This is a genomic window from Novosphingobium sp. (assembly GCF_036803765.1).
Taxonomy (GTDB): Bacteria; Pseudomonadota; Alphaproteobacteria; order Sphingomonadales; family Sphingomonadaceae; genus Novosphingobium.
In genome coordinates this window covers 112092-225270 of record NZ_DAIRTS010000003.1, presented here as the reverse complement: position 1 = coordinate 225270, position 113179 = coordinate 112092, and the positions used below count along the sequence as shown (strand labels likewise).

Below are 113179 nucleotides of genomic sequence, written 5' to 3'. Positions count from 1 at the left end.
TGAGGTGTCGACCAGCGTCACCACCGGCAGGCCGAAGCGATCGGCCATTTCCATGAGGCGCACCGCTTTGCGGTAGCCTTCAGGCTTGCCCATGCCGAAGTTGTGGCGGATGCGGCTGTGCGTGTCGTGGCCCTTCTCATGGCCGATCAGCATGACGCGGCGATCGCCGAGCCTTGCGAACCCGCCGATGATCGCCTGGTCTTCGCCATAGAGGCGATCGCCGCCAAGCGGCATGAACCCGGTGAACATCCGCTCGACATAGTCGCGGAAGTGCGGCCGGGCCGGATGCCGTGCGACCTGGGTCTTCTGCCAGGGTGTCAGCGTGCGATAGGTATTGGCCAGCAGATCCGCCGACTTGGTCTCGAGGCGGCGGATCTCGGCGGCGATATCCAGTTCGCCGCTGGAGGCAGCCGTATCGCGCAGTTCGGCGATCCGGGCTTCGAGGGCGGCGACGGGCTTTTCGAATTCGAGGTACGAAATCATGGCGCCTGCGCTAGGGCGGCGGGCCGATTTGGTCAATGCCCTGCGCCGTCCCCCGATGTCCGGCGATGATCCGCGTTCGCGTCCCGCAGCGGATGTCGAGCGTTGACGAGTGCCACCAGATGCGCGGCATCGACGTGCGTATAGATTTCGGTCGTCGCGATATCGGCATGGCCGAGCAGAGTCTGCAGCACGCGCAGGTCAGCACCACCCTCGAGCAGGTGCGTGGCGAACGCATGACGCAGGACATGCGGACTGACCTTTGCGGGGTCGAGATCGGCCCTGACCGCCAGGTCGCGCAGCAACTGGAACAGCCGCACCCGCGTCAAATGACCGCCGCGCGGGCTGGGGAACAGGTGCCGCGATCCCCCGGGGCGCACCGCCAGCCAGCGTTGCAGGGCCGCCAGTGCGCGGCTCGAGACCGGCACCAGCCTTTGCTGTCCGCCCTTCCCCGTGATGGCGATCATCGGCACATCGCGAGGCAGCGAGGCGACGGGTAGCGAGACCAGTTCGGTGGCGCGCAGTCCCGAGCCATAGAGCATCTCGACAAGCGCCAGGAGCCGGATCCCCTCAGGTGTCCCCGCCCGCGCCTCGTCCTCGGCCGTGCCCAGCAGGCGCTCCACCTCCTGGTGGTCAAGCAAGCGCGGCAGGGGGCGGCGCGTTCGCGGGCGCGCCAAGGCGGCCGACGGGTCGTCGGCGCGCAGTCCTTCATCGAGGCAGAAGGCGATGAACTGGCGCAAGGCCGACATGCGCCGAGCCAGCGACGATGCCGCCAGGTCGGCCCAATGTTGCGCCAGGACCGCAAGCGCATCGGCATCGGCGGTGACGAGATCGCCGGCCAGCGCCTCCGCAGCCAGGAGGTCCCGGCGATAGGCATCGAGCGTATTGGCCGCGGCGCCGCGCTCTGCCGCCATCATCGCCAGGAAGGCGGCGATGGCGGGCGAGGCCTTGGCCGGCGGCGTCACACCCGCGCCACGGCCTCGGCGGCGATCATCCGGGCTTCGCCTTCAAGCCCCACGCGCCGCAGCGCCGAGACGACGTGATAGAGATGCAGCGCCGTCATTTTGTCCCAGCTGGACGCCTGCATCCCGAAGCCGGCGAGCAGTGCGACAAGCGCAGGATTGTCCGATTCGGCGGCGGCATCGATGGCCTGGGTCCAGCGGGTCTGCCGGGCAAGGTCGACGCCGAGCTTGCCCGCGAAACCGCGCGCCGTGGCATCGTCGACGCGGCCAAGTCCCATCAATCCGGCCAGCAGGAATTTGGAGCGCAAGTCGTCGCTGCTGTCGTCGCCTTCCTGGAACGTGCCGAGGACATCGCCATTGATGGCGGCCTGCTTGGCCGGCGCGGACAGGGCGATGAGACCCCAGGCTTCGCTGCCGGCCGGCACCACGCGCAGCCAGCGTTCCGCATTGGCATCGAGCCCGGCGGTCAGCATCGAGGCGATCAGGCCGCCGGCATCGCCCGCCATTTCGCTGTTGGGCAATACGCGCGCCGCGGCATAGGCGGTGAGGACAAGGCGCGAGTAGGCGCGATCCGGGTCGTCACCGTTGCCCCACAGGCTCTTGATCGCGGCGAGCCGATCATCGGGCGCCGGCGCGACGTAGGCGGTGCGCAGTTGCTGCGCCAGCGGCCCCCAGGTCTTGTCCTGCTGCGCGCCGTCCTCCGCGTCGATGGCGGCGACCTGGCTGTAGAGGTCGATCATCGCCGCGCTCGACAGGACACCGCGTCCGGCGGCGACGTCGGCTGCAGCGCAGCGCGAGGCCAGCGGCAGCATCGGCGCGCGTACCGCGAGCAAGGCATAATCGGCAGGAGTCTCGTCGCGCAGCAGTTGCGGCGGCTCAAGACCGACGGCGAAAGCGAGACCGGTGCGCCACGGCGACAGGCTGTCGACATTCTTCCACTCGATCGTCACCGCGCGGCGATTGGCGGCGGCGGCACCGGCAAAACGCTGCGCCAGCAACACGTCGATCCGCTGGTCCGCGGGAATACGCCGGGCGACGCGATCGAGCTGCGCCATCGCCGGCGGCCCGTCACCGGTAAAGGCCGAACAGATCGCGCGGGTCATGTCCCAGTCGAAGCCCGCGCGCGACGCTGCGGTCAGGGCGGTGACCGGGCACAGACCGACAGGATCCGCCGTGGCGAGGAAGCTCGCCATCGCCGCGTCTTCCAGCGAGGGGGTGAAGAAGCCACTGTCGACGGACTGCACCATCGCGCGCGCGGCATCCGCCTCGCCCATGCGCAGCAGCAACCCGGCCCGCATGGCGGCCCAGTCGGCGCCATTCATGCCCACGGGCGTATCGAGCCTGCTGGCCAGCGCGCGGCGCAGCAGGATGTGACCCCAGCGCGACACCATCGGTCCGCGCATCCGGGCGAACAGCTGCTCGACGAACTGGCCGTTCAGGTAATGCGTGCTGGTGGCGGGCAGTCCGCCATCGGCCTCGTCGATATTGCCGACGCGCGCCAGGCTGCGCTGCGCCGCCGGGGGGATATCGTACGTCGGCCGGGCCTTGGCGATCAGCGCGTCGAGATCGACCGAGTCGAGCGGATCGATCGCGGTGGGCGCACCGCCGGCCCCGGCGATCACGTCGGCGTTGTCGTCGAGCGGTTGAGCCTGAAGCACGGGTGCCGGCGCTGCGGGCGCAGGGGCTGCCGCGGGCGCGGCACTAGGACGGGCCGGAGCCTTGGGGGCCGCAGCAGGCGCAGGCGACGGACGTTGCGGCCGGGCCGGAGCGGCCGGCTTGTCGAACCCCGGCGGGAGCAGCGATTCCTGCGCAAGCAACGCACCGGTCATGCTCGCGAGACAGGCGCACCCCAGAAGGGCATTGCGGATGAAGCGCGGGCTCATGCGCCGTTACCCTCCCCTACTGCAGCACCAGACGGCACCGCGACGCCCTGCTCGATCCATTCGGCCTGGCGCGGACCACCAAGATGCCAGGCGATGGCAAGCACAACGAGCAGCACCCCGACGACGATGCCAGCGATACCCAGGGCGATGCCTGCCCGTCCCTCGGGGATGGCGGACCACAACCGGTCGCCCAGCGGCGTGGACGGCTGCGGCTTGCTCGCCATGGGTTTGGACGAGGACCGGGCCGGGGCCTGGGCCGTTGCCTCGGGAAGGCCGGATTGATGTGCCGAACTCTGGTTGTTCACGTTGCCTCGCTGCACGGCGCTTGCGCTTGGCCCTAGCCCAAGTATAGGCGGCGCGGCAATGGACCAAGACAGCGCCTTTCCAGCTTCGGGGGAAATCGGCCGCATCGCGCGGCGGATCGACCGGCCGGTCGTGCTGGTCGGCATGATGGGCGTGGGCAAGACCACCGTCGGTCGCAAACTTGCCGCCATCCTCGATGTGCCGTTCCTCGATGCGGACGAGGAGATCGAACGCGCCGCGCAGATGCCGATCCCGGAAATCTTTGCGACCTATGGCGAACCCTACTTTCGCAGTGGCGAGCGCCGCGTCATCGCCCGGCTGCTCGACCCGCGCACGCTACCGCAGCGCAAGATCCTGGCGACAGGTGGCGGCGCCTTCGCCGATCCCGAAACGCGCGCGCTGATCCTGGACAAGGCCATTTCGGTCTGGCTCGACAGCGACGTGGAAACGCTGCTCGAGCGGGTCGGTCGCCGCGACAATCGTCCGCTGCTGCGCACCGGCGACCCGCGTGAAATCCTGACTCGCCTGCGCAACGAACGTCGCGGTGCCTACGAACAGGCCGCGATCCACGTGCTCAGCGGCAACCAGCCCCACACCGCGACCGCTCACCGCATTCTGAAGGCTATCGACGCATGGCTGTAATTCCTGTCGCCATCGCCGGCGCGCCCTACGAAGTCGTCATCGAGCAGGGCGCCCTGTCTCGTGCCGGCGCGCTGTGCCGCCCGTTCCTGCGCAAGAACACCGTCTGTGTCGTCACCGATAGGCATGTCGAAGACGCCTGGCGCGAGACGGTCGAGGCGAGCCTTGCCGCAGCAGGGATCGCCAGCGAATGGCTGGTGCTTCCCGCCGGCGAAGCCACCAAGTCGTGGCAGCACCTCGCGCAAGTCGCCGACTGGCTGCTGCGTCACGAAGTCGAGCGCAAGGACAACGTCATCGCGCTTGGCGGCGGGGTGATCGGCGACTTGACGGGATTTGCCGCCTCGATGGTCAAGCGCGGCTGCGGCTTCATCCAGATCCCCACGACGCTGCTGGCACAGGTCGATTCGAGCGTCGGCGGCAAGACCGCGATCAACACGCCCGTCGGCAAGAACCTGGTCGGGGCATTCCACCAACCCGCGCTGGTCATCGCCGACCCGGCCGCGCTTGATACGCTGCCGCAGCGCGACGTTCGCGCCGGCTATGCCGAGGTCGTGAAGTACGGCCTGATCGACGATGCCGATTTCTTCTTCTGGTGCGAGGCGAACGCCACGGCGCTCCTCGCCGGTGATCCCGCCGCGCGCGAGTATGCGATCGCCCACAGCGTCGCGGCCAAGGCGCGCATTGTCGCCGCAGACGAGAAGGAAACCGCCGGGGTGCGGGCGCTACTCAACCTCGGGCACACTTTCGGCCATGCGCTTGAAGCGGAAACCGGCTTTTCCGATCGTCTGTTGCACGGCGAAGGCGTCGCACTCGGCATGGTCCTGGCGGCACGTTATTCGGCGCGCATCGGCCTGATGAGCGGCCAGGATGCCGAACGCATCGCGGCGCACATCGCGACAGTCGGCCTGCCCGCCTCGCTCTCCGCCCTCGGGCTGGACTGCGACGGCATGCGCCTCAAGGACCACATGCTGCACGACAAAAAGATGGACGCCGGCACCCTGCCCTTCCTGCTCATGCGCGGAATCGGGCAGACGTTCCTGGCCAAGGACGTCGACCTGGCCGATGTCGCGACGTTCCTCGATGGAGAGCTGGCGCGCCGCTGACGGCCTTGCGTCGCCGACGCCTCGATTAAGCCTCGAGCGGCAGCAGATCCACCGCCGCAAAATCCCCCAGTACTGCCTCACGCAGCAAGGTACGGTGGCATTCGCAGGCCTCCCGCTCGTAGCACAGCAGAGCCACGCGTTTGTCGAGCGCCAGTTCGCGCAGCTTTGCGCCCGCGACGATCGCCTCGGGCAGTTCCAGCTGGCCCTCATAGATCCGCTCGAGCGCGGCGTGGTCGTGGCGCCTCGCCGCGGCCCGCCCCTCGGCCGGCGTGCCCAGCGGCTTGAAGTGAACATAGGCGATGCCCGCCTCGGCAAGATTGGCGGCCAGCGCCGTCTTGGAAAAGCCGGGCCGGCGCGACAGTGGCAGGGCGCGCACGTCTGCGAGCACCTCCACCCCAGCCTTCGTCAGCGCCCCGACTACACCGGCAACTGTCGCCTGCTCGTAGCCGATGGTCCAGACGGTGGGACCGCTCACAGCAGGCGCGTTCCGTCGGGTACCGCGCGCTCGGCACCGGCGAGAACCACGCGGCCTTCGCTGTCGGCGAAGCCGAGGGTCAGGACTTCGGACATGGCCTTGCCGACCTGCCGGGGCGGGAAGTTGACGACCGCAGCGACTTGCCGGCCGACGAGGTCTGCCGGATCGTAAAGTGCCGCGACCTGGGCACAGCTTTTCTTCTGGCCGATGCCGGGGCCGAAATCGACGACCAGCTTGATCGACGGCTTGCGCGCGCCGGCCAGTTCCTCGGCAGACAGCACGGTGCCGATGCGAATGTCGACCTTCAGGAAATCGCTGAACGCGATCGTTTCTTCGGGTGCGGCGGCAGGGTCATGAATGACATGCATGCCGGCATTGTGACGCGGCGGCCAGGCGCTGGCAAGGCCGCCGCGTGATCGTTCAATCGCGATTGGCCTGCGCGAAAGCGGCGGCGGCGCCGAAGAGACCAGGCTGCGGGTGCGTAATGAGCCGCACCGGCATCTGCGCCATCATCTGCTCGAACCGCCCCTTGGCGCGGAAACGCTCGGCAAATCCCGATCGCACCAGCGTGTCCTTGATACGCAGGCCCAGGCCACCAGCCATGACGACCGCGGATGCGCCGTGTGCAAGCGCAAGATCGCCGGCCACGCTGCCGAGCGACAGGCAGAATCGGTCGATCGCCGCGGCGGCCAGGCTGTCCTCGCCGCTGGTCCCCAGCGTCCAGATCGCCTTGTCGTCGCGCGGGATGAAGGGCATGCCCTCGATCGCGGCGAGCGTCTCGTAGATGTCGACGATGCCGGGGCCGGCCACGACGCGCTCGGCCGAGACACGGCGGTGACGCTTGCGCAGCCGGGCGAGGATCGCGTCCTCGATACCGTCGAGCGGTGCGTAGTCGATATGCCCGCCCTCGGTCGGCTGAACGTGATATCCGCCATCGCCCGAACGCCACAGCTGCGCAACGCCGAGCCCGGTGCCCGGGCCGACCACGCTGATGGTGCCGGCGCGGGGCAGAGGCTGGTCCGGGCCGGACAAGTGCAGGAAATGCGCGTCGTCGGCCTGCGCCACCGAATGCGCCACGGCGGCGAAGTCGTTGACGACGATGTACTTCTCCGCACCCAGCTTCTCGGGAATCATGGCCGGACGGATGATCCACGGGTTGTTGGTGAACTTGATCACCTCCCCACCGACCGGGCCTGCCACCGCGATGGCGCAGGCCGAAGGCACCGCGCCACCATTGATCCGCTCGAACTCCTGCCAGGCCAGCTGGAAGCTCGCATGTTCGGCGGTCTTGAGTGTCACCGCCTCGCCGAGATGCGTCACGCGACCACCTTCGACAGTGGCAAGCGCGAAGCGCGCGTGTGTTCCGCCGATGTCTACGGCTACGAGTTCCATGGTCATCCCCTCCGATTTCTTTATCGCGTCACAGGCCGGCGGCGGCCAGCATCGCCGAACCGCCACGTTCGGCGGGCTCGGCATGGTGGCGCATGAGGGCGAAGAGTTCGCGGCCCACGCCCATCGCCTCGACCGGCGCCTGTGCATCCTCGCGCGCATCCCACTCGGCGGCATCGACCAGCGCGGTCAGCTCACCGCTCTCGGCATCGAGGCGCACCAGGTCGCCGTCGCGCAGCTTGGCGAGCGGGCCGCCGAGCTTGGCTTCGGGCGAAACGTGGATCGCGGCCGGCACCTTGCCCGACGCGCCCGACATGCGGCCGTCGGTGACGAGTGCAACGCGAAACCCACGGTCCTGCAACACGCCGAGCGGCGGCGTCAGCTTGTGCAGTTCGGGCATGCCGTTGGCGCCCGGTCCCTGGAAGCGGACGACGACGATCACGTCCTTTTCGAGTTCGCCCGCCTTGAACGCGCGCAGGACGTCGTTCTGGTCGGAGAAGACGCGCGCCGGCGCCTCGATCACCCAGCGCGACTTGTCGACCGCGCTGATCTTGATCGTGCCGCGGCCGAGGTTGCCGTGCAGAAGGCGCAGGCCGCCCTCGGGCTGGAACGGGGCCGTCACCGGCTTGAGCATGGTGTCGTCACCGCTCTTCACCGGAGCCGGGGTCCAGGTCAGCGTGTCGCCGTCCATGACCGGCTCCTGCGCGCCGTCGGCCAGCGAGGCGCCATAGACGGTGCGGATGTCGCCATGCGCCAGGCCATTGTCGAGCAACTCGCGGATCACGTAAGGCATGCCGCCCGCCGCGTGGAAGTAGTTCACGTCGCCCGCGCCGTTGGGATAGACGCTGGCGATCAGCGGGACCACGCGTGACAGCTCGTCCATGTCGTCCCAGTCGATCTGCACGCCCGCCGCACGCGCCATGGCCGGCAAGTGGATGACGTGATTGGTCGAGCCGCCCGTAGCGAGCAGGCCGACGATCGCGTTGACGATCGCCTTTTCGTCGACGCAATGGCCGAGCGGGCGATAATCGTCGCCGTTCCAAGCGATCTTGGCGACCTGGTGCACCGCTGCGCGGGTCAGTTCCTGGCGCAGCTTGGTGCCGGGAAGGACGAAGCTGGAGCCGGGCATGTGCAGCCCCATCATCTCCATCATCATCTGGTTGGAGTTGGCGGTGCCGTAGAACGTGCACGTGCCTGCCGAATGATAGCTGGCGCTTTCGGATTCGAGCAGCTCGTCGCGCCCGACCTTGCCCTCGGCATAGAGCTGGCGGATGCGCACCTTTTCCTTGTTCGCAAGGCCCGACGGCATCGGCCCCGAAGGCACGAGGATCGTCGGCAGGTGACCGAAGCGCAGGCCACCGATGATGAGGCCGGGCACGATCTTGTCGCAGATGCCGAGGAACAGCGCCGCCTCGAACATCCCGTGGCTGAGGCCGATCGCCGTGCTCATGGCAATGGTGTCGCGGCTGAACAGCGACAGTTCCATCGAGTCCTGGCCTTGCGTGACGCCATCGCACATGGCCGGCACGCCGCCCGCGACCTGCGCCGTCGCGCCCACTTCGCGCGCGAACAGCTTGATCTGCTCGGGATAGCGGCCATAGGGCTGATGCGCCGACAGCATGTCATTGTAGGCAGTGACGATGCCGATATTCAGCGCCTTGCCGCCCTTGATCGCGGGCTTGTCCTCGCCCGAGGCGGCGAAGCCGTGGGCCAGGTTGCCGCACGACAGGACCGGCCGGTTGACGCCCGCCTCACGCGCACGGTCGATCAGCTCGAGATAGGCGGCGCGGCTGTCGCGGCTGCGCGCGACGATGCGGTCGGTGACCTTGGCCACGGTGGGATGAAGGGCCATCATTCGCTCCAGTAGATCGTCACGGGCGGACCGTCGGTGCCGCGCAGGAACTGGGAAACAGGATAATCGTCGTTGCCGGCCAGCACGTCTTCGATCAGCGCCTTCTTCGACGCGCCGGTGACGACGAGAATAACCTCGCGCGTCGCCTTCAGTGCCGGCACGGTCAGGGTCAACCGGTCGAACGGTGCCTCGGGCGGGAGCGGGATCGGCGTGGTGCCGATCACCGTCGCACCGGGGCGGACCAGTGCCTCCATCGTCGGGAACAGCGAGGCGACGTGGCCGTCCTCGCCCATGCCCAGCCAGACGAGATCGAAGGGCGCGACGGCAGCCCCTTCCTCGAGCCGCTCGAACACGGCGCCGCTGTCGCCCAGCGCGGCGTGTAGCTTACCGAAGTTGCTGGCAGGGTGATCGTCGGGCACGCGGCGGTCGTCGGTCAGCGCCAGCGTGGTGCCGCTCCAGTCGAGTCCGCGATCCTTGAGCAGCGCGAAGACCTTGAGCGGCGTGGAGCCGCCAGTCATCGCGATGCGCTTGGCGCCCGGCCGCGCAAGCTCGGCAGCGATCCGGTCCGCCACGGCGGCGGCATCGCCGGGCTGCGCCCAGCGCACGCGCGGTTGCGTCGTGTCAGTCATTCCAGCTTCTCCCGTCGCGCTCGGTCAGCGCGATCGCGGCGTTGGGGCCCCAGCTGCCCGAGGCATAGGGCTTGCACTCCATGCTGTCGGCGGCCCAGACGGCGCGGATCGCATCGACCCAGGTCCACTGGGCCTCGACCTCGTCGCGGCGCACGAACAGCGTCTGCTGCCCCTCGATCAGATCGAGCAGAAGGCGCTCGTAGGCGATGCGGCGGCGTGCCTTGGCAAAGGCGGTGGTCAGCGACAGGTCGAGGTTGACCTCGCGCAGCACGATACCGCCACGGTCGAGGCCGGGCTCCTTGGCCATGACCTGCAGGCGGACGTATTCCTCGGGCTGCAGGCGGATCACCAGCCGGTTCGCGCGCGGCTTGCCGCCGCGTTCGGAGAAGATGTTGTGCGGCACCTGCTTGAACTGCACGACGATCTCCGACCGCCGCTCCGCCAGACGCTTGCCGGTGCGCAGGTAGAAGGGCACGCCCTGCCAGCGCCAGTTGTCGACATGCGCCTTGATCGCCACGAACGTCTCGGTGTCGGACGCCTCGCCGAGATCCTCGGGATAGCCCGCCACGCTCTCGCCCTTGACGGCACCCGAACGGTATTGCCCGCGCACCATCTCCTCGGCCTTGACCGGGCGCAGCGCGCGCAGGACCTTGACCTTCTCGTCGCGGATCGAGGTGGCATCGTAATCGCGCGGCGGCTCCATCGCGGTGAGCGCCAGAAGCTGCAGCATGTGGTTCTGCACCATGTCGCGCAGCGCACCGGTGTCGTCGTAGAAGCCCTTGCGCCCTTCGAGCCCGACGGTCTCGCTGACGGTGATCTGCACGTGGTCGATGTTGCTGGCATTCCACAGCGGCTCGAACATCATGTTGGCGAAGCGCAGCGCGATCAGGTTCTGGACGGTTTCCTTGCCCAGGTAGTGATCGATGCGGAAGATCTGGTCCTCGGCAAAGCCGGCCGCGACGGCGTCATTGATCCGGCGGCTCGAGGCCAGATCGTTGCCGAGCGGCTTCTCGAGCCCGATGCGCACGTTTTCGTGGGCCAGCCCGGCGCGGCGCAGGCCCTCGATCGTCGGCTCGAACAGCGCGGGTGCTGTCGACAGGAAGATCGACAACCCGCACGAGGTATCGCCCAGCTTGGTCGCGAGGTCGGCAAAGCCGTCGATGTTGGACGCATCGAGCGTCTGGTACTCGAGCCGCTCGAGGAAGCTCGCGAGCTTGGTTTCGTCCTTGCGATCCTCGGGCAGGAACTCGTCCAACGCTTGGTTCGCGAACTCGCGGAAACCGGCGTCGTCATGTTCGGACCGTGCCGTGCCGACGATGCGCAGACCCGGGTCGATCAGCCCGTCCTCGTGCAGCGCATAAAGCGAGGGAAGCAGCATGCGGCGCGACAGATCGCCGGTGGCCCCAAACAGCAAGAGCGCTGAACAACTGCGGTCGGCCATCCTGGAATCTCCATCGTTATCAGGTCGCGTGAACCACGCGCCGGCCGTCGCAACGGGCCTGTGCGGCGCTGACCTAGTCCCACATCGTGCGAGATGCACGTTGCATAAGTATGCGAGCGAGTCATCACCTGCGCATACGCGCTCGCACATGCTCGATGCCACGACCAGCCAGACGCCACGCCGTTCCGCAACGAGAGATGACCCGAGGCATAAATCGGGATACATTCGATTGCATAATGGTTGACCAATGCCCTCCCCGGCGGTCAAGACCGGTGCAACGACGCAATCCGAGTGGCGACCGCTTGCGTAGCGCCGAAGAACGGGAGACGAAGATGGAAGCAACGCAGCCCCTGATCGGCGCCATCGAGGCCGGCGGCACCAAGTTCATCGCCGCCCTTGCCCGGGCCGACGGCACGATCGTCGCCCGAACCCGCATTCCCACCGATACGCCCGCGACCTGCTTTCCCGCCCTGGCCGCCTTCTTCCGCGAGGCTAGCGCGGCGCATAGCGCCATCGCCGCCTTCGGTGTCGCCAGCTTCGGCCCGATCGACATCGATCCGCAATCGCCCGCCTACGGCACCTTCACCACCACGCCCAAGCCGGGCTGGCAGGGCGCGCGCTTTCACGACGTGCTAGGTCAATTCGATGCGCCGATCGTGGTGGACACGGACGTCAATGGCGCGTGCCTCGGCGAATGGCTCAAGGGTGCGGGCCAGGGATGCCGCACCGTGGCCTACACCACCATCGGCACGGGCATCGGCACGGGCGTTGTCAGCAATGGTCGCTCGCTGATGGGCTTCACCCATTTCGAAAGCGGCCATATCAAGCCGCCGCACGACCCCGCACGCGATCCCTTCCCCGGCATGTGCCCGTATCACGGCGGATGCCTCGAAGGCCTGGCGAGCGGCCCGGCGATCCTCAAGCGCTGGGGCAAGAGCCTCGACCAATTGGCAGGCGACGCCGCCGCGATCGACCTCGTCGCCGGCTACATCGCCCATCTCGCAGCCTCGCTGGTGCTGCTGCACATGCCCGACCGCCTGATCTTCGGCGGCGGCGTGATGAAGGCCCCTGGCCTCGTCGAGGCGGTGCGGCGCCAGACCGAAAGCCTGCTGGCAGGGTATGTGCGCCACCCGCGCCTCGATGCCGGGCTGGAGCGATACATCGTGACGCCGGGCCTCGGCGACGATGCCGGCATCACCGGCGCTATCGCCCTCGGGGTGGGAGCGCTGCGTTAAGCCGGCACGACGTCGAAGGCGATAGTCAGGCGCTCCTGGCCGCTGAACGGCACGGTGCCGTGCCACGTTGTCGATGGAAACAACACAAGGCGGCCAGGCCGGGGGCGAACCGTACCGTGTCTGTCCAGCGGCAGGCGCAATTCGGGCGGCGGCGTGCCGAAGGCGAGATGCCCGGCATCTCCCCTTCCCTCCGGGCCGTCTTCGGGAAGCGCGATATAGGCCGCCGAACTGAGCCAGCCGGCAGGATGCGTATGCGGCGCGTGGAACCCACCGGCCGAGAGACGCACCGACCAGCTTCCTGCCAGGCGGAACTTGTCACGCGGCGCAGCCAGCAACGGATGTGCGGGGTCGGGTGGCGAAAGGTTGGCGACATGAGCGCGCACCGCCACCTCGATCGCACGGCGCACCCGCAGGATCACCGGATCGACGCGCAGCAACAGTGGCCGGTCGGTCTGGGTCCCACCGCGCACCGACTGGTCATGCCAAGGCGCGCGGGCACGGTGCAGGCTTCGCAACAGTTCCGCCAGCTCGGCAAGATCGGCCGGCGGCAAGGCCAGATCATGAACGCCGACATCGTCCATGCCCCGCTCCAGCCACGCCGCGCGTTCATCTTCGAGCAGGCGCCACGCCAGCGACAGATAGGGCCAGAACGCGCGCATCGTCGGCCTGCCAAGATGCGCCATGGCCACGTCGCGGGCACGCTCCACCTGCCCGCCGCGCAGGTAATGACGAACGCGCGCGAGATCGAGGCCGGGGTCTTCCACCCCCGCGACCGCATCGAACAGGTTCGGATCGTGGGCACCTGCGCCGCTTTCGCTGGCAAGGTACAGCCGGGCAAGAGTGATCGTGCGAATGGCACCGAGCACCGCCGCGGCACTGTCCAGCACCTCACCCGCCTCGCGCCACGCCCGTGCCTGCGCCAGGGCCTGAAACCATGCAAGCCACAACGCCGGCTCCATCGGCAGCGTCTTCAACGCGCGGGCGTAGCCGGCTGTGAAATCGGAATGGCCGAGCGTGGTGCGCAAGCCGGCAAGGGTCCGCAGGCCTTCGATCCAGCGTGGATGGGCGGCGACCAGGGCATCGAGCCGGGCCAGCCCGGCTGCCTCCTCGCCCTCGGCCACCAGTGCCAGCGCATGGTTGCGCGCAACCTCGGGCCGATCGGGCAGGAGACGAGCCGCGACGGCAAACTGGTCCGCAGCCGCAAGGCCTGCTTCATAGCGGATCTGCGCGAGCGCCAGCGCCACGGCGGGATTCTCGGGCGTCAGGCCTGCGGCGGCGGTGATCGCTTCCAGCGCAGCCGGCATGTCCTGCGCTGCGTGGGCCTCCATCGCGGCCGCAAGAAGTACCTCCGCGTCAAGCACCCCCGGTCGCCGGCATAAGCCCGACTTGGCCGGCGATGTAGGCAGCGTGGTCCGGCTGCACGCTGGCGGTCTGCGTCATGGCCGCGCGCAGCCGGGCGAGCCAGCCACGTCCGTCGACATCGCGATAGGCGGCCACCGGGTCCGTTGCCTCGGGCCAATTGCCTTGTCCGATTTGCACCGCCAGCCAGCTCGGCGGGCCGAACAGGTCGGCCTCGCGTGCGACGAGCCGGCCATATCGCCGGAAGTGCTCGATCTTGGTTGCCAGGGTGTCGGGAATGTCCATCGCCGCGCAGTATCGCCAAAGCTCGGCATCGTCGCGCCTGGTCAGCTTGTAGTGCAGCACGAGGAAGTCGCGGATACGCTCGTACTCGGCGATGGCCAGGCGGTTGTATTCCTCGATCACCAGTGGATCGAAGCCGCGATCCGGGAACAGGGCGATCAGTTTGGCGATGCCCGCCTGGATGAGATGGATCGAGGTCGACTCCAGCGGCTCCATGAACCCGCTCGACAAACCGATCGCCACGACGTTCCTGTTCCAGAACCGGTTGCGCCGGCCCGTGGTGAAGCGCAGTGGCCGCGGTTCTCCCAAGGCCTTGCCGTCGAGCCGGGCAAGCAGCCGTGAGGCCGCTTCGTCGTCGCTGAGGAACTGGCTGCAATAGACATAGCCGTTGCCCGTGCGATGCTGCAGCGGGATGCGCCATTGCCACCCCGCCTCGCGCGCGGTCGAACGCGTATAGGGCGTCAGCGGACCGACATTCTCGCTGGGCACCGCCATGGCGCGGTCGCACGGCAGCCAGTGCGACCAATCCTGGTACCCGGTCTCGAGTGCGCCCTCGATCAGCAGCCCGCGAAAACCCGAGCAGTCGATGAACAGGTCGGCATCCAGCCGCTGTCCGTCAGCCAGGGTCACGCCCGCGACGAAACCGTCCTCGCCGTGGCGATGCACCGCTGCGACCTGCCCCTCCACCCGGTGGACGCCGCGCGCCTCGGCATAGCGCCGCAAGTACGCCGCATAGAGCCCAGCGTCGAAATGGTAAGCATAGTCGAAGGTCGACAGGACGTTGCGCGGATCGGGCGATGGCGGGCAGAAGCGGTTGGCCTTGGCCAATTGCCACGCCATCGAATGATCGCACAGCGGCGCCGCCTCGCCCTCGGCCCGTGCCCGCAGCCAGTATTGATGCAGATCGACCGTATCGAAGGCGCGGCCATAGGGCCCGAACGGGTGGAAATAGCGGTGGCCCGCCTCGCCCCAGTTCACGAATTCGATGCCCAGCTTGTAGCTGCCGCGGGTCTCGCGCAGGAAGTCGCGCTCGTCGATGCCGAGCATCTGGTTGAACAGGCGGATCGGCGGAATCGTCGCCTCGCCGACCCCGACCGTGCCGATCGCATCGGATTCGACCAGCGTGATCGAACAGCGTGACGACAGCGCGCGAACCAGCGCGGCAGCGCTCATCCACCCCGCCGTGCCGCCGCCCACGATCAGGATCGAGCGGACCAGATCGTTATCGGCCATGTCCCGCATTTCCTCTCCAGCATAAACAAGACGGGCAGGAAACTCTGCGCTCCCTGCCCGCCGTTGCCAAGTATCAGTGCAGCCCTGCGGCCATCAGAACTTGTACCGGACCGCGGCGGTCATCGTCCGGCCCAGCATGGCGCTGTTGTCGAAGATCGCCTGGTTCGCGCCAAGGCCCGGCCCGCCGGGGCCGACCGCGATCGAGCCGTTGTTGGCGCGATAGCCCAGCGTGTTGAACAGGTTGTTGACGTTGAAGCTGACTTCCAGCTTCTCGACAGGGCGAACCTTGACGTAGCCATTGACGAACGTCCGGCCGGGCGCCGTGTAGCCGCCAGACACCAGGAAGTTCGACTGTCCGCTGGCCGACACGCCGATGGCCGCAACGCCGGCATCGTAGCTTGGCGAGACGAGCCAGGTCCACTTGGGCATGGCGACCGGCGTGGCCTTGGTCGCCGCGTTCTCGGCATGGGTGTAGACCACGTAACCGTCGAACGAGAAGTTACCCGCACTGACCCCGGCCGAGGCTTCGACGCCGTAGGAGTGATAGACCGCGTCGATGAACGGGCTCTCCCCGCGCGAAGGGGCGGTGAAGTCGTAGTTGCTCTCCTTCACCTGCGCCCGGTAGAGCGTGACTTCGGCGTGGTAGCGGCCACCGCTGCCGACATCGCCGCGCTGCTTCAGGCCCAGTTCCTGCTGCGTCACATAGTTGAGCGAGAGGTGGTCGCCGCCTGCGGTCAGCTTACCGTCTGCGGTGAAATTGGCGTTGTTGTACAGCAGGCGGTCGGCGTTGAAGCGGCCGCCGCGGCTGACGCGGACGAACACGCTGGTCGCATTGCTGACTTCGTACAGTGCGCCGAACGACCAGCTGGCATAGCTCTTGGTATAGTTGAGCACGTTGACCGGCGTGCTGCCCGTCACCAGCGTCGGCAGCGAGGCCGAGCCGAGGCCGTCGGTCACGGTGATGTTGGGGCCTGCCACCGGCGCATAAGCGACGCCGCTCGCCTTCACCGAATCGTAGCGCACGCTGGCGTCGAGGTTCAAGTGGCCGAACTGGCCCTCCACCTGCCCATAAAGCGCGTCGTCGGTGTAATTGACATCGTACGAACGCCCGCCGCAGCAGCCGCCCCACTGGTTGTTGAAGCCCGTCATGCCGTTGGCCGAAAGCTGATTGCCGGCGGCATCGAACAGGTCGAGCGGGACCGGGTTGCCCGAGCCGTTGAGCGTCTGGCTGGCGTTGTTGATGTGCCAGTCCATGTTGATGTTCTGGCGCATGTGGAACCAACCGGCATGGGCATTGATCTTGTTGCCGTTGCCCATTTCGAACTTGCCGTTGACGGTCAGGTCGTTCACCAGGCTGCCCACGTCGTTCATGTTGACATAGGCCTGGGCCGAATTGCTGGCGAAGCGGCCAGTATAGACCTGGCCCTTGTTGGGACCGGCGGCATAGCGCAGCGTCCCGGTGCCAGCGAGCGCAGCTGTCGTCGTCTCGCCGGTCCACTGGTTGGCGAAGACGCCGCTCATGTCGGTCCAGCGCGCCTTGTCGGTTACGGTAAAGGCTGGGGTGAATTCGTAGTGGAATTCGCCGCCGATCGAGGTGGCAACGGGGTGGATGCCTTCCATTGGCACGGTGCGGACACGGCCGCTCGAATCCAGGATCTGGAACGTCTGGTTGTAGATGCCGGTCGACGCATACTTGCGCGCATCCACGCCATCGAACGTGCTGTATCCGGTGATCTTGTTGCCCGACAGCGTCACCAGCGACGGCATCGAGGTGAACGTCGGCTCCTTGTCGTCGAGGCGCTTGAAATTCAGGCGGATATAGCCGCGGCCATCGGCCAGATCCTTGGTGATGTTGCCCTTGATCTGGTAGCCGCTCTGCGCCTTGTACGGCAGGTGCGTGGCGCCATTGCCGTCGACGGCATAGCCGCCGATGTGGAAGCGCACGGTGTCCGAAAGGTGGCCGCCGTAGTCGAAGTCGACGCGCGTTTCGCGATAGTTCAGCGCCTGCGAGACGCCGATCTCGCCGCCGTCCTTTTCGCCGGTCTTCGAGACATAGTTGATCACGGCACCTGGGGCCTGGCTCGAAAACGTCGAGGCGGAACCGCCGCGCACGGCCTCGACGCGATCGACGTTGTTGTCGAAGCGCACCCAGTAGTCGTTGTTGCCGAACTGGATGTCGCCGAACAGCGTGACAGGCAGGCCGTCTTCCTGCAGGCCGACATACTCCGAACCCCCGGTCGACACGGGAATGCCGCGCACACCGATGTTGGCGTTGCCCCCGGGGCCCGCGGTGTCCTGGACGTTGAGGCCGGGGATCGTGCGCAGCACTTCGGCCTGCGAACGCGGGGTGAAGTTAACGACCGATTCCTGCGTGATCTGCGAAACCGAGATCGAGGACAGGCGGGCCGATTTGCCGCCGGCGGCTGCGGTCACCACGATCGGGCTGCCGTCCAACGCCGTTTCCGCGCTTGCATCGGGGGGCGTAGCGTTTTGCGCCTGTGCCGGGGCGGTCACGAGGCCGCAAGCCAGGGCGGCGGCGGACGCACACGACAATAGGGTGATGACCTTCATGCAACTCTCTCCCTTGAACACGTTCCCACTGCGTCGCGAGAATCGATGCATTGTCACTAACCCTGACTGCAATCGTTTGCAAATGGCACTTTGGGTCAAATGCAATGGATTGCAGTCGTCAGGCGCGATTTTGCTGCGTTGTTGCTGTTCTGCATCATCCCCGCCGTAAAGCCTTCACGCCCGCGCCGAGCGGCACCCGCGCTCTTCCGGTTCTGCCACCCCGGCGCCGCCTTGCTTTCATGGTGGTCCAGTCTACAAAGCGGTCCATGCCCGAGAACAGTGACGACGCCGCCGTAAAGGACTCAGTCAAGCCCCGTATCCGTAACATTGCCGAGTTGGCGCGGATGGCGGGCGTTTCGGCGGGAACGGTGTCGCGCGCGCTGGCCGGCAAAAGCCTGGTCAACGCCGAGACGCGCGAGCGCATCCAGACCATCGCGCGGGAGCATGGGTTTCGTCCCAACCAGATGGCCCGGCGTCTTCGCACCCAGCGCACCGGGATGATCGGCGTGGTGATCCCGCTGGGACACGAGCGGCGGCAGCACATCTCCGATCCGTTCTTCATGTCGCTGTTCGGCTATCTGGCCGACGCGCTGACCGAAAGCGGCCATGACCTCATGCTGTCGCGCGTCATCCCCGGCGACGACGAGTGGCTCGATCGCATAGTCGACTCCGGCATGCTCGACGGGGCGCTCGTGATCGGCCAGTCCAACCAGTTCGACGCAATCGAAAGGGTCGCGGAGCGGTTCCTGCCGCTGGTCGTGTGGGGCAGCAATCGTCCGGGACAGGTGCACTGCACCGTCGGATCGGACAACTTCCTGGGAGGCCGGCTCGCGGCGGAGCGATTGCTCGCCAGCGGCAAGCACAACCTTGCTTTCTTCGGTGATACCACGGCCCCCGAAATCGCGGATCGCCTCGCGGGCGCGCGCGCAGCGGTCGAGGCCGCCTCGTCGCCTGCCACGATCACCTGCTTCAGCACGCACCTGTCCAACGACGACATCCCCGACGAAGTCGCCGGGCACATCACCCAGATCCTCGGCAGCGGCGGACCGCGGATCGACGGCGTGGTCTGTGCGTCCGACGTGATCGCGATGGTGACCCTACGCCTCCTCCACGAAAGCAACGTGCGCGTGCCGCACGACATCGCGGTGACAGGGTTCGACGATCTGCCGTTGACGACGCAGACGGTGCCCCGGCTGACGACCGTGCGCCAGGATATCGCTGGCGGCGCGCGGGCGATGGTCGACCTGCTGATGCAGCGCATCGCGGGCGAAACTACGCCTTCCACGATCATGGCGCCCGAACTGGTCATCCGCGAGAGCGCCTGAAACCAAGCACCCTCGCGTATCACGTCATGCGACGGTGACGCGATCGCCGTCGAACGCCAGGATAAAGACCGGCGCCGGGGTTCCGCCGAAGTGCGATCGCACCAGGTCGGGATGGTCAGCCAGCGCGCGGCCTTCCATTCCCCAATAGTCGATAAAGCTCCACACGTCGCCTTCGCCGGTCACCCACCAGCTGTAGGTCTGTCCCGGCTCGCCCTTGGGATTGGGTGCGACGAGACCGCTGCCGTTGATCGGGCGCCATGGTCCGGTAACCGCGTCGGCGACCATGCCGTAAAGGCCGTTGGGGCCGGCGACTGCGCCGGGGGCAAAAGTGTGGCGCTGGGTCGACCAGAACAGGTAGTAGTGCCCATCCCGCCAGACGAGGCAGGGTCGCTCCATCTCGTTGTTGGTCCCGATCGCCTCGACAAGCGGGTCATCGAGCCGCCAGCCCTGCGGCGTGCGCGTCGCCATGCCGACCAGCCCATTGTGCGGGTCGCTGGTCCAGGCAGCGCTGGCGGTGAAAACGATATGGGCCTCGCCCGTCGCCGGGTCACGGAACCAGGCCGGGTCGCGGAAGGCCTTGATCGTGCCGGGGGCAGGATTGACGATTTCCTGACGGCTGCTGACATAGCGCACCCCATCGGCGGCGACGATTTCGCGCGGTTCCTGCCACGCGCCGGGGCCGCCCTCGCCCCACTGCCCCTGCACCTCGAACAGGCGCTGCTCGTAGGAAAAGGGCGCATCCCGTCGCCCTGCCACGGTATAGAACAACGAGACCGATAGGCCATCGTCCATCAGCACGGCACAGCCTGCCCATTCCCGCGTGCCCGGATTGAGCCCGTCGGGCAGCGCATTTCCGTGATCGCGCCATCCATCCTCGCCCCGCGACAGCAGGCGGATCCGTGCGACATCGTGGCGCTGGACGGGATCAGTGAAGCACGGTGCGCTGAGGAAGAACCACCAGGTCCGACCATCGAGGCACGCGGTTCGGCCATCCGCGTGCGCCAGGGGCCAGCAGTCCCACAAGTCCAGCCCGGGCATGATCGGGGCAACGTCTACCTCGCCGACCAGCGGGATCTCGGGCAGTTGATCGTACTGCACAGGCTGCCAGCGGCTGGGCGTGCGGCCGACCGGGGCGGCAATCGTTTGCAGTGACGGTTGAACGGACATGCGACCTCTGATGGACAGGCCTGCGTCGGGCAGGCGGTGAAGTGGATGAAGTGATTTCGCGGGTTACGTCGGTTGCGCGGCCATGACGGCGGAGGCACGACCCTCGCGCACCCACAGGACGGACAGCGCAGCCAGAATCATCAGCACGCCGCAGCACGACAGCATCCGCCCCGGATCGTTGCCCAGCAGGTGCGGGTAGACGCCAAGGCCGAACCGCACGAAACCGAGGTCCAACTCGCTCATCACGACCGCGAACAGCAGCATCGGGATCACGATCATCATGTTGAAGATGCCGAGATAGACGCCGGTGCGCTCTGCCGGGATGGCGTTGGAGAGGATGGCATAGGGGTTGCCCATGATGCTGCCCCAGGCGAGGCCGATGCCCACGGCCGGAACGAAGAGCCAGGCCTTTTCGGTCACGTGCGGCAGGGCAAGCATGCCGAGCCCGCCGGCAACCAGGCAAAGCGCGTGCAGCGGTCCGGGACCGAGGCGTCGCACCAGAGGCACCATGGCGAATGCCGTGACGAAGGCGATGCCGTTGTAGAAAGCGGCCATCTCGCCGTTGGTCAGCACGGCGGTATGGAAGGCGGAGCTGTGCGCGTCGCGCGTCGCGTAGACCGTGCGGCCGATCGAGTAGGTCACATAAAGCCAGTATCCCGACATGGCGGACCATTGGAACAGGCTCATCAATCCCAGCTTGCGCATGGCCGTCGGCATGGTGCGGATCGCGCCGGCGACTTCGAACACGGCGGCGCCGAGCCCGCGCGGCGCTGCGGCGATATGCGCGCGCTCTGCTTCCGTCAGCGGAAGTTCCGGCACGCGCCGGATCGACCAGACGATCGTCACGAGCGACAGCACGGCGCCAGCCATGAAGACCGCCCGGACCGTGTAGGGAATACCGTGGGAATCGACCCAGTCCTGATTCATGCCCAGGCCGACCAGCAGCGACGGCGTCAGGAAGGCGAGCATCTGCGCAAGCCCCGTGAACGCGCTCTGCGAGAGGAACCCGATCTGGCGCTGGTCTGGATTGAGGCGGTCGGACACATAAGCCCGATAGGGTTCCATCGTGATGTTGTTGCCCGCATCCAGCAGCCACAGCACCGAGGCTGCCATCAGCACGGACGATGACAGCGGCATCAGCAGCAGCCCGAGCGAACACAGAATCGCGCCGAGCAGGAAATAGGGCGTGCGGCGGCCAAGCCGGCTGGTGGTACGATCGGACAGCGCGCCGATCAGCGGCTGGATCAAAAGCCCGGTGATCGGCCCTGCGAGATTAAGCAGCGGCAGCTGAGCCTCGTTGGCGCCGAGATAACTGTAGATCGGGCCCATATTGCCCTGTTGCAGTCCGAAGCTGAATTGCAGGCCGAGGAAGCCGAGATTCATCTCAAGAATGCGCGCCGTCGACAGGCGCGGACGCCATGCGATCTGGCTGGTTGCTGGGCCACTGGTGATCGTCACTGCTCTCTCCCGGGGGCTTCTTCAGGCCCAAGGCCCCGTCATGCCATGATCTTGAATGAATGCCAACAATCGATTGCAGATTTTGTGAAGCCGGGCGCCCGCATTGGCATTCCGAAAAATTCCGCAATCTCTCGCGAAGGGAAGTCGCCGCCCGGGCGTTAACCCGATGTCCCTCATCCCCCCCCTCTAGTGACGGACTTCATGTAATGTCCCTTGCCGTTTCCCAGAATACCCGCCCCCACGCGACTGTCCCCCTCCAGTTCGCCCGTGCCGACAACACCCGCGCCGACAGCCTCGGTGCCGCCGCCGTGACCGGCCACGACACCAGTCATCGCCGCCAGCAGGATGCCCGCATCGCGCTGCTCGATGAAGATCAGCCGAGCCGCGACCGCCTGCGCGAATATCTCGAAGGCCAGGGCATGCACGTCATCCCGGTCGCCAACGGCATGGAACTGCGCCAGCTGATCGCGCGCGAGCCCGTCGACGCCGTGATCCTCGACGTCATGGCGCGCGCCGAGGATTCGCTCGCTCTCCTGCGCGAGATGGCCGAGCAGCCAGGTACACCGCCGTTCATGCTGGTGTCTGCAGTCGCTAGCGACATCGATCGCATCGTCGGCCTCGAGCTCGGCGCCGACGATTACCTTGCCAAGCCATTCAACCCTCGCGAACTGCTGGCGCGCCTGCGCGTCGTGCTGCGGCGCAGCCATGGCCACGCCGCGCGCGGCACGAACCCGACGCCGCTGCTCGGCTTCGCCGGATGGGTTCTCGATCCCACGTTCTACGTGGTGCGTGACGCCAATGGCCGCGACGTCGAACTGACCAGCGGTGAGTTCAAGCTGCTCCACGCGCTGGCCGCCAATGCCGGCCAGGTCGTCAGCCGCGAAGCCCTGCTGCGCATCGTCCACGGCGATGAAGCCGAGGCTTTCGATCGCGCTATCGACGTGGCCGTATCGCGTCTGCGCGCCAAGCTGGTGCGCCATGGCGGCGGTGCGCTGATCCGTACCGTCCGCGGTGAAGGCTACCTGTTCGCCGCACGGATCTGATCGCGGTTTTGCCCGGACCGCCGCTGGATCATTTCCGGGCGGCGGTCCGCGCATGAAAGTCTGCGGGCTTTCCTGCAATCCAGGCCAGGAACCGTGCGATGGCCGGGTCCTGCGCCAAGGCTTCCCGATCCGCTCCGATCCTGGCCAGGGCCGTGTTGTCGAAGGTGCTGTGCAGCGCACGATGGCAGATCGGGTGAAGCGGCACGACCGACCTGCCCCCGCGGCTGCGCGGCACTGGATGGTGCCATTCGATCTTGACGCCCAGGGGCCTCAGGCACAGCCAGCAGGTCTCCGCGTGATCGTGACGATGCAGGGCGCGTCGTTCCGCAGCGTGCCCTTCGGAAATCTTCGCCCTGCGGCTTACGGCCTTTCTAACCATCGTGCGATCACCGTGCCTCATCTTCATGCTTTAGGAAATCCTGAAGGTTTCCGGCCTATGCACGACGTCAACCAACCAGATTTCTGCCGGTGCCCGCAGTTGCACCCGCAACGAGTTGACAGGAAAGACGCATGAGCGCTTTTGGCCGCAAGACAGGTTTGGGTGGCGCCGTGGCAGCGCGGCCGTCGTTCGGCGTGGCGAGGCCGATGAAGGCGGGTGACGGTGGAGCCCCCTCGCCCTTGGCCGATGCCGTCGCCCTCCCCGGCGCCAACGACGATGGCGGCGTGATCAAGGGCGATGCCATGAGCCGCCTTGCCGATCGCATCAACGGGGTGGTCGAGAATACTTACCAGGCCGAAGGCTTCGAGGCCTCGGTCCACAAGATCAAGGAGCAGGTGCTGCCGCGCCTGCTCGAGCGCGTCGACCCCGAGGCCGCCGCCACACTCACCAAGGACGAGCTGTCGGAGGAATTCCGGCCGATCATCATGGAAGTGCTGGCCGAACTGAAGGTCACGCTCAACCGTCGTGAACAGTTCGCACTCGAAAAGGTGCTGATCGACGAGCTGCTCGGCTTCGGGCCGCTCGAGGAACTGCTGAACGACCCCGATGTCTCGGACATCATGGTCAATGGCCCCGAGCAGACCTACATCGAAAAGAAGGGCAAGCTCCAGCTCGCGCCGATCCGCTTCCGCGACGAAAGCCACCTGTTCCAGATCGCGCAGCGCATCGTCAACCAGGTGGGCCGCCGCGTTGACCAGACCACGCCGCTCGCCGACGCCCGTCTCAAGGACGGCAGCCGCGTCAACGTGATCGTGCCGCCGCTGTCGCTGCGCGGCACCGCGATCTCGATCCGCAAGTTCTCCGAAAAGCCGATCACGCTCGACATGCTGCGCGACTTCGGTTCGATGAGCGAGAAGATGTGCACCGCGCTCAAGGTCGCGGGTGCGAGCCGCATGAACATCGTCATCTCGGGCGGTACCGGCTCGGGCAAGACGACGATGCTCAATGCCCTGTCGAAAATGATCGACCCTGGCGAGCGCGTGCTGACGATCGAAGACGCGGCCGAACTGCGCCTGCAGCAGCCGCACTGGCTGCCGCTCGAAACGCGCCCGCCGAACCTCGAAGGGCAAGGCGCGATCACCATCGGCGATCTCGTCAAGAACGCGCTGCGCATGCGTCCGGACCGCATCATCCTGGGCGAAATTCGCGGCGCCGAATGCTTCGACCTGCTGGCGGCGATGAACACCGGCCACGACGGCTCGATGTGTACGCTGCACGCCAACAGCCCGCGCGAATGCCTCGGCCGCATGGAAAACATGATCCTGATGGGCGACATCAAGATTCCCAAGGAAGCGATCAGCCGCCAGATCGCGGAATCGGTCGACCTCATCGTCCAGGTCAAGCGCTTGCGCGACGGCTCGCGTCGCACCACCAACATCACCGAAGTCATCGGGATGGAGGGCGACGTCATCGTCACGCAGGAGCTGTTCAAGTTCGAGTATCTCGACGAGACCGAGGACGGCAAGATCATCGGCGAGTTCCGCCCCACCGGCCTGCGTCCCTACACGCTGGAAAAGGCGCGCCAGTACGGCTTCGACCAGGCGTTCCTCGAAGCCTGCCTCTGATCTCTCGCCGGTGCCGCCGCCTCAGGGACGGCGGCACCGCAGCGATCAATCGCGAACGAACAGGCTCGCCAGCTCGACGTGAGTCGACCAGCGGAACTGGCCGACGGCCTTCAACCCCGCGAGCCGATAGCCTGCCTCCACCAGCGTTGCCGCATCGCGTGCCCAGCTGGCGGGATTGCAGCTGATATAGACGACCCGCGCCACGGTGCTCGCCGCGATCTGCTCCACCTGTTCACGCGCACCCGCGCGCGGCGGATCGAGCAGCACCGCGCCGAAGCGGTTGAGTTCCTCGGGGCGCAGCGGATTGCGGAACAGGTCGCGGTGCAACGCATGGACCGGACGGCCGTGCATACGCGCGGCGGCCTGGCAGGCCAGATGCGTGTCGCGCGCGGCTTCGACCGCGAGGACCTTGGTCTGCGGCCCCGCCAGCGCGAACGCGAACGTGCCGAGGCCAGCGAACAGGTCTGCCACCGTTGGGGCCTCCGCCAGCCACTCGCGCGCGGCTGCGACGAGCGCCGCTTCGCCATCGGCCGTGGCCTGGAGGAACGCGCCGGGCGGAAGGGCGACTGCGGTCCCACCGAGCGTGATCGTCGCCGGGTCGGGCTCCCACGTCGTCTCGGGACCATAGCCGGTGTCGAGCGTCAGCCGGGCGAGCCGATGTTCGCGCGCGAAGTCGAGCAGTGCCTCGGTGCGGGCCAGATTGTCGGCGGTCAGGCCGAACAGGCCGACCGTCACGCCTTGGTCGGCCAGGCTCAGCTCGATGTCGACCGCCAGCTTGCGGTCGCCCCAGCTCTCGAGCAACCCGCGCAGCGGCGCGACAAGCGCGAGGAGTTCGGGTGCGATGACGTGGCATTCGCGCAAGTCGACGATCTTGTGCGATCCCTGCTCGCGAAAGCCCAGCACGACGCGCCGGCCGATTGCCTGTGCATGCAGCGTGGCGCGGCGGCGCGTGCGCGGCGGCGACAGGTGCGTCGGCTCCGGCGTGCCGGGATCGAGGTTCTGGCCAAGCGCGGCACCGATCACCCGGTCGCCGACATAGGCCAGCAGCGCGGCTTCCGACAGGTGCTGTAACTGGCAACCGCCGCATGCGGGGAAGTGGCGGCACGGCGGCTCGACGTGGTCGGGCCCCCAGGTCAGCGTGCCATCGGCCTCGAGCACGTCGCCGGGCGCGGACAGCGCGACATAGCGGCCGTCGGCAGTGGCGCCCTCGCCCTTGGCCGCAACGCGTACGATCGGGGCGCCGCTCATGCCAGCGCCTCCACCATGGCGCCGCGGATCGCTTCGGCCAGCATCCCGCTGGTGAAGGCAGGTCCGGCGAGGCGCGCGGCGGCGCCGTGGAGCCAAAGCCCTTCGTGCGCGGCGCGCGCGGGATCACGCGTCACGGCAAGCCGGCTTGCGACGGTGCCGGCCAGCACATCGCCGCTGCCGGCAACCGACAGCCACGACGACGCGCGCGGCGCCATCGTCACGGCGCCCTGAGGCGTGGCGATCATGCTGTCCGGTCCCTTGAGGATGACCACGGCGCCGGTGGCAGCGGCAAGAGCGCTCGCGCGATCGCCGCGAGATGCGTGCCCCGACAAGGCAAACTGACGTTCCAAAACTTGCATTTCTCCTTCGTGCGGCGTCAGCACGGCCGCGCTTTCGCGCATCATGCCAGGCCGCAGCAGCACCAGCGCATCGGCATCGAGCACCAGCGGTACACCGGCGTCGAGCGCCGTCCGCAGCTTCGCTCCTGAGCGTTCGTCGCGCCCCAGCCCGGGCCCTATCAGCAAGGCGGCGTGCCGGCCATCCTCGAGTTGCGCGCCGAGAGGTCCGTGGCGGACCACGAGTTCGGGCGGTACGGCGGGCGGTGCATCGTCAGGGCACAGCAACTGGACATAGCCCGCCCCGGCCCGCAGCGCCGCCGTCGCGGCCAGCACGGCCGCCCCGGGCATCGCCCCGCCGACGATGCCGAGCAAGCCGCGGCGGTACTTGTGCGCATCGGCGGCGGGCGCGGCGAGCCGGGGCTTCGCGAGCAGGCGCGCGGCACCCGAGGCGGCAGCGACGCCGATATCGACAAGCCGCAACGCGCCCATCGTCACTGAGGCTGGCATCGTGAAATGGGCCGGCTTCCATGCGCCGAGCGCCAAGGTCAGGTCGAAAGTCGGCAGTTCATCGTTAAGCGACGCGCCGCTGTCGCTATCCACGCCGCTGGGTACGTCGATGGCGATGCGATAGGGATGGCTGGAAGCAAGCCTTCGCAACATCGCAGTATCGTCGGCGGCCAGGGGCCGGCTCAAGCCGCTGCCGAACAGACAGTCGGCGAGGATCGCGCCCGTGGTTTGGGCATCGGGGCCGACGACACGGCCAGCAAAGAGGCTGCGGGCATGGCGGGCGGCATCGGTGCCCGGCGCCATGGCTTCGACCACCGTCACGGCAACGCCGCGCTCGGCCAGGAACCGCGCGATGACCCAGCCATCCCCGCCGTTGTTGCCGGGGCCACACAGCACTGTCACCGGGCGCCCCGCCGCAATGCGCCGGACCCACTCGCCAGCACCCTGCCCGGCGCGCTCCATCAGCGCGACGACATCGGTGCCGTCGTCGATCAGCGCCTGTTCGGCCGCGCGCATCTGCGCAACGGTGAGGATCTGCGAAGGGTCAGGGTTGGGGTGTGGCTGCGGCATCGGGTTTCACCGTAGCAGGAAAGCGATAGCGATCGCCACCCAGTGAAACCTCCAGCCGGCCATCGGCAAGCCATTGCACCCGCGCTTCCTCGACGCCATCCGCTGCCACGACACCGCGCCCGTCGTCGACCTTGAGCAGCCGCCGAAAGCCACCACCGGGATGGTGCACAACCAGCAGGTGCTGCGCGCCTTCACGGGCTGGCTCTACCCGGCAATCGCGGGTGAACGTCGTCGCGCCGCCAGTGGCGCAGTCGATCTTGACCATCTGCGGCTCCGGATCGCCGGCGGGGGCGCGCGCGCAGGCCGCGAGGGCCAGCAACACTGCACCTGCCGCCACCCGCCGCATCGTCAGCCGCGCTTGAGCTGCGACAGGTCGCGCACGGCGCCGCGCGCCGCACTCGTCGTCATCGCGGCATAGGCCTGCAGCGCTACCGAAACCTTGCGGTCGCGCGGTCGCGCGGGCTTCCAGGCATCGGCGCCCTTGGCCTCCATCGCCGCGCGGCGTCGGGCCATTTCGTCGGCTGCGACCAGCACGTCGATCTTGCGCGCGGGAATGTCGATGGCAATGAGGTCGCCCGTCTCGACCAGTCCGATGTCCCCGCCCTCGGCCGCCTCGGGCGAGACGTGGCCGATCGACAGGCCCGAACTGCCGCCCGAGAAGCGGCCATCGGTGACGAGGGCGCAGGCCTTGCCCAGCCCCTTCGACTTCAGGTAGCTGGTCGGGTAGAGCATTTCCTGCATGCCCGGACCGCCACGCGGGCCTTCGTAGCGGATCAGCACGACATCCCCCTCGACGACCTGGCCGGTGAGGATCGCGGTGACCGCAGCGTCCTGGCTTTCATAGACCTTCGCAGGGCCCGTGAACGTCAGGATCGATTCGTCGACGCCGGCGGTCTTCACGATGCACCCGTCTACCGCGATATTGCCGCTCAGCACGGCAAGGCCGCCATCCTGGCTGAAGGCATGGTCGGCCGAGCGGATCACGCCATTCTCGCGGTCGAGGTCGAGTTCGGCCCAGCGGCGATCCTGGCTGAACGCGGTCTGTGTCGGCACGCCGCCCGGCGCGGCGCGGAAGAATTCCTGCACCGAGGGTGCATTGCTCTGCTTGATGTCCCACTGCGCCAGCGCATCGGCCATGGTGCGGCTGTGCACGGTCGGCAGGTCGGTGGTGAGCAGCCCGGCACGGTCCAGCTCGCCCAGGATCGCCATGATCCCGCCGGCGCGGTGAACGTCTTCCATGTGCACGTCGGCCTTGGCCGGCGCGACCTTCGACAGGACGGGCACGCGGCGCGAAAGGCGGTCAATGTCGGCCATGGTGAAGTCGACGCCCGCCTCATGCGCGGCCGCCAGCAGGTGGAGCACCGTATTGGTCGAGCCGCCCATCGCGATGTCGAGCGTCATGGCATTCTCGAACGCGGGGAAGCTGGCGATCGCCCGCGGCAGCACACTGGCATCACCTTCCTCGTAGTGGCGCTTGCACAGGTCGACCGCGAGGCGACCGGCTTCGAGGAACAGGCGCTTGCGGTCGGCGTGGGTCGCCAGAGTCGAGCCATTGCCCGGCAGCGACAGGCCCAGCGCCTCGGTCAGGCAGTTCATCGAGTTGGCGGTGAACATGCCCGAGCACGATCCGCAGGTCGGGCAGGCCGAGCGCTCGATGCTCTCGACTTCCTCGTCGGTGTAGCTGTCGTCGGCCGCCACGATCATCGCATCGACGAGGTCGAGCGCGTGCTCCTTGCCGCGCACCACGACCTTGCCCGCTTCCATCGGCCCGCCCGACACGAAGACGACCGGGATGTTGATGCGCAGCGCCGCCATCAGCATGCCCGGCGTGATCTTGTCGCAGTTGGAAATGCAGACCATCGCGTCGGCGCAATGGGCATTGACCATGTATTCGACGCTGTCGGCGATAAGGTCGCGGCTGGGCAGCGAATAGAGCATGCCGTCGTGGCCCATGGCGATGCCATCATCGACCGCGATGGTATTGAATTCCTTGGCGACGCCGCCAGCCGCCTCGATCTCGCGCGCGACCATCTGGCCCAGGTCCTTGAGGTGGACGTGGCCCGGCACGAACTGCGTGAACGAGTTTACCACCGCCACGATCGGCTTGCCGAAATCGCCATCCTTCATCCCCGTCGCGCGCCACAGGCTGCGGGCGCCCGCCATGTTGCGGCCGTGGGTGGAAGTGCGTGAACGATAGGGGGGCATGCGTCGGCTCCTGGCAATCTCTCGCACGCGCCGGGTCCGGCCGGCACGCGGCAATCCGTGCCCCTACCCGCTTCGCCGCCATGCGTCCAAGGTTACGTTTGAGACTTTCCTGGCAGCGCCTGCAGCAGATGCGCGATCAGTCGTCCGATCCGGTTGGCCCATTCGGCCTGCCCTTGCTCGTCTCCGATCAGGTCCTGCCGAACCTCCAGGCCGATATAGCGCCGCCCGTGTGCCTCGGCATGCCGGTTCATCGTCGCGTTGAGCAAGCGTCCCGAATAGGGCTGCTGGTCGCCCACGCACAGACCCGCTTCCCCCTCGAGCCAGGGGATCGCCATGCGCGCCAGGCGGTCGTCCTCGTTGTAGAGGACGCCGACGTGCCAAGGTCTTGCCTGCTCGGGATCGCTCGAAAGAGCTGGCGTAAAGCTGTGCAATGAAACGATGAATGCCGGCTCGTCGGCTGTCAGGCAATCGGCCAGCGCGGCATGATAGGGCATGAAGAAGCGCGCGATACGGGCGGCGCGTCCCTCGTCATCCAGCGCATTGCCGGGGATCGCATGACCGTCGCTCGCCAGCGGGATCAGCCCCGGCGCATCCTCGTCGCGGTTGCAGTCGCAGACAAGACGACTGACGCCTCCCTGGAACGCGGCGATCCCGGGCGTCTGCGCCAGCATCACGCCGATCGCCGCAACGCCGATGTCTACGGCGATGTGCTGATCGAGAAGCTCAGACGAAATCTGAAGTTCGATGTCAGCCGGAACATGGGCAGAGGCATGGTCGGAGACAATCAGCACGCCGCCGGGGGTCGGCTGCCCGTGCAGTGTCCATGCCTCGTGGCTCACCGCAGCGCCCCTGCCATGGTCCACCATGCTGCCGGCATCGCAGCCTGCGCAGCATCGCGGGCGGCAGTCGTGTCATACAGCGCAAAGCAGGTGGCGCCCGAGCCCGACATGCGGACCAGCCAAGCGCCTGTCTCGCGTAAGGCTTCCAGCACTTCGGCAATCTGCGGCACCAACCCGATCGCCGGCGCTTCGAGATCGTTGCGCCCTTCCAGTGCGATCTGCCGCGTGGTGCCTTCGGGTAAAGGTCCGCGATCGATCTTGTCCCAGGCCTTGAACACCGGCCCGGTTGCCAACGGAATGCGCGGGTTCACCAGCAGCACCGGCGTCCCGGCCAGATCGTCGGTTGCTGGCTCCAATTCGGTCCCGGTACCACGGCCGATGCAGGCCCGGCTCGCGACGCAGGCCGGGACATCCGCGCCTAGTTTCGCGGCGCGGGCGTGCCAATCCTCGGGGAGACCCTGCAGCCGCTCGACGAGGCGGAACACCGCCCCGGCATCGGCGGAGCCGCCGCCCAGCCCTGCCGCGACAGGCAATTGCTTTTCCAGCGTAACCGCCCAGCCCACCGCGCGCGGCAGCGCCGTCAGCGCTTGTGCGACGATATTGCCGAACGGATCGTCGAGCGCGCCGCCAAACTCCCCGATAACGCGCAACGCGTCGGCCGCGGCCGAGGTGACCGACAGCGTATCGCCCTTGTCGACGAAAGCAAAGGCGGTCTCGAGTTCGTGATAACCATCCTCGCGCCGCCGGCGAACGTGCAGCGCGAGGTTGATCTTGGCATAGGCGGCTTCATGCATCGGCTAAGCAAACCGATCTTACATGTTGGGATAGTTGGGACCGCCACCGCCTTCGGGCGTGACCCAGTCGATGTTCTGGGTCTTGTCCTTGATGTCGCAAGTCTTGCAGTGGACGCAGTTCTGCGCGTTGATCTGCAGCCTCGGATTGCCCTCTTCCACGCCGACGAACTCGTAGACGCCTGCAGGGCAATAGCGTGCCTCGGGCCCGGCATAGAGCGGCAGGTTGACGCGCGTCGGGATCTCGGGATCCTTGAGCACGAGGTGGCAGGGCTGGTCTTCCTCGTGATTGGTGTACGAGAACGACACGCTGGTCAGGCGGTCGAAGCTGATGACGCCATCGGGCTTGGGATAGGCGATCGGCTTGTAGAGGTCCGCACGCTGCGTCGCCTCGGCATCGGTGTGGTGCTTGAGGCCCTTGACCGGGTTCACCTTGAGCACGCGCGCCCACATGTCCGCACCGGCGAAGATCGTGCCCCACGAGCCGCCGAACTTCGACACCAGCGGCTGTGCGTTCTGCACCAGCTTGAGCTCGGTGGCGATCCAGCTGTCGCGGACGGCGGCGTCATACTCGACCATGTCGTCCTGCGCACGGCCGGCGGCGGTTGCCGCGGCGATCGCTTCGGCGGCGAGCATGCCGCTCTTCATGGCGGTGTGGCTGCCCTTGATGCGCGGCACGTTGACGAAGCCGGCCGAGCAGCCGATCAGTGCGCCACCAGGGAACGAGAGCCGCGGCACCGACTGCCAACCACCCTCGTTGATCGCGCGCGCGCCATAGGCCACACGGCGCCCGCCCTCGAGGATCGCGCGGATCTCGGGGTGCTGCTTCCAGCGCTGGAATTCCTCGAAGGGATAGACGTAAGGGTTGGCGTAATCGAGCGCGGTGACGAAGCCGAGCGCGACCTGATTGTTCGCCTGGTGATAGAGGAACCCGCCACCCCACGAATTGCTTTCCGACAGCGGCCAGCCCTGCGTATGAAGGACGCGGCCCGGCACGTGCTTGGCCGGGTCGATGTCCCACAGCTCCTTGATGCCGAGGCCATAGACCTGCGGCTGGCAATCGCGCTCCAGGTCATAGTGCTGCTTGAGGCGCTTGGTCAGATGACCGCGCGCGCCTTCGGCAAACAGCGTGTACTTGGCGTGCAGTTCCATCCCGGGCTGGTAATCGCCCTTGTGGCTGCCGTCCTTGGCCACGCCCATGTCACCTGTGGCGACGCCGATGACAGCGCCCGCCTCGTTGAACAGGATTTCGGCGGCAGGGAAGCCGGGGAAGATTTCCACGCCCAGCTCGGTCGCCTGCTCGGCCAGCCAGCGGCACAGATTGCCGAGGCTGCCGGTGTAATTGCCCTTGTTCGACATGAACGGAGGCATCGGCCAGTGGGGGATGGCGTACTTCTTGGTCTTGGTGAGCACCCAGTGCCAGTTGTCGGTCACCGGCACGTCGGCCAGCGAGCAGCCCTGCTCGCGCCATTCGGGCAGGAGTTCGTCGAGCGCGCGCGGATCGACCACCGCGCCCGACAGGATGTGCGCGCCGATCTCGGAGCCCTTCTCGAGGATGCACACCGTAATCTCGGGATTGAGCTGCTTCAGCCGGATCGACGCGGCCAGCCCTGCCGGACCACCGCCGACGATGACCACGTCATATTCCATCGATTCCCGTTCGCTCATCGTCCCCGCTCCGTCGCGCGGCCGGTCCGCCGCTGCTCTTGGTCCCAATCCTTGCAGACGCCGGGCCCGACGTCTTAATCGACCGATTATGACGCGCACCCTTGAAAGGTGCAGCCGCCAAGGTCAATAGGGTGCGCATGAACCAGGGCGGCAGGACACGAAAAGGCATCGCGGCATGAGCCAAGGCCTTGCGGCAATGGTCGAGGCTGCGATGGACTGGTGGCAGGACGCGGGCCTTGCCACGTCGTTGGACGACACCGCCAAGCCGTGGCTGGGCAGCCTTCGCGAAACCGAAGCCAAGGCCACGCGCGCCAAGGTTCTGGCGCAGCCCGTCGCCCCGCCGCCGCCACCTGTAATGGGCGGTGTCTCGTCCGAATGGCCGCAGACCCTGCCAGAGTTTGCCGAATGGTGGCGGACGACGCCGGCCCTGCCCTTCCCGGCCACACGCCGCCTGGCCCCGTCCGGCCCGCATGGGGCACCGCTGATGGTCCTGGTGCCGATGCCCGAAGCGGATGACGCGCAAGGGCTGCTCGATGGCCGGGGCGGACGCCTGCTCGATGCGCTGGTGGCAGCGCTCGGCCTGACGCGTGAGCAGATCTATTGCGCCTCGGCCCTTCCGGTCCATATTCCCATGCCCGACTGGGCGCAGTTGCGCGCCGATGGGCTGGGCGCATTGACGGCGCATCACGTCGCGCTGGCCGCACCGCAGCGCGTCCTGATCCTGGGCCGCAGCAGCATTTCAACGCTCCTCAACCACGACTTGCCGAATAATGCTGCCGATTTCCGAGAGTTTAACCATGACGGTGGATGCGTACCGGCAGTTTTCGCAGTCGACCTTGCGGCGCTGCTGGCTCGGCCGGCGCACAAGGCGGCCTTGTGGAACCGCCTGCTAGATTGGACGGGGACATACCAGACGTGAAGTTCCGGCCTGACGTGAAGCTCCGGCACATTGCTCGTGCGTGCTGCCCGGCCCTGCTGGCGGTTGCCGGCGGCGCCTCGATCGCCGTCGGTTTCGCGGCCCCCGCGCATGCCAACAGCGCCGCGGTCGATTACTTCCGCAGCCGCGCCGATCGCACCGCCGTCCCGACGCTGCTGAGCCAGGACGACCGCACGTACTACACCCAGCTCTTTGCCGCGATCGAGCGCGAGGACTGGATCAACGTCCAGTCGATGCTCTCGCAGCGCGTCGACGGACCGCTCCACGCCGTCGCCCGTGCTCAGTTCTACCTCGCTGCCACGTCGCCCAGGGCCGATCTCGGTTCGCTGACCGACCTGCTTACCCGCGCCCCGGACCTCCCCTGGTCGGAGCAGCTCGGGCGCCTCGCGCTCAAGCGTGGTGCCTTGACGCTGCCGGTGATGCCCACCGGACAGGCCCTCGCCGCGCTGCCCTCCACGCCGCGACGAGTCCGCCCGCGCTCGACCACCGACGGCACCATGCCGGACCCCGTCGCCCAGGCGATCCAGGACCGTATCAAGGCCGATGATCCGATGGGCGCCCGCGTCCTGCTCGACGGGATCGACGCCGCCCTATCGCCCGATGCCCGTGCCGAATGGCGCCAGAAGGTCGGGTGGAGCTTCTACATCAGCAACGATGATGCCAACGCGCGCCTGCTGTCGCTGTCCGCGGCGCAAGGTACCGGCCCCTGGGTCGGCGAAGCGCTGTGGACCGCCGGCCTCGCTGCGTTCCGTCTGGACGACTGCGTCGGCGCTGCCGAAAGTTTCCAGCAGGCTGCGCAACAGGGCGGCAACCCCGAACTGGTATCGGCCGCGCACTACTGGGCGAGCCGCGCCTTCGTGCGCTGCCGCCAGCCCGAAAAGGTCGCGGACTCTCTGCGCCTCGCCGCCCGCCAGCGCGACACGCTCTACGGCATGCTCGCAGCCGAGGCCCTCGGCATGCGCAGCGCGACGCCCACGGCGGCGCCCGACTTTTCGGCCGCCGACTGGCAGGCCCTGCGCGAGATCAGCAACGTGCGCCTCGCGGTGCAGCTGGCCGAGATCGGCGCCGACGGGCTGGCCGACGAAGTGCTGCGCTATCAGGCCCGGATCGGGGCGCCCGGCCAATATGCGCCGCTGTCCCGCCTTGCGCGCGACCTCGGCCTGCCGACCACGCAGCTGTGGATGGCGTATAACGCCCCGTCCGGCGCCCGCGCCGACGAGGCCGCGCGTTTCCCGGCGCCGAAGTGGGTTCCGGCCAACGGGTGGAAGGTCGATCCGGCGCTGCTTTTCGCCCACTCGCTGCAGGAATCGAACTTCCGCACGGCGGTCACCAGCCCGGCGGGCGCCAAGGGCCTGATGCAGGTTCTGCCCGGCACGGCACGCGACCTCGCGCGGATCGAGCCGATGATGGCCGGCCGCGATCGCCAGCTCGACCTGCCCGACGTCAATCTCGCGTTCGGCCAGACCTACCTTGCCAAGCTGCGTGACAACGGCGCGACGGGCGGCCTGCTGCCCAAGGTGATCGCCGCCTACAATTGCGGCCCGATGCCGGTGGCGCGCTGGAACACCCAGGTGCGCGACCGCGGCGACCCCCTGTTGTGGATGGAATCGATCCCCTATTGGGAAACGCGTGGCTACGTTTCGGCGGTACTGCGCAATTACTGGATGTACGAGCGGCAGGCCGGCGGCAGCAGCGACAGCCGTCTCGGCCTCGTCCAGGGCATGTGGCCGAAATTCCCGGGCTTGACCGGGGCCGGAAACGTGCGAGTGGCCTTCAATGGCAATTGACACCACCCGCACCTTCAAGCCCATCCGCATTGCGCTCCTGACCGTGTCCGACACGCGCGGCCCGGACGACGACACCTCTGGCGACATTCTTGCGCAGCGCGTCCGCGATGCGGGCCACACGCTCGCCGAGCGCGCGATCGAGAAGGACGATGCCGACCGCATCGCCGTGCGGCTCAACAACTGGATCGACGACACCACGATCGATGCGGTGGTCATCACCGGTGGGACCGGTCTCACCGGCCGCGACGTCACGCCCGAGGCGCTCGACAAGGTCAAGACGCGCGACATCCCCGGCTTTGGCGAGCTGTTCCGCTGGCTCAGCTACAAGACGATCGGCACCAGCACGATCCAGTCGCGCGCCTGTGCCGTCGTCGCCCGCGGCACTTACATCTTTGCGCTTCCCGGCTCGAACGGCGCGGTCAAGGATGGCTGGGATGGCATTCTTGCCGAGCAGCTCGACAGCCGCAACCGCCCGTGCAACTTCGTCGAGCTGATGCCGCGCCTGCTGGAGCGCTGAACGCCTCTCCAAAAACCCCCGTTTAACCGAATGTTGGGCTTTGCCGTCTAGGGACTTGGGCAACGCTTGGCTGCAGGAACGGGGGTTTTGACATGGAGATGCCTGCCCCCGCGCACACCCGCTGCCGGGCTCGCATGAGCGTTTCCGTCGCGCCATGACGCAGTTGCGCCTTCTCGACTGGCATGACATCGACACCCCGCGCGCGATCGAGCGGTGGGATCGTCTGGCCGAACAGGCGAGCGAACCCAACCCGTTCTGTGAAAGCTGGTTTCTTCGGGCCTCGCATCGCGCGTTTCCGGGGGCGAAGGTCCGCCTGCTCTGCCTGGTAAGCGGCGAGGATCTGCTGGCGCTCATGCCGGTGCATCGGCCGCGCCGCTACTACGGCCGCCCCGTCCCGCACATCGCCAACTGGCTGCATCCCAACTGCTTCATCGGCGCCCCGCTCGTCGCGCGCGGCGCTGAACACGTCTTCTGGCAGGCGCTGCTCAGTTGGTGCGATGACCATGCGGGGCTCGCCCTGTTCCTGCATATCGCGGCCCTGCCGCTCGACGGCGCGCTCCATGCGGCTCTGGTCGATACTCTGGCCCGGCAGACCCGCCCTTCCGCACTGGTGTTCCGCACCCAGCACGTGGTCCTGCAATCGGCGATGTCGGCCGAGGACTATTTCACGGCGTCGCTTTCGGGAAAGAAGCGCAAGGAATTGGGGCGACAGGCGCGAAGGCTGGGCGAACTGGGGGCGTTGGCATTCCGCCGGCAGGACGATGCCGCCGATCTTGACCCGTGGATCGCCCAGTTTCTCGCGCTCGAGGCCGCAGGCTGGAAAGGCCAGGCGGGCTCGGCCCTTTCCTGCGACGCATCGACGCGCGGCCTGTTCGCAGAGGCGCTGGAGGGCGCTGCTCGCCGCGGCCGGCTCGAGCGGATAGCGCTGACCCTCGACGATCGCCCGATCGCGATGCTGGCCAATTTCCTCGCGCCGCCCGGGGCATTCTCGTTCAAGACCGCCTTCGACGAAAGCCTTGCCGCCTATTCGCCAGGTGTCCTGTTGCAGCGCGAGAACCTTGCGCTGATGGAGCGTGATGGCATCGAATGGGTCGACAGCTGCGCCACGCAGGATCATCCCATGATCGCGCACATCTGGCGCGAGCGGCGCCCCGTCGGCCGCGTCAATATCGCGATCGGCGGCACCGCCCGCCGCATGTTGTTCAAGGCCCTGACCCGCGCTGAGCTGGGCCGGAATCCGACCGGAGTCGAACCATGACCCATTTCGCGCCCGAGGCGCTCGCTGACTTCGCGAAAGCCTATCCGGAAGAGCCGCATATCCTGCGCCACGACCTGATCGGCCATCCGCTGCTCGAACTGGAGGCACTGGCGCAGCTATCGGAGCGGCTGCCCGCTGCCAATGCCGAACATGCCTATGCCAAGCAGCCGATCGGCGTCGAGGGTAAGCCGCCACGGCCGTCGATCTCGGTCGCGGAAGCGATCCGCACCATCGACACCAGCGGTTGTTGGGTTGCGCTGACCTTCATCGAGCAGGATCCTGCCTACAAGGCGCTGCTGCTCGAACTGATTGAGGAACTGCGGCCCGCCATCACGCCGCGCACTGGCGCGATCATCAACCCGCAGGCCTTCGTCTTCATCAGCTCGCCCGATGCGACGACGCCGTACCATTTCGACCCCGAGCACAACATCCTGCTGCAGATGCGCGGCCACAAGGTCATGACGCAGTTTCCCGCCGCCGACCCCGACTGTGCGCCCAGCGAGGCCCACGAGATCTATCACACCGGGGGCGGACGCGAGCTGCGCTGGTCCGACCACCTTTTGCCCAAAGGCCGGCCCTTCCCGCTCCACCCGGGCGAGGGGCTGTTCGTGCCGGTCATGGCGCCGCATTTCGTCCGCAACGGGCCGGAGATTTCGGTATCGCTGTCTATCACCTGGCGATCGGAATGGAGCTATGCCGAATCCTCGGCCCATGCCTTCAACGCCGTGTTGCGACGTTTCGGGTGGCAGCCCCGCCGCCCCGGACGCTGGCCCGCGCAGAACCGCGGCAAGGCGCTGGCGTGGCGCGTGATGCGTCGATTGGGTTACGGCCGCATCGGCTCGTAGCGCCGCGCGCCGGTGACGGGGTCGTACCACACCTCGAGCGCCTCGCCGGTCTCGACATCCAGTTCGCGCTCCCCCGTGCGCTGCCAGCGCGCGTCGGGCGCCGGTGCGGGAGCCAGGCGATCGCGGCGATAGCGCTGTTCGAACACCGTCGCCAAGGCAACCAGCAGACCCATCACCGCCAGCACCCATCCGCCGCCGCCGACACGATGCAGCGCGATTCCGGCGATCACCAGTATGCCGGCAAGACCCAGCGCGACCCCGCGCGCGCGGCCGGTCATGGACGGGCCAGCTTCACCGCCGTCCCGTAGGCGACGACCTCGTTCATGGTCTGGCCGATCGAGCCGGAATCGAAGCGCATCATCACGACGGCATCGGCGCCCATCAGCCGGGCATTGGCGACCAGGCGGTCGATCGCGTGGCGGCGTGTGTCCTCGACCAGCGCGGAGTATTCCTTGATCTCGCCGCCGATGATCGTGCGCAGGCCGGCGATCACGTTGCCGGCAAGACCGCGGCTGCGGACGACGACACCAAAGACCTGGCCCAGGCTGGCCACGACCTCGTGCCCGGCGATATTCTCGGTGGTGGTAACGATCATCGCTGTGCTGCTCCCTCGGGTCGGTCCGCTGTCAGCCAGATTACGCCTCGTCCCAGCGGAAGTCATGGAATTCCTGCCGCAAGTCCTTCTTCGAGATCTTACCCGTGGCGGTGTGCGGCAGGCGCGCGACGAAGACCACCGCGTCGGGCAGCCACCACCGCGCGACGTGCTGGCGCAAGTGATCGCGGATGGCGTCTGCATCGGCGGTCATGCCCTCGCGCAGCACCACGGCCAGCAGCGGGCGCTCATCCCATTTGGGATGGGCGATGCCGATGGCGGCTGCCTCGGCGACGGCAGGATGACCGATCGCGGCGTTCTCCAGCTCGACCGAGCTGATCCATTCGCCGCCGGACTTGATGACGTCCTTGGTGCGGTCGGTAATCTGCAGCGTGCCATCGGGATGGAGGATGGCGACGTCGCCGGTATCGAACCAGCCATCGGCATCCACCGCGTCGGCCTCCGCGCCGTAATAGCGCTGGATCACCCAAGGCCCGCGCACCTGCAAGGCGCCGGCCGTCTCACCGTCGCGCGGCAGTTCGCGGGTCGCATCGCCGAGGTCGACGCAGCGCATCTCGACGCCGAAGGGCGGGCGGCCCTGCTTGGTCTTCATCGCAACCTGCGCGGCAAAGTCCATCGCGTCCCAGTCCCACGGCTCGCCCCCGGCGGTGCCGACCGGCGAGGTCTCGGTCATGCCCCAGGCGTGCGACACGCGCATGCCCGCGGCCATGAACCACGCGACCAGCGCTTGCGGCAGGGCCGATCCGCCGCACAGCACATCGGTCAGCGAGACCGGCAGCGCACCGTCCCTTGCGGCATCGGCGTATTGCGCCAACCCGAGCCACACGGTGGGCACCCCGGCCAGCGCAGTCACCGCATGGCGGTCGATCAGGTCGCACAGCACCGCCGGTTCGGCGACGGCAGACAGCACCAGCTTGGCGCCCACCATGGCCGAGGACCACGGGATGCCCCAGCACGCCGCGTGAAACATGGGCACGACAGGAAGCACGACCGAGCGCGCCTCGACCCGGAACACCGGCGGCTGCAGCACCGACATGGCGTGAAGGACGGTCGAGCGATGCGAATAGAGCACGCCCTTGGGATTGCCGGTGGTGCCGCTGGTGTAGCTCAGCATGCAGGCCTCGCGCTCGTCGCCCTCGGCCCAGGCGCCCGGCTCGGCGTCGATCCAGTCGTCGAACGCCGGCGCGGGCGCGCCGCTGTCGAAGCAGACATAGTGCGTGATCGTTGGCCAGCGCGGCCTCATCCGCTCGACCAGCGGCGCGAAGACCACATCGAACAGCAGTACCCGGTCTTGCGCATGATTGACGATGTAGTCGAGCTGGTCCTCGAACAGCCGCGGGTTGAGTGTATGAAGCACGGCCCCTGCACCCGGCACGCCGTACCATGCGACGAGGTGCCGCGCATGGTTCATCGCCAGGGTGGCCACGCGTTCGCCCGGCTGAACGCCGGCGCGGCGCAGCGCCGTCGCCAAACGCCGGGCATCGTGCGCGACCTGTGCCCAGGTCGTCGTGGTTTCGCGGCCGTCGGCCCAGCGGCTGGCGATTGCCCGCGTGCCATGCTCGCGCGCGGCATGGTCGATCAGCCGGCCCACGCGCAGGGGCCAGTCCTGCATTCCGCCCAACATCCTCAACCTCTCCCGCAAACGGGCTGGCCTGTCGTTATTGTACCAGCCTGAGATCCGCCTTCGCCGTCAGCGCCATATTGGCCAGGCCCTCGATCGGCATCAACCGCTCGATCAGCTCGCTGTCCAGCTTGAAATTCCGTCCCAACCGCACCCGCGGCTCCGACCCGCAGCCAGTGCGCAGGCGCGCGATGACCTCGCCCTTGGCGTCCGGTTCGCGCGGCAATAGCAACGCCAGCTCGCGGATCGCGTCCTCGCGCAGCACATCGAGCGTCAGGTGCATGCGCGCGGCGCTGGTCACGCTCGCCAGCGGACGGGCGCTGCGCACCGTCACGCGCGGCGGTTCGTCGGCATTGGGGCGATCGAGTTCGACGTTGAGCAGCACGCAAATGCCGTCCTTGGCCCATTGCACGAAGTCGTCGACCAGCGCTTCCTCGAAGCACGATGCGGTGAACAGGCCGCTGCTGTCGGAAAAGTCGGCCATCACGAAGTCCTTGCCGCGCTTGGTCTTGCGCTTCTGCACGTTCTCGACCAGCGCCGCCATGACCGCGCCCGAACGCCCCGCAGCCTGGGCATCGCCGGCGCCGGCCATCAGGCTGCCGTACGTGCGCGCGCCATTGGCGCTGGCGACGGCGCGATATTCCTCGACCGGGTGCGCCGCGAAATAGAAGCCGAAGTTCTCGCGCTCGGCGGCCATCTGGTCGGCACGGCTCCAGGCCTTGGTTTCGGCCAGCCGCGTGGCGGGCTGGTCGTGGCCGTCGCCGCCGAACAGGCCGCCCTGCCCCGAGGTCCGGCTGCGCACGGCCTCGTCGACGACTGCCATGAGCAGTTCGGCGTTGGCGATGATCTTGGCGCGGTTCGGCTCCAGCCCGTCGAGCGCGCCCGCCGCAGCAAGCGCTTCGAGCTGGCGGCGGTTCATCGAGCCGGCGGGGATGCGCTTGAACAGGTCGTCGAGCGTGGCGAACGGCCCATTGGCCTCGCGCTCGGCGACGATCGCTTCCATCGCTTTCTCGCCCACGTTGCGCAGGCCCGCGAGGGCATAGCGCACGGCATGGCCTTCGGCGGTGCGTTCGACGGTGAATTCGGCCTCGGAATGGTTGATGTCTGGCCCGGCCAGCGCCACGCCGTTGCGTCGCATGTCATCGACGAAGATGTTGAGCTTTTCCGACTGATGCATGTCGAAGCACATCGAGGCGGCGTAGAATTCGTGAGGGTAATGCGCCTTGAACCAGGCAGTGTGATAGGCGAGCAGCGCGTAGGCGGCGGCGTGGCTCTTGTTGAAGCCGTAGCCCGCGAACTTGTCGATCAAGTCGAACAGTTCGTTGGCCTTGCCTGGCTCGATGCCCGAGATGTCCTTGCACCCGGCGACGAAGCGCTGGCGCTGCTGGTCCATTTCGGCCTGGATCTTCTTGCCCATGGCGCGGCGCAGCAGGTCGGCGTCGCCGAGTGAGTAGCCGGCAAGGATCTGCGCGGCCTGCATCACCTGTTCCTGGTAGACGAAGATCCCGTAGGTCTCGGCCAGAATGCCGGAGAGCTTTTCATGCGGATATTCAATGCTTTCCAGCCCGTTTTTGCGACGGCCGAACAAGGGGATGTTGTCCATCGGGCCGGGACGGTAAAGCGAGACGAGCGCGATGATGTCGCCGAAGTTGGTCGGCTTCACCGCGGCCAGCGTGCGGCGCATCCCTTCGGATTCCAGCTGGAACACGCCGACGGTGTCGCCCACCTGGAGCAGACGATAGACGTCGGCATCGTCCAGCGGCAATTGCGAGAGGTCGATCTTGACCGTGCGCTTGGCGAGCAGGTCGACCGCCTTGCGCAATACCGACAAGGTCTTGAGGCCGAGGAAGTCGAACTTCACGAGGCCCGCGTCCTCGACGAACTTCATGTCGAACTGCGTGACCGGCATGTCCGATCGCGGATCGCGGTAGAGCGGGACCAGCTGGGCCAACGGCCGGTCGCCGATGACCACGCCGGCGGCGTGCGTAGAGCTGTTGCGCGGCAGGCCTTCGAGCTGGCGCGCGAGGTCGATCAGGCGCTTGACCTCGGGATCGCGGTCGTACTCGCGCTTGAGCTCGACCACGCCGTTGAGCGCCCTCTCCAGCGTCCACGGATCGGTCGGATGGTTGGGCACCATCTTGCAGAGCCGGTCGGTCTGGCCGTAACTCATCTGCAGGATGCGCCCGGTGTCACGCAGCACCGCGCGCGCCTTGAGCTTGCCGAAGGTGATGATCTGCGCGACGTGGTCCGAGCCGTATTTGCGCTGGACATAGCGGATCACCTCGCCGCGGCGGGTTTCGCAGAAGTCGATGTCGAAGTCGGGCATCGACACGCGCTCAGGGTTGAGGAAGCGCTCGAACAGCAGGCCCAGCTTGATCGGGTCGAGGTCGGTGATGGTCAGCGCCCAGGCCACCAGTGAGCCTGCGCCCGAGCCACGCCCAGGCCCCACCGGAATGTCGTGATCCTTGGCCCACTTGATGAAGTCGGCAACGATCAGGAAGTAGCCGCCGAAGCCCATCCGATTGATGATCGAGACTTCGAATTCCAGGCGCTGGCGATAGGCGAGCACCTCTTCCCAGGCACCCGCCGCCTGCAATTCGGGGAACTGCGTCGGGTCCGGTTCGCTGTCCGGTCCCATGCACAGCACGCGCTCGAGCTCGGTGTGGCAAACCTCGGGATAGTAGGACAACAGACGCTGGACGAGGCCGGTCCGGCTGTCGGCCGCGCAGGCGCGTGCCTCGCCTTCCTGGTCGCCTGCGAGGCTCGGCAGGATCGGCTTGCGGCGCGGTGGCATGCAGGCAGTGCGTTGCGCGACGACAAGCGTATTGGCCAGTGCCTCGGGCAGGTCCTCGAACGCTTCGGCCATCGCCTCCATCGGCTTAATCCACCACTCGCGCGAGGACCGCGGCCGGTCGGTGCTGTCGACATGCGTGGAACTGGCGATGCACAGCATGGCATCGTGCGCATCGTAAAACACGGCGTCGGCAAAGCAGGCGGGATTGGTTGCGACCAGGGGCAGGTTGCGGGCATAGGCCATGTCGATCAGCCCCGCCTCGGCCGCGCTTTCATCAGCGTCCCCGCGTCGCGCGATCTCGATATAGAGGCGCTCGGGGAACAGCTCTTCCAGGCGCGCGCAATAGGCGCCGGCGGCGTCGGTCTGCTCGCCTGCCAGCAGCCGAACGAGCGCGCCCTCGCCCGCGGCGGTCAGGCAGATCAGGCTGTCGGTATAGCCGACCAGATCGGCCAGCGCGACGTGCGGTGCATGCTCGAGCGGGCGGTCGAGGTGCGCACGGCTGACGAGGTGACAGAGATTGTCGTAGCCCTTGTCGTCCTGCGCGTAGAGCGCCAGCCAGTCGATCGTGGGCCCCTGCGGCCCGAAACCGGGCGTCGCCGCACCCTCGCGCTCGGGCCGGGCAACGGCGAGCATCGTGCCGATGACCGGCTGCACCCCGCCATCCTTGCAGGCCTTGGCGAAGGCGGCACTGCCGTAGAGCCCGTTGCGATCGGTGATCGCGATGGCGGGAAACCCGCGCTTTTCCGCCGTCTTCGCGATCGCCTTGGGATCGATCGCGCCATCGAGCATGGTATACGAGGAGTAAACGCGAAGCGGGACGAACGGTGCGAATGCCATCTTGTGAATATAGCACGCCGGTTCACACATTTTGAGAGGGCAACCCCTCGGTTCTGGGGATAGGTCCAAGGCCATGCGCTCTTCCCAAAACGCATTGGCCGTGTTTTCATCCGGCGATGACCGACTACATCCTTTTCATGCATGACGATGCACCGCCCGGCTCGGACGAACAATGGGGCGCCTATTTCGAGCTGCTGCGCCAATCCGGCGCATTCGAGGGCGGCAGCAGCATTGGTCAGGGGATCAACATCCGGGCATCCGGCACGCCGGGCCCGGCGAGCGATCATCTCACCGGCTTCATCCGCATTCGTGCCGAAACCCTCGATCAGGCGCGCCGGCTGGCCGAAGCGAACCCGGTGTTCGTCGCGGGCGGGACCATCGAAATCCGCGAACTTCCCATGGACGACTGACCGGGCGCTTCGACGCGCGTTGTTCACTCAGCCCTTGCGGGCCGCGATCCAGCCGTCCACGCGGTCTTCCAGCACCGACAACGGCACCGAGCCCGCGCTCACCACGACGTCGTTGAACGCCTTGAGGTCGAACCGCGAACCCAGCGCATCTTGCGCGCGCCGGCGCAGTTCCATGATCTTGAGCATCCCGATCTTGTAGCCGGTGGCCTGGCCGGGCAAGGTGATGTAGCGCCGCACTTCGGAGCGGGCCTGCTGTTCGGGCAGGTGCGCCGTCGCGACGAGATAAGCGACCGCCTGGTCCTCCGACCAGTTCTTGGCATGGAGACCGGTGTCGGTCACGAGCCGCGCGGCGCGGAACATCTCGGCGTCCAGCCGCTCGAGATCAGCAGCGGCATCGGGGAAAGCGCCCATGTCGGCGCACAGGTTCTCGGCATAGAGCGCCCAGCCCTCGCCGAATGCGACATAGCCATAGCCGAGCCGGAACTGCGGCGTGCCCTTCTGGCGAACCTGCACGTCGCCCTGCAACAGGTGGCCGGGAATCGCCTCGTGGCACATCAGCGTATAGAGGCCGGCATCGGCGTCCTTTTCGCCCAGCATGTGCAGCCACACGCGCCCTGGACGCTTGCCATCGGGGCTGGCGAAAGCGGCATGGGCCGCGCCGCCAGCCACTTCGCTGAACGAAGGCTCGCGGATCACCTCGGCGCCATAGGCCGGCAGCGCGCCGAAAAAGCGAGGCAGCAGCGCACGATTGGCCGCGACGATGGCATTGGCCTTGGTGAGCCGCGCGGCCCGCAGTTCGTCGGTCCACGGGCGCGGCGGGTCCTTGGCGAGAATGTCGGCACGCAGCGCCGCCGCATCGGCAAAGCCGGCCTTGACCGCCAGTGCGTCTTCCTCGGCCTGGATGCGCTTCACCTCGGCAAGGCCGGTCTGGTGAATCTGCTCGGCCGTCAGGTCCGTCGTGGTGTTGAGCCGCAGCGCTGCCGCGTACCAGGCCGCCCCGTTGGGCAGGGTCCCTGCCCCGGCAACGCCCGAAGGCGCCTTGGGCAGTTCGGCCTGCGCCCAGGCGACGACCCGGCCATAGGCGGGCTTGAGCGCGAGGATCGCGGCCTTCGCCCGCTCGGTGCGCTGCGCGGCATCGGCCGCCGACAGGCCTTTGTTCGCGACGAGCTTCGCGATCTTGGCCTGCGCGTCTGCCCAGAGCGGCGAGGCGGCGCCGTCGTCGAACGGCGCGCCGGTGATCAGACGCTGGCTGCCCGAAATCACCCGTTCGAGCTGGAAACGCGGCGGCACGATCCCCGCCTTGGCCGACAGCGTGCTCTGCGCGATCGCGGTATCGAGCACGCCCGGGATCGCCGCGACGCGCGCGATATACCCGTCGAGGTCGGCCAGATCCTGCACCTGGTGCGTGTTGATGAGGAAGTTGGGCAATTCGGCGTGGATCGAATAGAGGAACCCGTAGAACGGCGGCTGATAGCGCCGGTACTTGTACTGCAGCTCAGCGCGTTCGAGCTCGAGCGCCCAGATGTCGTAATTGATGCGACCTGCCGGAGAGAGCCGGTCACGCACGAAGGCCTGCTTCATGCGTGCGACGCTGCCCTTGCGCCACTCCAGGCGCTGCAACATGCCCTTGTCGCTGATGTCGTCGAGCCGGTCGATACCCTCCTTGCGGCCTAACCGCGTGGCGAGCTGCGGCCGCGCCGCCAGTTCGGCGGTGAATTCGCGGTCGAGAAATGCGGTCAGGCGCGCGTCCTCCGCTTCGGCCGTGGACGCCTTGGTCGGTGCCATGGTCGTGTCCGCAAGGACCGGCGGTGCAGCGAGCGTGAGCGTGGCGCCTGCCAGAGCGGCACAAAGAAAAGCAGCGCGGGTCTGTCTGGTCATCGGATGGGTCCCTCATCGATTATGAGGGGACTGTGCCGGGGCCAAGCTCTTGTGACAACTGGAATACGTGACAAATGGTCTTGGCTGCCGGCCCGAAGTCACAGCAGGGCCGCGATATCCTTCTCGATCTTTTCCGGCGCGTCGTTCGGGGCATAGCGCTTCACCACGTGGCCGGAGCGATCGACCAGGAACTTGGTGAAGTTCCACTTGATCGCCTCGGTACCGAGGACGCCGGGCGCCTCGTGCTTGAGCCACGTGAACAGCGGGTCGGCCTCAGCCCCGTTGACCTTCACCTTGTCCATGATCGGAAAGGTCACCCCGAAGTTGATCGTGCAGAACGAGGCGATCTCGTCCGCCGTTCCGGGCTCCTGCGCCCCGAACTGGTTGCAAGGGAATGCGAGGACATGAAAGCCCGCCTCGCGATGCTGCTGCCACAGCGCCTCCAGCCCCGCATACTGCGGCGTGAAGCCGCAGCGCGAGGCTGTGTTGACCACCAGCACGACCTGCCCCTTCAACGTCGACAGGTCGAAGGCGGTGCCATCGGGCAGCCGTGCCGTGAAATCCGACAGCGTGTGCGGCGCCATGGTCGATGAAGGTTCGTCGGTCATGACGCTGCCCCTGGAGATCAGAGCGGAAAGTCGCTGCGCGCGAACAGCTCGACCGCTTCCTGCGGGCCATAGCTGCGGTCACCCGATTTCTCGATGACGAGTTCGCTGCGGTCGGCCTCGGGCATGCGCGCCATCAGGCGGACCATCTCGGCGAACGTGCCCGAATGCAGCACTGCAAAACCGTGAAGCACCGAGCCGGCCGCGTCACGCGTGACGATCGTCGCGTGATCGCGCCAGAAGTCGTGGGCCTCGTCGTGCGATTCACCGCGAATGGTAGTATTCATTGCGTCATACCCTCCTTTGGGTTCCCGGCTAACGCATCAGCGCTGCGCCGGTTTCCATGAAACGGCGATGAACCGTTATTCCAGTACGCCTTCGTGCAGGCGCATCACGCGGTCCATCCGGAACGCCAGTCGCTCGTTGTGCGTGGCGACGAGCGCTGCGCTGCCTTCCTCGCGCACGAGCTTGAGGAACTCGTCGAGTACCCGGTCGGCTGTTGCCTCGTCGAGGTTGCCCGTCGGTTCGTCCGCCAGCACGAGCGCGGGCCGGTTGGCCAGCGCGCGCGCCACGGCGACGCGCTGCTGCTCGCCGCCCGACAGCTGGCTGGGGCGATGGTCGAGGCGATGCCCGAGGCCGAGCGCGGTCAGCAGCTCGCTGGCGCGTGTCCGTGCGGAAGCCTCCGGCGCGCCGTTGACGAGCTGCGGCAGCATCACGTTCTCGGTCGCGTTGAAATCGGGCAGCAGGTGGTGGAACTGGTAAACGAAGCCCAGATGATCGCGCCGCAGCACGGTACGGGCATCGCCATTGAGCGCGGCGGCATCGGTGCCGGCGATCTCGATCTTGCCCTCGAACCCGCCTTCGAGCAGCCCCACCGCCTGCAGCATGGTCGACTTGCCCGAGCCCGAAGGTCCGAGCAGCGCAACGATCTCGCCGGGGTGGATGTCGAGGTGAATACCACGCAGCACGTCGATGCGCACGCCGCCCTGCTCGAAGCTGCGGCGCAGGTTGCGCAGGCGGACGACGGGTGCGGTCATGGTCTGGTCACTCATAGCGCAGCACCTGCACGGGATCGGTGCTCGCGGCCTTGAGCGCCGGATACAGCGTTGCAAGGAAGCTCAGCACCAGCGCCATCAGGGCGATGGTCACGATCTCGACCGGGTCGCTGCGGCTCGGCAGCTCGGTCAGGAAGCGGATCGAGGGGTCCCACAGGTTCTGCCCGGTCAACAGTTCGACGAGGTGCACCACGGGCTGGCGGAAATAGAGGAACACGAAGCCGAGAACGAGGCCGACTGCGGTCCCGAGGGCGCCGATGACGAAGCCGATCGTCATGAAGATCTTGAGCAGGCTGCGCCGCGACGCCCCCATCGTGCGCAGGATCGCGATATCGCGCGTCTTGGCACGGACCAGCATGATCAGCGACGAGAGGATATTGAACACCGCCACCAGCACGATGATCGAGAGCACGACAAACATCGCCACGCGCTCCACCGCCAGCGCCTCGAACAGGCTGGCGTTGATGGTCTTCCAGTCGGTGACCTGCGCTCGGCCCTCGAGCTGCTTCTTCAGCGGCGCAAGCGTCGTCGTCACGGTGTCCGGATCAGTCGTCGTCACCTCGATCATGCCGATCGCATCGCCTGTCAGCAGCAGGGTCTGGGCATCGGGGATGGGCATGACCACGAAGGCATTGTCGTAATCATAGACGCCGATCTCGAAGATCGCCGAGACGCGATAGCCGACCTGGCGCGGCACGGTGCCGAACGGCGTCGAGCGGCCGGCGGGATTGATGATCGTGATCGTATCGCCGACTTGCGCACCAAGGCTTTCCGCCAGGCGCGAGCCGATCGCCACGTTGTCCGTGCCCGGCTGCAGCGCGGCCAGCGTGCCGGCCTTGAGCTTGTCCTGCAGGCGGCCGATGTCCTTGGGCGTATTGCCGCGCAGCAGGATCGCCTCGACCCGGCCGTTGAAGCTGGCCAGCAGCGGCTGCTCGATCAGCGGCGAGGCGCGCGTGATGCCCGGCGTCTTTTCCAGGCGCTTGACGATATCCTGCCAGTCGTCGAGCCGGCCGCCATAGGCCTGAACCACGGCATGGCCGTTGAGGCCGACGATCTTGTCGAGCAGTTCGGCGCGGAAGCCGTTCATCACGCTCATCACGATGACGAGCGCCGCCACCCCGAGCATGACGGCGACAAGGCTTATGCCGGCCACCATGGCAATGAATGCTTCCCCCCTGCCCGGCAGCATGTAGCGCTTGGCGATGGTCCATTCGAACGGCGTGAGGATCAAGGACGGCACACTTTCGGTATGGGGTAAGGACGGTGCGTCGCTTTAGGCCGACGCACGCCGTGCGGCAAGCCGCGTCGCCCCAATGCCGGTGTCGCCATTCCGTTCCGGCGTCGCGAAATTGCGCCACCTGGGCCCAGGCATGGAGCCGTCAGGCCGCGACGCGGAGCCGCGCCCGGCCTTCGGACTTGGCGCGATAGAGCGCGCTGTCGGCCGCCGCCATCGCCAGGTCGGCATCGTCGGTCAGGGCCGCGATCCCTGCGCTGATCGTGATGCGCACGACGCCCTGCGGCGTGTCGACCGCCAGCGCATTCACCGCGCGGGCCAGACGCTCGCACACTTTCTCGGCATGGAGCAATTCCGTCTCGGGCAGGAGCACGGCGAATTCCTCGCCGCCAATCCGCGCGACGAAATCGGTCGAACGCACCGCTTTCGCCGCGGCCTCGGCAAAGGCGCAGAGCACGCGGTCGCCGACGGCATGACCAAACCGGTCGTTGACCTTCTTGAAGAAATCGATGTCGATCACTGCCAGGGCAGCCGGAACGCCGCTTTCACCGATCGCCGCAGCGGCCTCGAAGAAGGCACGGCGGTTGGGAATGCCGGTCAGCGGATCGGTCAGCGCCGCACGCGAAAGGTCTTCCTCGATCTGCTTGCGCTCGGAGATGTCGCGGGTGACGCATACAAGGCCCGTTACCCGGTCCTCTTCGTCCTGGACCGCACGGAAGTGGGTCTCGAGCCAGCGAGAAATCCCGGTCGCGGTGGTCGAGCGGAATTCGGCCGCCTTGGGAAAGCCCGGGTTTTCGACTGCCGCACGCGATGCCTGGGCAACCACGTCGCGCCACGCATCGTCCGCAAGCGAGGCGAACGGTGCGCCGACCAGGCGGTCGGGATCACGGCCGGTCAGCTGGGTGATCGACGGCGAGGCATATTGCACCTCGCCATTGCGGCCCAGGTGCATGATCACGTCGCTGACGTGGTCCGACAGCAGGCGATACCGCGCCTCGCTATGGACGAGCGCGTTGAGCCGGCGCCGGCGTCGCTCCTGTTCGGCAACGATCGGCAAGGCGCAGATCACGTTGAGCCCGAGGTAAATCTGCAGGAATTGAAGGTGGCTGGCGAGCAGCGGCATGTCGCCATTGTTCGGCTCCATCGCCGCAATGGGGCCATAGCCATAAAGCGTCATCAGCCCGCCCACCAGCGCGAGCATCGATGGAAGGCCCAGTGCCACCAGGGGATTGGCCCAGATCGCGGCGAACACGACGAGCAGCAACGGCAGGAGCAGCAGCGGGCGCGCCGGCTGAAGGAAGGTGAAGAACGCGAGGACCGCCATCGCCGCGAGCATCAGCGCGGCCTGCGACCATTGACCCCGCGGCAGCAGGCGCTCGCGGTGATGGATCGAAATGCATATCCAGCTTCCAGCGGGCAGGACGATCAGCAGGCCAAGCGCATGGCCGATCAGCCAGTTGACGAAGTTGGTGGCAAACGTCTCGCCCGGCAGCAATGAGACCAGGCCACCGATAACAAGCGAACCGATGGCCGGGACGAGCAGACCGATCCCCAGCACATACCCTGCCATCCACTCGGCAACGTCATTCGGCCAATGCTGCTGTGTTATCCGGCGCAGAATGAGCGCCGCGGCGACGCCTTCGAACATGTTTACCGCAACCACGCCTGGCGCAATCATCCAGCCAAGCCCGAACAGGCCGGTGACGACAAGGCTCGCCAATGCCGCAGCGGCCACTGTCATGGGCCACACCCGCAGCGGCAGCGGATTGAGTCGCACCGCCAGGAAGGCATTCGCAAACCACACGACCGCCACGCCACCGGCGAACCGGCTGTAATGTATCGCAAGCAAGGCGCTGAGGAAAAAGCCGATACCCGTCCATATTGCGGAATGCAGTGCCGCTTTGCTGGATACGGCCACTCGGGGCCTCGGGATGACGGTTGTTGGCATCGGCGAATTATTTGCCATATCGGTGGTTAATTTCGTCCTAAGCGAAAAGGCTGAGGCCGAACACACTGGTTAATGCAAGAAACACCATGTGCCGGCAATGCTCTTGGCGATCCAATTCGATGGGTTTGCGGGAAAATAGGCGCGCATCGCCCGACGCTATGTGACGGTTCGGAGACCGCCCCTTGCGTTTGAGGGCAAATCTCGCCACATGGGCGCCGTTGCTCGGCCGGGGCAAATCGCACCGGTGCGACTCCTCAGGCGCGGGCCCTTGCGAGACATCATGATCACCACCAATCCTTTCGAAGATCGCGACGGCGACAAGCTGCGCGAGGAATGCGGCGTTTTCGGCGTGCTGGGCGCGCGTGACGCCGCGGCCATGACGGCGCTGGGCCTTCATGCGCTGCAGCATCGCGGACAGGAAGCGGTGGGCATCACCAGTTTCGACGGCCAGGAATTCTATTCCCGCCGCGGGATCGGCCACGTCGCGCAGAACTTCTCGAGCGGCCACGCGATCGCCGAACTGCCGGGCATGATGGCTGCGGGACACGTCCGCTACTCGACGACGGGCGGCTCGGGCCTGCGCAACGTCCAGCCACTGTTCGCCGACCTCGCTGCGGGCGGCTTCGCGATCGCGCATAACGGCAACATCTCCAACGCGATGTTCCTCAAGCGCGACCTCGTGCAGAAGGGCGCGATCTTCCAGTCGACGTCGGACACCGAGGTCATCATCCACCTCGTCGCGACGAGCCGCTATCCGACGCTGCTCGACCGTTTCGTCGACGCGCTGCGCCTCGTCGAAGGTGCCTATTCGCTGATCTGCATGACGCCCGAGGGCATGATCGCGTGCCGTGATCCGCTCGGCATCCGGCCGCTCGTCATGGGCAAGCTCGGCGATGCCGTCGTCTTCGCCAGCGAGAGCGTCGCGCTCGATGTCGTCGGCGCCGACGTTGTCCGCGAAGTCGAGCCGGGCGAGCTGATCCAGGTCGCGCTCGATGGCTCGATCCAGTCGCACCGCCCGTTCGGTGAAACCGCGCAGCGCCCCTGTATCTTCGAGCACGTCTATTTCAGCCGCCCGGATTCGATCCTCGGCGGCCGGTCGGTCTATGAAGTGCGCAAGGCGATCGGCATGCAGCTGGCGATCGAGAACCCGGCCGATGCCGATCTCGTGATCCCGGTTCCCGACAGCGGTGTGCCTGCGGCTCTCGGCTATGCCCAGCAGTCGGGCATTCCGTTCGAGCTGGGCATCATCCGCTCGCACTATGTCGGGCGCACGTTCATCCAGCCTTCGGACGGCGCACGCAACGCCGACGTCAAGCGCAAGCACAACGCCAACCGCGCGCTTGTCGCGGGCAAGCGCATCGTGCTGATCGACGACTCGATCGTACGCGGCACCACCAGCCTCAAGATCGTGCAGATGATGCGCGAGGCCGGCGCCCGCGAGGTGCACTTCCGCGTCGCCAGCCCGCCGACCGAGCATTCGTGCTTCTACGGCGTCGACACGCCCGAGCGTTCCAAGCTGCTTGCCGCTCGCATGGACATCGCCGCAATGGCCGAATTCATCCAGGCCGACAGCCTCGCCTTCGTTTCGATCGACGGTCTATACCGCGCGGTGGGCGAAGCGCAGCGCAACGCCGGTTCGCCGCAGTACTGCGACGCCTGCTTCACCGGGGACTATCCGACGCGGCTGACCGACATGGGTGATCGCGCGCCCGGTTGTTCGCCGGTAAAGCTGAAGACCAAGACCGAAAAGGCTGCCTGATGAGCACGGATACGGCTGCGACCCCGCTCGCGGGGCAGGTCGCGCTCGTCACCGGCGCGAGCCGCGGCATCGGCGCGGCCACTGCGCAGGCCCTCGCCGCCGCGGGGGCGCATGTCGTGCTCGTCGCGCGCACGGCTGGTGAACTGGAGAAGATCGAGGACGCGATCTTTGCGGCTGGCGGCAGCGCGACGATCGCCCCGGTCGATCTGACCGAGCCCGAAAGCGTCGCCCGGCTCGCCACCGCGATCGCGGAGCGTTGGGCCGCGCTCGACATCCTCGTCATCAATGCCGCCGTGCTGCCCGCGCTGACCCCGGTCTGGCAGATCGAGCCGCGCGATTTCAGCCGGGCGATCACGCTCAACGTGCTGGCGACGCATTCTTTGATCACCGCGTTCCATCCGCTGCTCAAGGGCAGCCACAATGGCCGGGTCATCGGCCTGACCAGCAGTGTCGGCGCCAGCCCGCGCGCCTATTGGGGGGCCTATGGCTCGACCAAGGCGGCATTCGACAACCTCCTGTCGAGCTACGCGCAGGAAGTCGCCGGGATCTCCGCGATCCGCGTCGCCATCGTCGACCCGGGCGCCACGCGCACCAAGATGCGCGCCAAGGCCTATCCGGGCGAGAACCCCGCGAGCGTCAAGCCGCCCGAGGCCGTGGCGACACGAATCGTCGCGCTGGTCGGCGAGGATTTTGCCAGTCCCCATCGCGAGCGGGTCGACGCTCCGGCCTGACCTTGCCGGATACTGCAGAAAGGCTTGCGTAGAAAAACGCAGGCTTTTTTCTTGCGCGTTAACCTCGAGGTAACGCTCTTTCCTCATCCTTTATGAAGGGCGACGGTTCAGCGTTGTCTGACATGAGACGGACGGATGCCGATGTCTTCGATCACGTGGCAAATCGACTATGAGGCCGCAGCGAGCGATGATCGCTGTGCCCCGCGCGCCAGGCTGGTCATCCCGTCGAAGATGCGCCGCAACGGCGGCCGCGCTGCCCAGACCATGGTGCTCGATCTGTCGCTGGCCGGTTTCTCGGCGCTTTCCCCCACCCGGATCGAGCGCGGAAGCACCCTCCTCCTCACGCTGCCCGGGCATGAGGCGCGCACGGCGACGGTGATCTGGTGGCACGCCGGGATCGTCGGCTGCGCGTTCGACAACCTGCTGACCCAGCGCGAACACGATGCGCTGCTGTTGCGCTACGGCGGCGACGGAGAGCCCGCGGGGCGCTGACCGCCCGCTCCCCCGGCGTTGCTTCCTACTTGCCCGATTCCCGCTTCATCGTCGCATTGGCCTCTAGCGCGCGGGTGCGTGCGTCGCCATGCTCGATGATGCGCGCGGGATATCCCTTGGGCCGGTTTTCCGGATCGTGGATCTCCGCGTCGTCCAGCTTGCGCAGCTCGGGCACCCATTCGCGGATATAGCCCGCCGCGTCGAACTTCTCGGATTGCGAAAGCGGCGCCATGATCCGCGAGAACATGTTGGCGTCCACGCCGCTGCCCGCCACCCACTGCCAATTGGTTGCGTTCGAGCCATAGTCGGCGTCGACGAGCGTATCCCAGAACCACTGCTCGCCCCTGCGCCAGTCGATCAGCAGGTGCTTGACGAGGAAACTCGCGGCGATCATCCGGACGCGGTTGTGCATCCACCCGGTGTGCCACAACTGGCGCATGCCGGCATCGACGATGGGATAGCCCGTCTGCCCCTGCTGCCAGGCCTTGAGGTCTTTCGGACTGTGCCGCCACGGCAGGGCATCGAACGCAGGGCGCCCGTTTTTGGCGGCATAGTCGGGCAGCTGCAGGATGATGTTCTGGCCATAATCGCGCCAGCCCAGCTCGCTGAGGAAGACGTCAACCGACCCGCCGGCATCGGACACCGCGTGCCATGCCATGGCCGGGGAGAGCTCGCCGAAGTGCAGGTGCGGCGAGAGCATCGACGTGCCCTCTTCCGATGGCAGGTTGCGCGTCGCATCATAACGCGATGCCAGGTCGACGAAGGTCTTGAGCCGGGCGGCAGCGCCCTTCTCGCCCGGCGTCCACGCCTTGCGCATCCCGCCGGCCCAGTCCGGCTTGGTCGGCAGCAGGTCCCAGTCATCCAGCTTGTCGCTCGCGGGCCAGAACGATGGCGCTTCCAGCTTAGCCGGTGCCTTCACCGGCTTGGGCGGCGGCAAGTGCTGCTGCGACGCGCGCCAGAACGGTGTGTAGATCTTGTAGGGCTGGCCGCCGCCGGTCTTAAGCGTGCCGGGCGGGACGAGGTAGTTGCCGTGATGCAGCTGCAGATCGAAGGTCTTGGCCACGGCCTTTTCGGCCATCCGCCACCACGGCTCGTAGTGGTGGAGCGCTTGGACGGTGCGGGCGCCCGTCTCGCGCCGGATCGCGGCCAGCGCAGCGTCGCATTTGCCGCGCTTCAGGATGAGGCGTGAGCCCATCTTGCGCAACCGGGTATCCAGCGCTGCGAGGCTGTGGTGCAGCCACCAGCGCGAGGCCGCGCCCATGCGCCGATGGCGCGGCGTATCGTCATCGAGGACGTAAACGGGGATTACCGGAGCTCCGGCGGCGGCGGCAGCGGCGAAAGCAGCCTGGTCCTCGAGGCGCAGGTCGCGGCGCAGCCAGACAATCGTTGGGCTCGTCATGCTTGCTATGTGGCGGCTTATCGCGCACTTGACCATGCCAAAGCCCCTTGCCCCTTGGTGCAGGCGAGCCGGATGGAGATGGCACCATGGCCGACACCGAACATTTCGTACGCCCCGACGTCGCGGGGTTTCTCGCCTACCTGCAGCAGTCGCGCGACAGCGGAGTCCCGGGCCTGCACCAGATCCCGCTCGGGGACGCGCGCCGGATCTATGACGGCATGCAGGACCTGGCGGATCTCCCTGCGGCGCCACTCGCTGTCATCCGCGACTTAGCCTGCCCGGCCGGCGAAGCGGGGCGGACCATTGCGCTGCGCCTCTACGACGCCCGCGCCGAACGCGCGCCGGGTCCGGTCCTGGTGTTCTTCCACGGCGGCGGCTTCGTGCTCGGCGGGCTCGACAGCCATCACAACGTCTGCACCACGATCGCCGCCACGCTCGACCTGCCACTCGTGGCGGTCGACTATCGCCTCGCGCCCGAACACCCCTTCCCCGCTGCGCCCGACGACGCCGAAGCCGCTGCCCGGTGGATAGCCGGCAGCCCCGATGCTCTCGGCCTCGACGTCACCGGGCTTGTCCCGATCGGCGACTCGGCGGGCGGCAATCTCGTGATCGTCACCACGCAGGCACTGATGCAGCGCCCGGCCGCGGTGCCGGTAATCGCGCAGGTCCCGATTTATCCGCTGGCCGACGACAACGCCGCTCACCCTTCCCTCAGCCAGTTTGGCGAACGATTTCTGCTCGATGCGGACGCGATGGAATGGTTCTCGAATGCCTATCGGGCCACACCCGGCGATCCGCGTGCGTTTCCGCTGCACGGCACACATGACCACACGCCCCCGACGGTGCTAGTCACGGCAAGCCTCGATCCGATTCGCGACAGCGGGCGGGTCTATGGCGCCGCCCTGGCGAAAGCGGGCGTGGACTTGCTGATGCTCGAGCGGCGCGGCACAGTTCACGGCTTCATCCAGGTGCGCAAGGCCGTGCCGAGCGCGGCGGGCGATCTGGACGCGGTGCTTGCCGCGACGCGCTACGTGCTCGACAGTTTGACATGAGGACCAAGTATCGATGAGTGCGGACTCCCCCCTTGCCGCTCTGCCCTACCGCCCCTGCGTGGGCCTGATGATCGTCAACCCGCAGGGCCGCGTCTTCGTGGGCAAGCGGATCGACAACAAGGAAGGCGACGCCTGGCAGATGCCGCAGGGCGGCATTGACGAGGGCGAGGACGTCGTCCCGGCGGCCCTGCGCGAACTGCACGAGGAAACCGGCCTGTCGCCCGAGCACGTCACGGTGCTGGCGCAGAGCCGCGAGGAACATTTCTACGACCTGCCCCCCGAACTGGTGGGCAAGCTCTGGGGCGGAAAGTACCGCGGCCAGCGCCAGGCATGGCTGCTCCTGCGCTTCAACGGGCAGGACGAGGACGTCGTGCTCGACACGCACGATCCGGCCGAATTCTGCGAATGGAAATGGGTCGAGCCCGAGCAGCTGCCCGACCTCATCGTGCCGTTCAAGCGGCGCGTCTATCGCCAGGTCGTCGAGGAATTCCGCGCGCTGATCTAAGCGGGTCCTCATGCAATGCAGAGGGGCCCCCACCCCTCCGTCAGGCCTTACGGCCTGCCACCTCCCCGCCGCTGAGCGGCAGGGAGGACCCCAAAGATCCTCCCCACACCGTGGGGAGGGGGACCGCCGGCGTAGCCGGTGGTGGAGGGGCAATGGCGCAACGCCCCACCCCTCCGTCAGGCCTTGCGGCCTGCCACCTCCCCATCAATGATGGGGAGGAGCGTCCGCGTTACAGCTTGCCGGCCAGTTCGGGTGCGGCGGTGAACAGGTCCGCCACCAGGCCCACGTCCGCGACCTGGAAGATCGGCGCGTCCTCGTCCTTGTTGATGGCGATGATGGTCTTGCTGTCCTTCATCCCGGCCAGGTGCTGGATCGCGCCCGAGATGCCGACCGCGACATAGACTTCGGGTGCCACGATCTTGCCGGTCTGCCCGACCTGGTAATCGTTGGGCACGTAGCCCGCGTCCACCGCCGCACGGCTCGCACCGATCGCGGCGCCGAGCTTGTCGGCCAGCGGGGTGATCGTCGCGGCGAAGGTCTCGGCATCCTTGAGCGCGCGGCCGCCCGAGACGATGATCTTGGCGCTGGTCAGTTCGGGGCGCTCGCTCTTGGCGATTTCCGAGCCGACGAAGCTCGACAGCCCGGCATCGCCCGCACCGCTCACCGCCTCGACCGCCGCGCTGCCGCCGCTGGCCTCGGCCTTGGCGAAGGCCGTGCCGCGTACGGTGACGACCAGCTTGGCATCGCCGCTCTCGACCGTGGCGATGGCATTGCCGGCATAGATCGGGCGCGTGAAGGTCTTGGGGCCCTCGACCGAGAGGATGTCGGACACCTGCATCACGTCGAGCAATGCGGCCACGCGCGGCGCGACGTTCTTGCCGGTGGTCGTGGCGGGCGCGACAAAGGCGTCGAAGCCGTCCATCAGCCCGGCGACGAGCGGCGCGACGTTCTCGGCCAGCGCATGGGCGTAGGCCGCATCGTCGGCCTTGAGCACCGCCGACACGCCGGCGACCTGCGCCGCGGCAGCGGCCACGGCATCGACGCCCGAACCGGCGACCAGCGCGGTCACGTCACCGATCTGCGCGGCGGCGGTCACGGCATGCAGCGTGGCGTCCTTGATCGCGGCGCCGTCGTGCTCGACCCAGAGAAGAACCTTACCCATCACGCGACTCCCAGTTCCTTGAGCTTGGCCACCAGGCCATCGACATCGGCGACCTTCACGCCGGCGGCGCGCACCGGCGGCTCGGCCACCTTCAGCGTCTTGAGGCGCGGCGCCACGTCGACGCCGAGGTCGGCCGGGGTCCTGGTCGCCAGCGGCTTCGACTTGGCCTTCATGATGTTGGGCAGCGAGGCATAGCGCGGCTCGTTCAAACGCAGGTCGGTGGTCACCACCGCGGGCAGCGCCAGCTTGACCGTCTCCAGGCCGCCGTCGATCTCGCGCTTGACCACGAGCTGGTCACCCTCGACCGACACTTCGTTGGCGAAGGTGCCTTGCGGCCGGCCGAGCAGCGCGGCGACCATCTGGCCGACCTGGTTGCTGTCGTCGTCGATCGCCTGCTTGCCGGTGATGATCAGGCCCGGCTGCTCCTCGCCCGCGATCGCCTTGACGATCTTGGCGACGCCCAGCGGCTCGACCTCATCGTCGCTCTGCACCAGGATCGCGCGGTCCGCACCCATCGCCAGCGCCGTGCGCAGCGTGTCCGCCGCCTTCGCCGGCCCGACCGACACCGCCACGACTTCGGTAACCACGCCCTTTTCCTTCAGGCGGATCGCTTCCTCGACCGCGATCTCGTCGAACGGGTTCATGCTCATCTTCACGTTCGCCAGCTCGACACCCGTGCCGTCCGCCTTCACACGCGGCTTCACGTTGTAGTCGATCACGCGCTTCACGCAGACCAGGGCTTTCATCGTGTCTGTCTCCTCGAACTCGCTCAGCATTCCACCACATTGACGGCGAGGCCGCCCTGCGAGGTTTCCTTGTATTTGTCACGCATGTCGGCGCCTGTCTGGCGCATCGTCTCGATCACCTTGTCGAGGCTGACCATGTGCTGTCCATCGCCCAGCATGGCAAGCCGCGATGCGTCGATCGCCTTGACCGCCCCCATGGCATTGCGCTCGATGCAGGGGATCTGAACCAGCCCGCCGACGGGATCGCAGGTCAGGCCCAGGTTATGCTCCATGCCGATCTCGGCCGCGTTCTCGATCTGGGCATTGTTGCCGCCGAGCGCCGCGGTCAGCCCCGCCGCCGCCATCGAACAGGCGACGCCCACCTCGCCCTGGCAACCGACCTCGGCGCCCGAGATCGAGGCATTGCGCTTGTAGAGCGCGCCGATCGCCGCGGCCGTCAGCAGGAAGGTGCGCCGCCCCGCCTTGTCGCCGCGATAGCAGCGCTCGTAATAGCGCAGCACCGCGGGAATGATCCCGGCCGCGCCATTGGTGGGCGCGGTGACCACGCGCCCGCCCGCGGCGTTCTCCTCGTTGACCGCCATGGCCCACAGGTTGATCCAGTCGAGCACAGCGAGCGGCTCCGACAGCGACATCTGCTGGCGATGCTGCAGTTCCTTGGCCAGCTTTGCCGCACGCCGCCGGACCTTGAGACCGCCGGGCAGAATGCCGTCCTCGATGCAGCCGCGGTCGATGCAGGCGGCCATGGTATCGGCGAGCAGGTCCAGCCCGGCATCGACCTCTGACGGCGAACGCCAGGCCAGTTCGTTGGCCAGCATAATCTGCGCGATCGTCAGCCCGGTCTGTTCTCCGATCGCGACGAGTTCGTTGCCCGAGGTGAACGGATAGGGAAGAACCGGCGCATCTTCGGCCGGCGCATTGCGGATCACTTCGTCCTCGTCGAGCACGAAGCCGCCACCGACCGAGTAATAGAGTCGTCGCATCAGCAACTCGCCCTCGGGGTCCCACGCCGAAAGGGCCATGGCATTACTGTGATAGGGCTGCCGCTCGCGCTGGAGGAAGCGCATGTCCTCCGCAGGATCGAAAGCCACGTCGTGATGTCCGAGCAGCGCGACGCGGCGCGCCTCGGTCACGCTCGCAACGATACCGGCCACGGCGTCGGGATCGACCGTCGCCGGCACCTGGCCCGCGAGGCCAAGGATAATCGCGACGTCGGTCGCATGGCCTTTGCCGGTCAGCGCCAGCGACCCGTAGAGATCGACCGAGACGCGTGCCGTCGCGCCCAGTCGCCCGCTCGTCTCGAGGATTTCCCCGAACCGACGCGCCGCGACCATCGGTCCGACAGTATGCGAACTCGACGGGCCGATGCCGATCTTGAACAGGTCGAATGTGCTGACGGTCATGCTCTCTCCGGGATCCCGGCGATGATCGGAGGATGATTCCAGTGCGCCAGAGCGCGTAACAAATTGTCGCCGGACAGGCCGATCGTTGCCGTGTTGCGCAAGGGATGGACGTGCACGCGGTCCGCGTCAACCAGCGCCGCATCGATCACCACGCGGACTTGCCCATCCCGGTCATTGATCGCGGCAAGCGGCGTCACGGCCCCCGGGGTCACGCCGAGCAGACGCTCCATGTCCTCGGCTTTGCCGAAGCTGAACTTCTTGGCGCCGACCGCGGGGGCCAGCGCCTTGAGATCGACCCGGCGGGCGTGGTCGACGGTGACCAGCCAGAACGTCCCGTCGCCGTTCTTGAGAAACAGGTTCTTGGTATGCGCGCCGGGCAGCGCGGCGTGGATTGCCTCGCTTTCCTCCACCGTGAACACGGCTTCGTGTTCGAGTGCGACGAAATCGATGCCGAGCGTGGCAAGATCGGCGAGAAGCTGTGCCTCGCTCATTTGAAGACAACCGTGCGATGGCCGTTGAGCATGACGCGGTGCTCGCAATGCGCCTTGACGGCCCGCGTCAGGACGCGACTTTCGGTCTCCTGCCCTTGCGCGATCAGATCCTCGACGGTGTCGGCATGGTCGACCATCGACACGTCCTGCGCGATGATCGGGCCCTCGTCGAGATCGGCGGTCACGTAGTGTGCGGTCGCACCGACCATCTTCACGCCGCGCTCGTAGGCGCGGTGATACGGCATGGCGCCCTTGAAGGCAGGCAGAGAGCTGTGGTGGATGTTGATGACCCGGCCCTGCAATTCCTGGCAGACCGCATCCGACAGAACCTGCATGTACCGGGCGAGAATGACGAGATCGACCTTCTGCTCGCGGATCAGTTCGAGCAAACGCGCCTCCTGCTCCGCCTTGTTCTCGGGCGTCACGGGCAGGTGATGGAAGGCGATCCCCTCGTGCTCGGCACGCCGCTGCCACGTGGTGTGGTTCGACACGATGCTGGTCACGTGCATGGGCAGGTACCGCGTGGCCGTGCGGTAGAGCAGGTCATTAAGGCAATGCCCGCCCTTCGACACCATGACCAGCGCCCGCACCTTCACCGACAGGTCGAACACCTGCCACTCGATGCCATAGGCGCTGCCGACCGAGAGGAACGCAGCATCGAAGCGCTCGACGGTCATGCCTTCGGGCGCGGTGAACGCGACACGCATGAAGAACCGCCCGGTAACGGCGTCGTCGAACTGTGCGCTCTCGACGATATTGCAATCCTGCGAGGCAATCGAGGTGGCGATCGCCGCGACGATCCCCTTGCGATCGACGCAGGAGACCAGCAGCACGAAATCGGGTTTCAACAGGGCCACGCAAAACTCCCCTCAAGGCTTGGAGAGCGTGTTTAAGCATGCGCCGGGCAAACGGGAACGTGCAGTTTTGGCATAAGCGCATATAATCTGGTACTTCAGCGATCATGATGCCACAACGGCACGGACAGGGCGCGATCGCGGTGCGTCCACAGGGGAACTGCCGATGCGCCTGCCCGCCGAATTCGACCTGCATGGCCTCGAGGTGTTCGTGCTGACCGTGGAACTCGGCGGCATGACGGCCTGTGCCCAGCAATTGCGGATCACCCAGTCGGCCGTCTCGCAGACGATCACCCGTCTTGAGCAGGGGATCGGCGCCCCCTTGTTCGACCGTTCGCTGCGGCCATTGGGGCTGACACCGGCGGGCCGCGCGCTGCACGAGCGGGCGCGCAAGCTGCTGGCCTCGGCGCGTACCGCTTACGACGAGGTTCGCGAAGGCGCCGAGCAACCGATCGACCAGTTGACCGTGGGCATGTCGGAAAGCCTCGCCAACCTGCTGACCGCGCCGCTGCTGCGCCGCCATGGCATGCGCGTCGGCGCCTGGCGCGTGCGGTCGGGCATCTCGCTCAAGCAGCAGCAGGAATTCCTCGCCCGCCGCTGCGACATGCTGGTGACCGGCAGCAACACCCTCGAAAAGCACGCCGGAATCGAGCATCACGACGTGATCGACGACCCCTTCGTCATGATCTTCCCCGCCGACTATGCTGGCAGTATCGAGCCGACCGACGTAATGGAGCGCCTGCCCTTCGTGCGCTATTCGCTCGACACCGGCATGGGCCAGCGCATCGAAAGCCAGCTGACCCGGATGAAGCTGCGCGTGCCCAACGTGATCGAGGTGGAGATCATCCACCAGCAACTGACCACGGTCGGCCTCGGCATCGGTTGGAGCATCACCTCGCTGCTGCGCCTGGCCGCCCTCCCCCAGCTCATGCCGCAGCTGCGGGTCGAGCCCCTGCCGCGCGGCCGGTTCGCGCGTCGCATCCAGGTCGTGGCGCGCAGCGGCGAGCTGGGCGACCTGCCCGAGCAGACCTCGCTGCTGGCCCGGGAAACGCTGCTCGACAGCGTGCTTCCACCTCTGTTCGGGGTGCTTCCTTGGGCACAAACCCTTGTCGACGGGGCGGCATCATAGATATACGGGGCGTCATGAGGAACATCCGGCGGGCACGCCGGTTCTCGGTGCTGAAAACGATCTCATCCAATGCGCAGGGGTGGTGCAATGGAGAAGCTGGAACCGCTTGCGGAGGTGATTCCGCAAACCGGTATATCGCAACATTCGCTGGCGTTCGCGCTCGACCAGAGCGTTGACTGCGTCAAGATCGTCAAGCTGGACGGTACGATTTCCTACGTCAATACCAATGGCTTGTGCGCGATGCAGATCGATGATGCCCGCGTCATGCTGGGGGCCGAGTGGAGCACGATGTGGCCACCCGAATCCCGCAATCACATCGTGGACGGCCTGGAGACGGCGCGGCGCGGCGGCGTGGCACGCTTCCGTGCGGCCTGTCCGACTGCACGCGGCGAGCATCGCTGGTGGGATGTGACGATATCGGCGCTGCGCGACGAGTCGGGCGAATCGGTCGGCTATCTCGGGGTGTCGCGCGACGTGACTGAAAACCAGTTGACCCGCGAGGTGCTGGAAGTCGCGACCCGGGAATTGCACCATCGCCTCAAGAATACTTACGCGATGATCGCCAGCCTGCTGCGCACGTTCGGGCGAAGCGACCCTGCGGCGCGGGGCTTTGCCGACGATATGGCAGCGCGGCTTACCGCGATCGGCCGCGCCCAGGCCCTGTTCACCAGTCAGGATGCGCCCTGCTGTCTGGCGGAACTGATCTCGGCGCTCGTGGTGCCGTTCGACAGCGCGCAATGCCCCGTCCACCTCGACGCCGTGGACGACGTGACGGTACCCCGTCCGGTGGCGGATACGATCGCGCTGGTGGTGGGCGAAATGGCGGTCAACGCCTCGAAGCACGGGGCGTTGCGGCATGGCGGGTCGATTGGACTGATCGGCCGGATGGTGCAACAGGAATTGGTGGTGCATTGGCGTGAGCGCAGCACCGCAGCCGTTCACAACACGCACCGCACCGGAGGCCAGGGTCTCGACCTGATTCAGCGGATCATGCGCGCGCGTGATGGCGCCATAACCATCGACTGGCTTGAAAACGGCCTGGATGCGACATTGCGCTTCACTTTGGCCTGAGGGCCCCGAAGCGCAAAGCCATAATCATTGATATATTGCAAAAGGTGCCGGCGCCCTCCCCCCGAAGGGCGCCGGCAGCGCAAGTCAGGCAAGTTCTGCCGACTTAAGCGCGTTCCAGAGCCATGGCGCAAAACTGCGCCAGACGAAAACTCGGATCATATCGGTCCGTTCACGCCAGAGAATGACCTCCACCGTTTCGAACACGGTACGCTTTACCTGTCCGATGGCCATACCGTCAAGATCCAGCGGACATCCTGACGCCAAAGTGGTTAATGTTGCGGGACCTTCGATCCGGATCACCACGCCGCGTGCGGAGATGTCGACGACGCTGACCGCTTGACCGGCCCCGTCGGGAAGCGCGGTGCCAGCGGGCAGATCCGCCAGCCACTCATCAGGGCCGAGGCAGGCGATGCCGTCGACGCTTTCGCCGATTCGCGACGGCACGGGTCGTCCGATCACCGCCGACAAGGCCTCGGCCGAGCGCCCACGCAGCGACCACCGGCTCGCGGCAGGCTCGAGCGTCAGCGTCGCACCGTTCCGGCTCGTCGCGGCATGCTCGACCACCAGGTCCGTGCCGGCCACGGCCAGGGGCGGGATCACGATCGCGTGAGACATCGTTGCGTCAGCCATCGAGGCGGCTCCCCTGCGGATCGTAGAACACGGTGTTGGTCATCACCCGCGCCCGGATGGTGCGGTCGGGCATGGGGACGTAGATGATCTCGCCGTCGCGTGCGCGGCCACCGGCCACGACCGCCATGGCGATCGAGCGGCCAAGGTTGGCGCTGTGGTACGACGAGGTCACGTGGCCCAGCATGGTCATCGGCACCGCCTGTGCAGGGTCGGCGACGATCTGCGCGCCCTCCTCCAGCACGTCGGCCGGGTCTTCGGTCAGGAGGCCGACCAGCTGCTTGCGTCCTGGCAACTGCATGTCGGGCCGCGCCAGCGAACGCTTGCCGACGAAGTCGGGCTTTTTCTTGCCGACCGCCCAGCCCAGCCCCGCGTCATCGGGCGTCAGCGTGCCGTCGGTATCCTGGCCGACGATGATATAACCCTTTTCGGCACGCAGGACGTGCATGGTCTCGGTGCCGTAGGGCACGATCCCGTGCGCCTGGCCGGCGGCGTGGATCGCCTCCCACACCATGCGGCCCTGGTCGGCGGGTACGTTGATTTCATAGCCCAGCTCGCCGGTGAAGCTGACGCGGAAGAGGCGCGTGGGCACTCCGCAGATGCGGCCCTCGCGGATCGCCATGTGCGGGAAGGCCTCGCGCGACAGGTCGATGCCTTCGACCAGCGGCGCGATGACGTCGCGCGCCCTGGGCCCTTGCACCGCGATGACCGACCACTGCTCGGTGGTCGAGGTCAGCCAGACGTCGAGGTCGCTCCATTCGGTCTGGAGATAGTCCTCCATCATCGCCAGCACGCGCGCCGCGCCGCCGGTCGTGGTCGTCAGGTGGAACCGGTCCGCTGCAAGCCGCGCCGATACACCGTCATCGGTGATGAACCCGTCCTCGCGCAGCAGCAGGCCATAGCGGCAGCGTCCCGGCTCGAGCGCCTTCCACGGGTTGGTATACATGCGATTGAGGAACTCGGCGGCGTCCGGCCCGACCACCTCGATCTTGCCCAGCGTCGAGGCGTCGAACATGCCGACCCGCTCGCGCACGGCGAGGCATTCGCGCGCCACGGCGGCATCCATGCTTTCCCCGCCTTGCGGGAAATAGCGCGCGCGGCGCCATTGCGCCACGTTCTCGAACACCGCCCCTTGCGCGGTCGCCCAGTCGTCGATCACCGTCTTGCGGATCGGCTGGAACAGCGCGTCCTTGTGGTGGCCCATCAGCGCGCCGAACGTCTGCGGCGTATAGGGTGGGCGGAACGTGGTCAGCCCGATGTCGGCGACCGGCCGCGCCAGACTGTCCGAGGCGATCTGCAACCCGTTGAGGTTGCTGGTCTTGCCCTGGTCGGTGGCCATGCCGTTGGTGGTATAGCGCTTGATGTGTTCGATCGAGCGCATGCCCTCGCGCACGGCAAGGTCGATGTCGCGCGCCTTCACGTCGTTCTGATAATCGACGAAGGCCTTGGTCTTGTAGATCGGCTTCGACGAAGGCAGCGTGCCGATCGCCAGCCCGGCGCCCAGGTCCCAGGCTCCGGCGCCCGCGCCCACCACGCGGCAGGCCTCGATCGGGGTATCGGGCAGATAGGCGCCCCAGCCTGCGTCCCAGCGCAAGCTGCCCTTGGCGTGGCTCAACAAATGCACGGTCGGCGTCCATCCGCCTGCCATGAGCAGCGCGTCGACCGACAGGCTCTGGGCCTGTCCCGTGCCACCGGCGGCAAACGTCACGCCGGTCACGCCATGTCGCCCTGAAACACCCGTCACGGCGTGGCCGAGATGCACGGCGATGCCGGCACTGCGCACGGCATTGAGCAGGTCGGCGGAAACGTCGGTGCGCAGGTCGATCACGGCGACGACGTTGACGCCCGCCTGCTTCATGGCCAGCGCATCACGCCAGCCGCTGTCGTGCACCGCCATGACCGCCACGGCACGGCCGACCGCCACGCCATAGCGCACCGCCAGCGTGCGGCCCGCGCTTGCCAGCATCACGCCGGGCACGTCGTTGCCGTCGAACACCAGCGGCCGCTCGATCGCGCCCTGCGCCAGGACGACCTCGCCGGCCCGAATGCGCCACAGCCGCTCGCGCGCGCCCTTGGCCTCGGCCGGGGCGACGTGGTCTGTCAACTGCTCGACCGCGCAGAGGAAGTTCTGATGGTAATAGCCGAACGCAGTCGTGCGGGTCAGCAGGCGGACGTTGGGCAGGCGCCGCAGCGCCATGACCTTGTCCGCCACCTCGCCCCACAGCGCGGTATCGGACAGCGCGCCGCCACCCGGCTCGTCCTGCTCGTCGATCAGGATGACCCGGCCGCCGCCCTGTGCTGCTGCCAGCGCCGCATCGATGCCGGCAAGGCCCGCACCGACGACCAGCGTCTCGCAATGGGCATAAGTCGCATCGTAATGGTCGGGATCGCGCTCGGTCGGGCTGGCACCCAGGCCGGCCAGGCGACGGATCACCGGCTCGTAGAGCTTCTCCCAGGCCGATCGCGGCCACATGAAGGTCTTGTTGTAGAAGCCCGCCGGGAAAAACGCCCCGAGCCGGTCGTTGACCGCGACGAGGTCGAACTTGAGCGAGGGAAAGCGGTTCTGGCTCTCCGCCGCCAGCCCATCGTACAGCGCGACCGAAGGCGCGCGCAGGTTGGGCGTGCGACGGCCCCAGCCCTCGCCCGTGTTGCCCCGGTCGACCGTGACCAGCGCATTGGGTTCTTCCACGCCGACGGCGAGCAGGCCGCGCGGGCGGTGATACTTGAACGAGCGCCCGAACAGCGTCACGCCGCTTGCGACTAGCGCCGTCGCAAGGTTGTCGCCGGCAAAGCCCTGGTACGAACGCCCGTCGAAACGGAACGATAGCGGGCGGGCGCGATCGACGCGGCCGCCGGCGGGCAGACGGTATCCGCTCATCGGCGAGCCTCCCCGGCCTTGTAGGTCTGTTCGAAGCGGTCGGTTACGGTATCGCGCACCGCGTTGAAGAAGCGGCCGCAGCCATGCACATGGCGCCAGCGCTCATGATGTCGGCCACGCGGGTTGCGGCGGATGTAGAGGTAATGCTCCCAGTCTTCGTCCGACAGGGCGGCGGGATCGAGCGGGCGGGCGATATGCGCCTCGCCGCCATAGACGAATTCCACCTCGGGCAAGTCCTGCTCGCAATAGGGACAGCGTATCAGCAGCATGGGTCGGTCCAGCCCTCGCTCAGTGGGCGACGGCGGCCGCAGCCGCCTCGTCGATCAGGCGACCGTTGCGGAAACGGTCAAGGTTGAACGGCGCGTTGATCGCGTGCGGTGCGTCGTGCGCGATGGTGTGGGCCAGAAGATCGGCCGCGCCCGGCGTCGCCTTGAAGCCGCCCGTGCCCCACCCGCAGTTGACGTAGAGCCCTTGCACCGGCGTCTTGCCGAGGATCGGCGAGCGATCGGGCGTCACGTCGACGATGCCACCCCAGGTGCGCAGCATCTTCATCCGCGTGAAGATCGGGAAGATCTCGCAGATCGCCGCCAGCGTATGCTCGATGATGTGGAACGCGCCGCGCTGCGAATACGAGGTGTACTGGTCGGTGCCGGCGCCGATCACCAGCTCGCCCTTGTCGGACTGGCTGATATAGGCGTGCACGGTGTTCGACATGACCACGCAGGGGAAGATCGGCTTGACCGGCTCCGACACCAGCGCCTGCAGCGGATAGCTTTCCAGCGGGAACTGCAAGCCCGCCATGTTCATGACCACCGAGGTATTGCCCGCAGCAGAGACGCCGATCTTCTTCGCGCCGATGAAACCTCGCTCGGTCTCCACCCCCTGCACCGCCCCGTCCGGGCCGCGCCGGATACCGGTGACGGCGCAGTTCTGGATGATGTCGACGCCCAGCGAAACGGCCTTGCGGGCATAGCCCCAGGCAACGCTATCGTGCCGCGCCGTGCCGCCACGCCGCTGCAGCGCGCCGCCCAGAACCGGATGGCGCGCGTTGGGCGCGATATCGAGCGGCGGGCAATAGGCCTTGCATTCCTCGGGCGTCAGCCATTCGTTGTCCACGCCGTTCAGACGGTTGGCGTGGATGTGCCGCTTGAAGCTCTGGATGTCATGGACGTTGTGCGCGAGCATCAGCACGCCGCGCTTGGAATACATGACGTTGTAGTTGAGCTCCTGGCTCAGCCCGTCCCACAGCTTGACTGCGTGGTCGTAGAGATGGGCGCTCTCGTCGTAGAGATAGTTGGAGCGGATGATCGTGGTGTTGCGGCCGGTATTGCCGCCACCCAGCCAGCCCTTCTCGATCACCGCCACATTGCGGATCCCGTATTTGCTGGCCAAGTAGTAAGCCGCGCCCAGCCCGTGTCCGCCAGCGCCGACGATGATGACATCGTACTCGGCCTTGGGCGCCTTGTCGGGCCAGTGCTCTGGCCACGACTGGTGGCCGTTGAGCGCTTCGGAAAACAGGCTGAACGCGGAAAAGCGTTTCATCTTATGGCTGTCCTGCAGCTTCGAGCGCAGCCTTGCCGCGTTCGACGTAGAAGGTCTTGAAGGCATCGACGAGGTTTTCCTCGAGCGCATATTGCCCGGGGCGATAGCCATCGGTCTCGATGCCGGCGTGGTTCATCTCGGCCAGGTGCCGGTCCTGCCGGTTGGTCGCCTTCCACACGTGCGTCAGGTTCTCGACCGTATAGTCCTCGCCCTCGACCGCATCCTCGTGGACCAGCCACGAAGTGCGCAGGATCGACTTGTTCGGCCCCTGCGGCATGACGCTGAACGTCACGACATGGTCGCAGCAGAAATGGTGCCACGAATTGGGCTGGGTCCACACCGAAACACTGGTCGGCTCGGCATGGTCGAGCGGCCAGATCATCTTCTTGGACGCCGGCTTGCCGTCGATGGTCTGCGACAGCGCGCCATGCGCAAGGCCAAGCCGGCCCACGCGATGCCACCCGCCATCGGGAAACTCGACCAGGTCCTGCCACACGCCGAGCGACTTCCAGTGCTCGACCTGCGCGGCGATGTCGTCTTCGCCGTCGGCGTCACCGTCTTCGGGGTTGCCTCGGCCGAAGCCCGAGCCGCTCAGCGAATTGAGCAGTTCCGGGTGGTTGGCCTCGCAGTGATAGCACTCGCGGTTGTTCTCCATGACCAGCTTCCAGTTCGCCGTATCATGCAGGTCCTCGACCGCGACGACCTTGAGCTTGTCCATGTTGTACAGCCCTATCCCGGCCGCGATGTCGGTCTTGGCCGGCTCGATCGGAGGGGGATTGTCGGACAGGCAGATGAACAGCAGGCCGCCGCAGTTCTCTAGCGCCACCTCGCGCAGGTTGTGCGCGCTCTTTTCGAAGCCCTCGGGCATCCCGCGTGCGGCGATCAGCTTGCCGTCGAGGCCGAAAGTCCAGAAGTGATAGGGGCACATGATGCGCGGCATCGAGCCGGTCTGCGTCTGGCAGATGCGCGCGCCGCGGTGCGTGCAGGTGTTGTAGAACGCGCGGATATCTCCGTCCCGGCCGCGCACGATGAAAACTGAATTGTTGGCCATCTCGAACACGTAGAAGTCGCCGGGGTTCTTCACGTGCGCCACGGTGCAGGCATAGAGCCACACCGACTTGAGCATGACCTCGGTGTCGAACCGGAAGGCCTCCTCGCTGGTGTAGAGGGCCTGCGGCAGGGTGTAGCCGGGGCGATCCTGGTTAAGCAGATCGGCAATCGCATCGAAATTGTGCATGAGGACTAGCTCCGCAATGCAAGGTTTTCGGGGTCGAAGGGCGAATCCGGGATCACCACCGCCTTGTGCTTCTTGCCGAGGATCGAAATCTCCAGCTCGGTGCCCACGGCTGCGTGGTCAGGTGCGATCATCGCCAGCGCCAGCGACTTGCCGACGCGCCAACCATAGCCGCCCGATGTCGCGCGGCCAACCAGTTGTCCCTCACGATAGATCGCCTCGGAGCCTCGGGCGTCGGCATCGCTGACGTCGAGGACTTCGAGAGTGACGAGGGTATGCGAAAGGCCGGTTTCCTGCTTCGCCAGCACGCCGTCACGGCCGACAAATTCCGGCTTCTTCATGGATATGAAGCGTTCAAGGCCCGATTCCAGCGCGTTGTATTCGACCGACAATTCGCGCGGGATCAGCTTGTAGCTCTTTTCGAGCGCCATCGAGGTCATGGCGCGGATACCGAAGGGCTTGATGTCGAATTCGGCGCCCGCGGCCATCAGCTTGTCGAAGATGTAGTTCTGCATCTCAATCGGGTGGTGGAACTCGTAGCCCAGCTCGCCGATGAAGTTGACGCGCAGGGCATCGCAGGGCGCGGCGCCGATCGAGATCCGCTTGCCGGTCAACCACGGGAACGCAGCGTTCGACAGGTCGGTGTGCGTCACCTTCTGCAGAACGTCGCGCGCCTTCGGCCCCGCCAGGACGAGCACGCCCATCGCGGTGGTCAGGCGCTCGAACCGCACCGAGTTGTCGTCGGGCAGCGCCTTGCGCAGGTAGTCGTGGTCATGCGCCTCAAGCGCCCCGGCCGAGACCAGGTAGTAGCTTGCTGGGCCGCGCTTGTAGACGGTGAACTCCGCGCGAACCCCGCCCGAGGGGGTGAGCAGGTACGACAGCGTGACGCGGCCGGTCTTCTTGGGCACCGCATTGCTGAGCAGGCGGTTCAGCCAATCTTCCGCGCCGGGGCCGGAGATGAGGCACTTGGCAAAGGCACTCATGTCCTGGATGCCAACCTTTTCCGTGACATGACGGCATTCGTTGCCAACATGCTCGAAGTAGTTGGAGCGGCGGAACGACCACTTTTCGCGGATCGGTGCACCCGGCACGTCGGGATGATTGTGGTTGAGCAGCGTCTCGGGCTTCTCGAGGTCGTCCTCGGTCAGTTCGTAGCCTTCGGGCGCGAACCAGTTGGGGCGCTCCCATCCGAAGACCGAGCCGAATACCGCGCCGAGCGCCTTCATCCGGTCGTAGCACGGGGTCTGGCGCAGCGGGCGCGCGGCTTCGCGCTCTTCGTCGGGATAGTGGACGGTGAAGACCTTGGCATAGGCTTCCTCGTTCTTCTCGATCAGGTAACCTTCACCGGCATAGTCGCCGAAGCGGCGGGGATCGACGCCCATCATGTCGATGCTGGGCTCACCCTCGACGATCCAGTTGGCGAGCTGCCAACCCGCGCCGCCGGCGGCGGTGATGCCGAAGCTGTGGCCTTCGTTGAGCCAGAAGTTACGGCGTCCCGGCGCCGGGCCGACGATCGGCGAGCCATCGGGCGTGTAAGCGATCGCGCCGTTGTAGACCTTCTTGAGGCCGACTTCGCCGAACGCGGGCACGCGCTCGATCGCCGAGAGGATATAGGGCTCGAGCCGCTCGAGCGCATCGGGGAACAGCTCGTACTCGCTGTTTGCCGCCGGCCCCTTCACGTAGCATGCCGGGGCACCGATCTCGTAAGGGCCCAGCAGCAGACCGCCGGCTTCCTCGCGCATGTACCAGCTGGAGTCGCTCTCGCGCAGCACGCCCATTTCAGGCAGCCCCTTGGCGCGGCGCTCCATGATCGCGGGGTGCTGTTCGGTGACGATGTACTGATGCTCGACCGGGATCACCGGAACGTCGAGACCGACCATCGCGCCGGTCTGGCGGGCAAAGCTGCCCGAGGCCGAGACGACGTGCTCGCACGTGATGTCACCCTGGTCAGTCGAGACGACCCATTCGCCGTTCGGCTTCTGCACGATGCCGGTGACGGTCGTGTTGCGGTAGATCGTCGCGCCGCGCTGGCGGGCACCCTTGGCAAGGGCCTGTGTCAGGTCGGCGGGCTGGATATAGCCGTCCGCGGGATGCTGGATTGCGCCAAGCACGCCGTCCATCTGCGCCAGCGGCCAGATTTCCTCGACCTGTTCGGGCGTCAGGAAATTGACCTCGACCCCGATCGTATTGGCGACGCCGGCGTAGTAGCGGTACTCGTCCATACGGTCCGCACTGTTGGCGAGGCGGATGTTCGACACGCGCGAAAAGCCGACGTTGAGGTCGGTCTCGGCCTCGAGGCTCGGATAGAGATCGACCGAATACTGGTGCAGCTTGCCGACCGAATACGACAGGTTGAACAGCGGGAGGAGGCCGGCGGCATGCCAGGTCGAACCAGAGGTCAATTCCTTGCGCTCGATCAGGACGACGTCGCTCCAGCCCATCTTGGCCAGATGGTAGAGCGTGCTGACACCCACCACGCCCCCGCCGATGACCACCACGCGTGCAGATGTCTTCATGTCTCGCCTTCCGACTTTCGTGTCGCTGCTGTTGCCCCAGCTATGCCACAGTCGCGAACCGCGGCAATGGAGCACCGCAGCCATTTCCAAAACTAATGTGAGGGATTAGAAAAGAGGGCAGAGGCGCGGCCTTGGCGAAATGACAATCAAAGAGGTGCTCGCGCCGCACCACCCTCGCTGACGGCCGTTTGCAACCGATCTGCCGCGCTCCCGGATTTGGCCCTTCCCCGGATTAGCCAAGTTAATGCTGCCACCAAGCAAGCGTAATTATGTCGAACCAGTAGACCTAGCGAAATATATTCGTAATTTCATTAGCTTGACCCAAGACCTTCTTGCTTGATGTACTGATCCGCTCTTGACGGGAACCTTGCTGTTCGCCGCTTGCCGCAAGTGCGGTGTTGATGCACCATCCCCGGACTAGGGTGATCGCCCCCGCCACGAGGGGCCAGCTTGAGGGAGCTGTCATGCATAACCTGGTTCAGGAAGGCTTTGGTCTCGATCAAAACGACAAGAAACCCGTCCGTTTGGCCATGACGCGCCTACGATGCGCGGCGCTTGCGGGAACGGCGTTGCTGTTCGCCCTGCCGGCGCATGCGCAGGAGACGCCGCAGACGACCGCCGCGGCAGACACGGGCGGCGGCAGCACCGACATCGTCGTGACGGCGCAGCGCCGCGAGCAGAAGCTCAACGACGTGGGCATCGCCGTCTCGGTCATTTCGGCGAAGGACCTGCGCGCACTCAACATCAATAACGCGACCGACATCGTCCGCGCGATCCCCAACCTCAAGTACAACGCCTATGGCTCGAGCCAGGTGGTGTTCAACATCCGCGGCGTCTCGCAGAACGACTACGGCGATCAGCAGGAGCCGCCGGTCGCGGTCTATCAGGATGACAGCTACGCCAGTTCGATCACGACGGCCGGCTTCCCGATTTTCGATCTTGCCCGCACCGAAGCGCTGCGCGGCCCGCAAGGAACACTGTTCGGCCGCAACGCCACGGGCGGCGCGGTCCAGTTCATTTCCAACCAGCCCAGCCACGACTTCGGCGGATACCTGTCCGGCACGACCGGCAGCTTCAACCAGTCGGTCATCGAAGGCGCGCTGACCGGCGGCCTCAGCGACACGCTGGCCGCACGCGTCGCCGGGATCTACGACCGGGATTCGGGATATATCAAGAACCTGCTGCCCGGCGGCAAGGATATGGGCGGCAACAACCACTGGGCGGTGCGCGGCATCCTGCAGTGGGACCCGACCAGCGACCTGCGCGCGCGCCTGACGGTGCGCTATGCCGGCGCGGATGGCGAACGCCAGGCCGGCGCCTACACACTGACCCCGGCCTGCCCCAACGCGCAGTTCCAGGGCGAATTTCTCGGCGCCAACCAGGTCTGCGACTACTGGAACAACTACGGCGGCGTTTCCTACAACGGCGGCGTTCCGGGCTCGGTCGCCAATGGCTATGCCAACCCCGCGATCACCGCCACGCAGGGCGGCAATCCGTGGCAGACCTATAGCGCGGGCGACAACTTCGTGAACCGCAAGCAGTTTGCGGCCACGCTGCGGCTCGAGGCCAAGCTCGGCGCGTTCGACGTGACCTCGATCACCGATTACCAGAACCTGGCGAAGTTCTACATCGAGAGCGACGATGGCGTCCCCGGCCTGCCCTATGTCGAAGGCGCGGCTTTGCCGCCGTTCACCACGGGGCCGTGCGCGACCGCGCCGTCGATCACCTGCTACGCCTCGGGCACAATATTTTACCAGCGCGCGCGAACGCAGCAGATCACGCAGGAACTGCGCGCCGCCGCGACGCTGGGGCAGAACTACCTGACCTTCGGCGCCTTCGGCATGCTGCTGACCGGCAATTACACGGCCAAGTACGCCACCCCCTTCGACCAGTACGATCCGCTCGTCCGCTTCTACCAGCGCACGCGCTCGTTCGCGGTCTTTGCGCAGGACGAATTCAAGTTCGACGACCACTGGAAGCTGATCGTGGGCGCACGCTATTGGCGTGACAGCAAGCTCGCCTGGTACACCGGCACGGAATCCATCTCGGGCCTGAGCCTCAACTGGGGGCCGAGCGGGATCAACTTCTTCGATCCCACCGGCGCGGCCGACCCGGCGAACGTGACGGTCAAGCCTTCGGCCGCGACCCCGACCTTCGACGGCGTGACCGCGCGGGCAGAACTGGATTTCAAGCCGACGCCCGACACGCTCCTCTATGCCAGCTACAACCGTGGCTCCAAGTCGGGCGGGTTCACCTTCTCGACCGGCACCCCGTTCCCGGGCCAGGCGCTGACCGACACGCTGAACAACATTCCCTACCGGCCCGAGACACTCAACGATTACGAAGTGGGCCTGAAAACCAAGATCGGTCCGAACGTCCAGTTCAACCTCGCGGCGTTTTACTATGATTACAAGAACTACCAGGCCTATGTTCAGGTCGGCTATACGCAGCTGGTGCGCAATCTGCCTGCCACGATCAAGGGGATCGAGGCCGAGCTGACCGCGCATCCGATCGATGGCCTGACGATCCAGGGCTCGGGCGCGCTGCAGGACAGCAAGGTCAAGAACGTGCTGCTGCCCGACGGAGCCACACTGGTCGAGCACAACCTGCCGCAGGCGCCGGGCTTCTCGGGCAACGCGCTGGTACGTTATGAATTCGGCATGGGTGGCGGCCGCGTCTCGTTGCAGGCCGATGCCCTCTACACCGGCAAGTTCTGCTTCTCGGTGCTATGCGCGCCGGACGAGCGCGAGGATGCCTACCACGTCGAGAATGCACGCATCGGGGTGATCCCGGCGGGCAACAAGCTGGAGCTGGCGGTCTTCGTCAACAACCTCTTCAACCGAGTCTATCGCTCCTACGCCTTCGACGGATCGCTTTACTGGGGTGATGCGCTAAGCGTGTACGGCAAGCCGCGCACCTGGGGCATCACCGCCCGCATCAACTTTGGTCAATAAGCCGATGGCGGCGGGCTCACCTCGATCGCGGGCCCGCCGCCTTTCCCGCTCCTCTGCCCCCAAGACCTGCCGCCGTTGGCCATGACCGATTGGAGTTGCCCCGCCCCATGACACCCGTCTTCCTGCGTTCCGCCGCCCTCGCCCTGCTCGGCAGCGCTTCGCTTGTCGCCGGCGCCCTCGCGCTCAACGGATGTACCCGGGCGGTCGCCGACACGCCGGACAACCTTCTCGTCGCGCCGGCTGCGGGTGACGAATGGCGCTTTACCGGAGGCGACTTCGCCGGAACCTGGTATTCGACGCTTAGCGACATCAACCCCGGCAATGTCGCCCAGCTCGGCTATGCCTGGTCCTACGAAATGGGCACCGAGCGCGGGCAGGAGGCGAGCCCGCTGGTGATCGACGGGGTGATGTACACCTCGGGCGTATGGGGCAATGTCTATGCGCTCGACGCCGCCACGGGCAAACTGATCTGGCAATACGACCCGCAGGTCGACGGTCAGGCCGGTCGCAACCCCTGCTGCGATGCGGTCAACCGCGGTATCGCCTATCGCGACGGCGTGGTCTTCGTCGCCTCGGTCGACGGCAAGCTGCACGCGATCGACGCCAAGACCGGCGAGGCGCGCTGGACCGCCGACACGATCATCGACCACAAGCAGCCCTACAGCTCGACCGGCGGCGTGATCCTGACCAAGGACGCGGTGCTGATCGGCAATTCGGGCGCTGACATCGGCGATGGCGGCCTGCGCGGCTATATCTCCGCCTGGGACATCAAGACCGGTGCGTTCAAGTGGCGGTTCTTTACCGTCCCGCCCGCGCCCGGCCGGCCGTTCGAGCATCCCGAGATGGAACTGGCGGCCAAGTCGTGGGCGCCGGATCGCGACGGGCGCATCCAGAACGGCGGCACGGTGTGGGATGGCCTGTCCTACGACCCCGAGACCGACCAGATCGTGTTCGGCACCGGCAACGCCTCGCCCTACATGCGCTCGGCGGTGACGGGGAAGCGACACGACGACCTGTTCAACGCCTCGATCGTCGCCGTCAGCGCGCAGAACGGGCGGATGAACTGGTATTACCAGACCACGCCCGGCGATGAATGGGATTACGACGCGGTCCAGAAGTTCGTCTTCGCAAATCTCACCATCGGCGGGCAGAAGCGCCGCGTGGTCATGCAGGCGTGCAAGAACGGGTTCTTCTACACCCTCGACCTCAAGAGCGGAAAGCTGCTCGCCGCCGATGCGTTCACGTACGTGAACTGGGCCAAGGGCGTCGATCTTGCCAGCGGGCGGCCGATGGTGACGCAGCAGGCGGACTATGCCAAGACGCCCAAGAACGTCTATCCTTCGTGGGCGGGCGGGCACACCTGGAACCCGATGTCGTTCAGCCCGCAGACCGGGCTGGTCTATATCCCCGCGATCGACGCGGGCAACGTCATGGTCAACATGAAGGCCAACGGCGGGTCGATCAATCACCTCGAAGGCTTCTTCTCCTCGGACGGCATCTTCCCCGACGATCTTTACGAACCGGCCGCACTCAAGCGGCTGTTCGGCCCCTTGCCGGCCAAGGACCAGCTGCAGCAGGAACGCCCCGGCGTGAAGCTGGTGCGCGAAGTGCTGCGGGCTTGGGACCCCGTCGCCAAGAAGGTGGTGTGGGAGCGCGTCACGTCGGAGGGGCAGCGGGGCTATGACGGCGGCGTATTGAGCACGGCGGCCGGCCTCGTGTTCCAGGGGCGCGGCGATGGCTCGCTCTGGGTCTACGACGCGCGCACCGGCCAGTCCCTCAAGACCATCCAGACCGGCAGCCACATCATGGCCGCGCCGATGACCTACAAAATCGGCGGCGTGCAGTACGTGGCGGTGCAGGTCGGCTATGGCGGGTCTGGCATCAGCTTCCCGATCCCGCCGTCGAGCGCGGCCTATGCCTATCGCAACACCAACCGCATCCTCGTGTTCAAGCTGGGCGGCGGCGCGGTGCCGATGCCCGACAAGCGCGAGCCGATCCCCTATCTCAAGCCGCCGCTGAGCAAGGCCACGCCGGCGCTCATCGCGCGCGGCGAAAACCTGTTCACCGAAAACTGCTCGCGCTGCCACGTGCTCGGCACGCCGAGCGTCACCCCCGACCTCAGCCGCCTGCCGCCCGAGATCCACTCTGCCTTCAACGATATCGTGTTGAAAGGCGCGCTGGCGCCGATGGGCATGGGCCGATTTGATGATATCGTCACGCCGTCCGACGTGAACGCCATTCATGCCTACCTGATCGACCAGCAGCGACAGGGCTATGCGGCGCAGCAGAAGACGCTGAACCAGAACAAGAAAGCGAGCAAGTAAGGATGTCTGCACCGGTACACGGTTCCTCTGGCCCCCACGCCGCGGGGGGCGAAGCGCTCGCGCACTCGCTCAAGCCACGCCACGTCGCGATGATCTCGATCGGCGGGATCATCGGTGCGGGCATCTTCGTCGGGTCGAGTTCGGCGATCGCCATCGCCGGCCCCGGCGTGCTGCTGACCTATGCGATGTGCGGCACGCTCGTTTTCGTCATTATGCGCATGCTCGGCGAAATGGCGATGGCCCGCCCCGGCGTCGGCTCGTTCACCGGATACGCCGCACTGGGCCTAGGCCCCTGGGCCGGGTTCACCACCGCCTGGCTCTATTACTATTTCTGGGTCATCACCATCGCGGTCGAGGCGATCGCGGGGGCCAACATGCTGACCCCGTTCATCCCGCTGCCGATGTGGGTGCTGGCCGCCGCGCTGATCGGCGCCATGACGCTGGTCAACCTGTTCTCGGTCAAGACCTATGGCGAGTTCGAGTTCTGGTTCGCCTCGCTCAAGGTGGTGATGATCGTCGGGTTCATGGCGCTGGGCCTGGCCTTCATTTTCGGTTTCGGGCCGGGGCTGGCCAATGTCAGCAACAGCTTTGCACGCGGTGGCGGTGCCTTCCCGCTCGGCATCGGCGCGATCTTCACCGCGATCCCGGTGGTGATCTTCTCGATGATGGGCTCGGAAGTGGCAACGATCGCCGCGGTCGAGACCGAGGACCCGGCGCGCAACATCGTGCGCGCGGCGCGCACCGTCACGCTGCGCATCATGTTCTTCTACATCGGCTCGCTCTCGGTCATCATGGCGATCCTGCCGTGGAACGACGTCGTCGCCGGGCAGTCGCCGTTCGTCGCCGCGCTGTCGATCATCAAGGTACCGGGCGCGCAGGCGCTGATTGGCGCGGTGATCTTTACCGCGATCGTCTCGTGCCTTAATTCGGCGATCTACGTGTGCAGCCGCATGCTGTTCGAGATGGGCGGACGCGGCGATGCACCGGCTGCCTTCGCGCGGGTTTCCACGCGCCGGGTGCCGACGCTGGGCATCGTTCTGTCGAGCCTTGCCGGGTTCGCCGTCGTGCTGACCTCGGTGTTTTCGCCCGATGGCGTGTTCACCTTCCTGCTGCAGTCCTCGGGCGCGACGATCCTGTCGGTCTATCTGCTGATCTCGCTCAGCCAGATCGCGCTGCGCCGCCGCCTCGAAGCACAGGGCGAGCGTCTCGAGGTCAAGGTCTGGGCCTTCCCGCTGGTGTCGTATGCCGCCGTCGCCGGGATCATCGCCGTGCTGGTGATGATGGCGCTCATGCCCGACCAGCGCCTGCAGGTCGCACTCAGCCTCAGCGTCTTCGCCGTCTGCATCGTCGCGCATTTCCTGCGCGGCGCGCGCGGGCGCCGCGTGGCGACGGCCTGAGGCGCGTCCCGAAGGGCTCTCCCCACCAACGACATACCGGGATCGACGAGCGTCGTTGCTTGCAGGTGCAACCATCGACTAAGCCGCAAGCCTGCGGCGCCGATCCCCCCTCGTGCGTCGTCCAATCGTCCGCCACGGCCCCAGCCCTCCCCCCGGCTCGGCCGTGGCGGCCACTGACAGGGACAAGCCGATGGATCGTCGTCACGTATTGAAGGCGGGCGTTGCCACCGCCGGTCTCGCCGCCCTGCCCACTTTCCTCGCCACCCGCGCCGCTGCCGCAACCGCCGCCGCGCCGCAGTCTGCCGAGGACATGCGCCTCAATGCGCTGTTCGACGCGATGATGGCCGAAACGCTCGACCATTCGCCCGAGACCGTGACCGGGCTCGGCCTCGACAGCGGCGCCCGCGCCAGTGCGAAAGCCAGGCTCGACGACCGCTCGCTTGCCGCCTGGAACGATGCCAAGGCGCGCAACGCCGCGAACCTGGCCCGCCTGCGCGCGATCGACGTCAGCAAGCTGACCGGCAACAACCGGTGGAACCACGCCAGCGTGCTGTTCTCGGCGCAAGTCTCGGACGAGATGGCGCGCGGCTTCCCGACCGTCGGCAGCCCCTATGCGGTGACGCAGTTGACCGGCTGCTACCAGCAGATTCCCGATTTCCTCGACAGCCAGCACACGATCGAGACCGCCGCCGACGCCGACGCCTACCTGTCGCGCCTGTCGGCCTTCGGCACCGCGCTCGACCAGGACAGCGAAGCGGTCCGCCACGACGAGGCCGCGGGGGTGATCCCACCCGATTTCATCATTTCGCGCGCACTGGTGCAGATGAAGGCGCTGCGCGACGTGCCGCCCGCGCAGTCCAACCTTGTGACCTCGATCGGCCGGCGCACCGCCGAAAAGGAGATCGCCGGTAACTGGGCGGCGCGCGCCGAGGCAACGTACAAGGCGCAGGTCCTGCCCGCGCTCGAGCGCCAGATCGCCCTGCTCGAGGCGCAATTGCCCAAGGCCGTGCATACCGCTGGCGTGGCCCGCCTGCCCAAGGGCGAGGAGCTCTATCGCCTCTCGCTCAAGAGCTATACCACCAGCGACATGGCGCCCGAGGAGATCCACCGGGTCGGGCTCGAGCTGATCGCGAGGCAGAGTGCCGAGGCCGACGCGATCCTCAAAGCCCAAGGTTACACCAAGGGCACCGTCGGCCAGCGCCTGCGCGCGATGTACGACGATCCGAAGTTCCGCTATCCCAACACCGACGCGGGCAAGGACAAGCTGCTCGCCGACCTCAACAAGCAGGTCGTGGCGATGGAAGCGCGTCTACCGCAGTATTTCGGGACCCTGCCCAAGACTCCGCTGGCGATCCGCCGCGTGCCCAAGGCGATCGAGGCCGGTGCACCGGGCGGCTACTACCAGAACGGCACGCTCGATGGCTCGCGCCCCGGCGCCTATTACATCAACCTGCGCGACACCGCCGAAGTGCCGAGTTGGACCCTGCCGACCCTGACCTACCACGAAGGCGTGCCGGGCCATCACTTCCAGCTTTCGTTAGCGCAGGAAGCGGGCCTGCCGACGATCCGCAAGATCCAGTTCTTCTCGGGCTACGGCGAAGGCTGGGCGCTCTATGCCGAGCAGCTCGCGGTCGAGATGGGGGTCTATGCCAACGACCCGATGGGCCACGTCGGCCAGCTGCACGACAGCATCTTCCGCGCCGTGCGCCTCGTGGTCGACAGCGGCATGCACGCCAAGGGTTGGAGCCGCGAGCAGGCGGTCAAGTTCTACACCGACACGATCGGCGATCCCGAGACCGCAGCGGTGACCGAAGTCGAGCGCTATTGCGTGTGGCCGGGCCAGGCCTGCAGCTACATGATCGGCAAGCTCGACTGGCTGCGCCTGCGCGACAAGGCTCGCCGTGAATTGGGCAAGCGGTTCGATATCCGCCGCTTCCACGATGCAGGGCTGCTGCCCGGCGCGATGCCGCTGACCGTACTGGACCAGTGCATCGACGCCTATATCGCGGCGGCGAAGGCTTAAGGCTCCGCCCCTCCACCAGCCTGCGGCTGGTCCCCCTCCCCATTGCATGGGGAGGAACGATCCTCCCCATGCAATGGGGAGGGGGACCGCCCGCGCAGCGGGTGGTGGAGGGGCTATCTAGCTCTCATTCATCCCACGGCGGAATCTCGCCCGCGCCGACCTTGCTCGACGTGCCGAGCAGGAACCCGCCGTAGACCTCGGTCGCGTCGGGATAGGCCTTCATCATCGCGGCCGACAGTTCGGCGGCGGACCGGCTGCTGGCGCGCGCCGCGACGAAGGTCTTGATGTAGCGCCGGGTCCAGTCGATCGAGCCGTTGTCGTCGGGCGTGCCGGGATGGCGGTGTCCTGCGACCACCGTGACCGGCTTCAGCGCATCGAGGCGGTCTAGCACCGCGAGCCAGGCGGTATAGCGTTCGGGCGTATGTTCGCCGAGCCAGACATGCACCTGGTTGTACAGCACGTCGCCCGCCACGAGGGTGCGGCTTTCCGGGTCCCAGACGACGGTCGAATGGACATGGTCGCCCTGCATCGGGCCGAGCACCTCGAGCTTGTGCCCTTCGAGGTGTATCGTGTCGCCGGTCATTGCGGTGGGCTGCACCGGGCGATGCGGGGCGTTGATGCCGAGCTGGCCGCTCCACCGCTTGAACTTGATCGGGATCGAGCGCGCCATGTCCTTGGCGGCGACCGGATTGGCGACGATCTTCGCGTCGGGGAATGCATCGGCCAGCACGTCGAGGCCGAAGAAATGATCCGGGTGATCGTGGGTGATGACGATGGTGTCGAGGTGGCGACCGCTGTCCAGCACCGCCGCGGCGACGCGATAGGCGTCGGAGCGGGCGAAGGGCACATCGACCAGCACGGCGCCCTTGTCACCCTTGATGAGCGTGACATTGGCGAACATGCTGACCGGCCCGGTCGGAATAACCTCGTATTCGAGCGGCTTGGCCAGGGATGGGGTGCCGGCGGCGAGCGCCATGGTGGCGGCTGCGGCGGCGAGCAGGAAGCGTAGGCGCATGAAAGGTTTCCTTCTCAGGCTCAGTGAGCGGTCTGGCCGCCGTCGATCACGAACAGGGCGCCGTTGCAGAAACTGGCGGCGTCGGAGCACAAGTGCAGCACGGTGCCCGCCACTTCCTCGGGCGCCCCGGCGCGGCCCGAGACATTGTGCGCGAAGAACGCGGCCTTGAATTCGTCGCTGTCGAGCCAGGCCTGCGTCATCGGCGTGGCGATGAAGCCGGGCGCGATCGCGTTGATGCGGATCCCGCGGGCCGAATACTCGACCGCCGCAGCCTTGGTCAGGCCGACGACCGCGTGCTTGGCCGCAACGTAGTGCGACATGTTGGGATCGGCGACCAGCCCCGCGACCGAGGCGGTATTGACGATGGCGCCGCGCCCCACGCTCAGGAAATGACGGATCTGGGCCTGCATCGCATAGAACACGCCCTTGATGTCGACGTCGAAGATGAGGTCGAGGTTCTCGGGCGGCACCTCGTGCAACGGGAGCGGCGGCGGCAGGACACCGGCATTGTTGAACGCCATGTCGAGCGAGCCGAAACGGTCGAGCGCCAAGGCGACGAGATCGTCGTGCGCGGCGCGATCGCGCACGTCGGTCTTGCGGAACACCGCCCTGCCCCCTGCGGCGACGATCGCCTCGGCGACGCGGGCGGCCTCGTCATTCCAGTCGCCGATCACCACGGCGGCCCCTTCGCGGGCAAAGGCGGCGGCCGTGGCGGCGCCGATGCCGGTGGCGCCGCCGGTCATCACGCAGGTCTTGTCGGTAAAGCGCATCACATGATCCCCGATTTGCCAGGTGCGAGAATGCCGTTGGGGTCGATCGCGTGCTTGAGCGTGCGGTTCAAGGCGCGGTTCACCGCCCCGTACTGCTGCGCGACGAGGTCCATCGAATTGACCCCGGTGCGATAGCTGGCCCAGCCTTGCGCGCCGAAGCGCACGACGAGATCCTTGTAGCAGTCGTCGGCGCGCTGGTGCTCGGCCGGGTTCGACTTGTCGAACAGTAGCGCGATGATGTGGTGCAGGTCGCGCCAGCCGATCGCGTAAGCCGCGGTATAGTCGAAGCCGTGCTTGTCGAGGATCTCGCGCGCGAGCGCGGTCTGCCGCTCGGCCTCGCTGCCACGCGCCGCGGCAACGGGGGCGAACCAGGCCAGCCCGCCGCCCGAACCGCGCCAGCGCAGCAGCCCGATCTCATCGAGGTTGAGGCCGCCCTGCATCAGCGTCTGGTGGTGGTGGAACCACGGATTGTCGCCCATCTCGGCAGCGGTCAGCACCTCGCCGCCGCTCGCCGTGAGGCTGGCGCGGATGATCGGCTCGACCCCGGCGATGGTCTCGTCGGTCCCGTATAGCGCGAAGTAGGTGTTCCACATGCCCAGGCCATTGGCCTTGGCCGCCTTCTTGACCGAGGCGTCGTCGAGCGGCGCGCCATCGGCCACGACCTCGTTGCGGCGCTTGAACATCGCCAGCTGGTAGGACGCGCTCATCATCAGGTTGCAGTTGGCGACGAGGTTGGAGACGCGCAGCGGACGCATCGCCTCGATGATGCGGGGGACGTCCGCCATGTCGCCATGGCGCACCATGAACGGCTTGTAGACCGGGGGCCTCGGCATCAGCCACATGCCCATCTTGGTGACGACGCCGAAGTTTGACTGCGTGAACAGGCCGTCGAGATATGGTCCATAGCCCCACTTGAACGCCTGCCACGCGGTGCTGCCCTTGATGCTGCCCATGCCGGTGCGCATCACCTCGCCGCTCGGCAGCACGACCTCCATGCCGCACTGGAACATGAAGTGTTCGCCATAAGGGGTGTAGCCGACCCCGCGATCGAGCGTATTGCCGACCGGCGAGGCGATCGGACCCACCGTCGGTACGTCGATCCACAGCGGGATGTTGTTTTCCTCGAGATAGTCCTTGAGCTGCTGGTACGTCACGCCCGGCTCGAGCAGGCAGGTACCGAGTTGCGCATCGACCTCGAGGATGCGGTTCATGCGCTTGAGGTCGAGGATCACTTGCCCCGGCGTGGCGGGCGAGGTCATGCCATAGCCCATGTTCTTTCCGGTCGAGACCGGCCAGATCGGCTGGCGATACTGATTGGCGATCCGCACGATCGCCTGCACCTCCTCAAGCGACTGCGGACATACGGCGCCGACCGGCTTGTAGCGGTGGGCCGGGTCGGGGATATAGGCCTTCTCCCAGGGGGCGACGGCCTCCTCGTCGCCGAAGACCCATTCGGCGCCCACGACACCGCGAAACGCCTTCATCGCACCGGCGAAGTCCGCGCGGGTCAGGCCCGGCGCCAGCGGGGCGGGATTGGCCGCGCTGGCCCCGGTGCCGAGGCCGAGACTGGCGGCACTGACCAGGCCTGCACCGAGCAGGCCGCGACGATCGAGATCGAGGCTCATTGGCCGTGCTCCTCGCGACGGGCGGGACTGGCTGAGATCCACTTTGCGAGAGCGTCGAGCTCGGCGGGCGTGATCTCGCTGGGGCGGAAGGCGGGCATGCCGTTCTGGCCATGGCGCACGATGTACGTGATCGCCTCCGCCGGCAGCTGGCGGCCGAGGATGATCGGCCCGACGTTGCGGCCATGGCAATAGCCGCAGACCTTGCCGTAGACCTGCGCCGGCGTGCGCTGCGGCAGGACAGCGCCGAGCGGTTGGCGCACCGGCGCGGCAGCGGGCGGTTGCGTGTTTTGGGCGTGGGCGGGCGCGGCCAGCAGCGGTAGCGCCGCTGCCAGCACAAGTGGCGTGAACCTGGTCATCATCCCTCTCGTCAGCCGATCCGCGCTTGGCCTGATGCCCGCAAGGATCGTGCTGCGAGAGTGATATACCCGCCACGCGGCCCGCGCCACGCGGCGTTCGGTTCCCGCGTTGCGCACCGTGAAACGTCCCCGCGCGTACGCGGATCGCGATGGATCAGGCCGCCAGGCGCGTCGCCTCGTCTCCGCCCACCTCACCGAGGCGCTGAAGCGCGGCAAGGTCGTGCACGTCCATCCATCGGGCGCGAAGGTCGACCAGGCCCTGGGCGCGCAGCGACTGCAGCACGCGGTTGACGTGGACGGGCGAGATGCCGACGAGATCGGCCATGTCATATTGGGTCAGCGGCATGGCGCAGCGATCCTGAACGACCCGATTGCACGCCTTCAGCCGCGCATGAATTTCGCACAGCAGGTTGCACAGCCGCTCGGTGGCGGTCATGCGGCCAAGGTTGAAGATCCATTTCTCGCGGTTCTTGAGCAGCGTCACCATCGCATTCAGCACACTCGACACGTTGTCCTCTTCCGAGGCGCCGCGCGCATGGATGCGCGAGAGCGGCAGCCGAACCGCGCGAACCCGCGTAAGTGCCACGATCGGCAGGGTTGCCCTGCCCTGGAGCAGCCATTGCGGTTCGCAATAGTCTCCCGGCAGGAACAGCGTGATGATCTGCCGCCGACCGTCAGCAAGCAGGCGATACTGGCAGGCCCACCCCTCTTCGATGCGATAGACGCAGTCCATCGGCTCGTCGGCGCGGGCAAGGAATTCATGGCGGCGAAACTGGCACGTCGGCTGCGGCGTGCGGTGCGGGTCTGGTAGCATGGCCTGTCCCGAATGTTGGCATCGGCGCGACGCCGACGCGTGGTTTGATTGCCACCAACATCGAACAACATCCGAATCGGACCATTCACACATGTTATTTTTTGCAAATACTTAGGACAAGCTGTGCGCCCGAAAGGACGACTTGACGATCACTCGATGGTGCTAATGCCGACTTGCTGACCTGCGTTAAGCCGCCGGACATATGCCTCTCCGGCAACGCTGAATTCCCGCAACGGACGCCTGACCGGTCCGGCCGCACCTTCTTCGAGGAAGGGCGAGACAAGAGCGAAGGAGAGCAGCCCGATGGCAAGCAAAAGCACCTCTTCCCCCACCCCAACCCCCGGCAGCGGCGACACCGCCAGGAACGCCGCCGACAGCAAACCCATGAACGAAAGCGCCGCAAAGGACTCGTCGAAGGACCGGACCGAGCGGTCGGCTTCGGCGGGGGCGGACCAAGCAAACGCCAAGTCCGCACCGTCGACCGATGGCAATCGCAAGAGCGGCAAGGACGACAAGGACGGCGCGGCCGTGGCCATGTTGCGCCAGGACCACCGCGACGTCGAGAAGCTGTTCAAGGAATACGAAAGCGCCGGTCGCTCGCGCAAGGAAGCGATCATCGCCGAGGTGTGCAAGGCGCTGACCCTTCACACCATGCTCGAGGAAGAAGTCTTCTATCCGGCATGCCGCGACGCGACGTCGGACGAAGACGACCTCGACGAAGCGCAGGTCGAGCACGACAGCGCCAAGCTGCTGATCGCCGATCTCATGGCCGGCGATCGGCGCGATCCGTTCCGTGATGCCAAGGTCAAGGTGTTGTCCGAACAGATCCTCCACCACGTCAAGGAGGAGGAAGGTGACGACGGCATCTTCGCCGAGGCGCGGGAAAAAGGCGTCGACACGCCCGAACTTGCCGAACGCCTCAAGCAGCGTCGCGGCGAGCTGGAAGCCGAAGACCGGCTTCCGCCCCAGGCACCGGTTTCGTTCGGTGCCTCCACGCGGGACCAATCGAAAAATACTTCGGCCCGCTCTACCCAAGAGAGAACCACGGCTTCCTATCAAAACCGTGATCGCGATGACGACGACCGCTTCACCGGCGGCGGCCGCCACCCTGCAGACGACGATCGCCGCTATTCCCGGGGCCAGGACCGACCGCGCGACGAAGACGGCCGCTTCATGAGCGATGATCGCGGCCGCGGCCGTTCGCGCGACGACGCCGATCGTGGCGGCAGTTACCGTGGCAGCGGCCGAGACGGCGAGCGCAGCGGCGGCAGCCGGGGCGGCGATGGCCGTGGCTGGTACGGCGATCGCGAAGGTCATTCCGAAGCCTCGCGCCGCGGCTGGCAAAACTCCGACCACGAGGGCAGCGGCTGGTACGGCGATCGCGAAGGCCACTCCGAGGCCTCGCGCCGCGGCTGGCAGAACTCCGACCACGAAGGCAGCGGCTGGTATGGTGATCGCCAGGGACACTCCGACGCCTCGCGCCGGGGTTGGGACGATGGTCATCGTAGCGACCAGGGCGGACGCGGCGGCCGATCGCGCGATCACGACGATCGTGGTGGGCGGCGGATGAGCCGGGACGACGACGGACGCAGCCATGGCGGCTGGTTCGGCGACTCCCGGGGCCATTCGGAAGCCTCGCGTCGTGGCTGGGACAACCGTCACTGATCGGTGATCGACAGGGACCGGCTCTTTACGGGGCCGGTCTCTGACGAAGGCCCTGGGCTATCCCCATGATGGGGCTGTCCGGGGCCTTTCTTTCGGATGAGGTACGATCAGCTGGCGACGCTCAGTCAGGCGTTCCCCAGCAGCGTGGTCGCCATGGCGAAGGCGGCGCCGACCAGCTCCAGCCGGATCGCGTCACGGCCGCGCGGGCCGTAATGGCATTCGCGGGTAATGGCGCGTCCGTCGCGCGTGACGACGGCGATATAGGCAAGCCCGGCCTCGTCATGGCGGCCAGCCTCCCCTGCGTTGCCTGTGACCGCAATCGCCACGCCCGCCCGGCTGCGCGCCAGGGCGCCATGGGCCATGGCGTGCGCGATCGTCTCGCTGACGGGATCGTGGCGGCGCAGGAGCATGGGCTCGATGCCCAGCATCTCCACTTTCGCTTCGACCGAATAGGTCACGAAGCCACGGTCGAACCACCGCCCCAACCCTTCCACGTCCGTCAGCATCGAGGCGATGAGGCCGCCGGTGCAGCTTTCGGCGGTCGCGATCGCCAGGCGTTGCGACGCGGCGAGTTCCAGAACGTGCGCGGCACGGCGCATCACCTGCGGCGTCTGTTCGCCGCAGGCCGGTACGATATCGCGTGCAAGGACGTGCCGTGTCATCGCTGCGCCGTGGTCTTGCCGTCCTTCCCGCGGCTTCCGGGTGGGAAGGGAATGGGATCGGGCAAGGGATCGTCCTGCGCCGTCGCATCGGGCGGCGGGGCGCCGTAAGTGACGTTTTGATTCGCATCAACGTCCGGCTTGTTGGTCCCGGCACCCACGGCGCCATCCTGGCCGGTGGTCTGGCCGGGATTGTCGCGTTCCTCGTCACGGTCGGCCTGCTGGCCTTCGGCAGGCGCCAACCTGTGGACAGGGCGCGGGGTCGCAGCGGGAGCAGCGCCGGGGCCCGAGGCGTTATCCTTATGATCGTCCATGCCATTCTCCGCTTTTATGGTTCTGCAATGTCCAACGCAGAGAAACGGAAAGGATCCGACAAACCGATCCACGGCACGGTCTTGATCGAATGGAGATGGAACAGGCGCCGGGTTCGATGCGTTGGGTTTGCTGCATCCTGGCGACGCCGGCGCCTTCCCGGCTCTTTCGCCCGTGGACACTTTCGGGCCAGCCGATCGCGAGCTTTCTGATGAAGTGCCTGCCATGAATCCGCTTCAAACCAAGTTTGCATGCTACGTGAACCTTGGCGCCCGCGACCACGCGCTTTTGGACGACCTGCTGCGTACCGAGGTCCGCCTGGTGCCGGCACGGGGCGACCTGATCCGCGAGGGCGAGCCCGTCCATTTCGTCAAGATCGTCCTCGACGGCTGGGGTTGCCGCTACAAGCTCTTGCCCGACGGCCGGCGCCAGATCGTCGCGATCCTGCTTCCGGGCGACCTGTGCAATCCCGACGCCCTGACGGTCGAGGCGATGGACCACTCGATCTGCGCTTTCGGGGACATGCTCTGCGCCATGGTCCACCCCGAGCACTTCGACGAGATATGCCTGGAATCCCGGGTCATCCGCCGGGCGCTGGCATTCGACTCCTGTGCCATGCTCGGCATGCAGCGCGAATGGACGGTCAACGTCGCCGCGCGTCCGGCTCTCGAGCGGATCGGGCATATGCTGTGCGAGATGCACTATCGCCTCGATGCGCTGGGCATGGTCGTGGACGACACCGCCGTATCGCCGCTGACCCAGATCGATATAGCGGAAGCGGCCGGGCTGACGCCGGTACACGTCAACCGCGTGATCCAGGAATTGCGAGGGCGCGGCCTGCTCCATTGGCACGGTCGCCGCGTGACGCTGCCCGATCGCGCGGGCCTGGCAGCGCTCAGCGGCTTCAACCCCGGCTATCTCCACATGCCGCGGTGCGCTCGTGCAGGCGATCTGGCTGGACAGATTATCGATCGGGCGCTCGTCCGCCCATCATGATCTGGCAGGCCTGCAGGTCTTTCGCCGACGGCATGATGCCACCCGCCGCATTGCGCTCACACAGGTAAGCGCCACGGTCGCCGCCGCGGAACAGCCACCCCGGCGGCCCATTGCACCCTCACCTGCTGACGGCGGCGCTCCGGCGCCATGCCATCGCGCCAGACGACGAGCCGGTTGTGCTCCCGCAACCGGTCCCGTTTCCCGGACAGATGAGGACCTGCATCATGTTCATGCACAACAAGCGCCTGCAATATACCGTCCGCGTGGCCGAGCCGAACCCGGCACTCGCTTCGCTCCTGCTCGAACAATTCGGCGGACCGGATGGCGAGCTGGCTGCCGCCATGCGCTATTTCACGCAGGGACTGTCCGAGGACGATCCCGGCCGCAAGGATATGCTGCTCGACATCGCCACCGAAGAACTCAGCCACCTCGAGGTGATCGGCTCGATCGTCGCCATGCTTAACAAGGGCGTGAAGGGCGCACAGGCCGAGGCGTCGATGTCCGAGGCGGAGCTGTTCATGGCACTCAACGCCGGCGGGGACAGCCACACGCAATCGCTGCTTTACGGTGGCGGGCCGGCGCTGACCAACAGCTCGGGCGTGCCGTGGACGGCGGCCTACATCGACAGCCGCGGCGACCCGACCTGCGACCTGCGGTCCAACATCGCGGCCGAGAGCCGGGCGAAGATCGTCTACGAGCGCCTGATCAACATCACCGACGATCCGGGCATCAAGGACGCGCTGGGCTTTTTGATGACGCGCGAGATCGCGCACCAGAAAAGCTTCGAGAAAGCGCTCTATTCCATCGCGGACAACTTCCCGCCGGGCAAGCTGCCGGGGCTGTCGGCCTATACCGACCTTTACGTCAACACCTCGCAGGGCGACGGCGATGCAACGGGGCCATGGAATGACGGCGACCAGTGGGACCGGCTCGACGACGTCGCGGGTAATTTGCCGCTTGACGGGGGTGACGGGCAGGCCACGGTCGGCCTCGACGAGGACGACAAGGCGACGGCCGCCGCCATGCTGACCCGTCTGAAATCCGACCCGACGATCGACCCACCTACCGGTGCCGCGCTGGGCGCCGGTCCGGGTGCGGGCCGGCTCGACGGGTTGGACTATGGCGGGGCCGGCTCGATGGACGAAGCCAGCGCCCTGGCCGACCGCAGCACGACGTCCCCCGAAGGAGGGTTCTGACATGATCGATCGTGACGCTGTGCGGCACACGTTCGTCGTCGGGCTGCGCAACGCGCATGCCATGGAACATCAGGCCCTGTCCTTGATGGACCGGCAGATCGAACACCTCGCGCATTATGTCGAGGTGGAGACACGGTTGCGCAGCCACCGCGGCGAGACCGAACTGCAGATCGAACGGCTTCGCTCGATCCTCGAAGGGCTTGGCGAGGGTCCGAGCACACTGAAGGACCTGACGCTCGAACTGGGCGCCAACCTGCAGGAGCTCGCGCACATGATGGCACCCGACGAGATCATCAAGAACTGCCTTGCCAACTATGCGTTCGAGAACTTCGAGGCGGCGTCCTACCGCGCCCTGTTGGTGATGGCCGACGCCGGCGGATTTACCGACGCGACCCCGCTGCTCGAGCAATCGTTGCACGAGGAAGAGGCCATGGTGGCATTCGTCGAGCAGACCCTGCCGCAAGTGGTACGCCGTTACCTCGCGCTCCGCGCATCGGGTGACGAGGCGAGCCACTGAACACCCGCCAAGCACTTTGCGCCATTTGCGCGAAGTCTGCCCCCTGACGCCCAGCCTGCCGCCGCCATGATGAAGCGGCGGCAGGCCGACCACGATCGAAAGGATACCGGATGAACAATCCATCCCCGCGGGACGACGCCCCGATCGCCGCCGCGCGCAATCTCGAGGGCGCGCGACAGCTCCTGACCGAGGCCGTGACGATCAATCGTCCGGCTGCCGACCTCTTTGCCTTCTGGCGCGATCCGGCCAACCTCGCCGCGATCATGGAGAACGTGACCGCCATCGAACCGCTCGATGCCGGGCGCTCGCGCTGGCATGTCAAGGCGCCGGGCGATCGGACGGTGTCGTGGATTTCGGAGATCACGCACGAGGAACCGGGCAAGGCGCTGACCTGGCAATCGGCCGAAGGATCCGACGTGACGCACAGCGGGCGCATCACCTTCAGCGATGCCGGGCCGCGCGGCACGGTGGTGCGCGCGACGATCGCATGGGAGCCGCCCGGAGGCGCACTCGGGACGCTCCTGGCCAAGCTATTCCAGCGCGAGCCCCGCATCCAGACCCGGCGCGACCTGCGCCGCTTCAAGCAGGCGATGGAGGCCGGCGAAATCGCCACCGGTGCGCGCAACGCGCGCGAACGCGACAAGCGCGAGGAGCAATGACGATGAAAGCCATCACCTGGCACGGCAAGCACGACGTCCGCCACGAGACCGTCGACGATCCCGCCATCCTCAACCCGCGCGATGCCATCATCCGCGTGACCTCGACCGCCATCTGCGGATCGGACCTGCATCTTTACGACGGCTACATCCCCGGCATGGCCAAGGGCGACGTGCTGGGCCATGAATTCATGGGCGAAGTCGTGGAGATCGGCTCGGCCAGCACGCTCGAGGTCGGTCAGCGCGTGGTGGTGCCCTTCACCATCTCGTGCGGGCACTGCTACCATTGCGGCAAGCAGCAATATGCCGCGTGCGACAACGGCAACCCCGCCGACAACCAGGACTTGGGCTGGGAAGCCTATGGCAAGCCCATGCCCGGCATGTTCGGCTACAGCCACCTGACCGGCGGCTATTCGGGCGGGCAGGCCGAATACGTCCGCGTGCCGTTCTCCGACGTCGGTCCGCTGGTGATCCCCGACGCCAGCATCCCGGACGAGAAGGTCCTCTTCCTAACCGACATCCTCCCCACCGGTTGGATGGCTGCGGAGAACGCCGCGATCGAGCCCGGCGATACCGTCGCGGTCTGGGGTTGCGGCCCGGTCGGGCTGTTCGCAGTGCAGTCGGCGTTTCTGATGGGGGCGGAGCAGGTCATCGCCATCGACCATTTCCCGCAACGCCTCGAACTGGCCCGGCGCTTTGGCGCGGAGACGATCGACTTCTCGCAATCGAAGGTCTTCGACGCTCTCGAGGACATGACCGGGGGCATCGGCCCTGACGCCAGCATCGATTGTGTCGGGCTCGAGGCGCACGGCGCCTTCGCCGACAACATCTGGGACCAGATCAAGGCCAGCCTGTTCCTCGGCACCGATCGCCCGCACGTCATCCGCCAGGTGATCCACGCCACGCGCAAGGGCGGCCGCGTCTCGATGCCGGGCGTCTATGGCGGGTTCGTCGACAAGTTTCCGCTGGGCGCCTTGATGGAAAAGGGGCTGACGCTGCGCACCGGCCAGACGCACGTCCAGCGCTACCTGCCCGCGCTCTATGCCGCCATCGCCGAGGACCGCATCGACAGCACCTTCCTCATTAGCCATCGCATGCGCCTGGCCGACGCACCCGACGGTTACCGGCAGTTCCACGATTCCCCCGACGCGTGTACCAAGGTGGTTCTGACGCCCTGACCTGCGCGACCGGGCGGCCGCGATACCGGGGTGGGCTGTAAAACATTGCAAAGGGCCCGCCCCGCGCTCGCCTAACCGGCCCTTCGCGCCTATTAACCGGACATAAGCCGGAATAGGCGCAGAAGGGTCAACGTGCGGATAGCGATTTTGGAAGACGACGTGGCGCTCGCCGGTCTGGTCGAGATGACCTTGGCCGAGGGCGGCCACACCTGCGAGGTCTATGGTGACGGGCAGTTGCTGACGCGCGCCCTGCATCGCAGTACGTACGACCTGCTGATCCTGGACTGGAACGTGCCCGGCCTGTCCGGCCTCGGGGTGATCGAATGGACGCGCGCCAATCTCGAGGTCGCGCCGCCCTCGCTCATGCTCACCAGCCGCTCGGCCGAGGAAGACATCGTCGCCGGGCTCTCTGCCGGCGCCGATGACTATGTCATCAAGCCGGTCGCGCCCAACGTGCTCAAGGCGCGGGTCAACGCGCTGGCGCGGCGCGTCTATCCCACGATCGCGCCGGCGGTGGAAACCTTCGGTCCCTACAGCTTCGATACGCGTGGCGAGATCGTCCAGCTGGCGGGCGAAACGATCGGGGTGACCGCCAAGGAATTCGCGCTCGCGCTGCTGCTGTTCCGCAACCTCCATCGGGCGCTGTCGCGGGCCTACATCTTCGAGGCGCTCTGGGGCCGCAACCCTAACCTGCCGACGCGCACGCTCGATGCGCATATCTCCAATATCCGCACCAAGCTGAACCTGCGCCCCGACAACGGGTTCAAGCTGGTGCCAATCTACGCCTATGGATATCGCCTTGAAGCGCTTGCGGCCTGAGGCGCTGGGCGCCCTGCTTGCGCTGGCATCGCTGGGGACTGCTGCGCCGGCCGCAGCGCAGACGCGCCCCGCGGTCGCGCCTTCAACCGCCCCGGCCATGGTGCGCTATGTGGTGCGGCCCGGCGACAACCTGTTTCGGCTGGCCAGCGATTACCTCATCCGGCCTGAAACCTATCGTATCGTCCAGCAGCTCAACCACGTCGCCGACCCGCTACGCCTGCCCATCGGCATGACGCTGCAGATCCCGCGCGAGTTGCTCAAGCATGTGCTGGTGAGCGCAACGGTGTTGTCGATGCGCGGCAACGTCCGGCTCGACGGACGCGCCGCCACGAACGGCATGCCCGTGTCGGAAGGCGCACTGATCGAGACCGGGCAGAAGTCGTTCGTGACGCTCGTGCTGCCCGACCAGACCAACGTCGCCATGCCCTCGCAATCGACCGTGCGCGTGCGCCGGTTGCGCCGCGTCGTGCTCGATTCCCATGTCGAGCGGCTCTTTGCGATCGAGCAGGGGAGCGCCACCGCGCAGGTGACGCCGATGCGCGATCCGCAGAGCACGTTCCAGTTCGCCACCCCGGGGGCCGTGACATCGGTACGCGGCACCCGCTTCCGCATGCATTTCGACGAAGCCGCCAAGCGCGCGACCAGCGAAGTGCTGGAGGGCAAGGTGAACTTCGAGGGCGGCAAGACCGAACAGGTGCTCCCGGCCGGCTTCGGTAGCGCCAGCGACCTCGGCGAGCCGGTGCGCCTGTTGCCCCCGCCCGAACTCGTCGCGGCGGACCGGCCGCAATCCGATGAGATGGCAAGGTTCGCCTTGCATCCCGCGCCTGGCGCATCGGCGTGGCACTGGCAGATCGCCGCCGATGAGGCCTTCCTCAAGCCGGTCGACGAGGCCATTACCCGCAGCCCGGAGGCGCAATTCCAGAACCTTGCCGATGGCCGGTGGTTCGTGCGCGCCACCGCCATCGATGCAAACGGGCTGGAGGGCGAGCCCGCAATGGCCGCGTTCATCCGCCAGCGCGTCGATCGCCTGCGCTTGTGGGTTGAGGATGGCTGGAACGGCCCGGCGCGGCAGATCGTGTTCCATTGGGACGGCACCAGCGCGCCCGATGCCCGCTTCCGGTTCCAGCTCGCGCGTCCGGGCCACGAGGATCGGCCGCGCATCGACCGCGATGGTCTTTCGAGCCATATGCTCGTCGGCATCGCGCTTCCGGCGGGCCGATACCGCTGGCGAGTCCAGACCGTGCAGACCGTGGCCGGGCGGGCCGAGGCACGCTGGTCGGAATATCAGGATGTCAGGATCGGGGCACCCTGGTGATCACGCCGCAGCCCCGGCGGCTCGTGTTGCAGTGGTGGGTGATCCTCTTCATGGCGAGCGCACTCGTCGTGGGGTTGACGCTCGATCGCACCATGCAGCGCATCGACAACCTGCTCTACGATCATCTTCTGCCCACAATTGGCGCTGGCGCTGGTGCAAAAGGCACTACACCGCCGCTGCTGCTCGTCGAGATCGACGATGCCAGTATCGCCCGCCTCGGCCGCTGGCCCTGGCCGCGCGATCTGCACGCGAGCCTGATTGCGCGCCTGCATGCGGCGGGTGCGCGAAGCATCGCCTACGACGTTCTGTTTACCGAACCGTCCGATCCGGCGCAGGATGCCCGCCTTGGCGAGGCCATCGCGGCAGCGGGTCGGGTCGTCCTGCCGGTTCTGCCGCCTATGGCCGATCAGCCCGGCGCGCCCTCGATCTCGCCCCTGCCCCCGATCGCGCCGATCCGTCGCGGTGCTGCGGGCCTGGGCGCGGCGACGATCCTGCCCGATGCCGACGGCGTGGTGCGGACCGTGCCGCCACCACCGCGCGGCACGATCGACCTGATGACCGCCGCCGCCCGGTCTGCCACGTCGACGCGCGAGGCGACGACATCGCAAGCCCCGCGTCGCATTCCCTTCGGTGGCAGCGGCACGGGTTGGCCCGAGGTCTCGGCCGCCGACGTCCTGTCGGGCCAGGTCCCCGATGACGCGATCCGCGGCCGCCTGGTACTGGTCGGAGTGACCGCCACCGGCCTCGGCAGCCGCTACCCGACGCCTGCCGGCCGGGTCATGTCCGGGCTGGAAATTCAGGCCTTCCATCTCGGCGGCCTTCTCTCCGGGCGCATGATCCGGCAGGCCGGGCTGGCCGGCCAGCTGGCGCTCGGCCTCTTGCCACTGTGGGTCATGATGGGTCTGCTCGGCCCATGGCGTCGGTTGCCGTCGCTCGCGGGCGTGTTCATCGCGGTGCTGCTGGTGCTGGGGACGTCAGCTGTAGCGCTGATGGGCATGCGGCTCTGGCTGCCCCCCGGAGCGGCGCTGGCCGGGCTCGCCTTTGCCTGGCCTCTATGGGGCTGGCGACAGCTGGCGCTGGTCGAGGCGTTTCTCCATGCGCAGCTCCAAAAACTGGCTCGTGAGCCTGCCCTGCTGCCCCGCGCGCCGCTCGCTTCGCGTGGCAGCGGCGTTTCGTCGACGATCGCGCTGCTGCATGCCGCGATCAACGCCAACCGCGAAATGCGCCACTTCGTCGCCGATCGGCTCGACCAGCTTCCCGATGCGACGCTCGTCACCGATCTCGATGGCCGCGTGATGATCGCCAACCTCGCCGCGCAGCGGCTATTTGCAGGCCTCGGCCTGGAAGCCGTCGCCGGTGCCGGCGCGACCGACCTGCTCGCCCCGTTTCGCGAGACCGGGCGCGGGGAACGCCCGCCCTTCCCGCCATCGGACCCCGCCGGTGCGACATACGAGGCGCAGATCGATGCCGCACATTTCCATCTCGTCGGCATCGCACCGCAGACCAGCACCGATGGCAGCCCGAGCGGCTGGATCATCCGGTTCGTCGACATCAGCGAGGCCAAGGCGGCGCAACGCCAGCGCGACGACGTGATCCAACTGCTCACGCACGACATGCGCTCACCGCAAGCCTCGATCCTTGCCGTTCTCGAAACCGCTCCGCCGGAGCGCATCCATGCAGTCGAAGCCGGCGCGATCCGTCACTATGCCGAGACCACACTGCGCCTGGCAGACGGGTTCGTGCAGTTGGCGCGCGCGGAAAACCTCGATTACGTGCTCGAGGAAGTCGACCTCGCCGACATGCTGATCGACGCGATCGACGACCTGTGGCCGCAATCCAGGGCCAAGGCGATCGGCATTGCCACTCACACCAAGGCGCCCGGCGATCTCGTGGTGACGGCCGAGCGCTCGCTGCTGACCCGCGCGCTGGTCAACGTCATCGGCAATGCCATCAAGTACAGCCCCGCCCATTCGACGATCACCTGCACGCTCGATCGCGAGACCGATGCCGCCGGGAAGCCGTGGGCGCTGTGCACCGTAACCGACCAGGGGCCGGGCATCGCCCCCGATCTGCAGGCCCGGATCTACGAACGGTTCAGCCGCGGCCCCGTGGGCCTGGGTCCCAAGACCAGCGGTGCAGGCCTCGGATTGAGCTTCGTCCACACCGTGATGGTGCGCCACCATGGCGCGACGCGGTGCATCAGCCAACCCGGCCAAGGCGCGACCTTCATCCTGCGCCTGCCGATCACCGCCTGATCGCCGGGCACTGCCCGCACCTCAGGGGCGAAGAGCCATCCAGACGGCAGCGGCCACGACCAGCCACAGCGCGACATTGAGCAGCGCGATCGACGCTAGCTTGACGGGGCGACGGGCAGGATGCGCGGGCGAGGCAAAAAACGGCATGGCGAGCTCTCGGTGATCTACCTTGCTGCCATGCCACGCAGCGTTCGCCCGCGCGCGTAAAGGAATGTCAAATCCGCCGCCGGCGGTGCCGAACCTGTCAGGCCGCCGTCGGCGCCGGCACTTTCAGAGCCGCCAGTTCCTGCGCGTCGCCCAGGATCACGCCGATCCGCTGGTGCAGGCCAGTAGGCGCGGCGTCGAGAATGTGGGTGTGCCCGTCGATGGCGAGGCCACCGGCCTGTTCGATCAGCATGCCCATCGGGTTGGCTTCATACAGCAGGCGCAGGCGCGCCTTGCCGGGATTGCTGTGGTCGGCGGGATAGAGGAACACGCCGCCGCGCTTGAGGATGCGGTGGATGTCCGCGACCATCGAGCCGGTCCAGCGCATGTTGTACTTGCCGGCGAGCGGGCCACTCTCGCAACCGACACGGGCGTCGATGTATTCGCGGATTTCGGGCGACCACTGCGCACGGCGCGCCATGTTGATCGCCACTTCGCAGTTGCCGGCGGGGATGCGCAAGGGCCCGTCGGTCATGCGCCAGGCGCCCATCTCGCGGTCGAGCGTGAATTCATACACACCCTGGCCCAGCGTCAGCACCAGCATGGTCTGCGGGCCATAGATCGCATAGCCGGCGGCAACCTGTTCGCGTCCGGTCTGGAGGAAATCCTCCTCGACCACGTCGCGCCCGGCGCAGGCTTCGGGCGCGCGCAGCACCGAAAAGATCGTGCCGACCGAGAGATCGACGTCGATGTTGCTCGACCCGTCGATCGGATCGAACAGCAGCAGGTATTCGCCCTTGGGATAGCGGTTGGGAATGCGATGGATCGTCTCCATCTCTTCCGAGGCCATGGCCGCAAGGTGGCCGCCCCACTCGTTGGCGTCGAGCAGGATTTCGTTGGCGATCACGTCCAGCTTCTTCTGGACCTCGCCCTGCACGTTTTCCGAACCCAGGCTGCCGAGGACGTCGCCTAGCGCACCCTTGGAGATGGCGTGCGTGACCGTCTTGCAGGCGCGGGCCACGGTTTCGATCAGCAGGCGCAGTTCGGCGGGGCACGTCGCGGGGTCCTTGCGCTGCTGCTCGATCAGGAACCGGGTAAGCGTGATTCGTTGCATCGGGGCCTCTTCCTGCTGTGATCGTCCGCGCATACGTATGAAGGGCCCGACTTGCCAGCCCTTATCGCTGATGTGGCAGTGCAGCAATCATGCGTCAGGATGGCGACCATTGCCACCCTCTTGCGCAAGAATTCAGGGGCGGGTCGCGAACCAGATCACGTGGTCGTCGTGCACGCTTCCGGCGAATGCAGGCACGGCGACTTCATCCACGACGAAGCCGGCGGCGCAGAGCCGGCGGTAGAAACCGATGTCGGGATCGGCCGACCACACCGCGAGGATGCCGCCCGGACGCAGCGCGAGATAGGCCGATTCCAGACCCTCGCCGCCATAAAGCCGGTCGTTGGCCATCTGCACCAGCCCGTCGGGCCCATTGTCGACGTCGAGCATGATGGCGTCATAGTGGTCGGTACTGCCGCGGATCACGTCGTGCACGTCGGCGACGCGCACCGTCACGCGCGGGTCCGACAGCTTGGTGCCGAACACGTGCGCCAGCGGCCCCTTGGCCCACTGCACCACTTCCGGGATCAGTTCGGCGACGTCGATCGCCGCCCCCGGCCCCCAGGCGCCGATCGCCGCGCCGAGCGTGAAGCCCATGCCCAGCCCGCCGATCAGCACATGCGGATCGCCCATCGGCAGCCGCTCGGCCGTCATGGTGGCAAGCGCCTCTTCCGAGACGTGGTCGGTGTTGCCCATCAGTTCTTCGTTATCGAGTTCGATCGAAAACTGGTCGCCGGACTGGAGCAGCAGGAGCTTTCCGCCATCGGGCAGGCGCGCGGTATCGATCAGGCGGATGGCGTCTGTGGTCGTCTGCCCCAAGGCTCGTATCCGATTCAGCGTGAGGGAGAAGACGCGGCCGGGAAAAACCCTGTCGCCGCAGAGGCTGTGACCGCCATAGCGGGTGGCGGCGCAAAAGCAATTGGCCGGCTTGGCTTTTGACACCGACCGCGGCCGCGCGCATGAGCAGCGCCATGGCTTTCCCCCAACTCGATCCCGCCCGTTTCGATCTCGCCCGCTTCCTCGCGGAGGACTGGCAGAAGCGGCCCGCGCTGATCCGCAATCCATGGACCGCGTGGCACAATCCGCTCGAGCCCGACGAACTTGCCGGCCTCGCCTGCGAAGACGGCATCGAATCGCGCCTTATCGTTCGGGCGGCCGGCGGTCCGGTCATGGAAAACGGCCCGCTGCCTGAGGATCGCTTCGCCGCGCTCGACGGTGAAAGCTGGACGATCCTGGTCCAGGCGGTCGATCAGCATGTCCCCGATGTCGCTGCGCTGATCCAGCCGTTCCGCTTCGTGCCAGACTGGCGGATCGACGACGTCATGGTCAGCTATGCGACCCATGGCGCAGGGGTCGGCGCGCATTTCGACCAGTACGACGTGTTCCTCGTGCAAGGGCTGGGGCGCCGGCGCTGGCGGGTCGGTCCGCGCTGCGGCGACGATACGCCGCTGCTCCCACACGAAGACCTGCGGCTCATCGCCGATTTCGAGGCCAGCGGCGGCTGGGTGCTCGAGCCCGGCGACATCCTCTACGTGCCGCCCGGCTTTGCGCACGATGGCGCGGCGGTGGGCGACGACTGCATGACCTACTCGATCGGGTTCCGTGCCCCCTCGCGCGCCGAACTGGTCGAGGGCTGGTGCGACCATGTCGCCGCGCTGCTGCCCGAGATGGACCGCTATGCCGATCCCGATCTTGCCCCGCAGGCCCATCCGGCGGAGATCGCGCCCGCCGCGATCGACCGGCTCCACGCCATGGTGCTCGATGCGCTGTCCGACCGCGCCGCGTTCGCACGCTGGTTTGCGCATCACACCACGTTGCCCAAGTATCCCGATGCCGATTGGCGGCCCGAAGCCGCGCCGACCGAAGACGCGGTGCGCAGTGCCCTCGCCGACGGCATCCCCGTCGCGCGCAATCCTGCCCACCGGTTTGCCATTCTGCGTGAGGAGGCAGGCACCCTGCTTTACGCCGATGGCGAGCGGTTCGCCTGCCCTGGCGCAGCGGTTGCAGCGGCGGATACCATATGCGCGTCCATCGCAACCACGCTGCCCCCTTCGGCCGAGGTCGTCACGCTGGTGACGGCGCTGATCGCGCAGGGAAGCCTGTCCTTCGTGGACGAAGACGACGAAGCAGACTGGGACTGATCCGGCATGGTGCTGATCGCGTTCAACAAGCCCTGGGGCGTGCTAAGCCAGTTCACCGACGAAGGCAGCGGGCACCCTACCCTTGCCGCGTATGTGAACCGCCCCGGCGTCTATCCCGCCGGGCGCCTCGACCGTGACAGCGAGGGGCTGCTGCTGCTGACCGATGACGGCCGCCTTCAGGCGCGCATCGCCGATCCGCGCTTCAAGGCGCCCAAGACCTATCTGGTGCAGGTGGAGGGCGAACCGGATGAAACAGCGCTCGACGCGCTGCGCCAGGGTGTCCGGCTCAAGGATGGGCTGACCTTGCCGGCCGCCGTCGAACGGATCGACCCGCCGGCGCTGTGGCCGCGCGATCCCCCGGTGCGTTTCCGCAAGACCGTGCCCGACTGCTGGGTGCAACTGACGATCCGCGAGGGCCGCAACCGCCAGGTACGCCGCATGACCGCCGCCATCGGCCATCCGACGCTGCGCCTTGTTCGCTGGCGGATCGGCGACTGGACGCTCGACGATCTGGCGCCGGGGGCGTGGCGGGAAATCTCCCCCTAGCCCACGGCGGGCCGTCACCCTGCGGCCAGGACCGGCCGAGCTGCCTGCCAGATCGGCAGGAGGTCGAAAACCTGCGGGCCAGGCACGGGCCGGCCGATCAGGTAACCCTGGATCATGTCACAGCCCTCGCGGCGCAGCGTATCGAGCAGCGTCTGCGTTTCCACGCCCTCGGCGAGCGTTTCCATGCCCAGCGCATCGGCGAGCGTGGTGATCGCGCGCACGATCGCGTGGGCACTGCCGCCTTCCTCCAGCGCGCGCACGAAGCTCTGGTCGATCTTGATCTTGTTGAAGGGGAACGAGCGCAGATAGCTGAGCGAGGAATAGCCCGTGCCGAAATCGTCGAGTGCGACGCGCACGCCCAGCGCCTGCAGCGAATAGAGGATCTTGAGCGTCTTATCGACATTGCCGATGAACACGCTTTCGGTGATCTCCAGCTCGAGCCGGCAGGCCGGCAAGCCGCTCTGCGCCAGCGCCTGCGCGATGCAGGCGGCCAGGCCGTCGGTGGCCAGCTGGCGCGGCGAGATGTTGACCGCGACGCTGATGTCGTCAGGCCATTGCGCAGCCTGGCGGCAAGCCTCGCGCAACGCCCATTCGCCCAGTTGCACGATCATGCCCGATTCTTCGGCGATCGGGATGAACGTGGCGGGGCTGATCATCCCCTGTTCCTTGTGCGGCCAGCGCATCAGGGCTTCGAAGCCCTTCACACGATTCTCGGATATCGAGAACAGCGGCTGGAAGTAGAGCTCGAACTCGCCCTCGCGGATCGCACGGCGCAGGTCGATTTCCATGCGGCGGCGGCGGCTGGCCTCGGCGTCGAGCGCGGGCTCGAAGAAGTGGTAGGTCCCTTTACCGTCGCTCTTCGCACGATAGAGCGCGAGATCGGCACTCTTGAGCAGGGCATCGGCGCTTTCGCCATCCTGCGGCCCCATCGCGATGCCAACGCTGCAGGACAACAGGAGCGTGCGGCCATCTATCGTGACCTCACGGTTCAGTGCCGCTTCGAGTTTGCGGGCAATCGCGGTGCAATCCTCGCCGGGTTCGAGCCCGTAGAGCAGGAGGCCGAACTCGTCGCCGCCGAACCGGGCGACCATGGCGTCACGATGCTGGCTCTGCAGTGTATCCGCCACAGTCCGCAGCAGGGCGTCACCCGTGGGATGACCCATGGTGTCGTTGATGGCCTTGAAGTCGTCGACATCGATGAACGCCACCAGCGTGCGCTGCTGCTCGCTCTGGCGCAGCACCGCCCGATCGAGCTTCTCGATGAAGAAGCGGCGGTTGGGCAGACCGGTCAGCGTATCGTGCAACGAGGCGTGCAGCACCTGCTGCTCGCGCTCCTCGACCGCCTCGACCATTGCGTTGAAGCTTTCCGCGAGCGAACGGATCTCGGTGACGCCGTTCACCCGAACCTTGGCGACGGTGCCCCGCCCATAGGCACGAGCCGCATCCGCGAGGGTCTGCAGCGGCTTTGCGACCCCGCGAGAGAGGCGGATGGCCGCCCAGCCGCCGGCCAGCATGCCCAACCCGCTGATGAGCAGGAGGATGGCCCGCAGCTCGTTGTACTGCGCCAGTGCGGCATCGAGCGAATAACCGAGGATCAGACGCGGCTCGCGCCCGTCCTGCAGCGCCGTGATCGCGGAAATACGCACCAGCGACCGCCCGTGCGAGCCATCGACCTCGGCGATGCGCCCGAGTTCGGCCTGGGCGAGCTTCGGTGAAAGAGCAGAGCGGTCGACGATCCGCACCTTCACGGCCACGGCCGACAGGCTGGACAGCCGTTTCATGTCGTCGGGGCCGAGTTCGTTGAACAGCACCAGCCATCCGGCGAGATCGGGCATCTCGATACGCACCGACGCAGCCAGCGCTTCACGCCCCGCCAGCGCGACGACGCCGCGATCCTGCCCCCGCTCCAGCCGGCCCAGCATCCCGGTGCCATCGATCGCCCCTGCACCGTCGGTAGCGACGACCTGCCCGTCGAGCTGCACGACGGCGACGGCGCTGACCTTGGCGCGATCGCGCAGGCTCGCCAGCGCCGATTTGAGCGTCGGCTCATCCCCCGTGGCGAGTGCCTCGCGGAAGCCGAAATCGCGCGCCACGACCTCGCCGGCATCGGCCATCTGGCTTTGCTGCGTCGCGATGATCTGGTCGAACACGCGCGCGTTGGCCGAAAGTTCGCGTTCCGCCGTCTGCCGGGCGAACACCGTGATGCCCGAGCTGGCCACCGCGATGGTCACGGCCATGATGCAGGCCAGCAACCCGAGGTAGACGAACGCGATCCGGCTGCCGAGCGTCTTGACGCGCCTGTCCAGCAAGGCGGAGAACCGAAGGCCGAGCCGCCGGATTGTCCTTCGCGCGCGCGGAATCACTTGGCCGACCCGGGCCTGACGGCAACGACCAGGCGGGTGCGCTTGTCGGGGTCCATCACCAGCCGGCCGTGCCATTCGCCGTTCGCATCACGGATGCGTGGATGCCAGACCACCACGTCGTAAGTCCCGCGTCCCAGCCCGTCGACGCTGGCGAGCCCGTTGAGGTCGCTGCGCGCGGCGAACGGCGTATTGGTGACGCGGATATATCCGCGCATCTTGTCGTGGATGTTGCAGCCCAGCGCGATCGTCCCGGCGATGCGGAACTGCTGCGAGCGGGTCTGGTCCTGCCCATAGAGGTCGATCTTGAACGGACCGGGCTTGGAAAAGCTGTAGATCGAGTGGCGCACGTTATCGAGGTTCGGGAACGCGACCGTCGCGCCCTGGGGAACGATCAGCGTTCCGGGCACGAACGTCTGGTTCTTCTGGGCCATGGCATAGCGCCATGGGAACGCGAGGCGGCGGGTCGTGCCGGCAGGCGGCCTGATCTCGATCACGGCATCGCGCAGCGGCAGGCCCGACTGGTCGACGACCTGCAGCGGCAGGCCATCAGGCGCGCCCGCGGAAACGAGAAGCGGCACGGCGAGTGTCATGCCGGCAAGGACGGCGGAGCGACGGAGAAGCCTGGCGATTCGGGGGAGCGGCAGAGTACGCATGACGACTGCAATGGCGGATAACTGCTAACAAAGTGCCAATCGCGCCTAGAGGGGATTGAGGATTTCCTAACGAATCGTGGTTAACAGCGTGCCATTCGCTTCGAGAATGGTGCTAACTCCGTGAAATCAATTGCAGCCTTCCTTGCCGCACTGCTGAGCTTCGGGTTTGCCATGCCCGCTTGGGCAGATCCCGCGCTGGAGGGCGGAAAGCTCGTCCTGACCAACGGCATATCCTCCGTCGAGGGTGCCAGTGGCGGGGGCCTCGCCACCTGGGCAACGATCGCCGGCATGGAAACCGATCGCAGTGTGGGGGTATCGGCGCATGCCACGGGCATCGAACTGCCCGATTACGGCTGGCGTAGCTATGGCGTCGCGGTCGGCATCAAGGACCGCGTCGAGTTGTCCTATGCGCGACAGAACTTCGACACCCGCAATGTCGGTGCCGCCCTCGGCCTGGGGCGGAATTTCACGTTCAACCAGGACATTTACGGCGCCAAGGTGCGCCTCGTGGGCGACACCGTCTACGGCCCGTCATGGCTGCCCCAGATCAGCGTGAGCGTACAGCACAAGCGCAGCCTCGACAGCGCGATCGTCAAGGCGGTGGGTGCCGGATCGTCACGCGGCACCGATTTCACCGTGAGCGCGACGAAACTGCTGCTGTCGCGCAGCATCCTGCTGAACGCCACGGCCCGGCTGACCAACGCAAATCAGTTCGGCCTGCTGGGTTTCGGCCGAACCGGCAGGCAGGCCCGTACCGTCCAGTTCGAAGGCTCGGTGGCCTATCTCCTGACGCCCCGGCTGGTGATCGGCGGCGAGTACCGCACGCGCCCTGACCGGCTCGCCATCGCGCGCGAAGATCATGCGCACGACCTGTTCGTCGCATGGGCCGTGGCGCGCAAGGCGACGGTCACCGCGGCCTATGTCGACGTCGGCTCGGTCGCGACGTTCAAGGGCCAGCGCGGCGGCCTCCTCTCGCTCCAGATCGCATTCTGAAGGAAGCTCCGTGACCGTCCTCCTCGCCCTCGCCCTGGTGGCCGCCCAGCCGGTCACGACCGACACCGCTGACGCTGCGGCGCCCCAAGCCGAGACGATCGATCCATCCACGCAACAGGAAGACCCTGCTGCCGTCGACTGGGAGAAGGAATTCGGCGTCGTAAAGAAGCAGCGCGACCCCATCACCGGAGAAATCCCGGTCGATCCCTATACCCCGTCGCCCGCCAACGCCGGGGCGACGCCCTATGCCGGTGCCGGCCTCGCCAAGGCGTTCGGAGGTCAGGACGGCATCCATCACATCGTCGACCGGTTCGTGGAGATCAACGTCGCCGACCCGCGCATCGCGGCGATCTTCAAGAACCACGACATGGTCCGCCTGCGCCGCACACTTTACGAACAGTTCTGCTACCTGCTCGGCGCCGGCTGCACCTACACCGGGCGCGACATGAAGTCCTCGCACAAGGGGCTTGGCACGACCCGCGCCGATCTCAACGCTCTGGTGGAAAACCTCCAGCGCGCGATGCGCGAGAACAAGGTGCCGTTCGCCGCGCAGAACCGCCTGCTCGCCAAGCTGGCGCCGATGGACAAGGACGTCGTCGAACGCTGAGCGCGTCGCCAGCCGCGGCCAGCTAGTCGGGTTCAGCTGGCCAGGCTGCGGCTGATCGCCAGCATCAGGCCATGATCGAGGAAGTGCCGCTCGCGCGCCAGGAAGCCCAGCGTGCGCCGATGCGGAAAGTTGCTCATGGGGACGAGCGCGATACCCTCGGCGCCGCGATAGCTGTCGGGCATCACCGTCACGCCCACGCCGGCCGCGACCATCTGCGCCACGCGCTCGTCGTTGGTCGAGCGCAACGCGAAATGCGGGCGAACCGCGCGCTCGACGAAATGCCGGCTGGTCTCGGACAGCAGTTCGCAATGGCGGCGCACGATCATCACCTCGTCGCGCAATTCCTCGGCACTGACGATCTCGCGCGTGGCAAGGCGGTGGTCGCCCGCCATGGCGACGCCATAACCCTCGTCGAGCACCGCCTCGCGCAGCAGGCCGGACTTGTCGGGCCGGACGATCGACAACGCCGCGTCGATCCGCCCGCGGTCGAGCAGGCCGGCCAATTCGCGCTCGGTGCCGAACACCAGTTCGAGCGCGCCGGGAAGCTCACCGCGCGCTGCGCGGCAGGCGGCGGCGATCGCGGCGCCGGGTATGCTCGACAGCACGCCGAGCCGGATCGTCTCGGCATCCGCCGTGGCGCGCATGGCGCCGAGCGCGCTGTTGAATTCCTGTTCGATCCGCCGGGCATGGGCCAGGAACCGCGCGCCCGCCTCGGTCAGTTCCACCCGCTGGTTGCTGCGGGTGAACAAGGGGCGTTCCACCGCGCGTTCGAGCTTGGCGATGCCCACCGACAGCGTCGGCTGCGCGACGTTGCACTGCGCCGCCGCGCGCGAGAAGTTGCCCTGGTCCACCACGGCCAGAAAATAGCGGATGAGATAACGGTCGATCATAGAGGCGATCTATACACTTCTTGAAATCTTTCAATTTCGCCAATCGGCCAAGCCATCCTAGACTGCAGCAAAAGCGAGGATGCCGCACCGATGACGACGCTGGATTTCGCCTTGGGCGAGACGATCGACATGATCCGCGAGAGCACGGCGCGCTTTGCCGCCGACCGCATCGCCCCGCTCGCCGCCGAGATCGACGCGAAGGACTGGTTCCCGCGCGATCTCTGGCCGGCGATGGGCGAACTCGGCCTGCACGGCATCACCGTCGAGGAAGAATGGGGCGGCCTCGGCATGGGCTACCTCGCGCATGTAGTGGCGCAGGAGGAAGTGGCGCGGGCCTCGGCCTCGATCGGCCTGAGCTATGGCGCGCATTCCAACCTCTGCGTCAACCAGATACGCCGCTGGGGCAATGCCGAGCAAAAGGCGCGCTACCTGCCCAAGCTGATTTCGGGCGAGCATGTCGGCAGCCTCGCCATGTCCGAAGCCGGCGCCGGCTCCGACGTCGTGTCGATGAAGCTGCGCGCCGAGAAGAAGAGCGATCGCTACGTCCTTAACGGCACCAAGTTCTGGATCACCAACGCCACGTATGCCGACGTGCTGGTGGTCTATGCCCGCACCGGCGAAGGCTCGCGCGGGATCACGACGTTCCTGATCGAGAAGGACTTCCCCGGCTTCGCGATCGGCCAGAAGATCGACAAGGTCGGCATGCGCGGCTCGCCGACGGCCGAACTGGTCTTCACCGATTGCGAGGTCCCGGCCGAGAACGTGATGGGCGAGCCGGGCCAGGGCGTCGCGATCCTGATGTCGGGCCTCGATTACGAGCGCGCCGTACTTGCCGGCATCCAGATCGGCATCATGCAGGCCTGCCTCGACGTGGTGCTGCCCTATGTGCGCGAGCGTCGCCAGTTCGGCCAGCCGATCGGCGCGTTCCAGTTGATGCAGGCCAAGATCGCCGACATGTATGTCGCCCTCAATTCCTCGCGCGCCTACGTCTATGCCGTGGCCCGCGCTTGCGACGCCGGGCAGACCACGCGCTTCGACGCGGCCGGGGCGATCCTCCTCGCCAGCGAGAACGCGGTGAAGGTCGCGCTCGAGGCGGTGCAGGCCCTGGGCGGCGCGGGCTATACCCGCGACTGGCCGGTCGAGCGTTTCATGCGCGATGCCAAGCTGCTCGACATCGGCGCCGGAACCAACGAAATCCGCCGCATGCTGATCGGGCGCGAACTGGTCGGGCCGCTCGGCTGATGAGCGGCCCCGTCATCCGCTCAACGCTCGACCGTGCCGATCCGCAAGTCCAGGCCCGCGCCGCGCACAACCGCGCTCTGGCCGAGGACCTGCGCGCGCGGGTGGCCAAGGCCGCGCTGGGCGGGTCGGAAAAGGCGCGCGAGCGCCACACGGCGCGCGGCAAGCTGCTGCCGCGCGAGCGGGTCGAGCATCTGCTGGACGCCGGCTCGCCGTTCCTGGAGATCGGCCAGCTCGCCGCTGAGGGCGTCTATGGCGAGGACATTCCTGGCGCCGGCGTGATCGGGGGCATCGGTCGCGTCTCAGGCCGGAACGTGATGATCGTCGCCAACGACGCCACGGTGAAGGGTGGCACGTATTATCCGCTGACGGTCAAGAAGCACTTGCGCGCGCAGGCCATTGCCGAGGCCAATCACCTGCCCTGCATCTACCTCGTCGACAGCGGCGGCGCCAACCTGCCCCACCAGGCCGAGGTCTTCCCCGACCGCGACCACTTCGGGCGCATCTTCTTTAACCAGGCGCAGATGAGCGCCAAGGGCATCGCCCAAGTCGCCTGCGTCATGGGCAGTTGCACCGCCGGCGGCGCCTATGTCCCGGCGATGTCCGACGAATCCGTGATCGTTCGCGAACAGGGCACGATCTTCCTCGCCGGCCCGCCGCTGGTCCAGGCCGCGACCGGCGAAGTGATCAGCGCCGAGGACCTGGGTGGCGGAGACCTCCATGCCCGCAAGTCGGGCGTGGTCGATCACCTGGCCGACGACGACGCGCACGCGCTGTCGATCGTGCGCGACATCGTCAGCCACCTTGGCCCTTCGCCGCGTCCGCAGGTCGATTTTGCCGAGCCGCGTGCCCCGCTCTATCCCGCCGAAGACCTCTACGCGATCGTGCCCGAGGACGTCCGCGCACCCTACGACGTGCGGGAAGTCATCGCGCGGCTGGTCGACGGTTCCGAATTCCAGGAATTCAAGGCGCTGTTCGGCACCACGCTGGTCTGCGGCTTTGCCCATATCCACGGCGCGCCTGTGGCGATCCTGGCCAACAACGGCGTGCTGTTCAGCGAAAGCGCGATGAAGGGCGCCCACTTCATCGAACTGGCCTGCCAGCGCCGCATCCCGCTGCTGTTCCTGCAAAACGTGTCGGGCTTCATGGTCGGCGGCAAGTTCGAAGCCGAGGGCATCGCCAAGCACGGCGCCAAGCTGGTCACCGCGGTCGCCACCGCCAGCGTGCCCAAGATCACCGTGCTGATCGGCGGCAGCTTTGGCGCCGGCAACTACGGCATGTGCGGCCGCGCCTATGATCCGCGCTTCCTGTTCACCTGGCCCAATGCCCGCATCTCGGTGATGGGCGGCGAACAGGCCGCGAGCGTCCTCGCCACCGTCCACCGCGACGCGGCGAGTTGGAGCGCGGAGGAGGCCGAGGCGTTCAAGGCGCCGATCCGCCAGAAGTACGAGGATGAAGGCAATCCGGTCTATGCCACCGCGCGCCTGTGGGACGACGGCGTGATCGACCCGGTGCAGACGCGCGACGTTCTGGGCATGGCGCTGCGCGTCGTGCTCGAGGCGCCGATGCCCGAGGCCCCGCGCTTCGGCGTGTTCCGGATGTGATGGGCCGAATTGGCCCCTCCGTCAGTCGCTTGTGCGCCTGCCACCTCCCCGCCGCCGCGCGGCAGGAAGGAACTAGCCAAGATCCCCCCCATGCCATGGGGAGGGGGACCGCCGCGCAGCGGTGGTGGAGGGGTACGCTTCCCTCGCTTTACACCTATCGAGGTATCGCATGATCCGCTCGCTCCTCATTGCCAACCGCGGCGAGATCGCCTGCCGGATCATCCGCACTGCACGCGCGCTCGGCATCCGCACGATCGCAGTCCATTCCGACGCCGATGCCGAGGCCCTGCACGTGCGCATGGCTGATGAGGCTGTCGCTATCGGCCCGGCGCCATCGCGCGAAAGCTATCTGGTGGGCGAGCGCATCATCGCCGCGGCGCTGCAAACCGGCGCGGAGGCGATCCATCCGGGCTATGGCTTCCTGTCCGAAAACGCCGCCTTCGCGCAAGGCGTGATCGATGCCGGGCTGGTCTGGGTCGGGCCGAACCCGGCCAGCATCACCGCGATGGGCCTCAAGGACGCAGCCAAGGCGCTCATGGCCGAGGCCGGCGTGCCGGTGACGCCCGGCTATATGGGCGCGGAGCAGGACGCCGACTTCCTCGCCGCCGAAGCGGCGAAGATCGGCTATCCGGTCCTCATCAAGGCGGTCGCCGGCGGCGGCGGCAAGGGCATGCGGCTGGTCGAGCGCCCCGAAGACTTCGCCGACGCGCTTACCTCGTGCCGCCGCGAGGCGGCAGCGAGCTTCGGCAACGATCATGTCCTGATCGAGAAATACATCCAGCACCCGCGTCATATCGAGGTGCAGGTTTTCGGCGACCGCCACGGCAACGTCGTCCACTTGTTCGAACGCGACTGCTCGCTTCAGCGCCGGCACCAGAAGGTTATCGAGGAAGCGCCCGCCCCCGGCATGGATGCCGCGACCCGCAAAGCGCTTTGCGCCGCCGCGGTCCGGGCGGCACGCGCGGTCGACTACGTCGGCGCCGGCACCATCGAATTCATCGCCGATGGGTCACAGGGTCTCGCCGCCGATCGCATCTGGTTCATGGAAATGAACACGCGGCTGCAGGTTGAACATCCGGTGACCGAGGCGATCACCGGCGTCGATCTTGTCGAGTGGCAGCTGCGCGTCGCCTCGGGCGAGCCGCTGCCGCGCCGTCAGGACGAACTGGCGATCCACGGCTGGGCCATGGAAGCGCGGCTCTATGCCGAAGACCCGGCGCGTGGCTTCCTCCCCAGCACGGGACGGCTCGAGCATCTCGTGTTCGGAAGCGCGCCGGGCGGGCGGGTCGATACCGGCGTGACGCAGAGCGCCGAGGTTTCGCCGCACTACGACCCGATGATCGCCAAGGTGATCGCGCATGGCGAGACCCGCGGCCTGGCGCGCGAGCGGCTTGCGGCCATGCTCGCCGGCACCGCGATCTGGCCGGTGCGCACCAATGCGCCGTTCCTGGTCAACGCGCTGGAGCATCCCGATTTCATCGCCGGCCGCGTCGATACCGGGCTGATCGCGCGCGAGAACGCGACACTGACCGAGGCGCGCGCACCCTCGCCCGATGTGTTGCGCGCTGCCGCCGATCGGCTGGTCGAACGCCAACCCGCCCCGGGCCTGCGCCTCAATGCGGCGCCACGCCGCGATGCGCTGTTCCTGCTCGACGGCGAGCCGGTGCGGGCTGCGATCGGCGACGGATCGGTTGTGCCTGAGGCGAGTGCGATCGTGGCCGAGCGCGGCCAGACCTGGCAGCTCAAGCCGTGGCGGCGCGATGGTGCAGGCCTGGCGGGCGCAGGCAGCGGCACGATCCTTTCGCCGATGCCGGGCAAAGTCATCGCCGTCGATGTCGCAAAGGGCGATACGGTGACGGCTGGGCAAAAGCTCTTGACGCTGGAAGCCATGAAGATGGAACACAGCCTCACCGCGCCGTTCGACGGCGTGGTCGACGAGCTGCCTGCCGTGACCGGCACGCAAGTCCAGGTCGATGCCGTGCTCGCACGCATCGTCCCCCTCGACACCGACGCCTAAGCGCGCGAGCACAAGGATACTGGGGCATGGCCGGCCGGCACTTCGACCAATGGCAGATCGGCGACACCATCGCGCACGAGATCCGGCGCACCGTAACCGAGACCGACAACCTGCTGTTCTCTGTGATGACGCACAATCCGCAGCCGCTGCACATCGATGCGGAGGCGGCGCGCGCCAGCGAGTTCGGGCAGATCCTCGTCAATGGGACTTACACCTTCGCGCTGATGGTCGGGCTGTCGGTCGCGGACACCACGCTCGGCACGCTCGTCGCCAACCTCGGCTACGACAAGCTGGTTCACCCGGCGCCGGTGTTCCTTGGAGACACGCTGCGCGCGACCAGCGTGGTCGAGGACCTGCGTGCCTCGCGCTCGCGGCCCGGGGCGGGCATCGTCACCTTCCGGCATGAACTCATCAACCAGCGCGACGAGGTCGTGTGCCGGTGCCTGCGCATGGCATTGCTCAGCGGGAGCGGCGCGGCGTGAAGTTGCGTTCGCTGCTGTTCGTTCCTGCCGACCGGCCTGAACGCTTCGCCAAGGCCGCCGACAGCGGGGCTGACGCGATTATCCTGGATCTGGAGGATTCGGTCGCGCCCGAGCGCAAAGCCCAAGCCCGCATCGCCGCTGCGGAATGGCTCGCCGCCCCGCGCGCCACGGCGGCCTTCGTGCGGGTCAACCCGCTTGGCCAGCACGAAGACGTCGCCGCCGACCTCGCGGCGGTTCTGCCCCATGGCCCCGACGGGGTCGTCCTGCCCAAGGCCGAGGGCGCGGTGAGCGTCGCGCAACTGCTCCGGCTCGCGCAGTCCCATGCCCTCCCCCCGGTCCTCGCGATCGCGACCGAGACGCCGCGCGCGTTGTTCCAGCTCGGCAGCTACGACGCGGTGGCCGAGCATCTGTGCGGGTTGACTTGGGGCGCGGAAGACCTGCCGGCCGCCATCGGCGCGGCGACCTCGCGCGAGGCGGACGGTCGTTTCACGCCCCCTTATGAAATGGTGCGCAGCCTCGCGCTGTTTGCCGCCCACGCCGCCGGCGCCGCCGCGATCGAGACCGTCTACCCGCGCATCGACGACGAGGCCGGCCTCGCCGCTTACGTCGCCCGCGCG

At 67.0% G+C, this 113179-nt stretch carries 100 protein-coding genes (2 of these 100 only partly in view); 41 read left to right on the top strand and 59 right to left on the bottom strand.

All coding sequences use genetic code 11. The annotated features are described in order from the left end of the window. The 4 genes in view from V7Q48_RS03345 to V7Q48_RS03330 are tightly spaced (at most 32 nt apart) and all read right to left on the bottom strand, a layout consistent with a single transcriptional unit that may run on beyond the window. Positions 1 to 483, bottom strand: partial view of an acetyl-CoA carboxylase carboxyltransferase subunit alpha gene (locus V7Q48_RS03345; RefSeq protein ID WP_333836256.1) — the 5' portion only. The gene continues 465 nt to the left of window position 1, outside the view; the window shows 483 of its 948 coding nt (coding positions 1-483); its start codon is at positions 481 to 483; the stop codon falls past the left edge of the window. 32 nt (positions 484 to 515) lie between these two features. Beyond that, complete coding sequence (locus V7Q48_RS03340) at positions 516 to 1445, bottom strand: tyrosine recombinase (RefSeq protein WP_333836255.1); 930 nt, start codon at positions 1443 to 1445, stop codon at positions 516 to 518. After that, positions 1442 to 3325 carry a hypothetical protein gene (locus V7Q48_RS03335; RefSeq protein WP_333836254.1) on the bottom strand — a complete coding sequence of 628 codons (1884 nt, stop codon included), beginning with the start codon at positions 3323 to 3325 and terminating at the stop codon, positions 1442 to 1444. The genes V7Q48_RS03340 and V7Q48_RS03335 overlap by 4 nt, the downstream gene beginning before the upstream one ends. Continuing rightward, on the bottom strand, positions 3322 to 3549 hold the full coding sequence (locus tag V7Q48_RS03330; RefSeq protein ID WP_333836253.1) for a hypothetical protein: 228 nt from the start codon (positions 3547 to 3549) through the stop codon (positions 3322 to 3324). Before V7Q48_RS03330 ends, V7Q48_RS03335 begins: the two co-directional genes overlap by 4 nt. Positions 3550 to 3688: 139 nt before the next feature. Here V7Q48_RS03330 and V7Q48_RS03325 point away from each other — a divergent pair, with 139 nt between their 5' ends. Both V7Q48_RS03325 and aroB read left to right on the top strand, forming a co-directional pair. Further along, entirely contained in the window at positions 3689 to 4270 is a 582-nt protein-coding gene (locus tag V7Q48_RS03325; RefSeq protein ID WP_333836252.1) for a shikimate kinase, read from the top strand. Further along, entirely contained in the window at positions 4261 to 5370 is a 1110-nt protein-coding gene (aroB, locus tag V7Q48_RS03320) for a 3-dehydroquinate synthase (RefSeq protein ID WP_333836250.1), read from the top strand. The genes V7Q48_RS03325 and aroB overlap by 10 nt, the downstream gene beginning before the upstream one ends. 25 nt (positions 5371 to 5395) lie before the next feature. Here the strand turns inward: aroB and V7Q48_RS03315 are convergent, their stop codons facing one another. From V7Q48_RS03315 to zwf, 6 genes are read right to left on the bottom strand one after another with little or no spacing between them, the layout of a single operon-like run. Then, positions 5396 to 5845, bottom strand: a complete 450-nt coding sequence (locus V7Q48_RS03315; RefSeq protein WP_333836248.1) for a DUF488 domain-containing protein — start codon at positions 5843 to 5845, stop codon at positions 5396 to 5398. Continuing rightward, complete coding sequence (locus V7Q48_RS03310) at positions 5842 to 6213, bottom strand: tRNA-binding protein (RefSeq protein ID WP_333836247.1); 372 nt, start codon at positions 6211 to 6213, stop codon at positions 5842 to 5844. Before V7Q48_RS03310 ends, V7Q48_RS03315 begins: the two co-directional genes overlap by 4 nt. Positions 6214 to 6265: 52 nt before the next feature. Then, positions 6266 to 7237 (bottom strand): glucokinase, encoded by a 972-nt coding sequence (locus V7Q48_RS03305; protein WP_333836246.1) that lies wholly within the window; start codon positions 7235 to 7237, stop codon positions 6266 to 6268. A gap of 28 nt (positions 7238 to 7265) precedes the next feature. Further along, positions 7266 to 9089, bottom strand: a complete 1824-nt coding sequence (gene edd / locus V7Q48_RS03300) for a phosphogluconate dehydratase (protein WP_333836245.1) — start codon at positions 9087 to 9089, stop codon at positions 7266 to 7268. Continuing rightward, positions 9086 to 9715, bottom strand: a complete 630-nt coding sequence (locus V7Q48_RS03295; protein WP_333836244.1) for a 6-phosphogluconolactonase — start codon at positions 9713 to 9715, stop codon at positions 9086 to 9088. Before V7Q48_RS03295 ends, edd begins: the two co-directional genes overlap by 4 nt. Then, positions 9708 to 11156: a glucose-6-phosphate dehydrogenase gene (gene zwf / locus V7Q48_RS03290; protein ID WP_333836243.1), complete on the bottom strand. Its 1449-nt coding sequence runs from the start codon at positions 11154 to 11156 to the stop codon at positions 9708 to 9710. Before zwf ends, V7Q48_RS03295 begins: the two co-directional genes overlap by 8 nt. 332 nt (positions 11157 to 11488) lie before the next feature. Between zwf and V7Q48_RS03285 the strand changes: the two genes are divergently transcribed. Continuing rightward, entirely contained in the window at positions 11489 to 12391 is a 903-nt protein-coding gene (locus V7Q48_RS03285) for an ROK family protein (protein ID WP_333836242.1), read from the top strand. On the opposite strand, the gene V7Q48_RS03280 is transcribed toward V7Q48_RS03285, so the two are convergent. The 3 genes from V7Q48_RS03280 to V7Q48_RS03270 all read right to left on the bottom strand — a co-directional run bounded on the left by V7Q48_RS03280 (position 12388) and on the right by V7Q48_RS03270 (position 17836). Continuing rightward, positions 12388 to 13719 (bottom strand): putative 2OG-Fe(II) oxygenase, encoded by a 1332-nt coding sequence (locus tag V7Q48_RS03280; RefSeq protein ID WP_333836241.1) that lies wholly within the window; start codon positions 13717 to 13719, stop codon positions 12388 to 12390. The two genes, V7Q48_RS03285 and V7Q48_RS03280, sit on opposite strands and share 4 nt — an antisense overlap. A 25-nt stretch (positions 13720 to 13744) precedes the next feature. Next, the gene (locus V7Q48_RS03275) at positions 13745 to 15265 is read right to left on the bottom strand and encodes a tryptophan halogenase family protein (protein ID WP_333836240.1); all 1521 of its coding nucleotides are present in this window, start codon (positions 15263 to 15265) and stop codon (positions 13745 to 13747) included. Between the two features lie 93 nt (positions 15266 to 15358). Next, positions 15359 to 17836, bottom strand: a complete 2478-nt coding sequence (locus V7Q48_RS03270) for a TonB-dependent receptor domain-containing protein (protein WP_333836239.1) — start codon at positions 17834 to 17836, stop codon at positions 15359 to 15361. Positions 17837 to 18102: 266 nt separating this feature from the next. Between V7Q48_RS03270 and V7Q48_RS03265 the strand changes: the two genes are divergently transcribed. Continuing rightward, positions 18103 to 19161, top strand: a complete 1059-nt coding sequence (locus V7Q48_RS03265; protein WP_333836238.1) for a LacI family DNA-binding transcriptional regulator — start codon at positions 18103 to 18105, stop codon at positions 19159 to 19161. A gap of 24 nt (positions 19162 to 19185) precedes the next feature. On the opposite strand, the gene V7Q48_RS03260 is transcribed toward V7Q48_RS03265, so the two are convergent. Beyond that, positions 19186 to 20328 carry a glycoside hydrolase family 68 protein gene (locus tag V7Q48_RS03260; protein WP_333836237.1) on the bottom strand — a complete coding sequence of 381 codons (1143 nt, stop codon included), beginning with the start codon at positions 20326 to 20328 and terminating at the stop codon, positions 19186 to 19188. Positions 20329 to 20391: 63 nt separating this feature from the next. Continuing rightward, positions 20392 to 21711: an MFS transporter gene (locus V7Q48_RS03255; protein ID WP_333836289.1), complete on the bottom strand. Its 1320-nt coding sequence runs from the start codon at positions 21709 to 21711 to the stop codon at positions 20392 to 20394. 281 nt (positions 21712 to 21992) lie between these two features. Here V7Q48_RS03255 and V7Q48_RS03250 point away from each other — a divergent pair, with 281 nt between their 5' ends. Then, positions 21993 to 22829 (top strand): response regulator transcription factor, encoded by an 837-nt coding sequence (locus V7Q48_RS03250; protein ID WP_333836236.1) that lies wholly within the window; start codon positions 21993 to 21995, stop codon positions 22827 to 22829. A 28-nt stretch (positions 22830 to 22857) separates the two neighbouring features. Here the strand turns inward: V7Q48_RS03250 and V7Q48_RS03245 are convergent, their stop codons facing one another. Next, positions 22858 to 23208 carry an HNH endonuclease gene (locus V7Q48_RS03245; protein WP_333836235.1) on the bottom strand — a complete coding sequence of 117 codons (351 nt, stop codon included), beginning with the start codon at positions 23206 to 23208 and terminating at the stop codon, positions 22858 to 22860. A gap of 131 nt (positions 23209 to 23339) precedes the next feature. On the opposite strand from V7Q48_RS03245, the gene V7Q48_RS03240 reads away from it, so the two are divergent. Beyond that, the gene (locus V7Q48_RS03240) at positions 23340 to 24833 is read left to right on the top strand and encodes a CpaF family protein (protein WP_333836234.1); all 1494 of its coding nucleotides are present in this window, start codon (positions 23340 to 23342) and stop codon (positions 24831 to 24833) included. Between the two features lie 45 nt (positions 24834 to 24878). Here the strand turns inward: V7Q48_RS03240 and V7Q48_RS03235 are convergent, their stop codons facing one another. From V7Q48_RS03235 to V7Q48_RS03205, 7 genes are all read right to left on the bottom strand, one after another. Next, positions 24879 to 26081: a class I SAM-dependent RNA methyltransferase gene (locus tag V7Q48_RS03235; protein WP_333836233.1), complete on the bottom strand. Its 1203-nt coding sequence runs from the start codon at positions 26079 to 26081 to the stop codon at positions 24879 to 24881. Beyond that, complete coding sequence (locus V7Q48_RS03230; RefSeq protein ID WP_333836232.1) at positions 26078 to 27496, bottom strand: NAD(P)H-hydrate dehydratase; 1419 nt, start codon at positions 27494 to 27496, stop codon at positions 26078 to 26080. Before V7Q48_RS03230 ends, V7Q48_RS03235 begins: the two co-directional genes overlap by 4 nt. Beyond that, entirely contained in the window at positions 27471 to 27815 is a 345-nt protein-coding gene (locus V7Q48_RS03225) for a hypothetical protein (protein ID WP_442947081.1), read from the bottom strand. The genes V7Q48_RS03230 and V7Q48_RS03225 overlap by 26 nt, the downstream gene beginning before the upstream one ends. A 29-nt stretch (positions 27816 to 27844) precedes the next feature. Next, positions 27845 to 29701, bottom strand: a complete 1857-nt coding sequence (gene ilvD / locus V7Q48_RS03220) for a dihydroxy-acid dehydratase (RefSeq protein WP_333836230.1) — start codon at positions 29699 to 29701, stop codon at positions 27845 to 27847. Positions 29702 to 29793: 92 nt separating this feature from the next. Then, complete coding sequence (locus V7Q48_RS03215) at positions 29794 to 30540, bottom strand: N-formylglutamate amidohydrolase (RefSeq protein WP_333836229.1); 747 nt, start codon at positions 30538 to 30540, stop codon at positions 29794 to 29796. Continuing rightward, entirely contained in the window at positions 30537 to 31334 is a 798-nt protein-coding gene (locus V7Q48_RS03210; RefSeq protein ID WP_333836227.1) for a 4-(cytidine 5'-diphospho)-2-C-methyl-D-erythritol kinase, read from the bottom strand. Before V7Q48_RS03210 ends, V7Q48_RS03215 begins: the two co-directional genes overlap by 4 nt. An 18-nt stretch (positions 31335 to 31352) precedes the next feature. Then, positions 31353 to 32999, bottom strand: a complete 1647-nt coding sequence (locus V7Q48_RS03205; RefSeq protein WP_333836225.1) for an electron transfer flavoprotein-ubiquinone oxidoreductase — start codon at positions 32997 to 32999, stop codon at positions 31353 to 31355. A 175-nt stretch (positions 33000 to 33174) separates the two neighbouring features. On the opposite strand from V7Q48_RS03205, the gene V7Q48_RS03200 reads away from it, so the two are divergent. The 5 genes from V7Q48_RS03200 (at position 33175) to V7Q48_RS03180 (ending at position 38343) form a co-directional block, all read left to right on the top strand. Beyond that, a complete protein-coding gene (locus tag V7Q48_RS03200; protein ID WP_333836224.1) occupies positions 33175 to 33918 on the top strand; it encodes a hypothetical protein in 744 nt (247 codons plus the stop codon). Beyond that, the gene (locus V7Q48_RS03195; protein WP_333836222.1) at positions 33915 to 35723 is read left to right on the top strand and encodes a lytic transglycosylase domain-containing protein; all 1809 of its coding nucleotides are present in this window, start codon (positions 33915 to 33917) and stop codon (positions 35721 to 35723) included. Before V7Q48_RS03200 ends, V7Q48_RS03195 begins: the two co-directional genes overlap by 4 nt. Continuing rightward, positions 35713 to 36240, top strand: coding sequence for a molybdenum cofactor biosynthesis protein B (gene moaB / locus V7Q48_RS03190; RefSeq protein WP_333836221.1), 528 nt, complete (start codon positions 35713 to 35715; stop codon positions 36238 to 36240). Before V7Q48_RS03195 ends, moaB begins: the two co-directional genes overlap by 11 nt. A 154-nt stretch (positions 36241 to 36394) precedes the next feature. Then, complete coding sequence (locus tag V7Q48_RS03185; RefSeq protein ID WP_333836219.1) at positions 36395 to 37498, top strand: GNAT family N-acetyltransferase; 1104 nt, start codon at positions 36395 to 36397, stop codon at positions 37496 to 37498. Beyond that, complete coding sequence (locus V7Q48_RS03180) at positions 37495 to 38343, top strand: transcriptional regulator (protein WP_333836217.1); 849 nt, start codon at positions 37495 to 37497, stop codon at positions 38341 to 38343. The genes V7Q48_RS03185 and V7Q48_RS03180 overlap by 4 nt, the downstream gene beginning before the upstream one ends. On the opposite strand, the gene V7Q48_RS03175 is transcribed toward V7Q48_RS03180, so the two are convergent. Genes V7Q48_RS03175 through dnaE form a run of 4 tightly spaced genes read right to left on the bottom strand, consistent with a single transcriptional unit; the run spans position 38322 to position 44208 of the window. After that, positions 38322 to 38621, bottom strand: coding sequence for a hypothetical protein (locus V7Q48_RS03175; protein WP_333836216.1), 300 nt, complete (start codon positions 38619 to 38621; stop codon positions 38322 to 38324). The genes V7Q48_RS03180 and V7Q48_RS03175 overlap by 22 nt on opposite strands. Beyond that, on the bottom strand, positions 38618 to 38938 hold the full coding sequence (locus V7Q48_RS03170) for a YbjQ family protein (protein WP_333836215.1): 321 nt from the start codon (positions 38936 to 38938) through the stop codon (positions 38618 to 38620). Before V7Q48_RS03170 ends, V7Q48_RS03175 begins: the two co-directional genes overlap by 4 nt. A 40-nt stretch (positions 38939 to 38978) precedes the next feature. Further along, positions 38979 to 40568 (bottom strand): long-chain fatty acid--CoA ligase, encoded by a 1590-nt coding sequence (locus V7Q48_RS03165; protein ID WP_333836214.1) that lies wholly within the window; start codon positions 40566 to 40568, stop codon positions 38979 to 38981. Between the two features lie 46 nt (positions 40569 to 40614). Next, positions 40615 to 44208, bottom strand: a complete 3594-nt coding sequence (dnaE, locus tag V7Q48_RS03160) for a DNA polymerase III subunit alpha (RefSeq protein WP_333836212.1) — start codon at positions 44206 to 44208, stop codon at positions 40615 to 40617. Between the two features lie 116 nt (positions 44209 to 44324). Here dnaE and V7Q48_RS03155 point away from each other — a divergent pair, with 116 nt between their 5' ends. Then, positions 44325 to 44618 (top strand): hypothetical protein, encoded by a 294-nt coding sequence (locus V7Q48_RS03155; RefSeq protein ID WP_333836211.1) that lies wholly within the window; start codon positions 44325 to 44327, stop codon positions 44616 to 44618. A gap of 27 nt (positions 44619 to 44645) precedes the next feature. On the opposite strand, the gene V7Q48_RS03150 is transcribed toward V7Q48_RS03155, so the two are convergent. The 6 genes from V7Q48_RS03150 to V7Q48_RS03125 all read right to left on the bottom strand — a co-directional run bounded on the left by V7Q48_RS03150 (position 44646) and on the right by V7Q48_RS03125 (position 51338). Next, a complete protein-coding gene (locus V7Q48_RS03150) occupies positions 44646 to 46496 on the bottom strand; it encodes a DUF885 domain-containing protein (protein WP_333836210.1) in 1851 nt (616 codons plus the stop codon). Between the two features lie 98 nt (positions 46497 to 46594). Continuing rightward, the gene (locus tag V7Q48_RS03145) at positions 46595 to 47104 is read right to left on the bottom strand and encodes a glutathione peroxidase (protein ID WP_333836209.1); all 510 of its coding nucleotides are present in this window, start codon (positions 47102 to 47104) and stop codon (positions 46595 to 46597) included. Positions 47105 to 47121: 17 nt separating this feature from the next. Further along, on the bottom strand, positions 47122 to 47388 hold the full coding sequence (locus V7Q48_RS03140; protein ID WP_333836208.1) for a hypothetical protein: 267 nt from the start codon (positions 47386 to 47388) through the stop codon (positions 47122 to 47124). Between the two features lie 75 nt (positions 47389 to 47463). After that, the gene (locus V7Q48_RS03135) at positions 47464 to 48138 is read right to left on the bottom strand and encodes an ABC transporter ATP-binding protein (protein ID WP_333836287.1); all 675 of its coding nucleotides are present in this window, start codon (positions 48136 to 48138) and stop codon (positions 47464 to 47466) included. A 7-nt stretch (positions 48139 to 48145) separates the two neighbouring features. After that, on the bottom strand, positions 48146 to 49387 hold the full coding sequence (locus tag V7Q48_RS03130) for a lipoprotein-releasing ABC transporter permease subunit (protein ID WP_333836207.1): 1242 nt from the start codon (positions 49385 to 49387) through the stop codon (positions 48146 to 48148). A gap of 148 nt (positions 49388 to 49535) precedes the next feature. Then, positions 49536 to 51338: a GGDEF domain-containing protein gene (locus V7Q48_RS03125; RefSeq protein ID WP_333836206.1), complete on the bottom strand. Its 1803-nt coding sequence runs from the start codon at positions 51336 to 51338 to the stop codon at positions 49536 to 49538. Between the two features lie 280 nt (positions 51339 to 51618). Between V7Q48_RS03125 and purF the strand changes: the two genes are divergently transcribed. From purF to V7Q48_RS03110, 3 genes are all read left to right on the top strand, one after another. Beyond that, positions 51619 to 53097, top strand: a complete 1479-nt coding sequence (gene purF, locus V7Q48_RS03120; RefSeq protein WP_333836205.1) for an amidophosphoribosyltransferase — start codon at positions 51619 to 51621, stop codon at positions 53095 to 53097. Continuing rightward, entirely contained in the window at positions 53097 to 53828 is a 732-nt protein-coding gene (locus V7Q48_RS03115) for an SDR family NAD(P)-dependent oxidoreductase (RefSeq protein WP_333836204.1), read from the top strand. Before purF ends, V7Q48_RS03115 begins: the two co-directional genes overlap by 1 nt. Positions 53829 to 53969: 141 nt before the next feature. Continuing rightward, positions 53970 to 54320: a PilZ domain-containing protein gene (locus V7Q48_RS03110; RefSeq protein ID WP_333836203.1), complete on the top strand. Its 351-nt coding sequence runs from the start codon at positions 53970 to 53972 to the stop codon at positions 54318 to 54320. A gap of 25 nt (positions 54321 to 54345) precedes the next feature. Here the strand turns inward: V7Q48_RS03110 and V7Q48_RS03105 are convergent, their stop codons facing one another. Next, a complete protein-coding gene (locus V7Q48_RS03105) occupies positions 54346 to 55719 on the bottom strand; it encodes a cryptochrome/photolyase family protein (RefSeq protein WP_333836202.1) in 1374 nt (457 codons plus the stop codon). 86 nt (positions 55720 to 55805) lie between these two features. Between V7Q48_RS03105 and V7Q48_RS03100 the strand changes: the two genes are divergently transcribed. Further along, positions 55806 to 56771 carry an alpha/beta hydrolase gene (locus tag V7Q48_RS03100; protein ID WP_333836201.1) on the top strand — a complete coding sequence of 322 codons (966 nt, stop codon included), beginning with the start codon at positions 55806 to 55808 and terminating at the stop codon, positions 56769 to 56771. Between the two features lie 13 nt (positions 56772 to 56784). Beyond that, the gene (locus tag V7Q48_RS03095; RefSeq protein WP_333836200.1) at positions 56785 to 57276 is read left to right on the top strand and encodes an RNA pyrophosphohydrolase; all 492 of its coding nucleotides are present in this window, start codon (positions 56785 to 56787) and stop codon (positions 57274 to 57276) included. A 229-nt stretch (positions 57277 to 57505) separates the two neighbouring features. Here V7Q48_RS03095 and V7Q48_RS03090 read toward each other — a convergent pair whose 3' ends face one another. From V7Q48_RS03090 to purU, 5 genes are read right to left on the bottom strand one after another with little or no spacing between them, the layout of a single operon-like run. Then, positions 57506 to 58438 (bottom strand): electron transfer flavoprotein subunit alpha/FixB family protein, encoded by a 933-nt coding sequence (locus V7Q48_RS03090; RefSeq protein ID WP_333836199.1) that lies wholly within the window; start codon positions 58436 to 58438, stop codon positions 57506 to 57508. Beyond that, entirely contained in the window at positions 58438 to 59184 is a 747-nt protein-coding gene (locus V7Q48_RS03085) for an electron transfer flavoprotein subunit beta/FixA family protein (protein ID WP_333836197.1), read from the bottom strand. Before V7Q48_RS03085 ends, V7Q48_RS03090 begins: the two co-directional genes overlap by 1 nt. 23 nt (positions 59185 to 59207) lie before the next feature. Continuing rightward, on the bottom strand, positions 59208 to 60584 hold the full coding sequence (locus V7Q48_RS03080) for an L-serine ammonia-lyase (RefSeq protein WP_333836196.1): 1377 nt from the start codon (positions 60582 to 60584) through the stop codon (positions 59208 to 59210). Then, positions 60581 to 61075, bottom strand: coding sequence for a prolyl-tRNA synthetase associated domain-containing protein (locus V7Q48_RS03075; RefSeq protein ID WP_333836195.1), 495 nt, complete (start codon positions 61073 to 61075; stop codon positions 60581 to 60583). Before V7Q48_RS03075 ends, V7Q48_RS03080 begins: the two co-directional genes overlap by 4 nt. Next, entirely contained in the window at positions 61072 to 61926 is an 855-nt protein-coding gene (gene purU, locus V7Q48_RS03070; RefSeq protein ID WP_333836286.1) for a formyltetrahydrofolate deformylase, read from the bottom strand. The genes V7Q48_RS03075 and purU overlap by 4 nt, the downstream gene beginning before the upstream one ends. Before the next feature lie 169 nt (positions 61927 to 62095). On the opposite strand from purU, the gene V7Q48_RS03065 reads away from it, so the two are divergent. Continuing rightward, positions 62096 to 63058 carry a LysR family transcriptional regulator gene (locus tag V7Q48_RS03065; protein ID WP_333836193.1) on the top strand — a complete coding sequence of 321 codons (963 nt, stop codon included), beginning with the start codon at positions 62096 to 62098 and terminating at the stop codon, positions 63056 to 63058. 87 nt (positions 63059 to 63145) lie between these two features. Further along, a complete protein-coding gene (locus tag V7Q48_RS03060) occupies positions 63146 to 64129 on the top strand; it encodes a PAS domain-containing protein (protein WP_333836192.1) in 984 nt (327 codons plus the stop codon). Positions 64130 to 64213: 84 nt separating this feature from the next. On the opposite strand, the gene V7Q48_RS03055 is transcribed toward V7Q48_RS03060, so the two are convergent. From V7Q48_RS03055 to V7Q48_RS03030, 6 genes are read right to left on the bottom strand one after another with little or no spacing between them, the layout of a single operon-like run. Further along, positions 64214 to 64759: a sarcosine oxidase subunit gamma gene (locus V7Q48_RS03055; protein ID WP_333836191.1), complete on the bottom strand. Its 546-nt coding sequence runs from the start codon at positions 64757 to 64759 to the stop codon at positions 64214 to 64216. Continuing rightward, a complete protein-coding gene (locus V7Q48_RS03050) occupies positions 64752 to 67634 on the bottom strand; it encodes a 2Fe-2S iron-sulfur cluster-binding protein (protein WP_333836190.1) in 2883 nt (960 codons plus the stop codon). The genes V7Q48_RS03055 and V7Q48_RS03050 overlap by 8 nt, the downstream gene beginning before the upstream one ends. Beyond that, complete coding sequence (locus V7Q48_RS03045) at positions 67631 to 67903, bottom strand: sarcosine oxidase subunit delta (protein WP_333836189.1); 273 nt, start codon at positions 67901 to 67903, stop codon at positions 67631 to 67633. The genes V7Q48_RS03050 and V7Q48_RS03045 overlap by 4 nt, the downstream gene beginning before the upstream one ends. 19 nt (positions 67904 to 67922) lie before the next feature. Then, positions 67923 to 69176 (bottom strand): sarcosine oxidase subunit beta family protein, encoded by a 1254-nt coding sequence (locus V7Q48_RS03040; RefSeq protein WP_333836188.1) that lies wholly within the window; start codon positions 69174 to 69176, stop codon positions 67923 to 67925. A 1-nt stretch (position 69177) separates the two neighbouring features. Continuing rightward, complete coding sequence (locus V7Q48_RS03035; protein WP_333836186.1) at positions 69178 to 70413, bottom strand: aromatic ring-hydroxylating oxygenase subunit alpha; 1236 nt, start codon at positions 70411 to 70413, stop codon at positions 69178 to 69180. 5 nt (positions 70414 to 70418) lie between these two features. Then, positions 70419 to 72926 (bottom strand): GcvT family protein, encoded by a 2508-nt coding sequence (locus V7Q48_RS03030; RefSeq protein ID WP_333836184.1) that lies wholly within the window; start codon positions 72924 to 72926, stop codon positions 70419 to 70421. A 530-nt stretch (positions 72927 to 73456) separates the two neighbouring features. Here V7Q48_RS03030 and V7Q48_RS03025 point away from each other — a divergent pair. From V7Q48_RS03025 to V7Q48_RS03010, 4 genes are all read left to right on the top strand, one after another. After that, positions 73457 to 75880: a TonB-dependent receptor gene (locus tag V7Q48_RS03025; protein WP_333836183.1), complete on the top strand. Its 2424-nt coding sequence runs from the start codon at positions 73457 to 73459 to the stop codon at positions 75878 to 75880. A 107-nt stretch (positions 75881 to 75987) separates the two neighbouring features. Beyond that, positions 75988 to 78204, top strand: a complete 2217-nt coding sequence (locus tag V7Q48_RS03020; RefSeq protein WP_333836182.1) for a PQQ-dependent dehydrogenase, methanol/ethanol family — start codon at positions 75988 to 75990, stop codon at positions 78202 to 78204. 2 nt (positions 78205 to 78206) lie between these two features. Then, positions 78207 to 79601, top strand: a complete 1395-nt coding sequence (locus tag V7Q48_RS03015) for an amino acid permease (RefSeq protein WP_333836181.1) — start codon at positions 78207 to 78209, stop codon at positions 79599 to 79601. Positions 79602 to 79791: 190 nt separating this feature from the next. Then, positions 79792 to 81624, top strand: coding sequence for a DUF885 domain-containing protein (locus V7Q48_RS03010; RefSeq protein WP_333836179.1), 1833 nt, complete (start codon positions 79792 to 79794; stop codon positions 81622 to 81624). Between the two features lie 124 nt (positions 81625 to 81748). Here the strand turns inward: V7Q48_RS03010 and V7Q48_RS03005 are convergent, their stop codons facing one another. The 6 genes from V7Q48_RS03005 to V7Q48_RS02980 all read right to left on the bottom strand — a co-directional run bounded on the left by V7Q48_RS03005 (position 81749) and on the right by V7Q48_RS02980 (position 86740). Further along, positions 81749 to 82639 carry an MBL fold metallo-hydrolase gene (locus tag V7Q48_RS03005; RefSeq protein WP_333836178.1) on the bottom strand — a complete coding sequence of 297 codons (891 nt, stop codon included), beginning with the start codon at positions 82637 to 82639 and terminating at the stop codon, positions 81749 to 81751. Between the two features lie 20 nt (positions 82640 to 82659). Next, the gene (locus V7Q48_RS03000) at positions 82660 to 83409 is read right to left on the bottom strand and encodes an SDR family NAD(P)-dependent oxidoreductase (RefSeq protein WP_333836177.1); all 750 of its coding nucleotides are present in this window, start codon (positions 83407 to 83409) and stop codon (positions 82660 to 82662) included. Next, positions 83409 to 85034, bottom strand: coding sequence for an FAD-binding oxidoreductase (locus tag V7Q48_RS02995; RefSeq protein ID WP_333836175.1), 1626 nt, complete (start codon positions 85032 to 85034; stop codon positions 83409 to 83411). Before V7Q48_RS02995 ends, V7Q48_RS03000 begins: the two co-directional genes overlap by 1 nt. Beyond that, positions 85031 to 85390 (bottom strand): c-type cytochrome, encoded by a 360-nt coding sequence (locus V7Q48_RS02990; RefSeq protein WP_333836174.1) that lies wholly within the window; start codon positions 85388 to 85390, stop codon positions 85031 to 85033. Before V7Q48_RS02990 ends, V7Q48_RS02995 begins: the two co-directional genes overlap by 4 nt. 154 nt (positions 85391 to 85544) lie before the next feature. After that, the gene (locus V7Q48_RS02985) at positions 85545 to 86204 is read right to left on the bottom strand and encodes a Crp/Fnr family transcriptional regulator (protein ID WP_333836173.1); all 660 of its coding nucleotides are present in this window, start codon (positions 86202 to 86204) and stop codon (positions 85545 to 85547) included. A gap of 149 nt (positions 86205 to 86353) precedes the next feature. Continuing rightward, positions 86354 to 86740 (bottom strand): hypothetical protein, encoded by a 387-nt coding sequence (locus V7Q48_RS02980; RefSeq protein WP_333836172.1) that lies wholly within the window; start codon positions 86738 to 86740, stop codon positions 86354 to 86356. Between V7Q48_RS02980 and V7Q48_RS02975 the strand changes: the two genes are divergently transcribed. Further along, positions 86739 to 87869 carry a hemerythrin domain-containing protein gene (locus V7Q48_RS02975; protein ID WP_333836285.1) on the top strand — a complete coding sequence of 377 codons (1131 nt, stop codon included), beginning with the start codon at positions 86739 to 86741 and terminating at the stop codon, positions 87867 to 87869. The genes V7Q48_RS02980 and V7Q48_RS02975 overlap by 2 nt on opposite strands. Before the next feature lie 125 nt (positions 87870 to 87994). On the opposite strand, the gene V7Q48_RS02970 is transcribed toward V7Q48_RS02975, so the two are convergent. Continuing rightward, positions 87995 to 88531 (bottom strand): CinA family protein, encoded by a 537-nt coding sequence (locus V7Q48_RS02970; RefSeq protein WP_333836171.1) that lies wholly within the window; start codon positions 88529 to 88531, stop codon positions 87995 to 87997. Beyond that, positions 88528 to 88842, bottom strand: a complete 315-nt coding sequence (locus V7Q48_RS02965) for a hypothetical protein (RefSeq protein ID WP_333836170.1) — start codon at positions 88840 to 88842, stop codon at positions 88528 to 88530. The genes V7Q48_RS02970 and V7Q48_RS02965 overlap by 4 nt, the downstream gene beginning before the upstream one ends. A gap of 256 nt (positions 88843 to 89098) precedes the next feature. Here V7Q48_RS02965 and V7Q48_RS02960 point away from each other — a divergent pair, with 256 nt between their 5' ends. From V7Q48_RS02960 to V7Q48_RS02925, 8 genes are all read left to right on the top strand, one after another. Further along, on the top strand, positions 89099 to 89836 hold the full coding sequence (locus V7Q48_RS02960) for a Crp/Fnr family transcriptional regulator (protein ID WP_333836169.1): 738 nt from the start codon (positions 89099 to 89101) through the stop codon (positions 89834 to 89836). Between the two features lie 224 nt (positions 89837 to 90060). Then, entirely contained in the window at positions 90061 to 91032 is a 972-nt protein-coding gene (locus V7Q48_RS02955) for a manganese catalase family protein (protein WP_333836168.1), read from the top strand. Position 91033: 1 nt separating this feature from the next. Then, a complete protein-coding gene (locus V7Q48_RS02950; RefSeq protein ID WP_333836167.1) occupies positions 91034 to 91549 on the top strand; it encodes a ferritin-like domain-containing protein in 516 nt (171 codons plus the stop codon). Positions 91550 to 91659: 110 nt separating this feature from the next. After that, the gene (locus V7Q48_RS02945; protein WP_333836166.1) at positions 91660 to 92208 is read left to right on the top strand and encodes an SRPBCC family protein; all 549 of its coding nucleotides are present in this window, start codon (positions 91660 to 91662) and stop codon (positions 92206 to 92208) included. Positions 92209 to 92210: 2 nt separating this feature from the next. Beyond that, positions 92211 to 93383, top strand: coding sequence for a zinc-dependent alcohol dehydrogenase (locus tag V7Q48_RS02940; RefSeq protein WP_333836165.1), 1173 nt, complete (start codon positions 92211 to 92213; stop codon positions 93381 to 93383). Between the two features lie 132 nt (positions 93384 to 93515). Next, positions 93516 to 94202 carry a response regulator transcription factor gene (locus tag V7Q48_RS02935; RefSeq protein ID WP_333836164.1) on the top strand — a complete coding sequence of 229 codons (687 nt, stop codon included), beginning with the start codon at positions 93516 to 93518 and terminating at the stop codon, positions 94200 to 94202. Continuing rightward, entirely contained in the window at positions 94183 to 95517 is a 1335-nt protein-coding gene (locus tag V7Q48_RS02930; protein WP_333836162.1) for a FecR domain-containing protein, read from the top strand. Before V7Q48_RS02935 ends, V7Q48_RS02930 begins: the two co-directional genes overlap by 20 nt. After that, positions 95514 to 97772: a CHASE2 domain-containing protein gene (locus V7Q48_RS02925; RefSeq protein WP_333836161.1), complete on the top strand. Its 2259-nt coding sequence runs from the start codon at positions 95514 to 95516 to the stop codon at positions 97770 to 97772. Before V7Q48_RS02930 ends, V7Q48_RS02925 begins: the two co-directional genes overlap by 4 nt. Positions 97773 to 97793: 21 nt before the next feature. On the opposite strand, the gene V7Q48_RS02920 is transcribed toward V7Q48_RS02925, so the two are convergent. The 3 genes from V7Q48_RS02920 to V7Q48_RS02910 form a co-directional block, all read right to left on the bottom strand. After that, positions 97794 to 97919, bottom strand: coding sequence for a hypothetical protein (locus V7Q48_RS02920; RefSeq protein ID WP_333836159.1), 126 nt, complete (start codon positions 97917 to 97919; stop codon positions 97794 to 97796). 97 nt (positions 97920 to 98016) lie between these two features. Beyond that, a complete protein-coding gene (locus V7Q48_RS02915; RefSeq protein WP_333836158.1) occupies positions 98017 to 99030 on the bottom strand; it encodes a class 1 fructose-bisphosphatase in 1014 nt (337 codons plus the stop codon). Positions 99031 to 99162: 132 nt separating this feature from the next. After that, entirely contained in the window at positions 99163 to 99846 is a 684-nt protein-coding gene (locus V7Q48_RS02910; RefSeq protein ID WP_333836157.1) for a spermidine synthase, read from the bottom strand. A gap of 152 nt (positions 99847 to 99998) precedes the next feature. On the opposite strand from V7Q48_RS02910, the gene V7Q48_RS02905 reads away from it, so the two are divergent. Next, positions 99999 to 101168, top strand: a complete 1170-nt coding sequence (locus V7Q48_RS02905; protein ID WP_333836156.1) for a cupin domain-containing protein — start codon at positions 99999 to 100001, stop codon at positions 101166 to 101168. 6 nt (positions 101169 to 101174) lie between these two features. Continuing rightward, entirely contained in the window at positions 101175 to 101714 is a 540-nt protein-coding gene (locus tag V7Q48_RS02900; RefSeq protein ID WP_333836155.1) for an rRNA large subunit pseudouridine synthase E, read from the top strand. Positions 101715 to 101728: 14 nt separating this feature from the next. On the opposite strand, the gene V7Q48_RS02895 is transcribed toward V7Q48_RS02900, so the two are convergent. Further along, the gene (locus tag V7Q48_RS02895; RefSeq protein ID WP_333836154.1) at positions 101729 to 104023 is read right to left on the bottom strand and encodes a bifunctional diguanylate cyclase/phosphodiesterase; all 2295 of its coding nucleotides are present in this window, start codon (positions 104021 to 104023) and stop codon (positions 101729 to 101731) included. A 50-nt stretch (positions 104024 to 104073) separates the two neighbouring features. Then, positions 104074 to 104667: a methylamine utilization protein gene (locus V7Q48_RS02890; RefSeq protein ID WP_333836153.1), complete on the bottom strand. Its 594-nt coding sequence runs from the start codon at positions 104665 to 104667 to the stop codon at positions 104074 to 104076. Positions 104668 to 104850: 183 nt separating this feature from the next. Here V7Q48_RS02890 and V7Q48_RS02885 point away from each other — a divergent pair, with 183 nt between their 5' ends. Together V7Q48_RS02885 and V7Q48_RS02880 are read left to right on the top strand one after the other, a co-directional pair. Beyond that, on the top strand, positions 104851 to 105723 hold the full coding sequence (locus V7Q48_RS02885; RefSeq protein WP_333836152.1) for a DUF3034 family protein: 873 nt from the start codon (positions 104851 to 104853) through the stop codon (positions 105721 to 105723). Between the two features lie 10 nt (positions 105724 to 105733). After that, complete coding sequence (locus V7Q48_RS02880) at positions 105734 to 106330, top strand: group I truncated hemoglobin (RefSeq protein ID WP_333836151.1); 597 nt, start codon at positions 105734 to 105736, stop codon at positions 106328 to 106330. Positions 106331 to 106362: 32 nt separating this feature from the next. Here the strand turns inward: V7Q48_RS02880 and V7Q48_RS02875 are convergent, their stop codons facing one another. Next, the gene (locus tag V7Q48_RS02875) at positions 106363 to 107220 is read right to left on the bottom strand and encodes a LysR family transcriptional regulator (RefSeq protein ID WP_333836150.1); all 858 of its coding nucleotides are present in this window, start codon (positions 107218 to 107220) and stop codon (positions 106363 to 106365) included. Between the two features lie 90 nt (positions 107221 to 107310). On the opposite strand from V7Q48_RS02875, the gene V7Q48_RS02870 reads away from it, so the two are divergent. The 5 genes from V7Q48_RS02870 to V7Q48_RS02850 form a co-directional block, all read left to right on the top strand. Then, entirely contained in the window at positions 107311 to 108462 is a 1152-nt protein-coding gene (locus V7Q48_RS02870; RefSeq protein ID WP_333836149.1) for an isovaleryl-CoA dehydrogenase, read from the top strand. Further along, positions 108462 to 110063, top strand: coding sequence for a carboxyl transferase domain-containing protein (locus V7Q48_RS02865; RefSeq protein WP_333836148.1), 1602 nt, complete (start codon positions 108462 to 108464; stop codon positions 110061 to 110063). Before V7Q48_RS02870 ends, V7Q48_RS02865 begins: the two co-directional genes overlap by 1 nt. A gap of 169 nt (positions 110064 to 110232) precedes the next feature. Next, the gene (locus V7Q48_RS02860; RefSeq protein ID WP_333836147.1) at positions 110233 to 112080 is read left to right on the top strand and encodes an acetyl/propionyl/methylcrotonyl-CoA carboxylase subunit alpha; all 1848 of its coding nucleotides are present in this window, start codon (positions 110233 to 110235) and stop codon (positions 112078 to 112080) included. A 26-nt stretch (positions 112081 to 112106) separates the two neighbouring features. After that, a complete protein-coding gene (locus tag V7Q48_RS02855) occupies positions 112107 to 112562 on the top strand; it encodes a MaoC family dehydratase (RefSeq protein ID WP_333836146.1) in 456 nt (151 codons plus the stop codon). Beyond that, positions 112559 to 113179, top strand: the 5' portion of a protein-coding gene (locus V7Q48_RS02850) for an HpcH/HpaI aldolase/citrate lyase family protein (protein ID WP_333836145.1). 225 nt of this gene lie beyond the right edge of the window; the window shows 621 of its 846 coding nt (coding positions 1-621); its start codon is at positions 112559 to 112561; its stop codon lies beyond the right edge, outside the window. Before V7Q48_RS02855 ends, V7Q48_RS02850 begins: the two co-directional genes overlap by 4 nt.

Bases quoted from the DNA above. Each gene is read 5' to 3' on its own strand.
- V7Q48_RS03335 (WP_333836254.1), bottom strand. From the start codon at position 3,325: ATGAGCCCGCGCTTCATCCGCAATGCCCTTCTGGGGTGCGCCTGTCTC.
- V7Q48_RS03330 (WP_333836253.1), bottom strand. From the start codon at position 3,549: ATGGCGAGCAAGCCGCAGCCGTCCACGCCGCTGGGCGACCGGTTGTGG.
- V7Q48_RS03325 (WP_333836252.1), top strand. From the start codon at position 3,689: ATGGACCAAGACAGCGCCTTTCCAGCTTCGGGGGAAATCGGCCGCATC.
- aroB (WP_333836250.1), top strand. From the start codon at position 4,261: ATGGCTGTAATTCCTGTCGCCATCGCCGGCGCGCCCTACGAAGTCGTC.
- V7Q48_RS03310 (WP_333836247.1), bottom strand. From the start codon at position 6,213: ATGCATGTCATTCATGACCCTGCCGCCGCACCCGAAGAAACGATCGCG.
- V7Q48_RS03305 (WP_333836246.1), bottom strand. From the start codon at position 7,237: ATGGAACTCGTAGCCGTAGACATCGGCGGAACACACGCGCGCTTCGCG.
- edd (WP_333836245.1), bottom strand. From the start codon at position 9,089: ATGATGGCCCTTCATCCCACCGTGGCCAAGGTCACCGACCGCATCGTC.
- V7Q48_RS03295 (WP_333836244.1), bottom strand. From the start codon at position 9,715: ATGACTGACACGACGCAACCGCGCGTGCGCTGGGCGCAGCCCGGCGAT.
- zwf (WP_333836243.1), bottom strand. From the start codon at position 11,156: ATGGCCGACCGCAGTTGTTCAGCGCTCTTGCTGTTTGGGGCCACCGGC.
- V7Q48_RS03285 (WP_333836242.1), top strand. From the start codon at position 11,489: ATGGAAGCAACGCAGCCCCTGATCGGCGCCATCGAGGCCGGCGGCACC.
- V7Q48_RS03280 (WP_333836241.1), bottom strand. From the start codon at position 13,719: ATGGAGGCCCACGCAGCGCAGGACATGCCGGCTGCGCTGGAAGCGATC.
- V7Q48_RS03275 (WP_333836240.1), bottom strand. From the start codon at position 15,265: ATGGCCGATAACGATCTGGTCCGCTCGATCCTGATCGTGGGCGGCGGC.
- V7Q48_RS03270 (WP_333836239.1), bottom strand. From the start codon at position 17,836: ATGAAGGTCATCACCCTATTGTCGTGTGCGTCCGCCGCCGCCCTGGCT.
- V7Q48_RS03265 (WP_333836238.1), top strand. From the start codon at position 18,103: ATGCCCGAGAACAGTGACGACGCCGCCGTAAAGGACTCAGTCAAGCCC.
- V7Q48_RS03260 (WP_333836237.1), bottom strand. From the start codon at position 20,328: ATGTCCGTTCAACCGTCACTGCAAACGATTGCCGCCCCGGTCGGCCGC.
- V7Q48_RS03255 (WP_333836289.1), bottom strand. From the start codon at position 21,711: ATGAATCTCGGCTTCCTCGGCCTGCAATTCAGCTTCGGACTGCAACAG.
- V7Q48_RS03250 (WP_333836236.1), top strand. From the start codon at position 21,993: ATGTCCCTTGCCGTTTCCCAGAATACCCGCCCCCACGCGACTGTCCCC.
- V7Q48_RS03245 (WP_333836235.1), bottom strand. From the start codon at position 23,208: ATGGTTAGAAAGGCCGTAAGCCGCAGGGCGAAGATTTCCGAAGGGCAC.
- V7Q48_RS03240 (WP_333836234.1), top strand. From the start codon at position 23,340: ATGAGCGCTTTTGGCCGCAAGACAGGTTTGGGTGGCGCCGTGGCAGCG.
- V7Q48_RS03235 (WP_333836233.1), bottom strand. From the start codon at position 26,081: ATGAGCGGCGCCCCGATCGTACGCGTTGCGGCCAAGGGCGAGGGCGCC.
- V7Q48_RS03230 (WP_333836232.1), bottom strand. From the start codon at position 27,496: ATGCCGCAGCCACACCCCAACCCTGACCCTTCGCAGATCCTCACCGTT.
- ilvD (WP_333836230.1), bottom strand. From the start codon at position 29,701: ATGCCCCCCTATCGTTCACGCACTTCCACCCACGGCCGCAACATGGCG.
- V7Q48_RS03210 (WP_333836227.1), bottom strand. From the start codon at position 31,334: ATGCATGAAGCCGCCTATGCCAAGATCAACCTCGCGCTGCACGTTCGC.
- V7Q48_RS03205 (WP_333836225.1), bottom strand. From the start codon at position 32,999: ATGAGCGAACGGGAATCGATGGAATATGACGTGGTCATCGTCGGCGGT.
- V7Q48_RS03200 (WP_333836224.1), top strand. From the start codon at position 33,175: ATGAGCCAAGGCCTTGCGGCAATGGTCGAGGCTGCGATGGACTGGTGG.
- moaB (WP_333836221.1), top strand. From the start codon at position 35,713: ATGGCAATTGACACCACCCGCACCTTCAAGCCCATCCGCATTGCGCTC.
- V7Q48_RS03185 (WP_333836219.1), top strand. From the start codon at position 36,395: ATGACGCAGTTGCGCCTTCTCGACTGGCATGACATCGACACCCCGCGC.
- V7Q48_RS03180 (WP_333836217.1), top strand. From the start codon at position 37,495: ATGACCCATTTCGCGCCCGAGGCGCTCGCTGACTTCGCGAAAGCCTAT.
- V7Q48_RS03175 (WP_333836216.1), bottom strand. From the start codon at position 38,621: ATGACCGGCCGCGCGCGCGGGGTCGCGCTGGGTCTTGCCGGCATACTG.
- V7Q48_RS03170 (WP_333836215.1), bottom strand. From the start codon at position 38,938: ATGATCGTTACCACCACCGAGAATATCGCCGGGCACGAGGTCGTGGCC.
- V7Q48_RS03165 (WP_333836214.1), bottom strand. From the start codon at position 40,568: ATGCAGGACTGGCCCCTGCGCGTGGGCCGGCTGATCGACCATGCCGCG.
- dnaE (WP_333836212.1), bottom strand. From the start codon at position 44,208: ATGGCATTCGCACCGTTCGTCCCGCTTCGCGTTTACTCCTCGTATACC.
- V7Q48_RS03155 (WP_333836211.1), top strand. From the start codon at position 44,325: ATGACCGACTACATCCTTTTCATGCATGACGATGCACCGCCCGGCTCG.
- V7Q48_RS03150 (WP_333836210.1), bottom strand. From the start codon at position 46,496: ATGACCAGACAGACCCGCGCTGCTTTTCTTTGTGCCGCTCTGGCAGGC.
- V7Q48_RS03145 (WP_333836209.1), bottom strand. From the start codon at position 47,104: ATGACCGACGAACCTTCATCGACCATGGCGCCGCACACGCTGTCGGAT.
- V7Q48_RS03140 (WP_333836208.1), bottom strand. From the start codon at position 47,388: ATGAATACTACCATTCGCGGTGAATCGCACGACGAGGCCCACGACTTC.
- V7Q48_RS03135 (WP_333836287.1), bottom strand. From the start codon at position 48,138: ATGACCGCACCCGTCGTCCGCCTGCGCAACCTGCGCCGCAGCTTCGAG.
- V7Q48_RS03125 (WP_333836206.1), bottom strand. From the start codon at position 51,338: ATGCCAACAACCGTCATCCCGAGGCCCCGAGTGGCCGTATCCAGCAAA.
- purF (WP_333836205.1), top strand. From the start codon at position 51,619: ATGATCACCACCAATCCTTTCGAAGATCGCGACGGCGACAAGCTGCGC.
- V7Q48_RS03115 (WP_333836204.1), top strand. From the start codon at position 53,097: ATGAGCACGGATACGGCTGCGACCCCGCTCGCGGGGCAGGTCGCGCTC.
- V7Q48_RS03110 (WP_333836203.1), top strand. From the start codon at position 53,970: ATGTCTTCGATCACGTGGCAAATCGACTATGAGGCCGCAGCGAGCGAT.
- V7Q48_RS03105 (WP_333836202.1), bottom strand. From the start codon at position 55,719: ATGACGAGCCCAACGATTGTCTGGCTGCGCCGCGACCTGCGCCTCGAG.
- V7Q48_RS03100 (WP_333836201.1), top strand. From the start codon at position 55,806: ATGGCCGACACCGAACATTTCGTACGCCCCGACGTCGCGGGGTTTCTC.
- V7Q48_RS03095 (WP_333836200.1), top strand. From the start codon at position 56,785: ATGAGTGCGGACTCCCCCCTTGCCGCTCTGCCCTACCGCCCCTGCGTG.
- V7Q48_RS03090 (WP_333836199.1), bottom strand. From the start codon at position 58,438: ATGGGTAAGGTTCTTCTCTGGGTCGAGCACGACGGCGCCGCGATCAAG.
- V7Q48_RS03085 (WP_333836197.1), bottom strand. From the start codon at position 59,184: ATGAAAGCCCTGGTCTGCGTGAAGCGCGTGATCGACTACAACGTGAAG.
- V7Q48_RS03080 (WP_333836196.1), bottom strand. From the start codon at position 60,584: ATGACCGTCAGCACATTCGACCTGTTCAAGATCGGCATCGGCCCGTCG.
- V7Q48_RS03075 (WP_333836195.1), bottom strand. From the start codon at position 61,075: ATGAGCGAGGCACAGCTTCTCGCCGATCTTGCCACGCTCGGCATCGAT.
- V7Q48_RS03065 (WP_333836193.1), top strand. From the start codon at position 62,096: ATGCGCCTGCCCGCCGAATTCGACCTGCATGGCCTCGAGGTGTTCGTG.
- V7Q48_RS03060 (WP_333836192.1), top strand. From the start codon at position 63,146: ATGGAGAAGCTGGAACCGCTTGCGGAGGTGATTCCGCAAACCGGTATA.
- V7Q48_RS03055 (WP_333836191.1), bottom strand. From the start codon at position 64,759: ATGGCTGACGCAACGATGTCTCACGCGATCGTGATCCCGCCCCTGGCC.
- V7Q48_RS03050 (WP_333836190.1), bottom strand. From the start codon at position 67,634: ATGAGCGGATACCGTCTGCCCGCCGGCGGCCGCGTCGATCGCGCCCGC.
- V7Q48_RS03045 (WP_333836189.1), bottom strand. From the start codon at position 67,903: ATGCTGCTGATACGCTGTCCCTATTGCGAGCAGGACTTGCCCGAGGTG.
- V7Q48_RS03040 (WP_333836188.1), bottom strand. From the start codon at position 69,176: ATGAAACGCTTTTCCGCGTTCAGCCTGTTTTCCGAAGCGCTCAACGGC.
- V7Q48_RS03035 (WP_333836186.1), bottom strand. From the start codon at position 70,413: ATGCACAATTTCGATGCGATTGCCGATCTGCTTAACCAGGATCGCCCC.
- V7Q48_RS03030 (WP_333836184.1), bottom strand. From the start codon at position 72,926: ATGAAGACATCTGCACGCGTGGTGGTCATCGGCGGGGGCGTGGTGGGT.
- V7Q48_RS03025 (WP_333836183.1), top strand. From the start codon at position 73,457: ATGACGCGCCTACGATGCGCGGCGCTTGCGGGAACGGCGTTGCTGTTC.
- V7Q48_RS03020 (WP_333836182.1), top strand. From the start codon at position 75,988: ATGACACCCGTCTTCCTGCGTTCCGCCGCCCTCGCCCTGCTCGGCAGC.
- V7Q48_RS03015 (WP_333836181.1), top strand. From the start codon at position 78,207: ATGTCTGCACCGGTACACGGTTCCTCTGGCCCCCACGCCGCGGGGGGC.
- V7Q48_RS03010 (WP_333836179.1), top strand. From the start codon at position 79,792: ATGGATCGTCGTCACGTATTGAAGGCGGGCGTTGCCACCGCCGGTCTC.
- V7Q48_RS03005 (WP_333836178.1), bottom strand. From the start codon at position 82,639: ATGCGCCTACGCTTCCTGCTCGCCGCCGCAGCCGCCACCATGGCGCTC.
- V7Q48_RS03000 (WP_333836177.1), bottom strand. From the start codon at position 83,409: ATGCGCTTTACCGACAAGACCTGCGTGATGACCGGCGGCGCCACCGGC.
- V7Q48_RS02995 (WP_333836175.1), bottom strand. From the start codon at position 85,034: ATGAGCCTCGATCTCGATCGTCGCGGCCTGCTCGGTGCAGGCCTGGTC.
- V7Q48_RS02990 (WP_333836174.1), bottom strand. From the start codon at position 85,390: ATGACCAGGTTCACGCCACTTGTGCTGGCAGCGGCGCTACCGCTGCTG.
- V7Q48_RS02985 (WP_333836173.1), bottom strand. From the start codon at position 86,204: ATGCTACCAGACCCGCACCGCACGCCGCAGCCGACGTGCCAGTTTCGC.
- V7Q48_RS02975 (WP_333836285.1), top strand. From the start codon at position 86,739: ATGTTGCGCCAGGACCACCGCGACGTCGAGAAGCTGTTCAAGGAATAC.
- V7Q48_RS02980 (WP_333836172.1), bottom strand. From the start codon at position 86,740: ATGGCCACGGCCGCGCCGTCCTTGTCGTCCTTGCCGCTCTTGCGATTG.
- V7Q48_RS02970 (WP_333836171.1), bottom strand. From the start codon at position 88,531: ATGACACGGCACGTCCTTGCACGCGATATCGTACCGGCCTGCGGCGAA.
- V7Q48_RS02965 (WP_333836170.1), bottom strand. From the start codon at position 88,842: ATGGACGATCATAAGGATAACGCCTCGGGCCCCGGCGCTGCTCCCGCT.
- V7Q48_RS02955 (WP_333836168.1), top strand. From the start codon at position 90,061: ATGTTCATGCACAACAAGCGCCTGCAATATACCGTCCGCGTGGCCGAG.
- V7Q48_RS02950 (WP_333836167.1), top strand. From the start codon at position 91,034: ATGATCGATCGTGACGCTGTGCGGCACACGTTCGTCGTCGGGCTGCGC.
- V7Q48_RS02945 (WP_333836166.1), top strand. From the start codon at position 91,660: ATGAACAATCCATCCCCGCGGGACGACGCCCCGATCGCCGCCGCGCGC.
- V7Q48_RS02940 (WP_333836165.1), top strand. From the start codon at position 92,211: ATGAAAGCCATCACCTGGCACGGCAAGCACGACGTCCGCCACGAGACC.
- V7Q48_RS02920 (WP_333836159.1), bottom strand. From the start codon at position 97,919: ATGCCGTTTTTTGCCTCGCCCGCGCATCCTGCCCGTCGCCCCGTCAAG.
- V7Q48_RS02915 (WP_333836158.1), bottom strand. From the start codon at position 99,030: ATGCAACGAATCACGCTTACCCGGTTCCTGATCGAGCAGCAGCGCAAG.
- V7Q48_RS02905 (WP_333836156.1), top strand. From the start codon at position 99,999: ATGGCTTTCCCCCAACTCGATCCCGCCCGTTTCGATCTCGCCCGCTTC.
- V7Q48_RS02900 (WP_333836155.1), top strand. From the start codon at position 101,175: ATGGTGCTGATCGCGTTCAACAAGCCCTGGGGCGTGCTAAGCCAGTTC.
- V7Q48_RS02890 (WP_333836153.1), bottom strand. From the start codon at position 104,667: ATGACACTCGCCGTGCCGCTTCTCGTTTCCGCGGGCGCGCCTGATGGC.
- V7Q48_RS02875 (WP_333836150.1), bottom strand. From the start codon at position 107,220: ATGATCGACCGTTATCTCATCCGCTATTTTCTGGCCGTGGTGGACCAG.
- V7Q48_RS02870 (WP_333836149.1), top strand. From the start codon at position 107,311: ATGACGACGCTGGATTTCGCCTTGGGCGAGACGATCGACATGATCCGC.
- V7Q48_RS02865 (WP_333836148.1), top strand. From the start codon at position 108,462: ATGAGCGGCCCCGTCATCCGCTCAACGCTCGACCGTGCCGATCCGCAA.
- V7Q48_RS02860 (WP_333836147.1), top strand. From the start codon at position 110,233: ATGATCCGCTCGCTCCTCATTGCCAACCGCGGCGAGATCGCCTGCCGG.
- V7Q48_RS02855 (WP_333836146.1), top strand. From the start codon at position 112,107: ATGGCCGGCCGGCACTTCGACCAATGGCAGATCGGCGACACCATCGCG.